The sequence below is a fragment of the Serratia sp. BNK-10 genome, from assembly GCF_047456065.1.
In the GTDB taxonomy this organism is placed as follows: Bacteria; Pseudomonadota; Gammaproteobacteria; order Enterobacterales; family Enterobacteriaceae; genus Serratia; species Serratia ureilytica.
Window position 1 is genome coordinate 2,609,028 of sequence record NZ_CP179894.1, and the last position, 111,729, is coordinate 2,720,756.

Below are 111,729 nucleotides of genomic sequence, written 5' to 3' on the forward strand. Positions count from 1 at the left end.
GCGGTAGCGGTTAACGTCGGTCACTTCCGACGAAATAGGCAGGAACGTCACTTTATTGATGATGGTTTTGGCGTTATCCCAGTATTCCGGGTTACGTTCCAGTACGATGCGTTCGTTGACAACCCAGTCTTTCAGTTTGTAGGCGCCGTTGCTGACGTAGTTGGCCGGCAGCGTCCACTTCTCGCCAAACTTCTCTACCGCGTCCTTATAGACCGGTTTCATGGCGTAGTGTGGGGTCATTTCAACCAGATAAGGCACCGGCTCGCTCAGGGTCACCTGGAAGGTGTGGTCGTCGATGGCCTTCACGCCCAGCGTCGACTTGTCTTTTTTACCGGCGATGATGTCATCGACATTTTCTACGTGGGCGTACTGCAGGTAGCTGGCGTAAGGCGACGCGGTTTTCGGATCCACCACGCGCTGCCAGCTGTAAACGAAATCTTGCGCCGTCACCGGCTTGCCGTTGGACCATTTGGCGTCTTTACGCAGGTGGAAGGTCCAGACTTTGAAATCCTTGTTATCCCAGCTTTCCGCGACGCCCGGCACGATGGAACCGTCCGGGCTGTTGTTCGCCAGGCCTTCCATCAGATCGCGGGTCACGTTGTTTTCCGGCACGCCCTCGATTTTATGCGGGTCAAGCGACTGCACTTCGGAACCGTTGTTTTTGACGATTTCTTGCTTGTCGGCCAGTTGCACGCCTGCAGGAACGTCGGCCGCGAAGGCGGAGGTGGTTGCTGTGATGCCGAGCGCGGCGATGACGCCGGCGGCAATGAGGGTTTTCTTCGTGATGTTGGTCATACTTATCGACTCCAGTTTTTTATTATCACAGGCTCTTCGTGGAACCTGCGTTGCCCGTAAGCGGACTCTGTTTTCCCGCCGCTGCGGAACGAATGCGGCGGCGGGCCTTCCCCATATTCCCCTGCGGTTCAGCGTGAGGAATACCCCTTTTACTGCTTGATGATGTACAGATTTTTAACGTCGGTATAGTCCAGCGGATCTTTGCCGGTGAACCCGCCTACCGTCGGTTTGATCAAACGCGCACTGACGCGGTAATACACCGGAATCAATGCGGAGTCTTTGTCCAACTGCGTTTCCGCCTGTTGGTAGAGCGCGGCGCGCGCGGCTTCATCCGGCGCCTTCAGCGTGGCGGCCATGATGGCGTCGAACGCCGGGCTCTTGTAAAACACGGTGTTGATGCTGCTGTTGGACAGCACCAGGTTCAGGAAGGCGCTCGGCTCGTTGTAATCCCCGCACCAGGTGGCGCGCGCCACGTCGTACTGCCCCTGATGGCGGCTTTCCAGCGAGGTCTTCCACTCCTGGTTGCGCAGCGTGACGTCGGCGCCGAGGTTCTTCTTCCACATCGATGCGGCGGCGATCGCCTGCTGTTTGTTTTGATCGGAGGTGTTGTACAGCAGCGAGAACTTCAGCGGCTTGGCGGCGCTGTAACCCGCTTCCGCCAGCAGTTTTTTGGCTTCGGCGTTGCGCTGTTCCTGGCTCCAGCCGGCCCACGCGGGCTGCGTGAAGTTGGCGCCTTCGGTGAAGGTCGGCGTGAAGCTGTAGGCCGGGATCTGCCCCTGGCCCATGATTTTGTTGGCGATAATGTCGCGATCCAGCGTCATCTTCACCGCCGCACGCACCCGCGGATCGGTGAACGGCGCCCGCTGGTTATTGAGTTCGTAATAGAAAGTGCACAGATAAGGGTTAACGTGCAGTTGCTCGGGCACTTCGCGCTTCATTTTGACGTACAGGTACGGCGGAATGGCGCTGTTGGTGATATCGATTTCGCCGCTGCGGAAGCGATTGACGTCGCTGACTTCAGAAGCGATCGGCAGGAAGGTCGCCTGGTTGATCACCGTCTGCTTGTTATTCCAGTAGCTCGGGCTGCGCTCCAGCACAATGCGCTCGTTCACCACCCACTCTTTCAGGCGGTAAGCGCCGTTGCCGACATAGTTGGCGGGCAGCGTCCATTTATCGCCGAATTTCTCCACCACTGCGCGTTTGACCGGTTTGAGCGACGTGTGGCTCAGCATGCTGATGAAATACGGCACCGGTTCGCTCAGGGTCACCTGCAGCGTTTGATCGTCCAGCGCCTTAACGCCGAGAGTCTGCGGGCTCTTTTTGCCGGTCAGGATGTCGTCGATATTCTCGACTTTGGTGTACTGCAGGTAACTGGCGTAGGGAGAAGCGATCTTCGGATCGGCCAGGCGCTGCCAACTGTAGACGAAGTCTTGCGCGGTGACCGGGCTGCCGTCGCTCCACACCGCGCCGGGGCGCAGGTGGAAGGTCCACTGCCGATAATCCTGGTTTTCCCAGCTCGCCGCCGCCGCCGGTACCACATGCCCGTTGGCGTCGGTGCTCACCAGCCCTTCCAGCAGGTTAAGAATGATATTGCTTTCGGGCACGCCCTCGACCTTATGCGGATCCAATGAAGCCACTTCGCTGCCGTTGTTGATGACAATATTCTGCTGCTGCGCCAATTGGACGCCGGCCGGAACCTCTGCCGCCAAACTGCTATTTACGGCAATGACGCTCAACGCGCCGCTAATCAACAAGGTCAAAGAAGTGCGCTTCAGGGTTTGCTGCATAATCGAGGCTCCTTTTCACCGACAAGCATCGCTTATCGAAGTTTGTGAAGTGTTTATAAGAATTCTAAATAAACGGATACCAGCAAAAATCATTCCCGTTTTTATGGCGCATTTCAGTTAATTGACCACGGGAAAGTTGCTCGGAAATTAGCAGAAGCCAAATTCCATAGCCAATAAATTTTACAAAAATGTTAAGCAATTCTCTTTTATCGCACCAAGCCCGATCCGGCCCTTGTGATGAAGGGCAAAGGAAAACATGAAAACAACCTTGATTTTAAAGGAGAAAACTCAAAATTAGTTTCATTTGAAACTGTCGACGCAATCCCATTGCCGCACAAAGAAACATTCAGTTAACAAACCAGCCATTCAAAGAACAAACACCTGCCTACAGGCGGTTAATCACTAATAACACCTGGATGAAAGTGAGACAAGCCCCACAGAATGATGTGATTAATTTAACAACAGCTTTACCGTTTAACGAGGAGAAAACGCGCGGAAATGGGGAAAGAAAAGTGTCTGAAATAACGCTTAGCGTTTTTTTTAAGCAGCAACATGAGATTTATGCAACATAAGAGTGCAATGGCATAAATTTTATTCATCTTGTGCACTATAATAATGCGAACCAATAAATAATTTAACTTTTAAAATTAATTTTAGCCGCGCTCAAGGTCAGAGGCGCGGCCAAGCGAGAGCGATTACAGCAGGCCGGGGAATATCGCCTTAATGCCGGTAACGATAAATTCGATCCCGAGCGCCATCAGCAACAGGCCCATGATACGGGTGATCACGTTGATGCCGGTCTGCCCAAGCAAACGCACCAACAGCGGCGCGGCGCGGAACAATAACCAGCAGCAAAAAGCGAATAAGGCGATCGCCACCGTAAAGCCGAGCAGGCTTTGCCAATTGTGATAACGGGAACTCCACACGATGGTGGAACTGATCGCCCCCGGCCCCGCCATCAACGGCAGCGCTAACGGCACCACGCCGATGCTTTCGCGGATCGCGCTCTCCGATTTCTCCTGTTTGTTCTGCTTATCTTCACCCAGCTTGCCGCTGATCATCGACATGGCGATGGTCACCACCAAAATACCGCCAGCGATGCGGAACGAATCGATGGAGATGCCGAACATCCGCAATATCCCTTCACCCAGGAACAGCGATGTCCATAGAATGATGGCAACCGACAGGTTGGCGGTCAGGTTGGTTTTATTGCGCCCCGCTTCCGCCTGGTAACTGGTCATACTGATAAACACCGGCAAGATGCCCACCGGGTTGACCAGCGCAAACAGACCGACAAAGAACTTGATAAAGCCGGAAAGATCCAACAGAGATTGGCCCACAGATGGCTCCGCGTTAATTGCTGTAAAGGTGTGCTAACTATGCGCGCTAATGTAATGGAATTGCCGCGGGTAATCCATCCGGCCAGAGCAGCATTTTTGACTACCAGCAAGTTAGGCAACAAAACAAATGCCCTTTGTTAAAGTGATGTATGGCCTTTTGATTTTTTATGTTGAAAAAAGAGTCACCGATCACAGTTATTGAGAACCACTCTCAAAAACACCAAGCTGAAAGGTGTCAGCTTGCACTTTTCATGATTTAGATCACAAATCAACTACTCAACAGTGGGTAAGCTCTTAGTCGTAGTCAGGGAGTAGAACAAAGTAGGCTGCAGCATCGCCGGTTCCGTTCTCCTCACTGCCTGCCCCTCCGGTTGGCGTAGGGTAAAGCTCTTTAAGCAAATCAGCAGCATGCGAAGAAATAACGCGGGAAGACCCCGGTATTCTCATCACCGCTTATCCCCGTTACGACTATACTAGTGGCTCGCACGGCTTATTTACTGAAAGAGTTTAACATTATCAGGAGAGCATTATGGCTGTAACGAATGTCGCTGAACTGAACGAGCTTGTCGCACGTGTCAAAAAAGCCCAGCGCGAATATGCCAACTTCACTCAAGAGCAAGTGGATAAAATCTTCCGCGCTGCCGCCCTCGCCGCTGCTGATGCCCGTATCCCGTTGGCCAAAATGGCCGTCGAAGAATCCGGAATGGGTATCGTCGAAGACAAAGTGATCAAAAACCACTTCGCTTCCGAGTACATCTACAACGCCTATAAAGATGAAAAAACCTGTGGCATCCTGTCTGAAGATGACACTTTCGGTACCATCACCATCGCCGAACCTATCGGCCTGATTTGCGGTATCGTTCCTACCACCAACCCAACTTCTACCGCGATCTTCAAAGCGCTGATCAGCCTGAAAACCCGCAACGGCATCATCTTCTCGCCGCACCCGCGTGCGAAGAATGCCACCAACAAAGCCGCCGACATCGTGCTGCAAGCCGCTATCGCCGCCGGCGCGCCGAAAGACATCATCGGTTGGATCGACCAACCTACCGTCGAGCTGTCCAACCAGCTGATGCACCACCCTGACATCAACCTGATCCTGGCCACCGGTGGCCCGGGCATGGTGAAAGCCGCCTACAGCTCCGGCAAACCGGCAATCGGCGTAGGCGCCGGTAACACGCCGGTCGTGGTGGACGAGACCGCAGACATCAAACGCGTGGTCGCCTCTATCCTGATGTCCAAAACCTTCGACAGCGGCGTTATCTGCGCTTCCGAACAGTCGGTCATCGTCGTTGATTCTATCTATGATGCGGTACGCGAGCGCTTCGCTTCCCACGGCGGCTATCTGCTGCAGGGCAAAGAACTGAAGGCGGTGCAAGACATCATCCTGAAAAACGGCGGCCTGAACGCGGCCATCGTCGGGCAATCCGCGCCGAAAATCGCCGAGATGGCGGGCATTAAAGTGCCGGCCAACACCAAAGTGCTGATCGGCGAAGTGAAGCTGGTCGACGAGTCCGAACCTTTCGCCCATGAAAAACTGTCGCCAACGCTGGCGATGTACCGCGCCAAAGACTTCGAAGACGCCGTCGCCAAAGCCGAAAAATTGGTCGCCATGGGCGGTATCGGCCACACCTCTTGCCTGTATACCGACCAGGATAACCAAACGGCTCGCATCGCCTACTTCGGCGATAAAATGAAAACGGCTCGCATCCTGATCAACACCCCGGCTTCTCAGGGCGGTATCGGCGACCTGTATAACTTCAAACTCGCGCCTTCGCTGACGCTGGGTTGCGGTTCCTGGGGTGGTAACTCCATTTCTGAAAACGTCGGACCTAAGCACCTGATCAACAAGAAAACTGTAGCGAAGCGAGCAGAAAACATGTTGTGGCATAAACTTCCGAAATCGATCTACTTCCGCCGTGGCTCACTGCCAATCGCGCTGGAAGAAGTGGCGACCGACGGGGCGAAACGCGCCTTCATCGTGACCGACCGTTTCCTGTTCAACAACGGCTATGCTGACCAGATCACCAAGGTTCTCAAGTCACACGGCATCGAAACCGAAGTGTTCTTCGAAGTGGAAGCCGATCCGACGCTGAGCATCGTGCGTAAAGGCGCCGAGCAGATGAACTCCTTCAAACCGGACGTCATCATCGCGCTGGGCGGCGGCTCGCCGATGGACGCCGCGAAAATCATGTGGGTGCTGTACGAACATCCTGAAACCCACTTCGAGGATCTGGCGCTGCGCTTCATGGACATCCGCAAGCGTATCTACAAGTTCCCGAAAATGGGCGTCAAAGCGAAGATGGTCGCCATCACCACGACGTCAGGCACCGGTTCGGAAGTCACGCCATTCGCCGTCGTGACCGATGACGCCACCGGGCAGAAATACCCGCTGGCCGACTATGCGCTGACCCCGGACATGGCGATTGTCGACGCCAATCTGGTGATGAACATGCCGAAATCCCTGTGCGCCTTCGGCGGCCTGGATGCGGTGACCCACGCGCTGGAAGCCTACGTGTCGGTGCTGGCGAACGAATACTCTGACGGCCAGGCGCTGCAAGCGTTGAAACTGTTGAAAGAGTATCTGCCGGCCAGCTATAAAGAAGGCGCGAAGAACCCGGTTGCCCGTGAACGCGTGCACAACGCCGCCACCATCGCCGGTATCGCTTTCGCCAACGCCTTCCTCGGGGTTTGTCACTCCATGGCGCACAAACTGGGTTCGGAGTTCCACATTCCGCACGGCCTGGCTAACGCGATGCTGATTTCCAACGTCATTCGTTACAACGCGAACGACAACCCAACCAAGCAGACGGCCTTCAGCCAGTACGACCGCCCTCAGGCGCGCCGCCGCTACGCTGAAATCGCCGACCACCTCGGCCTGAGCGCGCCGGGCGACCGCACCGCGCAGAAGATTGAGAAGTTGCTGGCCTGGCTGGACGAGCTGAAAACCGAGTTGGGCATCCCAGCTTCCATCCGTGAGGCGGGTGTGCAAGAAGCCGACTTCCTGGCGAAAGTCGACAAGCTGTCGGAAGACGCTTTCGACGACCAATGCACCGGCGCCAACCCACGCTATCCGCTGATTGCCGAACTCAAGCAAATCATGCTGGATACCTTCTATGGCCGCGAGTTCAGCGAAACGGTGGAAGAGGAAGCGGCTGCACCGGCCGCAGCCAAAACCGCGGTAAAGAAGTCCAAGAAATAACGGTTCCGTGAACCGATGAAAAAACCCGCCGAATGGCGGGTTTTTTATTGCGCCTGGCGCGCGGTTTTTCTTATCCCGCCGCCAAAACGCCTCAGCGGGCGCTGGCGGCATTTTCGCCCCTACTCCAGGGAGTGAATCGCCTCTTTATAATGCTTGCGACAGACGGAGACATAGCTCTCGTTACCGCCAATCACCACCTGCTCGCCGGCGTGCATCGCCTTGCCATTCTCATCCAACCGCAACACCATGTTGGCTTTACGCCCGCAGTGACAGATGGTTTTCAATTCCACCAGTTTATCGGCCCAGGCCAGCAAATATTGGCTGCCGGTAAACAACTCGCCGAGAAAATCGGTACGCAAGCCGTAACACAATACGGGAATGTCCAGTTGGTCCACCACATCGCATAATTGCTCAACCTGCGCTTTGGTCAGGAATTGGCTTTCATCCAGCAGCACACAATGCACCGGCTGCTGTTGATGCTCTTGCTGGATCATGGCGTACAGCATCGAGTCGTTGTTATAGAGCTGCGCCTGCGAGGATAAACCAATGCGCGAACTGACTTTGCCTACGCCAAAGCGGTGATCGATCTCCGCGGTGAACACCAGCGTGCGCATGCCGCGCTCTTGATAGTTATATGAAGACTGTAGCAGCGCGGTGGACTTGCCGGCATTCATCGCAGAGTAATAAAAATAAAGTTGAGCCATGGCCCCGCAACTCCGATGGTATAAGAAATATTCAAAATGTTGATTAGGACGGTAAGTGTACCATAACCCGCCCCCCGGCTCAGCCCAAAGCGAACGAATATTGCGTTCGCCGTAATAATGCGCTTTCAAGCGAAACATATCGTTCTGTCGGCCTGTTCTTTTTACAGCTATTTACAGGATAATGTATGCCTGTCATCACTATTAATTCTTGCTAATGGTTAAGCCCGGTGATTTGCCCATTAATGCCGACTTGCCCATTCCCTCTCGCTGGCGCTGCAGCCGCGGCGGAGCCCCCGTCTATTATACGCGAGCCCAATACCGGGCATTTAATCACCTGCGCCGACGCGCCAAGGTTTACTGACGCAATCTTTACCTATATACCCCTATTGTTTACAATGTCTGGCCTGCCGTGGCGTGATTAAGCCCACAGAACTCATTGTAATATTGATATAAATTACTACGATAACTTATCGATGAAAGCCTTGTGATACGCGCCTTTTAAAGCCTGTCTGCTGAAATTTTGACTTAAGCGTGCCAAGGGTAATAGTTAACAGCCCTTCCTATTATTAGTCGGACTGATCCGATTAACGGTTTTTTTAAAGGTAAATTTGAGTATTCAAGCCAATTTGGCTATTGCAGAAAAGAAAAGAGCACTCTATTATTATCGAGACGCCCCCCACCAATATAATTTGAGACTAGGACAATGAGCGAAGCATTAAAGATTTTGAACAACATCCGCACTCTGCGCGCCCAGGCAAGAGAATGCACACTGGAAACGCTGGAAGAAATGCTCGAGAAACTGGAAGTTGTTGTGAACGAACGTCGCGAAGAAGACAGCCAGGCTCAAGCAGAAATCGAAGAACGCACTCGTAAACTGCAGCAATACCGCGAAATGCTGATTGCTGACGGTATCGATCCAAATGAACTGCTGCAAACCATGGCTGCCAACAAGGCTGCCGGCAAAGCAAAACGTGCAGCACGTCCAGCTAAATACCAATATAAAGACGAAAACGGCGAACTGAAAACCTGGACCGGCCAAGGCCGTACTCCTGCGGTGATTAAGAAAGCAATCGAAGAGCAAGGTAAATCTCTGGATGATTTCCTGCTGTAATAGCGATTCAGTCCGTATCTGAAAGGCTCCCTGCGGGGGGCCTTTTCATTTTTAGAGCGTATAACCCTGCTCCCGTCATTCCTCTCTCCTTTTAGTAAATATCCTAATTCGCTTTTGCGCCGTACATGAGATCGCAGCGAAAAAAAGGGACCCAAAGGCCCCTTCTATTGCATTTATCCGCGTTCAATTATTGAACCTGATAGAATGCCTTATACCAGTCAACAAAGCGCTTCACGCCCTCTTCAACGCTGGTTTCCGGTTTAAAGCCGATGTCACGATAAAGCTCTTCCGTATCCGCGCTGGTATCCATCACATCGCCCGGTTGCATCGGCAGCATATTCTTACGGGCCGTCACCCCCAATGCCTGCTCCAACGCACTGATATATTCCATCAGTTTAACGGGGGTGTTATTGCCGATATTATAAACGTGATACGGCGCTGAACTGGTTGCCGGCGATCCCTGTTCAACGGTCCATGACGGATCCGCCTGCGGAATAACCGCCTGCAACCGCACTATCGCCTCGGCGATGTCATCGATGTAAGTAAAATCTCGGTGCATTTCACCGTGGTTATATACGTCGATGCTCTCCCCGGCCAATATGGCTTTGGTAAACTTGAACAGCGCCATATCCGGGCGCCCCCAGGGACCATATACCGTAAAGAACCGCAGTCCGGTCGTCGGGAGACCGTATAAATGGGAATAGCTGTGTGACATCAGCTCGTTGGCTTTTTTAGTCGCCGCATACAGTGACACCGGATGATCGACAGAATCTTCGGTGGCGAACGGCAGCTTGCGATTCAGGCCATATACCGAGCTGGAGGAGGCGTAAAGTAAATGCTCAACCTTATTATGACGGCAGCCTTCCAAAACGTTTAAATGACCGATCAGGTTGGCATCTGCATAAGCCAACGGATTGACCAGCGAATAACGTACGCCGGCTTGAGCCCCCAAATGAATGACTCGCTGGAACTGATGCTCGGCAAACAATGCCGCCATGCCTTCACGATCGGCCAAATCCAGCTTGATAAAGCGGAATCCCGGCTTATCCGCCAGTCTATCCAGACGGGCCATTTTCAGGCCCACGTCATAATAATCATTCAGGTTATCAATGCCGACAACCTGATGACCGGCGGTCAACAAACGCTCTGCAACGTGATAGCCAATAAACCCTGCGGCGCCTGTAACCAGGAATTTCATGCTCACTCCTTAAATAACCGGTTTAATCGAGGCGCCGCGGCCAATTGCGTAATAGGTAAAACCGCGATTTTCCAAACGCTCCGGATCGTACAGGTTACGGCCATCGAAGATCACCGGCTGCTTCAACGCGCCCTTGATCACATCGAAGTCCGGCGCGCGGAAGTTCTGCCATTCGGTGCAGATCACCAGCGCATCGGCGCCGTGCAATGCAGCCTCTTTGGTGCCCACCAGCTTCAAATCGTCACGCTGGCCATAGATGCGCTGAACTTCGTTCATCGCCTCCGGATCGTAGGCTTGAACGGTGGCGCCTGCGGCCCACAGCTGTTCCATCAGCACGCGGCTGGAAGCTTCACGCATGTCATCGGTATTCGGCTTGAACGCCAGCCCCCACAGCGCGAAGGTTTTGCCCTTCAGATCGCCGCCGAAGTAGTCGTTGATAAAGCTGTTCAGCTTGTCTTTCTGCTGATAGTTGACCTGCTCTACCGCCTGCAACAGCTTCGGTTGGTAACCGATCTGCTCCGCCGTACGGATCAGCGCCTGGACATCTTTCGGGAAGCAAGAGCCGCCGTAGCCGCAACCCGGGTAGATGAAGTGATAGCCGATGCGTGAGTCGGAACCGATGCCCTGACGCACTTTCTCAATGTCCGCGCCCAGCATTTCCGCCAGATTGGACATTTCGTTCATAAAACTGATCTTGGTCGCCAGCATGCAGTTAGCGGCATATTTGGTCAGCTCCGCGCTGCGGATATCCATCATGATCATGCGATCGTGATTGCGGTTAAACGGTTCGTACAGCTCGCGAATAGGCTCGATCACATCTTTATTGTCGGTACCGATCACGATGCGCTCAGGACGCATGCAGTCTGCCACCGCCGCGCCTTCCTTCAGGAATTCCGGGTTGGATACCACGTCAAACGGCACGTTGCTGCCGCGTTTCGCCAGCGTTTCAGCCATCACCTGACGCACCTTGTCCGCCGTACCGACCGGCACGGTGGATTTGTCGATCACCACTTTGCGATCGGTCATGTGCTCGGCGATAGTGCGCGCCACCGCGGTGACGTACTTCAGATCGGCGGAACCGTCTTCATCCGGCGGCGTGCCGACGGCGATGAACTGGATAGTCCCGTGCGCCACGCCCGCTTTGGCATCGGTGGTGAAATGCAGACGGCCGGCCTCATAGTTTTGCTGCACCAGCGGCGTCAGACCCGGTTCGAAAATCGGGATATTCCCTTTTTTCAGGTTTTCGACTTTTCGCTCATCGACGTCAATACACATAACGTCATGGCCTACTTCAGCCAGTACGGCGGCCTGCACCAGACCCACATAACCAATACCAAAAACTGTTACTTTCATGTGAAAATCCTAGTTTTTCAAATTAAGACGAAAGATCACTCAATTACTTCTTGTCAGCGGCAACAACCTGTTGCAGCCACTGAGAAAATTCTTTGCCCAGGCTGGCATGGCGCATGCCGTATTCCACGAAGGCCTGCATGTAACCCAGTTTGTTACCGCAGTCATGGCTCACGCCTTTCAGGTGATACGCCTCCACCGTTTCCTGCTGCATCAGCATTTCGATACTGTCAGTCAGCTGAATTTCGTCGCCGGCGCCCGGAGGCGTTTTCGCCAACAGCGGCCAGATATCGGCGGAGAGGACATAACGACCGACAATCGCCAGGTTGGAAGGCGCTTTCTCCGGCGACGGCTTCTCGACCACGCTGACCATCGGTGCGCTTTCGCCCGGATGCAATTCGACGCCCTTACAGTCGGCTACGCCGTAGTTGCCAACATCTTTATGCGGCACAGGTTCAACCATGATCTGGCTGATGCCGGTGGTTTCGAAGCGCTGCAGCATGTCGTGCAAGTTGTCTTTTTTCGGATCGGCACTGTATTCGTCAAGGATCACGTCCGGCAACACCACCGCGACCGGCTCATCGCCCACCATCGGGTAGGCGCACATAATCGCGTGCCCCAAGCCTTTGGCATTCCCCTGGCGGACTTGCATCACGGTAACGCCCTTCGGGCAGATTGACTGCACTTCATCGAGCAGTTGACGCTTGACGCGTTTTTCCAGCATCGCTTCCAGTTCGAAACTGGTATCAAAATGGTTTTCGATCGAGTTCTTGGAGGAGTGGGTGACCAGCACAATCTCGTTAATCCCTGCCGCAATGCACTCATTGACGACGTATTGGATCAGCGGTTTATCAACCAGCGGCAACATTTCTTTCGGAATGGCTTTGGTGGCCGGCAACATCCGCGTACCCAAGCCTGCAACCGGGATCACGGCTTTTCTGACTTTGCGATTTACAGCAGGCATTATTTCCTCTCTTAAAGCTGAAGCGCTCATTTTATGAGCTTGGGCTCGATATAAAAAAACCTTCGGAGTATACCAGCTTATGCGCGCCTGGCATTAACCAGAACACAAATAGAAAACATTTAGGACTATTACCCGTTCTGATAATCGGGAGAAAAAATAAACGGTTTAATTACCGATAAGTGAATAGCTTAAGATATCGCCGATCAACGTCCATTATTCGGCGCTGAGCATCAGCCGCAATCGGCCGCCGCTGCCCCATACCTGACATTGCCAGGCCGTACAGCGTTGACTGATCTGGTTCATGTAGGTAGCGCCCAGCGTGCCCAGCGGCACGCCGTTGCTCAGCTGAATTTGATTGTCGCCGGTATTGACGTTGGCATGCAGCCCGGCGGAAACCAGAATCAGGTTTTTATTTTCGGCGTGATAATATCCCAGCAACAGCGGGAATTGGCCCTCTAATTTCCCCTGCCGCAATAATTGATTAACCTGCTTTAACAATGCCGACATTTGCGGCAGGCGATGTTGTTGATTAGCCAGATGGTCTTGCAGCAACCCATTAAATAATGCGCGCAACAGCAGCGCCGCCAATACGCCATTATCACCGGCGCGCGTGACGTCCAGGCAATAGAACGCCAGGTCTTTTTCTGACAATGCCGCGATATCCAGCACCAGCCCGGGATTTTCGCCCGTGGTTAACTGGCGATAGTTGATCCGGCAATGCGCAATGGTTTGCTGCACCGGCGGCTGCAATTGCTTAAGCAGTTTGACGGCTTCGGAAGGATTCTTGCTCAGCGCGTCCCAATCCTGAAACAGCTCAACCTCTTCAATCGCCTGGGAGGTGAACATATTGGGGTATAAACACGCCAGCACCGCCTCACGCAGGCGATTGAGATCGGTCAGCGGCTTCAGCAGCACATCTTGTACGCCCAAACGCAGCACCTTGGCGATGTCCGCCATCTTGTCGGTAGCGGAGATCACCAGCACCGGGATCTGCAGCCCCTGCAGACGCAGGTGTTCAACGAATTCGATGCCGCCCATTTCCGGCATCGCGAGATCGCACAGAATCAGATCCGGCTTGAAGTCATCGACGGCACTCAGCGCCTGTAAACCGTTGGTCGCCTCGCCGGTTTCAGCGCCCAGCGAGGTCAGATAACCGACCAGCACGGAACGAAAAACCTGTTCGTCCTCAACGATCAAGATACGCTTGTGAGTGAGTGGTAATGCCATCAGCCGAGCCTCGTCCCTTTCCATAGTGTAATAGTGGCTCAAAAAGGTCACTTATGCTCGTCTGAAACAGACCAACCGCGCATTGCCAACCAAGAACCGAGAATTATCTATTTTTTATCAACGGCAACAACCGATCCAGTTGTTTTTCAACCGCCAGCAACCCCGCCTCGATCGCTTCATCGGCGCGGTGGAAATCCAGCGTTGAGATCTGCGGGCAAAAAGGCTGGATCAAAACGTCCGGCGGATCGCTCGCCATCCGGTTGCGCTTCAGGCGATTTTCCAGCATTTGAATCGACGTGCTCATAATCTCCATCGCCGTCGGCGCCGTCGTCGGTTTGCGCTTGCGCATTCTGCCGACGCGCTCCCGCAGGCGCCCGCGCCAGGTCTCCGCAGGCGTATCGTCCGGGCTTTCGTCCTCGCCGCGTATCGAAAACAGATCCTGCTGCATCAAATGCGCGTCATGCTGCAGATCGACCGCAATGACAATATCGGCGCCCAGCGCCCGGCAGAGCGACACCGGTACCGGATTGACCACTGCGCCGTCCACCAGCCAATAGCCGTCGGCCCACACTGGCGCCAATAGGCCGGGCATGCTGCAAGAAGCGCGCACCGCCTGATGAATATCGCCTTCGGTCAGCCACAGTTCGCGGCCGGTGCTGAGATTGGTCGTCACGGCGCCGAACTTCAGCGCACATTCGGCAATATCATTGATCTTCAACAGTTGCCCGACGGCAGTGAACACCCGATCGCCGCGCAACAAACCGCCGCGCTGCCAGGAAAAATCCATCAGACGAATGACGTCCCAATAGCTGAACGACCGCACCCACTGCTCCATCACCGGCAAACGGTGACTGGCGAATGCCGCCCCCACCAACGCACCGACAGAGCAGCCGGCAACGATATCGACCTCAATCCCCAGTTTCTTTAACGCATTGATCACGCCGATGTGCGCCCAGCCTTTAGCCGAGCCCGCCCCCAGCGCCAGTCCGATCTTGATTTGCCGCATAGCGCCATCCTCTCGGTAAAAGGTGTTCTCTGCTTTCAGGGTAGATTGTCACTGACGAATATTGTTAGGTAACATATGCGCTAAATTCATTTTCAGCCTCGTTTTCTCAGGAGTTATTTTGCCCGAATCATGCCCATGCGGCAGCGGACTGGCGTATAACGCGTGCTGCGCCCCTTTTATCAGCGGCAGTCAGCCGGCGCCGACGCCCGGCCAACTGATGCGTTCACGCTTCACCGCCTACGTGAATCATAACGTCGACTATCTGATCGCCACCTGGCACCCCGACTGCGGCGCCGAAGCATGGCGCAATGCGATCGTCGACAGTTTCAAAAACACCGAATGGCTGGGCTTGACGATCGTCGAGGAGCAAACCGGCCATGAGCCGGACGAAGGCTTCGTCGAATTCATCGCCCGCTTCACCGATGGTGAAAGCGGTGAGCCCCAGGCGATGCATGAGCGCTCACGCTTCCTTCGTCGCGATCAACGTTGGTATTATATCGACGGCAGCAAACCCCAGCCCGGCCGAAATGCGATATGTCCCTGCGGCTCAGGGAAAAAATATAAGAAGTGCTGCGGGCGCTAGCCGGCCGGCGCTTCACGTTAACGCCTGCGCAGACAGGCCGTTCAGTATCAGACAGGATCCTCAAACCCATGCCACACCAAAATGTACAACGAAAAGTGTTACGCACCATCTGCCCGGACGCCAAAGGGCTGATCGCCAAGATCACCAACATCTGTTACAAGCACGAGCTCAATATCGTCCAGAATAATGAGTTCGTCGATCACCGCACCGGGCGTTTCTTCATGCGTACCGAGCTGGAAGGCATTTTCAACGACAACACGCTGCTGGCCGATCTGGACAGCGCCCTGCCGGAAGGTTCGCTGCGTGAGTTGCACAGCACCGGACGTCGGCGCATCGTGGTGCTGGTCACCAAAGAGGCGCACTGCCTGGGCGATCTGTTGATGAAAAGCGCCTATGGCGGCCTCGACGTTGAGATCGCCGCCGTAATCGGCAACCACGACACGCTGCAAACGCTGGTGGAGCGTTTCGATATTCCTTTCCATCTGGTGAGCCACGAAGGATTGACGCGCGAACAGCACGACCGCGAAATGACGGCCAAGATCGATCAATATCAGCCGGATTACGTGGTGTTGGCCAAATATATGCGCGTGCTGACGCCGGCCTTCGTGCAACATTATCCGAATCAGGTGATCAACATTCACCATTCGTTCCTGCCGGCGTTTATCGGCGCGCGGCCTTATCACCAGGCCTACGAACGCGGCGTGAAAATCATCGGCGCCACGGCTCACTACGTTAACGACAATCTCGACGAAGGCCCGATCATCATGCAGGACGTGATCCACGTCGATCACACCTATTCCGCCGAGGATATGATGCGCGCCGGCCGCGACGTAGAGAAAAACGTGCTCAGCCGAGCCCTGTATCAGGTGTTGGCGCAGCGCGTCTTCGTCTACGGCAATCGCACCGTTATTCTGTAATCGCTCAATAAATCGGTGCATTTCGTTCAGGGATGCACCGCCAAGAATAAAAAAACGGCAAACGATTCATTTTCTGCATTTCAATGCTTTACACATCCGCTTCATTTGATATGATGCGCCCCGCTTACCGAGACAGCGCTCTCGCAAGCAAGGCCAGTTAAATAGCCATGTATATGGTGGGGTTCCCGAGCGGCCAAAGGGAGCAGACTGTAAATCTGCCGTCACTGACTTCGAAGGTTCGAATCCTTCCCCCACCACCATCTTCTCTCTGTTGATGAACTTGAAGCGAAAGCTGAAATATCATTAAACGCCGAGGGGGAGGATGAGAAGCTTCGACAAGGTTCGAGCCGAGCGCAGCGAGACAACGCGCTTTAGCGCGGTAATCCTTAGAAGCGCACAATAGGAATTTAGCCCATTCCTTAAAAAATCAGCAAACCCATGAATACCATGGTGGGGTTCCCGAGCGGCCAAAGGGAGCAGACTGTAAATCTGCCGTCACTGACTTCGAAGGTTCGAATCCTTCCCCCACCACCATTTCTTACAGAAAATCCCAAAACCGAATTAAAAGCACATCGCATCCATAATGCTCCGTATTGGGGAAGGATGAGAAGCTTCGACCAAGGTTCGAGTCTCACGCAGTGAGACAACGCGCTTCAGCGCGGCCCGCAGGGTGAGTCGCGCAGCGACGAATCATCCTTCCCCCACCACCATCTTTTACAGAAAATCCCAAAACCCACTTAAAGCACATCGCATCCAACACGTTGCATCCAATGTTCTCGTATCAATAAATCAAGTTATCTCCCCTTATTAACCGCTTTCATCCAGACGTTTTATTTCTCTCCTCCGCCCGTAACTTGAACTCCGGCCGACAATTCGCTATACCACTGGCTTCTTTAGTGCAGTAAGGAACAGGTGGATGCGAAACAATATTTGCGTTTTTTGTGGCGCCAGCGAAGGCGTCAATCCCGCTTATGCCGAGCAGGCTCGCCAATTGGGGCAATTGCTGGCCGCACAGGGACGCCGTTTAATCTATGGCGGCGGCAAAAAAGGACTGATGGGGATTGTGGCGGACGCGGTGTTGGCGGCGGGCGGTGAAGCTGTCGGCATTATCCCCGAGCGCCTGGTTGAAGCGGAAACGGCGCATCGCGGCCTGACTGAATTGGAAGTGGTGCCAGACATGCATACGCGCAAAGCCCGTATGGCGGCGCTGGCGGACAGTTTTATCGCCCTGCCCGGCGGCATCGGCACGCTGGAAGAGCTGTTTGAAATCTGGACCTGGGGGCAAATCGGGTATCACAACAAACCGGTCGGCCTGCTGAACGTCAACGGTTTCTACCGCCCACTGAGCCAGTTCCTCGAACACGTCGCCGATCAGGGCTTCATGCGCCACGACTATCTCGGTACGCTGCACATCAGCGAATCGGCGCAAACGCTGCTGCAACAGTTTGACGACTATCAACCCAAAAATTACGACCGCTGGGCGAAATAAAGCCGGCTGCGCAGTCAGCGGGCTCGCCGCTGTCTGCGTTACATTTCCCGCCAAACTCTGCTACTATCACAGCACATTTTTCTCGTGAAAACGGCACCGCTCATGAAGTTTGTCTCTTTTAATATCAATGGACTGCGCGCGCGTCCGCATCAGCTGGCGGCAATTATCGAACAGCACCAGCCCGACGTGATCGGTCTGCAGGAAACCAAAGTTCACGATGACATGTTCCCATTGGAAGAAGTCAGCCAGCACGGCTATCACGTGTTCTATCACGGGCAAAAAGGCCATTACGGCGTGGCGCTGCTGACCAAAGCGGAGCCCCTGGCCGTGCGCCGCGGCTTCCCGACCGATGAAGAAGACGCGCAGCGTCGCATCATCATGGCCGATCTGGCTACGCCGCAGGGCACGCTGACGGTGATCAACGGCTACTTCCCGCAAGGTGAAAGCCGCGACCACCCGATCAAATTCCCGGCTAAAACACGCTTTTATCAGGATCTGCAAAACTACCTGGAGCAGCAGCTATCGGCGGAATCCCCGGTGCTGATCATGGGCGACATGAATATCAGCCCCAGCGATTACGATATCGGCATCGGCGAAGACAACCGCAAACGCTGGCTGCGCACCGGTAAATGCTCCTTCCTGCCGGAAGAGCGCGAATGGATGGATCGCCTGCTGAACTGGGGCCTGGTCGATACCTACCGCCACGCCAACCCGGGGCGCAACGACGAGTTTTCGTGGTTCGACTACCGCTCCAAAGGGTTCGACGACAACCGCGGCCTGCGTATCGATCTGCTGCTGGCCAGCACCCCGCTGGCTTCGCGCTGCATCGCCACCGGCATCGATTACCAAACCCGCGGCATGGAGAAACCTTCCGACCATGCGCCGGTCTGGGCGGAATTTACGCTGTAACCCCATCACCCCGGCGCCCGCTGGGGTTTTACTCTGTGAAGCCAATGAAAATTATCGACGTGGTAGCCGCCATTCTGGAACAAAATGGCCGCATTTTGCTGGCCCAGCGTGGCGCAGACAGCGATCAGGCCGGTCTGTGGGAGTTTCCCGGCGGCAAAGTTGAGCCGGGTGAAAGCCAACCGCAGGCGCTGGCGCGCGAACTGGATGAAGAATTGGGGATTTGCGCCCGTATCGGCAACTATGTGGGCAGCAATCAGTGGCAGCAAGGCGAACGCCTCATCCGGCTGCACGCCTGGCAAGTCGCGGAGTTCTCCGGTGAACTGCAACAGCGCTGCCACTCGGCGCTGGTCTGGGTCACGCCGCAACAGGCGCAAGAATATACCCTGGCCCCGGCCGACGTTCCACTGCTGGCGGACTACATCGCCGCGCAAGGCTATGCGCGCTAAGCGCGGCGATAGGTTACATGGTCACTTCTTCAATCGCACCCAAATCAAGGGGTTGGTGCCGATGGTGTTAGGCTCACGCACGCACTGCAGCACTTCGCCTTCGACTTTGAGCACCGCGCCTTCGGAATAGTTTTGATTCTGGTAGACGCAACAGCGGTTGCAGGGTTGCGCCGGTGGCGAATTGGCGCCGTTTTTCGCCGTCCCCCAAATCTCCGGCGAAACCGGCAACACCACGTCCACATCGCCTCGGTTGGCGGCCGCCAGGCCGCAGTACGCCAGGGCAGCGGCAGCCAGCATCCCATTGAGTCCGTGCTTCATTCACTCTTCTCCTGCGCCTTACCGGCGCTTTTCCTGCGTTTTTTGCCTCCGCTGGAAGGCGGCGGCGGCAACCCACGAAACGCCATGCTCGCCCGGCTCTGCTTGGCCTGATAAATCAGCTCTTGCAGCGTGCCGACCAACGGCTGCATAAAGTCCTGATAACGGCAGGATTTCTCGCTGATTTGCGTCAGCGTTGCCTCCCAGTTGGCCGTCATATCAGGACGCGCAGCAAGATCCGGCAGCGAGTGAATCAACGCGCGCCCGGTTTCGCTGGAGTGAATATAGCGTCCCTTCTTGTACAGAAACGCCCGTTTGAACAGCAATTCGATGATCCCCGCTCGCGTCGCTTCCGTACCTAAACCATCGGTCGCCCGCAGGATTTTCTTTAGCGCTTTATCTTGTACGAAGCGCGCGATACCGGTCATGGCCGACAACAGACTGGCGTCGGTAAACGGCCGCGGGGGCTGCGTCTGACGCTCCACCACCTCACCGCGCTCACACAGCAGCTCATCATCTTTAGCCACCACCGGCAGCGGTGCGCCTTCGTTTTCTTCGTCGCGTTCCTTGCTCCCCAGCAGCGTACGCCAACCGGCTTCCGCCAGGAAACGCGCCTTGGCGATAAATTTGCCGCCGGCGATATCCAGCTCAATCACGCATTTGCGGAATACCGCATCCGGACAAAACTGCATCAGATACTGGCGCGCCACCAGCCCATACACGTTCCGTTCATCCTGCGTCAGATTAATCTTGCCGGCACGGGCGGTGGGAATGATAGCGTGGTGCGCATCGACTTTTTTATCGTCCCAGCAACGGTTGCGGCGATCGCTGTCGATCACCGGCTGCGGATACAGCTCAGGCTGGTGCACGCTGATGGCGTTCAGCACCGCGTGACGGCCGGCGAAATGCTCTTCCGGCAGGTAGCGGCAGTCGGAACGCGGATAGGTGATTAATTTATGGGTTTCGTACAACCGCTGGCAAACGTCCAGCACCTGTTGGGCGCTGAGGTTATAACGCCGGGCCGCTTCGATTTGCAGCGTGGAGAGCGAAAACGGCAGCGGCGCGGTATCTGATTCCCGCTTATCGTTATAGGACGTGACCAGCGCCGGCTGGCCCTCGATGCGCTTGACCACGTGCTCCGCCAACGGCCGGTGCAGCAAGCGCCCCTCTTCGTCCTGATAAGGCTCGCACGACTCGCTGGGCTGCCACAGCGCCACGAAACGCTCTTCTTTCGGCGTAACGATGTGCGCCTTGACCTCAAAGAAGTCTTTCGGCACGAAGTTTTCGATCTCTTCATCGCGCCGCACCACCAACCCCAGCACCGGCGTCTGCACCCTGCCCACCGACAACACGCCGTCATAACCGGCGTTGCGGCCCAGCAGCGTATAAGCGCGGGTCATATTGATGCCGTACAGCCAGTCGGCGCGTGAGCGCGCAAGGGCGGACACGCACAGCGGGATGAAGTCACGGTTGTCGCGCAGGCGTTCAACCGCGCGTTCCACCGCCTGCGGGTTGAGATCGTTGATCAGACAGCGGCGCACGTTCTGGCGTTTTTCCGGCGTCAGATCCAGGTAGTCCAGCACCTCATCCACCAGCAGCTGCCCTTCACGATCCGGGTCGCCGGCATGAACCACTTCATCGGCTTCAAGCAGCAACTTTTTAATGGCGTTGAGCTGTTTACTGACCGACGGCCGCGGCTGCAACCGCCATTTTTCAGGAATGATCGGCAGATCCGCCAACGACCAGCGCGCATAGCGGCTGTCATAAGCGTCAGGCTGAGCCTGCTCCAACAGGTGGCCGACGCACCAGGTCACCACATCGTTGTTGCCGCAGGCGATATACCCGTCGCCGCGGCGATGCGGCTTGGGCAATACGTCGGCAATGGCGCGCGCCAAACTCGGTTTCTCGGCTATGAACAGTCGCATTATTCACCGTTTTTCTGGCTGAACGTCATCAAGAATTCTCTTACTTCTGCATAGTTCCCACGGAAGACAATCCGCTGGGCTTTCTTTTCCAACTGATAGCAATACATCGGATCGTAGTACTGCTGCAACAGGGGCGCCAGCCACTCGCGGTGCGCCTCGCCCTGGCCGCTGAGCCGCTGTGTCCGCAGCGCCGCTTCCAGTCGTTGCGTCAGCTGCTGGAAGCGTTCCAGCCCCAGGCGGCGGCGTATGGCGAACAGGCCGTGGTGCAGATAGTCGTCGTACTGTCGCCAGCCCTCTTCCATGCCATAGGCCTGTTCGAACTGTTCGCGCATGCCGTCGATATATTCCGCCTGCAAACGCGCCAGGCGAATGTCGAACGGATCGTCGATCACCGCCACCGGCGCCTGCTGCATCCCATTGAACAACGGCAGCGGCAAATTGTTGCTGCCGATGATCCGCCCTTCGTCTTCCAGCACCCAACGGCGGCTGCCACCATGCTGTTTTTTCAGCAATAACACAGCCAGACGATTCTCAAAATCGATCTGCGAGCTCTGGCCCGCCAGCGTTCGACCAAAAGATGAACCGCGATGGCGCGCCACGCCTTCCAGATCGACGCCGTCGGCCAGTTCGTTGACCAGCAACGTCTTGCCGCTGCCGGTATTGCCGCCCACCAGGGCCATCGGCAATGCTGCGCTTTGCGCCAGCACGCCGAGCAAATAATTGCGCAGCGCCTTATAACCGCCAATGATCCGCGGGTACTCGACGCCGGCCTCATGCAACCATTGCTGCACCAGCTGCGAGCGCAGACCGCCGCGGAAGCAATAGAGATAGCCTTCGGGCCGCTGCGCACAGGCCGCCAGCCAGGCTGCGGTGCGCTGTTCGCGCAGTTTGCCGTTCACCAGACTGTGGCCGAGCGCTATCGCCGCTTGCTGCCCGTGCTGTTTATAGCAGGTGCCCACCGCCTGCCGCTCGCTGTCGATCATCAGCGGCAGGTTCAGCGCCTGAGCGAAGGCGCCCTGCTGAAACTCGATCGGCGCGCGCACGTCAATCAGCGGCACGTCCTGCAGGAAAATGCGTTGGTAATCGTCGCTGTCCGGCCTTCCTTGCATGTTGGACACTACACGACCTCGATCAGCGGCTTATCGGCCGATGCCACATGCAGCTCGCCGATGGCGTTGAGCGTAATGCCATGCTGTTCGGCAATCGCCAGCACCTGCGCTTCCGCCTCCGGCAATACCGCCAACAGCAAACCGCCGGAGGTCTGAGGATCGCACAGCAACTGGCGCTGCAGATCGCTCATCTCGCCCACCAGATGGCCATAGCTGTCGAAGTTGCGCCCGGTACCGCCCGGCACGCAGCCCTCGGCAATATACGCCTCGACGTCCGGCAGCTTCGGCACCCGATCGAACCAGACCGTCGCCTGCAGGCCGGAGCCCTGACATACCTCGCTCAGGTGGCCCAGCAGGCCAAAACCGGTGATGTCGGTCATCGCCGTGACGCCCGCCACCTCGGCAAAGTCGGCGCCCGGCTTGTTAAGGCGGCACATCACGTCCGTCGCCAGCCCCTGATGTTCGGGGCGCAGCTTGCTTTGCTTCTCGGCGGTCGTCAGCACGCCGATGCCCAGCGGCTTGGTCAGATAGAGTTTAGCCCCGGCCTGCGCGGCGCTGTTCTTCTTCACCCGCTCGGTATTGACCACGCCGGTGACCGCCAGGCCGAAGATAGGTTCAGGCGCATCGATGGAGTGGCCGCCGGCCAGCGCGATCCCCGCCTGCTGGCAGGCGAAACGCCCACCGTCGATCACCTGCTGCGCCACCTCCGGCGGCAGTTTGGCGATCGGCCAGCCGAGAATGGCGATCGCCATGATCGGTTTGCCGCCCATGGCGTACACATCGCTGATGGCGTTGGCGGCGGCGATGCGGCCGAAATCGAACGGATCGTCGACGATCGGCATGAAGAAGTCGGTGGTGCTGATAATGCCGACGCCGTTGCCGATGTCATATACCGCCGCGTCGTCGCGGGTTTCATTGCCGACCAACAGACGCGGATCGACAAATTTCTCCCGCTCGCTGTGCAGGATGGTTTCGAGAACTTTCGGTGAGATTTTGCAGCCGCAGCCAGCGCCATGGCTGTACTGGGTTAAACGGATCGCTGGCGATGTCATAGTCCACTCCCTTCGATAACGGCACTCAAGATAACATAGGGTAGCGCTTGCCGAGGGGATTGATAAGAGCGGGCCGCCGATAAGCGAACGGCCTGCTCAGAAACCATGCAATTTTGCGGGGTTTGGCGCATTTTCGCCGCGCCCCGTCGGATAATACTTAGAAATAGCTGACGAAAGGCGTGCTGTCCGGCGGCGTCACTTTAGTGGCGGCCTTCAGCTGCGGCGTGCCCAGATAGAGGAAACCGACGATCTCGTCCTGCTCGCGGCAACCGAAGGCTTCACGCACCAGCGCATGCTCGGTCCAGGCGCCGGTGCGCCAGATGCCGTTAAAACCCTGCGCCAGCGCCGCCATCTGCATCGCCTGCACGGCGCAACCGGCGGAAACCACTTGCTCCCAGCGCGGCACCTTGGTCTCTTCAGTGCAATGCGCGATGACGGTGATGATCAGCGGTGCGCGGAACGGCGCCTTGGTGGCTTTTTCGATCGCCGCTTCATCCAACTGATCCTGCTTCGCCGCCGCCTGCAGCAGCTGACTGAAACGCTCCAGGCCCTGATTCTCGATCATCACGAAACGCCACGGCTGCAGCGCGCCGTGATCGGGCGCACGCAGGCCCGCGTTGATGATGTTTTGGCGCACTTCCCCCGCCGGCGCCGGTTCCGCCAGGCGCGAAGCCGAGCGACGATTCAATAAAAGATCCAGAGCATCCATCGTAAACTCCTGATAACAATTTTCATTCCGGCCACGTTAACATAGCTAAACGGCGAGTTACAGCCTCGGCGATAGCGTCTGTGTGCCACGATTTAAAGCTGACATTTACCCGGCCGCTCATTAGGATAGCGGAACATTCTCGACTCTTGTTGGAGAGCACATGCGCACATTGTGGCAAATTATTGCCGGCATTTTCCGGTGGACATGGCGTCTGCTGAATTTTATCAGGGAACTGATCCTTAACCTGTTCCTGGTCCTGCTGATCCTGGTTGGGGTCGGCATCTATCTGTCCTTCCAAAGTTCCTCCACCTCGACGGCCCCGGCGCGCGGCGCGCTGTTGGTCGATTTAAGCGGCGTGGTGGTCGATCAGCCTTCGGTAAACAACCGGGTGCGGCAATGGGGGCGTGAACTGTTGGGCGCCTCCAGCAGCCGCCTGCAGGAGAACTCGCTGTTCGACGTGGTGGACAGCATCCGCAAGGCCAAAGACGACAAAAACATTACCGGCATGGTGTTGCAGCTGAATGACTTCGCCGGCGCCGATCAGCCGTCGCTGCGCTATATCGGCAAAGCGCTGCGCGAGTTTCGCGACAGCGGCAAACCGATCTTCGCCATCGGCGACAGTTACAATCAAACGCAATACTACCTGGCCAGCTACGCCAACAAGGTCTACCTCTCGCCGCAGGGCGCGGTCGATCTGCACGGTTTCGCCACCAACAACCTGTATTACAAGTCGTTGCTGGACATGCTCAAGGTCACCACCAATATCTTCCGCGTCGGCACCTATAAATCGGCGGTCGAACCGCTGATCCGCGACGACATGTCCCCGGCGGCGCGCGAAGCGGACAGCCGCTGGATTGGCGGCCTGTGGCAGAACTATCTGGAAACCGTGGCGGCCAACCGGCAGCTGACGCCGCAGCAGCTGTTCCCCGGCGCCGCCGGCGTGCTGAGCGGCCTGCAGGCGGCAGGCGGCGACACCGCCCGCTATGCGCTGGACAATAAGCTGGTGGACGAGCTGGCGTCGCGCACCGCGATCGAAAATCAGCTGGTCAAAACCTTCGGCTGGGACAAACAGGCGAACGATTTCAACGCCATCAGCATCTACGACTACCAGCCGAAGCCGGACGCCAACCAGGGTGGCAAGATCGCCGTGGTGTTCGCCAACGGCGCCATCATGGATGGCCCGCAGACGCCGGGCAACGTTGGGGGCGACACCACCGCCGCCGAGCTGCGTCAGGCCCGTTTGGATCCGGCCGTCAAAGCCGTGGTGTTCCGCGTCAACAGCCCTGGCGGCAGCGTCAGCGCGTCCGAAGTGATCCGCTCCGAGCTGGCCGCCGTGCGCGCCGCCGGCAAACCGGTGGTGGTGTCGATGGGCGGCATGGCCGCGTCGGGCGGTTACTGGGTCTCGACGCCGGCCGACTACATCATCGCCAGCCCGAGCACGCTGACCGGCTCCATCGGCATTTTCGGCATCATCAATACCTACGAGAAAACCCTGGATACGCTGGGCGTGCACACTGACGGCGTGGCGACATCGCCGCTGGCCGATATCGCGGTCACCAAGGCGTTGCCGCAGGAGTTCTCGCAGATGATGCAGCTGAATATCGAAAACGGGTATAAGAACTTCCTCGATCTGGTCGCCAAATCACGCAAGATGACCCCGCAGCAGGTTGACCAAATCGCGCAGGGCCACGTGTGGCTCGGCAGCGACGCCAAGGCCAACGGCCTGGTCGATCAGTTGGGCGATTTCGACGATGCGGTGAAGAAAGCCGCTGAGCTGGCGAAACTGCAACAGTGGCAGCTCGACTGGTTCGTCGACACTCCGAGCCTGAGCGATATGGTGCTCAGCCAGTTCGGCGTTTCCATTCACGCCATGCTGCCGGCGGCGATTCAGGCCATGCTGCCTGCCCCGCTGGCCTCGGTCGCCAATGCGGTGAAAGAGCAGCCGGGTTTGTTCAATAACTTGAACGATCCGCAGAACCGCTACGCGATCTGTCTGACCTGCGGAGAAGTCCGCTAACAAATAATTCTGCAGCCCGGCCTCCGCCGGGCTTTTTTTCTGCCGCCATGTCCCTATAATTCAGCCCATCTTATCTTTGTTAAAATCATAACCATGCAAAAGAAATCCATTTACGTCGCCTACACCGGCGGCACCATCGGCATGCAGCGTTCCGAGCACGGCTATATTCCGGTTTCCGGCCACCTGCAGCGTCAGCTGGCGCTGATGCCGGAATTCCATCGGCCGGAGATGCCGGATTTCACCATTCATGAATACGCGCCGCTCATCGATTCCTCGGATATGACGCCGGAAGACTGGCAGCACATCGCCGACGACATCAAACAGAACTACGATCGCTACGACGGCTTCGTGATCCTGCACGGCACCGATACCATGGCGTTCACCGCCTCGGCGCTCTCCTTCATGCTGGAGAACCTGGCCAAACCGGTGATCGTCACCGGCTCGCAGATTCCGCTGGCGGAGCTGCGCTCCGATGGCCAAACCAATCTGCTGAATGCACTGTACCTGGCGGCCAACCATCCGGTGAACGAAGTCAGCCTGTTCTTCAACAACAAGCTGTTCCGCGGCAACCGCACCACCAAAGCGCACGCCGACGGCTTCGATGCCTTCGCCTCCCCGAATCTGCCGCCGCTGCTGGAAGCCGGCATCCACATTCGTCGCCAGCACGGCATCGACAGCCCGGTTTGCAACGGCGCGTTGCAGGTACATGACATCACGCCACAACCGATCGGCGTCGTCACCATCTATCCGGGCATTTCCGGCGCGGTGGTGCGCAACTTCCTGCTGCAGCCGGTCAAGGCGCTGATCTTACGCTCCTACGGCGTCGGTAACGCGCCTCAGAAGGCCGAGCTGATCGACGAGTTGCGCGCGGCTTCCGAACGCGGCATCGTAGTGGTCAACCTGACGCAGTGCATCTCCGGGCGCGTCAATATGGAAGGCTACGCCACCGGCAACGCGCTGGCGCACGCCGGGGTGATCAGCGGTTTTGACATGACGGTGGAAGCCGCTCTGACCAAGCTGCACTATCTGTTGAGCCAGCCGCTGACGCCGGAACAAATCCGCGCCCTGATGCAGCAAGATCTGCGCGGCGAGCTGAGCATCAACGGTTAACCTACCGATCTTTGGAGCGGCGATGAAAACGGCCCTGTTGTTGATCGATCTGCAAAATGATTTCTGCCCCGGCGGCGCGCTGGCGGTCACGGAGGGCGACGCCGTCATCCCGGTCGCCAATCAGGCGATCGCCGCCTGCCTGGCGCGCGGCGAACCGGTGGTGGCCAGCCAGGACTGGCATCCCGCCAATCACCGCAGCTTTGCGGTGAACTCCGATGCGCAAGTCGGCACCCTCGGTGAACTGGAAGGTTTGCCGCAGGTGTGGTGGCCGGTGCACTGCGTGCAAGGGAGCCTCGGCGCCGATTTTCATCCTCAACTGCAGCGGCAACACATCAATGCCGTCTTTCGCAAAGGACAGGATACGGACATCGACAGCTATAGCGCGTTCTTCGATAACGGCCACCGGGCGCAGACCGAACTGCACGGCTGGCTGCAATCGCAGGGCATTCAGCGGCTGGCGATCATGGGCCTGGCGACCGACTATTGCGTGAAGTTCAGCGTGCTGGATGCGCTGGCTGCCGGCTATCCTACGCAGGTGATCGTCGACGGCTGCCGCGGCGTGAATCTGCAGCCGGACGACAGTGAGCGGGCGCTGCAGGAAATGGCGCGCGCCGGCGCGCAGCTAGTTACCCTGTCACAATTTCTCGCCAATTAAATCCTCCCGGGCGCTATCGGCGCCCTCTCTGGGCGGCGGCGAAAATATCGACGCCGCTCACAATGCTGTTCTTCTTCTCCTCCAGCCGCTTGTGACCGGCAGGCGCTTTTGCTGTTATGGCAGCGACGCTTTTGGCGTCAATCGGTTATACGCATCCGGGGCCCGCTGAGCCCGGCTTTATTGTGACCGCTACTGGCGGTACGGTCGGCCTTGCCGATCCCAAGGAGACAAACATGAAAATAACCCGAAAACTGCTGCCTTTGCTGGCAGCGGTGCAGTTGGCTATCGCCGGTACCGGCGCGGCTCAGGCGGCCTATCTCTCCGTCGGCTACTTCAACGGCGGCGGCGACGTCACGGCCGGCCCCGGTGGTGACATCGACAAGCTGGACGTGACGCAAATCACCCACCTCAACTATTCGTTTGGCCTGATCTACAACGACGAGAAAGACGAAACCAATGCGGCGCTGAAAGACCCCGCTCGCCGCCACCAGATCTACCTGTCGCCGAAAGTCACGGCCGATCTGCAACGTCTGCCGGTGCTGCGCAAACAGAACCCCGAGCTGAAAGTGCTGTTGTCGGTCGGAGGCTGGGGCGCACGCGGTTTCTCCGGCGCCGCCGCCACCGCGGAAAACCGGGCGATTTTCATTCGCTCCGCGTTGCAGGTGATCGAGCAGTACCGGCTGGATGGGATCGATCTGGACTGGGAATACCCGGTAAACGGCGCCTGGGGTTTGGTGGAAAGCCAACCGGCAGACCGCGACAACTTCACCCTGCTGCTGAAAGAGCTTCACCAGGCGCTGGGTAAAGGCAAACTGTTGACCATCGCCGTTGGCGCCAACGTCAAAAGCCCACGTGAATGGGTCGATGTGAAAAATATTGCGCCCTACCTCAATTACATCAATCTGATGACCTACGACATGGCTTACGGCACGCAGTACTTCAATGCCAACCTGTACGATTCAACGCGTTGGCCAACCGTAGCCGCCGCCGATCGCTACAGCGCCGATAACGTAGTAAAGCATTATCTGGCCGCCGGTCTGAAACCGGCGCAGATGAACCTGGGCATCGGTTTCTACGGCCGGGTGCCGAAACGGGCGACCGAGGCGGGCATCGACTGGGACAAGCCGGACGCCGCCAAGCATCCGGTGACGCAGCCTTACTTCAGCGCGCGAGAAATCGCCCTGTTCCGCACGCTGGGATTGGAACTCAGCAAAGACACTTATTTTAAATACCGCGATATCGTCAACAAATTGCTCAACGATCCGCAGCAGCGTTTCCGCGAGCACTGGGATGACGACGCCAAAGTGCCATACCTGACGCTGCAATCCGCCGAGGGCAAGCCGCTGTTCGCCATCTCGTACGAGAACCCGCGTTCGGTGGCCATCAAGGCCGATTACATCAAAAGCCAGGGATTGGGCGGTGCGATGTTCTGGGAATACGGCGCAGACGACAATAACCGGCTGGCGCAGCAGCTGGCGGAATCGCTGGGCATAAAGGGCGAGAAACGTTGAATCGACGGGGCGATGGCGACATCGCCCCGCTTTAGGGGCGGAGCCTTACTGCGGCTTGAGTTTCACCAGCGGCTCGGCAACGAACTGCTGCTTCAGCTCTTGTTTGCTCTTCATCACGATCTGCCCGTCGGTGCCGATGCTCATATGCTGCGGATCGACGTTGTTCATCGACTGCCACAGCATCACCGCCTGTAGGCTGTTTTCCTTTTGCTCCGGCGTCAGCGCCACGCCGTCCGGCCATTTGCCCAGTTCAACCGCCTGCACCAGGCGTTGGTATATCTCGGGCGTCATCGCCGCAATCAGATCTTTCACGTCCATCAGGGCCCTTCTCGCTTACGGAAGAATAATTAGCTGAATCGATTTTGTTGGTTAAATTACCGCTTAACCGGCCGTTTGATCGCCATTTTCGCCATCGGTGAAACTCAGCGAGGCGGAGTTGACGCAGTAACGGTCACCGGTCGGCTGCGGGCCATCGGGGAATACATGCCCCAGGTGCGCGTCGCAGTGGCCACAGCGGATTTCAACACGATGCATATTATGTGAATTATCATCAAGATAACGGATTGCATCGGCGGAAACCGGCTCGTAAAAGCTGGGCCAGCCGCAGCCGGAATCGTATTTGGTTTCGGAATAGAACAGCGGCTGGTTACAGCACAGACAATGGTACACGCCCTCACGCTTGTTATGCAGCAATTTGCCGCTAAACGGCGCTTCGGTGCCACGCTGTTGCGTGACATAACGTTGGATTTCATTCAGTTCCGTGACCGGATGAGCGGGGGTTGTCTCTTTAGCCATTTGTGCTTATCTCTGAATGTGGATAATGTCAACGAAAACAATGATTAATAATAACAAAAAATTAACACCGCTGCAGGGGTTTTTGGCCTAAACTGTAGCCCATAAAGGCCACGTCACGATGATATGTGATAGCGATCACACATCTTGCGTATGCTGACTTTATACTTGGCGGCTTGTCCCCATATAACGGATGAGGCCGAGCGCAAATGGACTGTGCAATAAGCGTGCAAAACCACCCTTCCGGTTTGACTTGCCGCAAGTATTGACACGATTCCGCTTGACGCTGGGTAAGGTTTTTGTAATTTTACAACCAACCTTTTATTCACTAACAAATAGCTGGTGGAATATATGACTATCAAAGTAGGTATCAACGGTTTTGGCCGTATCGGTCGCATTGTTTTCCGTGCTGCTCAAGAGCGTTCTGACATCGAGATCGTTGCAATCAACGACCTGTTGGACGCAGAGTACATGGCTTACATGCTGAAGTATGACTCTACTCACGGCCGTTTCAACGGTACGGTAGAAGTTAAAGACGGCCACCTGGTTGTTAACGGCAAAACCATCCGTGTTACCGCAGAGAAAGACCCGGCTAACCTGAAGTGGAACGAAGTGGGCGTTGATGTGGTTGCTGAAGCGACCGGTATCTTCCTGACCGACGAAACCGCGCGTAAACACATCACCGCCGGCGCTAAAAAAGTGGTTCTGACTGGCCCATCCAAAGATGCGACCCCAATGTTCGTTCGCGGCGCCAACTTTGACAAATATGCCGGCCAGGACATCGTTTCCAACGCCTCTTGCACCACCAACTGCCTGGCGCCGCTGGCTAAAGTCATCAACGACAACTTCGGTATCGTTGAAGGCCTGATGACCACCGTTCACGCGACCACCGCTACTCAGAAAACCGTTGATGGCCCGTCTCACAAAGACTGGCGCGGCGGCCGCGGCGCATCCCAGAACATCATCCCTTCTTCTACCGGCGCAGCGAAAGCGGTTGGCGTGGTTCTGCCAGAGCTGAAAGGCAAACTGACCGGCATGGCGTTCCGCGTACCGACCCCTAACGTGTCCGTTGTTGACCTGACCGTGCGTCTGGAAAAACCGGCTACCTACGAAGAAATCAAGAAAGCCATCAAAGACGCCGCTGAAGGCTCTATGAAAGGCGTTCTGGGCTATGTTGAAGACGACGTGGTTTCCACCGACTTCAACGGCGAAGTGCTGACTTCCGTGTTCGATGCCAAAGCCGGTATCGCACTGAACGACAACTTCGTGAAACTGGTTTCCTGGTACGACAACGAAACCGGCTACTCCAACAAGGTTCTGGATCTGATCGCTCACATCTCCAAGTAATGGCATGATGTTAAGCTGATAATGAGGGCGACATTTTTTTGTCGCCCTTTTTTTACCCGTCATCTTTCGAGTCACAGCGTTGTTCGCTGCACACACTCACCTCAGTCACTGTCTAAGCATGCGCCTGAGGGCCTGGTTGTGACCCGAAAGCTAATAGGGTCCATTTCTATTTCCGGCAAACAATAGGTTATGAAATGAACGAGAAAATTTTCACCCTGCCCGTTTCCGAACAGATTTCTCCTTACATCAGCCAGCGCCAACTCGATGAGCTGGGCGTGGTGGTCGTGTCGCACCCGAAAGTGCGCGCGGCGGTCGCGCTGCAGGGCGCCCATTTGCTGGCCTGGCAGCCCAGCGGTGAGCAGCCGGTAATTTGGCTCAGCAACAACACGCCTTTCGCCAAAGGCAAGGCCATCCGCGGCGGCGTGCCGATCTGTTGGCCGTGGTTCGGCCCGGTGGCGCAACCCTCCCATGGGTTCGCCCGCAACCAGCCCTGGAGCCTGACGGCGCACGATGAAGATGACAACGGCGTCATCCTGACCTTTACGCTGAAAGACAATGAGCAGACCCGCAAGCTGTGGCCGCACGCCTTCACGCTGATTGCTCGCTTCAAGCTGGGTGAAGAGTGCGAGATCGAACTGGAATCGCACGGCGATTATCAAGCCACGGCGGCGCTGCACAGCTACTTCCAGGTTGGCGATATCGATCGGGTCAGCGTGGCGGGCCTGGGCGAACCATATATTGATAAGGTGGCGGGCGGCGTCGAAGCGCGTCAGACGGGCGAAGTGACCTTCGTCGGCCAAACCGACCGCGTCTATACCCGTCCGGAGGCCTTCAGCCTGATCCGCGATCCGGCGCTCGCACGCACCATCGAGGTTCATCACCATCATATGAGCGACGTTATCGCCTGGAACCCCGGCGTAGAGCTGTCCTGCAGCATGGGAGACATGCCGAACGACGGTTACAAGACCATGGTCTGCGTTGAGACCGGGCGCGTCAGCAAACCGCTGGTCGCCGCCGGCGAACAACCCGCCCGTTTGGGTGTGACCTTCCGCAGCCGTAAAAAGGCCTGAAACCCCGTGCGCGCCAGCGCACTACGGATGTGCAAAAGGGGCGCTCGCGCCCCTTTTTGATGCACGCCATGCACGCTTATCGTGCAATGCGCGATTAGAAGGTGTAGCTCACACCTGTCATCAGCAAACCGGTGTAAGATTTATCCACCATCGGGCTGTCTTTCACTTCATCCGACAACTTCACATAGCGGCCGAGGAAGAAGGCGTTCCAGCTCTTGTTGATCTGGTAATTGGCGCTCAGCTCGAGATACGGCGCCCAGCTATCGCTCGGGGTGTAGCTGTCCAGACCGCTGCGGCGCGATTCATTGGCGCTGACGCCATAGTAATATTTGTTCTGGTTTTTGCTGTTCCACATCACGCCTACGCCCGGAACCAGCGTCAACGCGTCCAGATCAAACTTGTACAGATAAGCCACATCGCCCACCAGCCCGTTGCTGTAGTTCAGCGTGTCGCCGGTGAAGGTGGTGCGAATGGTGCCCCACTCTGCGTTGTGTGAATAGGCCAGGCCGGCCATCAGCGTGCCGCGACGCTTGTCGAGACGCTTCATGCGATCGTCGTCGCTGTCGCCCGGACGGTAGCCCCATGGCGTGTAATACCCCATGATGCTCAGCTGATTTTCTTGATCTTTCCACAGGTAGTAACCGGCGGTCAGAGTACGGAAGTAGAAGTCGTCACCTTCATAGTCGATGACGGGCACCGGATAAACGCGATCCTGATAACCGCGATACGGGTCCGGGCTAACCAGCGCGGCAGCACCCAGTGACCAGGTTCCCGCCTGGGCACTTTGCGCACAAACCATTGCGGAAGCGATAATTGCTAGCGTTTTGAGTTTTGAAATCTTCACTGGTTCTTTTTCCATAAATTACAGGGTTAATAGCCGCAATAGTTTATGTGAAAATTTAGTTACGCGCCTAATCTTTACAATAGAAAACGACCAAGATCGAATAACTTATAGCGGAATTATGAATTAATCATGGCGAAACGATGACGATTCATGCCGCAGGCCGCGCCAGACAAGGCATTTGGTTATCCCGGCAATAACTGAGTCATTGATATGACTTAAAAAAAGCTTTTTCTACGGCAGGAAATTTTCCGGCAAGCAAACTAAGCTTAAATCAGAAGGTGAATTTATCCTGGGCCCAGTGGCATACAGCGCAACTCGCGATAATAAGCGCACCAAGTTGGCATACGGGTTGCTGTACTCAGGCGTATTCTCATCTTTCGGGAGCCAGAACACTATCACACGCTCTCTTTAACCTGTGCTAATAACGAAAGGACGGGCATCATGAACATATTTGACCACTATCGCCAGCGCTACGAAGCTGCCAAGGACGAAGAGTTCACACTGCAGGAATTTCTTACCATTTGCCGGCAAGATCGCAGTGCCTATGCCAACGCGGCCGAACGTCTGCTGATGGCTATCGGTGAACCTGTGATGGTCGACACTGCGCTAGAATCACGCCTGTCGCGCCTGTTCTCCAACCGCGTGATCGCACGCTATCCGGCCTTCGAAGAGTTCTACGGCATGGAAGAGGCCATCGAACAGATCGTCTCTTACCTGAAACACGCCGCTCAGGGCCTGGAAGAGAAGAAACAGATCCTTTACCTGCTAGGCCCGGTGGGCGGCGGCAAGTCCTCGCTGGCGGAACGTCTGAAAGCGCTGATGCAGCGCGTGCCCATCTACACCCTCAGCGCCAACGGCGAACGCAGCCCGGTCAACGATCATCCGCTGTGCCTGTTCAATCCGCAGGAAGATGCCACGATCCTGGAAAAAGAGTTCAATATCCCAAGTCGCTATCTCGGCACCATCATGTCGCCGTGGGCGGCGAAGCGCCTGCATGAGTTCGGTGGCGATATCACCAAGTTTAAAGTCGTGAAAGTGCGCCCTTCCATTCTGGAACAGATCGCCATCGCCAAAACCGAGCCGGGCGATGAGAACAACCAGGACATCTCGGCGCTGGTCGGTAAAGTGGACATCCGTAAACTGGAGAACCACGCGCAGAACGACCCGGACGCCTACGGCTATTCCGGCGCCCTGTGCCGCGCCAACCAGGGGATTATGGAATTCGTCGAGATGTTCAAAGCGCCGATCAAGGTGCTGCATCCGCTGCTGACCGCAACCCAGGAAGGCAACTACAACGGCACCGAAGGCATCTCCGCCCTGCCGTTCAGCGGCATTATTCTGGCGCACTCCAACGAATCCGAGTGGGTGACCTTCCGTAACAACAAGAACAACGAAGCGTTCCTCGACCGCGTGTATATCGTCAAGGTGCCTTACTGCCTGCGCGTGTCGGAAGAGATCAAAATTTACGACAAGCTTCTGGATCACAGTGAGCTGACCCATGCGCCCTGCGCGCCGGGCACGCTGGAAACGCTGGCGCGCTTTAGCGTGCTGTCGCGGCTGAAAGAGCCCGAAAACTCGAGCATCTACTCGAAAATGCGCGTGTATGACGGCGAAAGCCTCAAAGATACCGACCCGAAAGCCAAGTCCTATCAGGAATACCGCGACTACGCCGGGGTTGACGAAGGCATGAACGGCCTCTCCACCCGTTTCGCCTTTAAAATCCTCTCGCGGGTATTCAACTTCGATCACGCCGAGGTGGCAGCCAACCCGGTGCACCTGTTCTATGTGCTGGAACAGCAGATCGAGCGCGAACAGTTCCCACAGGATTTGGCGGAGAAATACCTGGAGCACCTGAAAGGCTATCTGATTCCGAAATACGCCGAGTTTATCGGCAAAGAGATCCAGACCGCCTATCTGGAATCCTACTCGGAATACGGACAGAACATTTTTGACCGCTACGTCACCTATGCCGACTTCTGGATCCAGGATCAGGAGTATCGCGATCCCGACACCGGCCAGCTGTTTGACCGCGAGTCCCTGAACGCCGAACTGGAGAAAATTGAAAAACCGGCCGGCATCAGCAACCCGAAAGATTTCCGCAACGAAATCGTGAACTTCGTGCTGCGCGCCCGCGCCAACAACAACGGCCGCAACCCGAACTGGACCAGCTACGAGAAGCTGCGCACCGTGATCGAGAAAAAGATGTTCTCCAATACCGAAGAACTGTTGCCGGTGATTTCGTTCAACGCCAAAACATCGACGGACGAGCAGAAAAAACACGACGACTTCGTCGATCGCATGATGGAGAAAGGCTATACCCGCAAGCAGGTGCGCCTGCTGTGTGAATGGTATCTGCGGGTCAGAAAATCCTCATAACGCCTCAGGTAAGCGGCATTATCAGGGCCATGTCCACAGTCATGGACGTTGCAGCGCAGCCCACGGAGGGGCTGACACATTGCGCTGCCGCGGCCGGGACATGAAGAGTTGGCAACGTCGTTTGGGGGAAGTATGGCCTATTTCATTGACCGGCGGCTGAACGGCAAAAACAAGAGCACGGTGAACCGCCAGCGCTTCTTGCGCCGTTACAAGTCGCAAATCAAACAGTCGATTGCCGAAGCCATCAACAAGCGTTCGGTCACCGACGTAGACAGCGGGGAGTCAGTCTCTATCCCCACTGACGATATCAACGAACCGATGTTTCATCAGGGGCGCGGCGGCACGCGCCATCGCGTTCACCCGGGCAATGACCACTTCGTGCAGAACGATCGCGTCGAACGGCCTCAGGGCGGCGCAGGCGGTGGCGGCGGCCAGGGCAACGCCAGCCAGGACGGTGAAGGCCAGGATGAGTTCGTCTTCCAGATATCCAAAGACGAGTACCTCGATCTTTTGTTCGAGGATCTCGCCCTGCCCAACCTGAAAAAGAATCAGTACAAGCAGCTGACCGAGTTCAAAACCCACCGCGCCGGCTACACCGCCAATGGCGTGCCGGCCAACATCAGCGTCGTGCGTTCGCTGCAAAACTCGCTGGCGCGGCGTACCGCCATGACCGCCGGTAAAAGGCGCGCGTTGCACGAACTGGAAGACGCGCTGACCCAGTTGGAAAACACCGAGCCGGTGCAACTGCTGGAAGAAGAGCGGCTGCGCAAAGAGATTGCCGAACTGCGCAAGAAAATCGAAAGCGTGCCGTTTATCGACACCTTCGATCTGCGTTACAAAAACTACGAGCGTCGGCCGGAGCCCTCCAGCCAGGCGGTGATGTTCTGCCTGATGGACGTATCCGGTTCGATGGATCAGGCCACCAAAGACATGGCCAAACGTTTTTACATTCTGCTTTATCTGTTCCTGAGCCGAACCTACAAAAACGTCGAGGTGGTCTATATTCGCCATCACACCCAGGCGAAAGAGGTGGACGAGCAGGAGTTCTTCTATTCGCAGGAAACCGGCGGCACCATCGTCTCCAGCGCATTGAAACTGATGAACGACGTGGTCGAAGAGCGTTACGATCCGGCGCAATGGAATATCTACGCCGCGCAGGCGTCGGACGGGGACAACTGGGCCGACGATTCACCGCTGTGTCACGAGCTGTTGGCGAAGAAGATCCTGCCAATGGTGCGGTACTACAGCTACATCGAAATCACTCGCCGCGCTCACCAAACGCTGTGGCGCGAATACGAAGATCTGCAAGCGAAATTCGACAACTTCGCCATGCAGCATATCCGCGAACCGGACGATATCTATCCGGTATTCCGCGAACTGTTCCGCAAACAGACCGCATAATCATAAAAACGGCCGGAGAATATCTGCCCGGCCGTTTTTATTCTCAACGAATTCAAATGCTATTTCTGCGGAAGGCATCCGCATCCGGCGTCAATCATAGAACCAACTCACCTGAATACAACACGGGGCCGGTCGGTTGCTTGCTCGGTGAGCCGCCTAATGGCTCCAGGCTAATGGCAATCGTTGTTCCTTTAACTAAATCTGCATCTGCCAAATAAAACTGGCTCACGCCTTTCACGTTCACGAGTCCAATTGAAACGGGCTTATGTCCAACGGGGATCAGCCACAGCTCAAGACTTTTTCCATCCGGAATAGCGGCCAAGCCTAAGGGGGTTATACGAACAATTTTTCTTTGACCGTCTGAACTTACGACCCACGTCCCTTGATGCGCTCCGTTCAGGACCACTAACGGTTTCAGCTCTGGCGCACGCCAATAAAACCACGAGCTCAGGCTCAATGCGCCCAATCCCGCAGCAAGCCCCCATGCAATATAGTTTCGCACGCGCCGTCGAGGCGAAGCGTATTGAGGCAGATTTAATTCAATTTTTTTCCAAACGCTTTCAGGGGGCGGTATTGGCATTATATCGATATCCAACCCCGACAACATATTTTGCCACTTTCCAACCTGGGTCGCCAAAATGTTGTCCGTTTTCAGACGGCGTTCAAAATGCAGCCGGGCATTCCCTCTGAGCGTGCCAAGAGCATATTCTGCAGCCAACATGTCATCACTTTCGCGTCTGTTCATAGGCCCAGGCAATCCTTTAGATGTGCTAGCGCCCTGCGGACCCAGCTTTTTACCGTACCAAGCGGTTGCTGCAACCAATCAGCGATATCCGCGTGCGACATCCCTTGATAATATGCCAAAGCAATACTTTGCCGTTGTTCAGACGTCAGATGCTTCAAACAGTCATTTAACTTTTTAGCCAGCTCCCCCTCATCACCCTGGCTTTCATTTTCCGACTGAGGGATTTGATCGCTATATTCTTCTTCCAGTCCGATATGGCGTCCATGCCGGCTACGCAATCCATCTATACATCGGTTCCTTATAATGTGAGTAAGCCATGTCATAGGCGAACTCAAGGTCGGATCATAATCTCCGGCACGCTGCCACACGGCAAGAAAGCCGTCGACCAGAACCTCTTCCGCCCACTGGCGATTACGTAACATGCGCAGCGCAATGGCGAATAAACTTGCGGATGTCGATCTGTACAAGCGTTCAAATGCTCGGCGATCGCCATTAGCGATCGCCTTTAAGCACATTACCTGGTTTTCTTTCAACGAGTGATCCATACCATCCCTAAAGCGGTTAAGCTTTGCCCACTCCGAGTATAGGCCTTACTTGGGCATTAGCACGGTATCAATAACGTCGATTACACCGTTTTGCTGCCGCACATCATAGGTGCTGATGTTGGCGACGTCGCCTTTAGCATCTTTGATCTGAATATTATGCGGGCCATTATTCATAAACCATAGCGACTGACCGTTGACGGTTTTGAGTTCCGCCCGTCCGCCGCCCTGCTCAATTTTTCTTTCCAGCGCCCGCATGTCGTAGTTCCCAGCCACAACGTGGTAGGTTAATACACTGCTTAACAGCGCTTTATTTTCGGGTTTTAACAGATTTTCAACGGTGCCGGCCGGTAATTTGGCGAATGCGGCATTCGTCGGCGCAAAAACAGTATAAGGACCTTTGCCTTGTAAAGTATCAACCAAGCCGGCGGCCTTAACGGCCGCGACCAACGTTGTGTGATCTTTTGAGTTCAGCGCATTTTGCACAATGTTTTTTGAGGGGTACATCGCCGCGCCGCCAACCATTACGGATGACGTGTCCCCACTCGCCGCATAAGTGGCGACGCCGAAAAGTAATGAGCCGGTAACCAGAGTAACGATAAGTGTTTTCATGATGAAGTCCTCTCCGTAAGCTGAGCGTAAGTGTTGCTCATTCCTGATATACGTATGAGGTTCTCCAAGTGGATGCACGGGTCGAAAAAAATAATGTAGAGAGAACGAACGCTGTGACAGACAAATAAGCACGCCGTGATGGCCGCCCGTTTCCGCTCTTTCTTATGAGGTTATTCCTAAACCTTCACATCCTCCCTCATGCGTCTTGATGGGAATATTCCCATTCAGTTATCGTTAACACACGCATCGGGTTCTACCCTAAGCGAAATTTGACTCATTTTATTTCTATGGCTTCTCAGCCCGCTTCGGCGGGCAATTTACCTGTCAGCAGGTTAGACACCATGATCGATTACACCCTCTATGGCCTCAACAAGAATGATGTTGATGAATACCATAAGCAAATCTGCTGCCTGCTCGGCAAAAGCGTGCTGCTGGTGCTCATCGCCAACAAACCGATCACCAAACAGAATCTGCTGGCCAGTCTTATTCAGGAAGTTGAACAACAGCACGACGAGTATTTTCAAAAATTGCATCGCGCGGCAATAGAAATGATCGGCGTTAACGGGCGCTAGATCGATATGCGCAAGGCGGAAATCTACGCCATTATTGCCGCCGCCGTGGTGTTGATTATGCTGTTAATAATGAACTCCGGCAGCGATATCAGCGCTTATCCCTAATGCGAAGCGAAGCCCGCCTTTGCCGCAAGGTGTCTCTTTTTTGGCCCGAAGCGCGTTTCTGCCCGGGTTTTATTTTGAACCGGCCGCTTCGTCAATCAATCCCGCCACGTCATCGGCATGGGAAACCAGCGAGGCATGACTGGCCTTCAGCACCATTACTTTCTTAGCCTGCAGCCGCTGCGCCATACGCCGTTGGTTCTCCGGCGCTATCATGCGGTCGTCGCTGGAGAGTTGATACCACGACGGTTTATGTTTCCAGGCGGGCTCACCGAGGGGGTTGCCGAAGGTATCGGCCAATGGCGCCTTCTGCGTCGCCGCCATCACCAGAGCCTCGTCGGCGGTAAGATCCTGGCAAAAGCTTTCGTGAAACTTGTCGTTCTTGATCCACAGATAACCGTCGCTGTCCGGAATCAGATTCGCGACTGCCGCAGGAGGATGCGCTTGCGTAATGCCACCGGGGCTTTCACCGGCATCCGGCGCAAACGCGGCAATGTAGACCAGGCCGACCACGTTAGGCTGGTTGCCCATTTCCGTGATCACCGCGCCACCGTAAGAGTGCCCCACCAACAATACCGGTCCCGCTTGCTGCGCGACCATCTTGCGCGCCCGTTCCGCATCCTCAGCCAGTGAGGTCAGCGGCATTTCCACCGCATGAATCGCCGAATAGCCCCTGCGCGACAACTCGATAATCACCTTACTCCAGTGCGCGGCGCCGCCCCAGAATCCGTGCACCAGCACGATGGTTGGTTTTGTGCTCATTGCCGACCTCTTCATCTCATTTGGAGGCGCTGTAGACTGATCAACAGCCGCCCTACAGGGACGCGCCTTGCAGCCGGCGACGTCGCGCGATCTCCATTTATATAGTTAGCACTGCGGTATTCGGCAATAGCTACGACGGGTTAAGGCGCTCGGTTTACAGGCATCGTCATGACTTGCCGAGGCAGCGTACGCCGTGGCGGCAGTGCAAAAAACGGGATTAAAACTAGGATTTTTACCCATAGCGATCTAAAATCCCACGCAAAAACAAAGACAAGTAAATTTGGTTCATCGGGAAAAGGAATGAAGTTGTGAAGGAAATGATCTCCATCGTATTGATGACATGCCTGCTGGCGCTGCTGTTTTCGTGGCTGTTCGTCTACGGTCTTAACATTCATTAAACCTACAGCAACACCAAACCCCCCTTCCTGGCTGACCGGCAGCGCATCCGGACAATGCGCTAAAAACCCCTCTCCCCGCATGTTTCTATCCCATCATTCGCCCGTCGACAGCTAAAAAGAATCCAAAGCTCGCCGGCGCAACGCGATCTCGCCTTCGTCTGCTCGCCCACTAAAACATCAATAAAATTTATGATTGATAACCTCGTCGCGTTTCCGGACATCTGAATGACTATTTTCCTTCTTCACACCGTTCCCGCCTGAAATCAGGCTGACAACCTTAAAATGTTACCGGTAACTATGTTGTTGATTTCTTTTCGTAATAAACATAAAGCCGTTAATAACCTTACATTCTTTATAGAAATAAATTATGCATTCTTATGGATAAAGGCATGAATTAACGGCCTTCGGTCATTGATTATCGCCCGCCAAGCTCCTAAAATTCGCGCGTAAAAATACAACTGGGATCGAGTTTCATGTCGTCGCTGTGGGTTGCAACGCAATACTGTTATTTTATTGGTCTGTTAGTTTCAATGATTTTCACCTACCTGGTAAGTAGGGACACCGTCAAAATTCGTTGCATCAGCGCGCTGACCATCGGGTTAACCTGGCCGTTGAGTCTGCCTGTCGTCTTGCTGTTTTCGCTGTTCTAACGCCCTAACCGGCTGTGCCGCCACGGATGCTTTTAAACAGCCGTGCTAATGTAATGGGTCGGCCAACGACGCTGCCCCCTCACCGGCGAAACAAGTGACGATACGGCGCATTGTTAAATGAAAGGCCATTTCCCCGCGTAATGTTTTACTTGGGGGGTAGACTATTCGCCGCGCCGCGATCGCCAACGGCGGTACAGCCGCCCCACGCCCCATACCATCAGCCATAGTAAAATATTCCCCCCCAACCAAAGCATCAGCAGGTAGAGGAAAGTCTGATAACCGGGTATGCCCCGATCGGCGAAGAACGGATTAAAGTGCAAAAATTTGACGATCGCGAAGGGATTAAGATTGAAACGGGTGAAGACGCAGGCGGTCAGCACAGGCGGCAACAGGATGTAAAACACCAGGGTGAATATCATCAGCAGCCTGGTGCCATGCGTGTTTTTATAATCTTTCATATCAGCGTATTGCTTGCTTCATCTCAGTGCGAGAATCGCCTGGCGATCGCTCGCCAATCGACCCTGCGGGCCAAAAATAGTTCCGCGCAAACGCGGGAATAAAGCCGGTTCAGCGTTTAATTCTCATTTAGCGCTCGGGTGATATATACCCTGTGGATTATAAATTACGATGCCGACGCGCCGCCTTCAACTGCAGCGTTTGCGTGGCGTCATCAGGAGGCCCTAATGAAACCGGACGCACTCTCCCTGCCGCCGAGCGCCAAAAAACTCAAAGTGATCTACGGCTGGTATATTTACGTGATCTATATCCTGCTGGTGTTCAACATTTACATGGCGGTCTACAACGTCTGCGTTCGGCATCCGATCGAAGCCCCGCTGCTATCGCTGTTCCACAGCCTGTTTCTCGCGCTGATGTTGCAACAGGTGCTCAAGAAAAACGTCGTTTTCGCCTGGATCTTGTTGGGCTATTTTATTCTGATGCGCCTGTATTACGCCAATGTGCTGCACATTGAGTTCACGTTGGTGAGCCGTGGCCTGGTGCTGCTGATTCTGACGCTGCTGCTGACCGGCACCGTGGCCGTCGGGCAGCTGGCCACGCCGCCACAGCGGCATGACTGGCTCGCTCGCCTAGGCTGGCGGCAATGGACGACGCTCGCGGCGCTGGCAGCGATCCTGACCCCGCTGATCACCACCGATTACCTCGGCTAAACGCGGTGCTATCTGGGGATATGGGGCTCTGAAATGTCTACGATGCGGCATATTTTGGTGTAGTTGCCTGCCTTCTCACAGATCTTGTCCGTGACGAACACGCTAAGGTAGCCCAGCAGCAGCAAGTAGCCAACCATGCACAAAATAAAGATAAGCGTTCTCACCGATAGCGACCAACCTGACAAGAGTATCTCCAGCATCATAACCTGAACGAGGCGCTTTAAAAGGATTTCATGTGCGCACTGGCCGCATCGGCGCACGTTCTGTAGTAACATTAAGCCACCACGCCAACCACCGGAAACGCCGATGCACCATCTGATGTTAGACATTGAAACCCTGGATATAAAACCCAGCGCCGTGATTTTGGTGGTCGCGGCGGTGTTTTTCGATCCCCGCACCGGGGAACTCGGCGCCGAATTCGAGGCCGCCGTCAGCAGCCAGAAAGATCAGCCGGGACGAACCATAAGCCTGGACACGGTTGCCTGGTGGGCGAAACAATCCGATGAAGCGCGCAAGCTGGCCTTCGGCGGCACCGAGAGCCTCAAGCGCGTGCTGAGCAGTCTCAGCCGTTTTATCCATATGAACAGCACCGATACGGTAAAGGTCTGGGGCAACGGTAAAGAGTTCGACTGCGCGATCCTCGAACACGCCTTCCAGCAGTTGGAGATGCCCTGTCCGTGGAAATTCTGGGATACCCAGGATGTGCGCACGGTGATCACGCTGGCGGAACTGCACGGCTTTAACCCGAAAAAAACCCGTCCGTTCGAAGGCATGCCGCATCGCGCGTTGGATGACGCTCGCCATCAGGCCCGTTATGTGGCCGATACCGTCTCGGCGCTTTATCTCCGCCCGGGAGCGCAGCGCTGACCCGCTTTGCCCCTTTTCATTTGCCGCCAGAATCTCTACTCTAGCCCTCTTTGTCACTCGGACGTGCCTTTCCTGCTATGCAAAAGTTCCTGTTTCTGCTTCTCAGCCTGGTGCTGCTCGGCCCATTGGGCATCGATCTCTATCTGCCCACCATTCCCGCCATCGCCGTCGGCCTGGGCAGCAGTGAAGCGCTGATCCAATCCACCATTTCGCTGTTTATTCTGGTGCTCGGCCTCGGTCAAATCATCGCCGGTCCGTTGGTGGATAACTATGGCCGCAAACCGGTGGCGCTGGCCGGCATTATTCTCTACACGATCGGCGCGGCAATGGCGGCGCTGTCCACCAGCCCGACGATCTTCATCGCGTCGCGCCTGTTGCAAGGGGTTGCGGTCTGTTGCACCGCCGTCGTCGCCTTCAGCGGCGTGCGCGATCGGCTGAATGGCGACGACGCCGCCCGCGCCTTCGGCTTTCTCAACGGCACGCTGAACATCATCCCGGCATTGGCGCCGCTGCTCGGCGGCCTGCTCGCCGAAGCCTTCGGCTGGCGCGCGCCCTTTTGGTTCCTGGCCGGTTACGCGCTGCTGGTGTTGGTGCTCATCGCGCTGCGCCTGCCGGAAACTCGCCCCGCCGACACCGTGCCCGTCAAAGGGCTGCCGGTGCGCCAATACGCGCGCATCCTCAGCGAACGGCGTTTCCTCTCTTTTGCGGTGGTGAACTCCGGGGCGATGGGCATGGCGCTGACCTACGTTTCTCTGGCGCCTAACGTGCTGATGGGCACCGCGGGCCTGACTCCGCTGCAATTCTCGTTGGTGTTCGGCGCCAACGGCTTCTGGATCATGTTGGTCAGCTTCTTCGCTAACCGCATCATCCACAAAGTCGGCCGTCCGGTTTGTCTGGCGACCGGCGGCATTTTGATGGGGTTGGGCTGCCTGGGCCTGCTGCTGGGCGTCATGTGGCTTCCCGCGGCGGCGCAGGCGCACTGGCTGGCGTATATGCTGCCGGTCGCCAGCGCCTGCGCCGGGTTGGCGTTCGTGATGGGCCCGGCCACCAGCTATGCGCTGGAACCGTACTCCAATGAAGCCGGCGTCGCGTCCGCGCTGGTCGGTTTCGTACAGATGGCCGGGGGCGCCGCGCTGGGGCTGCTGGCGATGGCGCTGCCGCTGCAACCGAAGCTGTCGCTGGCTTTGGTCATGCTGGCGGGCTGCCTGCTGGCGCTGCACGCGCGGCGGCTCAGCAAGCAGATTAAAGGACAGATCAGAAAAGTCGCCTGAGCCGCGGCTCAGGCTTCGGTAACAACCGGCACCCGTGCCGCCAACGCCGACAACAGTTCATAGCCTAACGTCCCTGCCGCCGTGGCCACCTCGTCCACCGGCAGGCGTTTTCCCCACAGCTCCACCTCGGCGCCCAGTTCAACGTGGGGACAGGGCGTCAAATCCACCGCCAGCATATCCATCGATACCGTTCCCAGGGTGCGTGTCAGCACGCCATCGACCCATACCGGCGTTCCGGTCGGCGCATGACGCGGATAGCCGTCGGCATAACCGCAGGCCACCACGCCGATACGCTGCGCGCCGGCGGCGCTGTAACGGCCGCCGTAGCCCACGCGATCGCCAGACTTCAGCTGCTGAATGCCGATGATCTCGCTGCTCAGCGTCATCGCCGGCTGCAACCCCGTCGATGCGATATCGTTCCAGCACCCGCTCGGCGAAGCGCCATAGAGAATGATCCCAGGACGCACCCAACTGCCGTGGGTCGCAGGATGCCACAGCGTAGCGGCCGAGTTGGCCAGGCAACGCGGCAGCGGTACATCGGCAGCCGCCGCCTCGATGGTGGCCATCTGTTGAGTTACGCCTTCCGGCCCGTCGGCGGTGGCGAAGTGACTCATCAGCGTAAGCTCGGCAATATTGGCGACAGCCTGCGCCCTGCGCCACACCTCATGCAGGCGCTCGGGCGCAAACCCCAGCCGATTCATGCCGCTGTTCACTTTCAGATAGACATCAAGCGGCGCACTCAGCTTTGCGTCGGCGATCGCCGCCAGTTGCCAGTCGCTGTGCACCGCCGTCGTCAGGCGATAACGATCGAGCAAGACCAGATCCTGCCGCTGGAAGAAGCCTTCCAACAACAGGATAGGCCCCTGCCAACCGGACTCGCGCAGCAACACCGCTTCGGCCAGATCCAGCATGGCGAAGCCGTCGGTGTGCGCCATGCTGCGCCAAACGTGTTTGATGCCGTGGCCATAGGCGTTGGCCTTGACCACCGCCCAGACTTTGGCGCCGGGGGCGAAACGGCGCACCACCTGCAGGTTGTTTTCAATTGCACCGAGATGCATCGTGGCGGTTATCGGACGGGGCATCGCTTCTCCTTGGGACACGTACAGCGGCCACGCGCGCCTGCGCGTGGCCGAAAAGTCTATGACAGCGTCGACGATTAACGTGCGGGATGCACGTCGTTCAGCGGAACCGCGTGTTGCTGGCGAAATCCGGCGCTGTAACGCGCCACCGCCAGGTCATCGGAAGGGATTGCCGGCGTAATGCCGGACATCAGATCGGACAACAACTGCCCGGAACCGCAGGCCATGGTCCAACCGAGCGTGCCATGCCCGGTGTTGAGGTACAGGTTTTTCAACGAGGTGCGGCCGACGATCGGCGTGCCGTCCGGCGTCATCGGGCGCAAGCCGGTCCAGAACGTCGCGTCTTCCACTCTGCCGCCGTTCGGGTAGAGATCGCGCACCACCATCTCCAGCGTTTCTCGCCGCTTTTGCTCCAACTGAGTATTGAAACCGACGATCTCCGCCATGCCGCCGACGCGAATGCGCTGGTCGAAGCGCGTGATGGCGATTTTATACGTCTCATCCAGTACCGTAGAGAATGGCGCCGCCGCCTCATCGACGATAGGGATCGTCAGCGAATAGCCCTTCAGCGGGTAAACCGGAATAGACACCAGGCCGCGCAGCAGCGCCGTGGAGTACGAACCGAACGCCACCACGTAGCTATCGGCTTTGAACACTTCCTCGCCGCACTGTACGCCGGCGATCTTGTCCCCCTCCACCAACAGACGGTCGACGCTGCGGTTGAACAGGAAGGTCACGCCCGCCTGCTCAGCCATCTTCGCCAACTGTTGCGTAAACAGTTGGCAATCGCCGGTTTCGTCGTTCGGCAACTGCAGGCCGCCGGTCAGCTTGTGCGCCACCTGCGCCAGCGCCGGCTCAACGCTGCCGAGTTGGCCGGCCTCCAGCAATCGGTAAGGCACCCCGGCATCTTCCAATACCGCAATATCTTTCGCGGCGTTTTCGAACTGTTGTTGGGTGCGGAACAGCTGCAGCGTGCCGCCCTGACGGCCTTCGTACTGGATGCCGGTTTCCTGCCGCAGCGCCTTGATGCAGTCGCGGCTGTATTCCGCCAGGCGCACCATGCGGCCTTTGTTGGTCATGTAGTGTTCGGTGTTGCAGTTTTTCAGCATCTGCCACATCCAGTTCAGCTGGAAGCTGCTGCCGTCGAGACGGATCGCCAGCGGCGCATGGCGTTGGAACATCCACTTAATGGCCTTCAGCGGCACGCCCGGCGCCGCCCAGGGAGCGGCATAGCCCGGTGAAATCTGCCCGGCGTTCGCCGCGCTGGTTTCCAGTGCCGGGCCGGGCTGACGATCGATCACCGTCACCTCATGCCCAGCCTTCGCCAAATACCAGGCACTGGCTACGCCCACCACTCCACTACCTAAAATTACCACTCGCATCGCTGACTCCAGCCCAAGGCTTCACAAAGCACAATCTTCTGCTAACAGGAAATTAACTCAGTGAAAAAATCCGTCCAACAACTTCGTCATCAAACGTGACAATATTCACAATTAATTTATCGTCGATGGCCCGCGCATTTGCAATAGCCGCCAGAAAATAGCGATAAGATACGGTTTAAGGGGGTTTATGGCGCGAGGTCACCCCTGATTCGCTAGCATTGCTATCATTGACGGCATGGAAAATTGGCGTGATAAGCAACATGGATTTAACAGAATATAAAAATATCAGTTAACACAACAACAGAATAAAAAACCACAAAATCAAAAAATACCAAAACAACTGGCAAATAACGACACCACCCGCTGCAGCAGAAAAATCGCGTAAATTTTCAGCCCTTAATAGCCTTATTTTTACTGTTGGAATAAAGCGGCGTTCACTGTGGCGCCATCTTGTTTTCGCTGCAGCACGATATGAACGTTCAAGCCCCCAGCCTCGCCCAGAGTTCATACTGTCGCTATTCAGGAGAACCTCGCATGTTCATCGCTCTCTATCAGTTCTCAGTCAAAACCGGACACGAACACGCTTTTCGCCAGGCCTGGCTTGAATTGACACAGGGCATCTATCAGCAACGCGGCAGCCTGGGCTCGCGCCTGCATCGGGAGATGAACGGCAAATATATCGGCTATGCGCAGTGGCCAAGCCGCTCGGCATGGGAAAACGCCGGTGATATTCAGTTGGATGAACGGTACCGAGCGGCTCGGGATCGCATGCGCGCCACTTTATTGGCGGATGAAACGCTATTTGAAATGGACGTCACGGACGATTACCTGCAAATCAGGCCGTTCGACTGACCACAAGCCCACGCGTGCGGGCTTGTGGTGGCAGAAGAGAGAAGCATCAATGATGCAGCATCTCGTCCACGACTTCTTTGGTCTGCAGCTGGAACGGGTAGTAGGTCGGCCAGTTATCCATCTCTTTCAGCAACGCCTCCTGCGACGTGTTGCCCATAAAGATATGGAAATGCGCCGATTTGCGCGGCCCGATAATGTGATCGCTGAACTGTACGAATTTCGGCGCCTGACTGTCGGCATCCTGGCACTCGAACAGATAACGCACGCCTTTCTTACCGGAGACATACGTTAGGATCTTATGCCCGGCGTACTTGTACTGACAGGCGCTGGATTGGTCGCCACGGTGAAATTCCATGACACCGTTCTCAATGCCAATGGTATCCACATCGGTGGCGTAACCTTTGCGGTAATACGCCTTCACCTCTGCGAAGGTTTTGCTCTTATCCTGCGCCGCTTTCTTCTTGAACACCGGGTCAAGATCCCCATTGATCAGATACGGATACACGGATTGCCATACGCCCTCCCAATCAGCCAGGTCGCGATCTTTGACGTCCTTATCGTCGAACACACCTCCCTCCGCCTTTTTTTCCACTTCCGTCAGCGGCTTGCCATGTGAATGATGCCCGTGAGCCAACGTTTGCCCACTGATGAACAGCGCCGCCAGCGCCACTGCCAATTTGCCCAAATGCCTCGTCAAAACGCGTTCCTTGTCCGTTGTTGAGAAAATGAAAGGTTACAATATAACATAACAATTTTCAATCCCTGTCGCACAGCAGGCAATGTGTTGCACGCCCCTGCCGCAGGGCTATACTCGGAGAAGATGCGCGGTGTTGCACCGCCTTCTGCCGGGACGGGCGCCGGATCGACCGCCGTTCGCCCCTTTGCGTACCGGCATTTTTATTTCACTGATTTGCAATGGTTAATTATGACTTGAACTATGCTTGTTACAGGGTCTGCCGTTTGAGCAAGGCCCGTGAATAATGAGGGTGCGCTGATGACTACTTCAACACATGACAAGGTTAAGGATGATAAACGTCTGAGCGATGGACCGGACTGGACGTTCGAACTGCTGCAGGTGTATTTGGAGCAGATCGACCGCGTCGCCAAGCATTACCGGCTCGACACCTACCCCCATCAGATCGAGGTGATCACCTCAGAACAGATGATGGACGCCTATTCGAGCGTCGGCATGCCGATCAACTATACCCATTGGTCCTTCGGCAAAAAATTCATCGAAACCGAGCAGCGCTACAAACAGGGCCAGCAAGGGCTGGCGTATGAAATCGTCATCAACTCCAATCCCTGCATCGCCTACCTGATGGAGGAGAACACCATCACCATGCAGGCGCTGGTGATGGCGCACGCCTGCTATGGCCACAACTCGTTCTTCAAGAATAACTACCTGTTCCGCAGTTGGACCGACGCCAGCTCCATCGTCGATTACCTGCTGTTTGCTCGCCACTACATCAGCCAGTGCGAAGAACGCTACGGCGTCGAAGAAGTGGAACGGCTGCTGGACTCCTGCCATGCGCTGATGAACTACGGGGTCGACAGGTACAAACGCCCGCAAAAAATCTCTTTGGTGGAAGAAAAAGCGCGCCAGAAAAGCCGCGAAGAGTATCTGCAAAGCCAGGTGAATACGCTGTGGAAGACCCTGCCACGCGTCGAGCGCGAAGAGTCGCCTGAGCAGGCGCGCCGATATCCGAGCGAACCGCAGGAAAATATCCTCTATTTTATCGAGAAGAATGCGCCGCTGCTGGAACCGTGGCAGCGTGAGGTGCTGCGCATCGTGCGCAAAGTCAGCCAATATTTCTACCCGCAAAAACAGACCCAGGTAATGAACGAGGGGTGGGCGACCTTCTGGCACTACACCATCCTTAACCATCTTTACGACGAAGGCCGGGTGACCGAGCGGTTCATGCTGGAGTTTTTGCACAGCCACACCAACGTGGTTTATCAGCCGCCGTACAACAGCCCATACTATAACGGCATCAACCCGTACGCGCTGGGCTTCGCCATGTTCCAGGACATCAAGCGCATCTGCCAATCGCCGACCGAGGAAGATCGCTACTGGTTCCCGGACATCGCCGGTAAAGACTGGTTGGACACGTTGCACTTCGCCATGCGCGACTTTAAGGATGAGAGCTTTATCAGCCAGTTCCTGTCGCCCAAAGTGATGCGCGACTTCCGCTTGTTTACCGTGCTGGACGACGATCGCAACAACTACCTGGAAATTGCCGCGATCCATAACGAAGCGGGCTACCGGGCAATCCGCCAGGAGCTGTCGGCTCAATACAATCTGAGCAACCACGAGCCGAACATTCAGATCTGGAACGTAGACTTGCGCGGCGACCGTTCGCTGACGCTGCGCTACATCCCGCAGGAGCGCGCGCCGCTCGATAAGAGCCGCCGCGACGTGTTGAAGCACCTGCATCGCCTGTGGGGCTTCGACGTGATCCTCGAGCAGCAAAACGAAGACGGCAGCGTGGAATTGCTCGACCGCTGCCCGCCGCGGCCTACGCCGCTGTAACCGCCATAACGACAAAGGGCGCCAACACGGCGCCCTAATTATGTCATTCGCACGGCATCAGCGGCGCGCTTCGGTCAGATCGCTCGGCATGGTGCCCTGCATGCTCTGCCAAATCGCCCCGCTATCTTTACCGTAGTTGCGCACGGTATCCATCACCTGGTCGTACAGCTTCTCATGGCAAAGCGTAGACAGCTTGCTGTAGAAGGTCAGCGCCAGCTTGCGCGCTTCCGGGTTGGAGAAGTAGTAACGGCCCACGCGGGTGTACAGCCCTTTCAGACCGTTGAAAATCAGTCCATAGATCGGGTTGCCGGAAGCGAACGCCAGACCACGGAAGATCTCATAGTCCAGGACATTGAAGGCATCCGCCTGATCTTCCACCTCGGCGGCTTTCGCCAGCACTTCCTGCGCCTGCTCAGGATGATTGCGCACCGCAGCGCGAATAAAGATTGACGCGATATTGGTACGCACGGACAGCAGGTTATCGATCAGCTGCGGGACGCTTTTGTGATCGAGACGAGCCACGGTCTCAAGGATATTGAGGCCGGACGTTTCCCAGAAATTGTTCACTTTGGTCGGTTTACCATGCTGTATGGTCAACCAGCCATCGCGGGCCAGACGTTGCAACACTTCACGTAACGTGGTGCGCGTGACGCCAATCAACTCCGAAAGCTCACGCTCCGCGGGCAAAATAGAGCCAGGGGGGAAGCGATTATTCCAAATACTCTCAATAATGTACTCTTCCGCGAAACCGGCAGGACTCTGCGCCTTTATGACCATGTGTTTGACGTTCCGTTGCGACGATAAAATCAGTAAAAGTAATCAGCTCATCATACCAGATCACACAGACATGACATAGCGTGAGCGAAAAACAATAAACGAAAGTGTGCATAAAGTGGCAAAAAACGCGCAAAAACACCGGCCCTGAGAAATTTGCCGCCGTAAAACAAGCTCCGGTTGCGCCCGCCCCCGCCGCGTTGTTAGGGTACGTGCTACGACTGATTTAAGGATGCATAAAGGACAATGGAAACAACCTTGCGCAGCGCCCTGCTCAAAAACTTCCTGGGGCAATCTCCCGACTGGTACAAACTGACCATTCTCATTTTCCTGGCGATCAACCCGCTGGTGTTCTTTTTCGCCAGCCCGTTTCTCGCGGGTTGGCTGTTGGTGATCGAGTTCATCTTTACCCTGGCGATGGCGTTGAAATGTTACCCGCTGCTGCCGGGCGGCCTGCTGGCGCTGGAGGCCGTGGCCATCGGCATGACCAGCCCGGCGCAGGTTTCGCAGGAAATCGAACATAATCTGGAAGTGCTGCTGCTGCTGGTCTTTATGGTGGCCGGCATCTACTTTATGAAGCAACTGCTGCTGTTCGTGTTCACCAAGCTGCTGCTCAATATCCGCTCGAAAACGCTGCTGTCGCTGGCGTTCTGCCTGGCGGCCGCCTTCCTTTCCGCCTTCCTCGATGCGCTGACGGTCGTCGCGGTAGTGATCAGCGTCGCCACGGGGTTCTATTCCATCTATCACAATGTGACGTCGAACCGCTCCGACGGCGACATCGGCGATGACAGCGATTTCACCGGCGAAGAGCGCAAGCAGACGCTGGAGCAATTCCGCGCCTTTCTGCGCAGCCTGCTGATGCACGCCGGCGTCGGCACCGCGCTCGGCGGAGTCATGACCATGGTGGGCGAGCCACAGAACCTGATCATCGCCAAAAGCGCGGGCTGGGGCTTTATCGACTTCTTCCTGCGGATGGCGCCGGTCACTTTGCCAGTGCTGGCATGCGGCCTGCTGGTCTGCTGGCTGGTAGAGCGTTTTCGCCTGTTTGGCTACGGCACGCCACTGCCGGAAGCGGTGCGTGAGGTGCTGAAAGAGTATGATCGCAAGGCCACCGCAGGCCGCAGCAAGCAAGAAAGGCTCAAGCTGGTGATGCAAGCCCTGATCGGCGTTTGGCTGGTGCTGGCGCTGGCCTTCCACCTGGCGGAAGTCGGGCTGATCGGCCTGTCGGTCATCATTCTCGCCACATCGCTGTGCGGCGTGAACGACGAACACGCCATCGGCAAAGCGTTCCAGGAGGCGCTGCCGTTCACCGCCCTGCTGACGGTATTTTTCACCGTGGTGGCCGTGATCATTGAGCAACACCTGTTCAGCCCGGTGATCCAGTTTGTACTGCGCGCCGAGCCCGCTTCTCAGCTTTCGCTGTTCTACCTGTTCAACGGTCTGCTGTCGTCGGTTTCCGACAACGTATTCGTCGGCACGGTTTACATCAACGAAGCGCGCACCGCGCTGGAAACCGGCGCCATTGCGCTGAAACAGTTCGAACTGCTGGCGGTCGCCATCAATACCGGCACCAACCTGCCTTCGGTCGCGACCCCCAACGGCCAGGCGGCGTTCCTGTTCCTTTTGACGTCGGCCTTGGCGCCGCTGGTGCGTCTGTCGTATGGCCGCATGGTGTGGATGGCCCTGCCTTATACGATCGTATTGACCGTGGTCGGCCTGCTGTGCGTACAGTTCACGCTGGAGCCGGCGACCGAACTGTTGACACAGTGGCACTGGCTGACGCTGCCGCCTGTCGACGCCATCGGCCACTGATGCGGCGCCGGCAGGGTAAACCGACTATTTTTACGCTGAAACCGGCCCAGGTGGCTGGCAGCGAGGGGGAATTGGTTTACACTGCCGGTTCAATTGCTTACTGCATGGAAGAATCTAGATATGTTGCAATTCTTTAACCGCTGTTCACAAGGACGCGGCGCCTGGCTGCTGATGGCCCTGACAGCGTTGGTGTTGGAACTGGTCGCGCTCTATTTCCAGCACGTTATGCTGCTGCAGCCCTGCGTCATGTGCATTTACGAGCGTTGCGCGCTGTTCGGCATCCTCGGCGCCTCACTGGTGGGCGCCATCGCGCCGAAAACGCCGCTGCGCTATGTGGCGATCCTGCTGTGGATCTACAGCGCCTGGGAAGGCGTACAGCTGGCGTGGAAACACACCATGATCCAACTGCACCCCTCGCCGTTCAATACCTGCGATTTCTTCGTCAGCTTCCCGTCCTGGCTGCCGCTGGATAAATGGCTGCCTGCGGTGTTCCACGCTTCCGGTGACTGTTCCGTGCGTCAATGGCAGTTCCTGACGCTGGAAATGCCACAGTGGCTGGTGGGTATCTTCGGTGCCTATCTGCTGGTGGCGCTGATTGTGCTGATCGCGCAATTTGTTCGCCCACGCCGCCGCGATTTGTTCGGCCGCTGATAGGCCAACAAACAAAAAACGGCGCCTCAGGGCGCCGTTTTTTTAGGGTATTACTGTTGAATTCAGAGATAACCCCATTTCAGGTATGTGTAAGGAAGTAAACGAGCACGATCAGTGCCCCAGCTACGGCAAACAGACGGACCATTTTCATTGTTATGCTCTCGAACTTGCGGGAGAGCGGCCAAATTACCCAACTTATCGTTTAAAAAGAAGCATCCTGGCTCGATTAAGCGCGTAATTTACATAACATTAAACTTCTGCGTTGCCAGCGGGCCAACACATGCTGTGCAGGCACTTTCCTCACGGCCTGCGGGCATCAATAAATTACCGTTATTTATGAACGACTGCGTCTTTGTCACATTCAGAGCACAATATTTTGGTGAAGTTTGCCCATAAAATCCTTATAGTATCGGCAAAGTGAGTACTACCGATTTCCCTGGTGTTGTTGTGTGTCTTGCCCCTCATCTTTGCAGGGGCTTTTTTCCTTCTCCCCCAACCGTCAGTCCCCGCTGCCTTTAAATAAATCATTCAAATTTAACTCTGCGCGGTATCACTCATCGGCCAACGTTCGCGCACTAATGATTAAAATCGTCCGTGATTCTTTCCTTATGCTGAATGCAGTAGGCCAATGATATCAAGGACACGATTTATGCCGGATAGCACCTTTCCCCCCACGTCTCAGCGCCCGTTCCTGCGGCGCATGCTGCTCAAAGCAGGGAAAAAATTCCTGCGCTGGAACGGCGAATTTCAAACTCGCCATTCGCTCATCTCCACCACGCCGCGGATCGGTAATCATGAATTTAATTGGGTGGCGGCGCTGGAAGCCCGTTGGCCTGCCATTCGCCAGGAGTTGGATCGGTTACTGGAGCACCCGGAGGACATCCCCGCGTTCCACCAAATATCACCGGATCAGAAACGCATCTCCAAAGGGGATAATTGGAAAACCTTCGGGCTATTTGTCTACGGGCAGCGCGTTGATGAGAACTGCGCCATTTGTCCGCACACCGCACAGGCGGTCAGCGAGATCCCCGGCATGCGCACCGCCATGTTCTCGATTCTTAAGCCGCACTATCACATCGTACCTCACAAAGGCCCGACTCGCGCCGTGGTGCGCGCGCATTTGGGATTGATCGTGCCAAAGGATCGGGAAAAGCTCTGGATCCGCGTCGACGATCAGATCCTGCACTGGGATGAAGGCAAGGTCATTTTGTTTGATGACTCTTATGAACACGAGGTGCGCAATGATACCGACGAACTGCGTGCGGTGCTGTTTCTCGATATCGACCGGCCGATGGACAAAGTGGGGACGGCGGTAAATAAACTGCTGTTCAGCCTGATTAAAGCCAGCCCTTACGTGAAGCAGCCGCTGAAAAATCTGGCCAACTGGCGCCGCCGCGACAAAAAAGAGTGAAGTGACGGCTTATGCCATAACCTCACGCCTGCTGGTTAGCGCAATTGCAGAGGGCGGCGTGTCCTGACACGCCGCCCTCTTGCATGAAAACGCGTCTTGCTGCGCAAGGGGGCCGGCGTTATCTGGCCCAGTCCGGCTTGTTGAGGATATGGTCCTGCCAGTCCACCACTTCACTCTCGCGCACCGCGATATGCCGCACCGTGATGCGCTCACCGTGCATCGCCGCCTTGGAGCCGCTCAGCAACGGGTGCCAGGGGAACAGCGGCTTGCCTTCGCCGATCAGGCGATAGGCGCAGGTCGGCGGCAACCAATCGAAGGTGGTGAGGTTTTCGCGCGTCAATTTGATGCAGTCCTCTTCCAGCTCGAAGCGCCGCTCGTAGTTACGGCATTGGCAGGATTTGATGTTGAGCTGGTTGCAGGCTACGTTGGTAAAATAAATCTCGTCGGTATCTTCGTCGATCAGCTTATTCAAACAGCATTGCCCGCACCCGTCGCACAGCGATTCCCACTCTTGTTCTGACATTTCCGCCAGCGTTTTCTGTTGCCAAAAAGCGAGTTGTGACATGTTAGCGTCCGGTTTCGGTAAATGGATAACTCACCTGCGCACAGGTTCGAGGGGGCACTATATAGACATTTTAGCCGCGAGATGCAAGTTTTGCCGCCGACGATGCCGGCGGCGAACAAGCGATCAGATCACCCGGGTGCTGAGCGCTTTACCGTTCAGACTGATTTTCAGCATGTCGCCGGAAGCCATCGGGCCTACGCCCTGCGGCGTGCCGGTCAGGATGATGTCGCCGGCGCGCAGCGTGAAGAAACGGCTCATGTAGCTGATTAGCGGCAGGATCGGCGTGATCATGTCACGCGTATTGCCCTGCTGGCGCAGTTGATCGTTGACGGTCAACGACAGCTCGGCGTTTTGCGGATCGCCGAATTCCGCCACCGGGATAAACCCTGACATCGGACAAGACCCGTCGAAGGCTTTGGCCTTTTCCCACGGCTGACCGGCCTTTTTAAAACCGGCTTGCAGATCGCGCAGCGTCAGATCGAGCGCCACGCCGTAACCGGCAATCGCACGCGCCACGCGATCTTCGTTGGCCTGCTTCAACGGCGTGCCGATCAGTACCGCCAGCTCTACCTCATGATGCACCGCACCGAACTCTTTAGGGATGGCCACCGGCTGGCGGATATCGCATAACGCCGTTTCCGGTTTGATGAACACCACCGGCTCGACGGACACCGCGCTGCCCATTTCCTTGATGTGATCGGCGTAGTTGCTGCCGACGCAGACCACCTTGTTCACAGGGAAATCGAGCAGCGAACCCTGCCAGTCTCTGTGTTGATACATACCGCTTCTCCCAAACTGTAGAGGCTTGGCGCGCCAAGCCGATTATTGGTGTGCCGGATCAATGCCCGATCGCGTCTGCCATCATACCCACGGCGATAGCGAAATAGTAAGAGCGATTCCAGTGCATCAGGGTGCGGAAATTATCATAGACCAAGAAGGTCCGCCCCTGCAGATCATCCGGCGCGATGATCCAACCGCGCTGCACGGCGTGCGGCAACGCGCGGCCATCCGCACGGCGCACGCCGCGTTTCTGCCAGTCGTTGACGCTGCGCGCCTGCGCGTCTTTCAGGCCCAGTTCGGCTCGATTGAAGCCGGCGGGCAGTTTGACCTCGCGCCCCCAACCGATGCCGGGCTGCCAGCCCTCTTTGGACAGGTAGCTGGCCGTGGACGCGAAAACGTCGTCAATGTTATTCCAGATATCGATGCGCCCGTCACCGTCGCCGTCCGCCGCATAGCGCAGGAAGGAGCTTGGCATAAACTGACATTGCCCCATCGCGCCGGCCCAGGACCCTTTGAGCGGCGTATCGCCAACGTGCCCCTGTTCGACTATCTGCAACGCCGCCAGCAGCTCCCGGCTGAAAAAGGCCTCGCGGCGCCCTTCGAACGCCAGCGTCGCCAGCGCGGACACCACGTCCTCCCGCCCCTGGATCTTGCCATAGGCGCTCTCCATGCCCCACAGCGCGATGATATAGCGCCCCGGCACCCGATAGCGTTCGCTGGCGCGCAGCCATTGCGCATGGCGCTGCCGGTACAGTTCGCGCCCCTGCCGCACCTTGGCGGGCGACATCACCCGCCGCAGGTAATCGTCCAAAGTGATCTTCTGCTCCGGCTGATTGCGATCGGCCTTGATCACCCGATCGACGAAATGGATTTGCGCAAAGGCGCGGTCAAGGGTGGCCTGACTGATGCCCTGTTCCCGCGCCCGGCGCTTCAGTTGCTCGACATACGCCGGGAACTGCGCCGGATCGCGCCCGCTGGTGGCCAGCGTCGTCTCCTGCGCCGCCTGCGGTGCGCCCGGCATCATCGCACCGCCCAGCGCCAGCCAAACGGCCAACGCGGTACTTCTCGCCGAACGTGTCATCATGCCTCCCCTGACCGTAGCGGCGGTCTCAGGCCTTGTCGCCCGCCAAATGCTGATTGAGCAGGTTTTCCACCGGCGGCGGGAACTGCAGGTAATAACCTTCGTCTTTCAGCGCCTGTTTCACCTTTTCGATATCCGCCGAGGCCAATTTCTTGCGTTCATCGAGTGAAAGCATCATGGCGAATTGCGGTACGCCGAAACTTTTCATCAGCGCTTCCGGCACACGAGAGAAATCGTCTTTTTTTTCGACATAAAGATAAGTTTGATCGCGTTTCGGGCTTCTATAGATCACACAAAGCATTTTTTTAACTCTATTTAATTGAGGGAGCGTCTTGCCTGGATATAACTCTGACTATAACATGCTTATAGTACATCGGAATATCGCACCCCGAGTGGTATTCCGGGGATTTAAAGTTGCTGAGACTGAGTCAGGATAGATGTCACAATCGCCAATTGAGCTAAAAGGCAGCAGTTTTACCCTATCGGTTGTTCATTTGCATAATTCGCAGCCCGAGGTAATACGCCAGGCGTTACAGGAAAAAGTTGAGCAAGCGCCCGCTTTTCTGAAAAACGCCCCTGTTGTTATCAACGTCGCAACGCTGGATGGCGATGCGAACTGGAAAGAACTTCAACAGGCTGTCGCGGCGGCAGGTCTGCGCGTTGTGGGTATCAGCGGTTGCAGAGATGAGCGTCAAAAGCGCGCGATAGCCCGTGCCGGGCTGCCGTTGCTGAGCGAAGGCAGAGGCCAGAAAATGGCGGCGCCGGAGCCTGCACCTGCGCCCGTGGTGGCGGATAACGCCCCCGCCAAAACGCGTATCATCAGCACCCCTGTCCGTTCCGGCCAACAGATTTACGCCCGCAACTGCGATCTTATCGTGACCAGCAGCGTCAGCGCCGGCGCCGAACTGATTGCCGACGGCAACATTCATGTCTATGGCATGATGCGCGGTCGCGCGCTGGCAGGCGCGTCAGGCGACACGCAATGTCAGATTTTTTGCACCCACCTGGCGGCTGAGCTAGTCTCTATCGCAGGGCAGTACTGGTTGAGCGACCAAATCCCGTCCGATTACGTCGGGCAGGCCGTACGACTCAGCCTGTTGGATAACGCTTTAACCATACAACCTTTAAATTAAGCCCTTTTGACAAGGAATCCATTTCATGGCACGCATTATTGTTGTTACATCGGGTAAAGGGGGCGTTGGCAAGACCACTTCGAGCGCGGCCATCGCTACCGGCCTGGCCCAGAAAGGCAAGAAAACCGTCGTGATCGATTTCGATATCGGCCTGCGTAATCTTGACCTGATCATGGGCTGCGAACGTCGGGTAGTTTATGATTTCGTGAACGTGATTCAGGGCGACGCCACGCTGAATCAGGCGTTGATCAAAGACAAACGCACTGAAAACCTCTATATCCTGCCGGCTTCGCAGACACGCGACAAAGACGCGTTGACCCGTGAAGGCGTTGAAAAAGTCCTCAACGATCTCGGCGAGATGGATTTTGACTTCGTGGTGTGCGACTCACCGGCCGGTATCGAAACCGGTGCGCTGATGGCGCTGTATTTCGCCGACGAAGCTATCATCACCACCAACCCGGAAGTCTCTTCGGTACGCGACTCCGACCGTATCCTGGGCATCCTTTCCTCCAAATCGCGCCGCGCCGAGAAAGGCGAATCGCCTATCAAGGAACACCTGCTGCTGACCCGTTACAACCCGGGCCGCGTCAGCCGTGGCGACATGCTGAGCATGGAAGACGTGCTGGAAATCCTGCGCATTCCACTGGTGGGTGTGATCCCGGAAGACCAGTCCGTACTGCGTGCTTCCAACCAGGGTGAGCCTGTCATTCTGGATGCCGAGTCAGACGCCGGTAAGGCGTATGACGATACCGTTTGCCGCTTGTTGGGGGAAGAACGCCCATTCCGCTTCATTGAAGAAGAGAAGAAGGGTTTCCTGAAACGCCTTTTTGGGGGATAAACCATGGCCTTATTAGACTTCTTTCTGTCCCGCAAAAAACAGACAGCCAATATAGCCAAGGAACGGCTGCAGATTATCGTCGCAGAGCGTCGTCGCGGGGACAGTGAGCCCCCGTATCTGCCTGATTTGAAACGCGATATTCTGGCGGTTATTTGCAAATACATTCAGATCGATCCTGAAATGCTGCATGTGCAGTTCGAGCAGAAAGGGGACGATATTTCGGTACTTGAACTTAACGTGACATTACCGGAATCGGAAGAAGCAGCTAAATGATTGCGACGCATTAATTACCCCCTGTATATTTTATGCAGGGGGTAACTGTATGTGCATCCAGTTATTAAGCATTATCGGCAGCAAAAAATCGATTTTTCCCTTTGGGACAATTCCCAATTAACTTTGCCGCCACCTCGTTTAAAGTAAATTCTGGCCAGATTTACATTCAACGCATTATTTCCTGCCTATATTCACCCGAGCAGAGTTTCCCTACCCTGCCCTGGTGATAACCAGCGATTAATAATCTTTCAGGATGTCCTGCAACGGCGCCATTAATAAATCGCCGCGCCAGCCGCTGATTAATTCAGGGCGACTCTCGCCGTCCTTCAGTTTCCAATGCCAGTTCAACAATTGGTTAATTTGGCGACGGGATGCCAGCAGCTCGCTGCTCAACCCGCTTTGCTCGCTGACGGTGGCGATAGCGGCCTTGATGTCCTTAAACACCTTCTTGTAGCCCGGCTGATCGATAAGGTTAGCCAACGGCGCCGGCAAATCGGACTCCTCCAGCGCTTCGGCTTCGGCCACCAGCGCCAACAGCGTTTTGCCGTGATAACGGATCTCCGGCCCGCTCAGGCCCAGCGAATCCAGTTCTCCCAGCGAAGACGGCATAAAGCGCGCCACCTGCCACAGGTTCTCCTCGCGAACCACGAAGTTCACCGCCAGATCGCGCTCGCGCGCCTGGCGCAACCGCCATTCCGCCAACTTCTGCAGACACCCCAGCTGACGCGGGCGCAACTGCCAGGCATTGCTGATTTCGCGATAGGCCACTTCCGGCGCCAGCGCCTCGCTACGGCGTTGGCACAGCAGCAAGCACTCGTTATTGGCCGCAGCGGTCCAGCCGGCCTCTTCGGTCTCCTGCACCAGCTGTTTGGCCATCGGCAGCAGGTAGAACACGTCGGCGGCCGCATACACGCACTGTCTTTCAGTCAGCGGGCGCGCCAGCCAATCGGTGCGCGACTCGCTCTTGTCCAGTTCAACCTTCATGTACTCCGCCACCAGCGTCGCAAAGCCGCAGGAGAGCGGCCGACCGGTAAAGGCCGCCAGGATCTGAGTGTCGATCATCGGCGTCGGCAGCGTTTTAAAGGCGTTGAGAAACACTTCAAGATCTTCACTGCCGGCATGCAGAAACTTCACCACGGCGGTGTCGGCCAGCAGCTCGACAAACGGTTGCCAGTGCTTGATCGGCAGAGGATCGATAAGGGAGAGTTGTTCACCGTCGTAAAGCTGGATCAGGCCCAGCTGCGGATAGTAGGTACGCGTTCTGACAAACTCGGTGTCCAGCGCAACCTGGGCATGCTTTCTCGCCTGCTCGCAGACCTGCTGCAATCCGGCATCGGTAGTGATCAACTGATAATTCAAAACATCATTCTCTTGTAGGATTCAAACACAACAACGCCGGCATTCACCGGCGTTGTTGATAGGCTGACGCGAGAGCAAAACCTAGGCGGCATCGGCCGGCTTAGGCGCTTTTTGCTCATCGCGCAATTCTCGCCGCAAAATCTTGCCGACGTTCGACTTCGGCAGTTCATCGCGGAACTCAACAATTTTAGGCACTTTATACCCGGTCAGGTGGCGTCGGCAATGGGTCAACAGCTCTTCCTTGGTCAGCGAGGCGTCTTTCTTCACCACGCAGATCTTCACCGTTTCGCCGGAGGCCTCGCTGGGCACGCCGATTGCCGCACATTCCAGCACTTTCGGGTGCTGGCTGACCACATCTTCAATCTCGTTCGGATACACGTTGAAACCCGAGACCAGGATCATGTCTTTCTTGCGGTCGACGATGCGCACAAATCCCTGATCGTCCACGGTCACCACATCACCGGTCGCCAGCCAGCCGTCTTTCAGCACTTCGTCGGTGGCATCCGGGCGCTGCCAATAGCCTAACATAACTTGCGGCCCTTTGACCCACAGTTCGCCCGGCTCGCCCGGCGGCACGTCATGGCCGTTGTCGTCCACCAACCGAATGTCCGTCGACGGCACCGGCAGACCGATGCTGCCGCTGTAGTGTTTAAGATCGTAAGGGTTGCCGGCCACCAGCGGCGCGCACTCCGTCAGGCCGTAACCTTCCAGCAGGTGTTTGCCGGTGGTTTTCTCCCACTTCTCGGCCACCGATTTTTGCACCGACATGCCGCCGCCGACCGAGAAACGCAGCGTAGAGAAATCGAGCTTGTGGAAGTCTTCGTTATTCAGCAACGCATTGAACAGCGTATTCACCCCGCTCATGGCGGTGAACGGGTATTTGCCCAATTCTTTCACCAACCCCGGAATGTCACGCGGGTTGGTGATCAGCAAATTGCGCCCGCCCAGATCGATAAACAGCAGGCAGTTCACCGTCAGCGCGAAAATGTGATACAGCGGCAGCGCCGTCACCACCAGCTCCTGCCCTTCACGGAACAGCGGCGAATAGGCGGCCTTGGCCTGCTCAAGGTTGGCCTGCATGTTGCGGTGCGTCAGCATCGCCCCCTTCGCCACCCCGGTGGTGCCGCCGGTGTATTGCAGGAAAGCCAGATCGGCATTAATGATGTCCGGTTTTACATATTGTAAACGGCGGCCGCGCTGCAGCGCGCTGCGGAAGGAAATGGCGTCCGGCAGATTGTATTTCGGCACCAGACGCTTAACGTATTTGACCACGAAGTTGACCAACGTGCCCTTGGCGGCCGACAGCTGATCGCCCATGCGCGTCAGGATCACGTGTTTGACCTGGGTGTTGAACACCACTTTTTCCAGCGTATGGGCAAAGTTGGAGACGATGACGATGGCACTGGCGCCGCTGTCATTCAACTGGTGCTCCAGCTCGCGCGGGGTATACAGCGGGTTGACGTTGACCACCACCATGCCGGCGCGCAGAATGCCGAACAGGGCAATGGGATATTGCAACAGGTTAGGCATCATCAGCGCGACGCGGTCGCCCTTCTTCAGGCCCAGCTCATTTTGCAGGTAAGCCGCGAAAGCCCGGCTGCGTTCTTCCAGTTTGCGGAAGGTCATCACCTCGCCCATATTGATAAAGGCGGGCTGATCGGCATAGCGCTGCACGGCATGCTCAAACATTTCGATCAACGACGAATAGCGATCGGCATCAATCTCTGCGGGCACATCTGCCGGATACCGTTTTAACCAGACCTTATCCAAGGTATTACTCCTGAAATCATTACTAATTATCATCGCAGCCCTCAAACTCGCAGCCTAACCATAACAATATTTTAACTCAGCAGACCAGTTCGGGTTTTAAACATTACTCAGGTTGCGATGTACGTCACTAATTGTCGGATATTCCTTATCCCAAAAAACAAAAGGGCGGCCTGAGCCGCCCTGTCAAATTTGTTCACATCAAGCGTATGTTACTCGGTTACGATGGTTTGCACCTGTGCCGGGCCGGGGTTGTACCAGCCATAGCCGGCGCCCCAGCCGGGTCCCCACGGGCCACCGCGCCAGCCCCAAGGGCCCATCGGCGCAGGCGGCATCACCACCTGCTGTACCAGATGCCAGCGCTTGAAACCGGTCACGTTCATCGTTACGAAGCGATATGGCGTCATGCCGATCCGCCCCTCTTTCAGGCCGGTGATAGGGCCGACGACGGTCACCAGTTGGCCTTTGAAATCGACCGGTTCGAGGAAGCCGTTCACCGTGGCCAGCAAGCGGCCGTTCGACGGTTCACCCAGTATCGGCCGCGCACCGCTGTCGAGCGGCACCGCCGCGATCTCCAGCAGCGTGCGCCCTTGTTCGTTGGCGACGTTCACCACGGTGCCGCCGAAGCGGGCTTCCGCGCCGGTAAACAGGTTCGGTGCATTTTGTACCGAGGAAAGCTGAGTCACCGGCGAAGGGCTGGAGCCTTTGATCGCATCCGGTACGGTGACGCACCCGGTCAGAACCAGCGCGCCGCAGGCGACGGCCAGCAGCGACAGCTTTTTACTTGCAGTGCGGATTAACATGGTCGCAATCTCCTGAAATGCCTGTAACTTTGACCGCATTTCAGCGTTCAAGTTGCAGGCCTTCATCGCCCGGCATCAACATCAGCACAATAACGCCGCGATTACTCGCGGCCCGGCAGTTTTTTCCAGGTCACTTCATTGCGCAGGTAGGTCGGCTCGGCGTTTTCCACCGCCACCGCCAGCCCCTGTTGCCAGGCGTGCAGCGCCAGCGGCAGCATGTCTTCCGCCTGCGGCAACAGCATCTGGCCGTCGCGCACGCTCAGCGTGGAACCGTTGACCAGATCGGGGTAGGTTTGCCAGCCGGTGCCGACGTGGGCCCATTCGCCCTGCAGGCGCTGTGTGCGCTCGAGCGCCTGCGCCGGCGACAGCACCGCCTCGCCTTCGCTTTCCAACCAACGGCCGTCGGCCTGACGTTCGAACTGCCCCCAGTAAACCTCGCCCATGCGCGCATCGATCGCCGCCAGCACACGCTCCGCGCCGCTGACGCGCCAGGCGCCCTGCGCCATGGTTTGCAGCGTAGAAACGCCGATCATCGGCAGATCGGCGCCCAGCGCCAGGCCCTGAGCGATGCCGATGCCGATGCGCACCCCGGTAAAACTGCCGGGGCCGCGGCCGAAGGCCAGCGCATCGAGCTGGTTGAGCGCCAGGCCGGATTCCGCCAGCACCTGCTGCACCATAGGTAAAATACGTTGCGTATGCTCGCGTGGGCACAGCTCAAACAGGGCGTGGATTTCGCCTTGATTCCAGACGGCGACGGAACAGGCTTCCGTCGCGGTATCGATCGCTAAAATTCGCGTGGACATGCCAACCTCTGGCGGGAATAAAACTGGGTTTTTCATACAGGGCGCGCATTGTAGCACAGCCCCGTAAGCCCTTCATCTTTCACGTGGCCGACGTATCAGCGGCCTGCAAGAAGGCGATCGCCTGCTTCAGATCGCGGGTACGCGGCGTAGGCGGCAGGCTATTGAGGAACACCTCGCCATAAGGGCGCATCACCAGACGGTTATCGCAGATCACCAGCACGCCGCGATCGTCGGTATCGCGGATCAAACGGCCCACCCCCTGTTTCAGGGTGATGACCGCATCCGGCAACTGCACGTCATTGAACGGATCGCCGCCGCGCAGGCGACAATCTTCAATGCGCGCCTTCAGCAGCGGATCGTCCGGTGAGGTAAACGGCAGCTTATCGATGATCACGCACGACAGCGCATCGCCACGCACGTCCACCCCTTCCCAGAAGCTGCTGGTCGCCACCAACAGCGCGTTACCGGCGGCGACGAACTGTGCCAACAGCTGCCCTTTGCTGGTTTCCCCTTGCAATAAGACCGGCAGCGTCATCGTGGCACGGAACTCTTCCGCCAGCTCGCGCATCATCTGGTGCGATGTGCACAAGAAGAAGCAGCGGCCGTTGTTGGCTTCGATTAATGGGCGCAGCATGCGCGCCAGCTGGCGCGCCCCGCCGGGCTGATTCGGCGAAGGCAAAAAGCGCGGCACGCACAGCAACGCCTGTTTGGCATAGTCGAACGGGCTCGGCAACAGCAGCGTTTTGGCCTTGGTCAGCCCCAGCCGTTCGGTGAAGTGACCCAACTGATCGTTGACCGACAGCGTGGCCGAGGTAAAGATCCAGCTGCCCGGCTTCTCGTCCAGCATTTCGCGGAAACGATCGGCCACCGTCAGCGGCGTCAGCGCCAACACGAAGTGGCGCGAATTGCACTCATACCAATAGCTGTAGCCCGGTTCCGTCACCGCCTTGAGGCGTTTGAGACGCGCGCGGTACAGCGTGGCGCGCTCAAAGGCGGCGTCCAGCAACGCCGAACGCCCCAGCGACAGTTTCATGACGTCATAACACAGCTCCAGCGCGTCATCGAGCAGCAACAAAGCGCGCTGCACGTTCGGTTCGCCGAGCACATCCCGCAGGTTGCCGCGAAAACCCGGCTCCCCCAGATTCAGACGGAAATCTTGCGTGCTCAGGCTGAGACGGTCGGCGCTTTTTTGCAGTTGGGCGGCATCGCGCACCTCGGTGCGGTAGGCGATGGTGATGTCCTTCGCCAGATCCAGCAGTTGGCGGCTGGTGAGCTGCTGGCCGAAATACTGGCTGGCGATGTCGGGAATTTGGTGCGCCTCATCGAAAATCATCACCTCGGCTTCCGGGATCAGCTCGGCGAAGCCGCCCTCTTTCACCACCATATCCGCCAGGAACAGGTGATGGTTCACCACCACCACATCCGCATCCATCGCGCGGCGGCGCGCTTTGACCACGAAGCAATCCTGATACAGCGGGCAGTCGCTGCCGAGACAGTTGTCATTGGTGCTGGTCACCAATGGCCAGACGAAGCTGTCTTCCGCCACTTCGCTGCAGGTGCTGATATCACCCTCTTTGGTCTGCGACGACCACTTGCGCAGTTGCACCAGATCGATCAACGTCTGCCCCGCCAGCTCCCCGCCGGCCATCGACTGTTGCTCAAGACGCTCCAGACACAGGTAGTTGGAGCGCCCCTTCAGCAGCGCCAGCTTGCCTTTGTACTTCAGCGCCTTGGCGACGGTGGGCAGATCGCGCGCATACAGCTGATCCTGCAGCGCTTTCGAACCGGTGGAGATGATCACTTTGCGATCGGCACGCAGCGCCGGCGCCAGATAAGCGAAGGTTTTGCCGGTGCCGGTGCCGGCTTCCACCACCAGTTCCTGCTTGAAATTGATCGCTTCGGTAACGGCTTGCGCCATCTGCCGCTGCGGCTCACGCGGTTTGAATCCCTTGATAGCCTGCGCCAATGCGCCGTCTGTTGCAAAATCGTCTGTCACGCTGTCTCTCTGCCGGTGTCATTCAGCGGTGATTATGCCAAGCCTGCCGCCCGGCTACCACCCACTTTATCGCCGCGCTTTTTCATCACCGGCTGTGCTACCCTTAGCGGGACTATGATATGGAGATAAGCAAATGAATATCGAAAGAATTGATCCCGATCAGCGCTGGTCCGAAGCCGTGGTGCACAACGAGACCGTTTACTACACCAGCGTGCCGGAGAATCTGGACGATGACGCGACCGCGCAGACCGCCAACGCCCTTGCCGCCATCGACGTGCTGCTGGAACGTGTAGGGTCGGACAAAAGCCGTATTCTGGATGCCACCATCTTCCTGGCCAATACCGCCGACTTCGCCGCGATGAACGCCGCCTGGGACGCCTGGGTCGTCGCCGGCAGCGCGCCGGTGCGCTGCACCGTGCAGGCTCAGCTGATGAATCCGAAGTACAAGGTGGAAATCAAAATCATCGCCGCGCTGTAAGCCACGCGCAGACGAAAAAAAACCGCAGACGGCAACGCCTGCGGTTTTTTATTGCCCGCTATCAGGACAGTTTGAGGATCACCATCCCCGTCAACAGCAGCGCCAGGCCAATCCAGCCTTTGGCGTTCAACCGCTGGCCGAACATGATCCAGCCTGCGGCGATGGTGGCGGCGATGCCGAAACCGCCCCACAACGCGTAAGCGATTGACAGATCGATGCCCTTAACCGCCTGCGCCAGGGCGCTGAACGCACCGAGTACCGACAGCAGCGACAGCAATCCCAGCCAAATTTTACGGAAACCGTCCGACATCTTCAGGAAGATGTTGGCGATGATTTCCAGCACGATGGCCAATCCCAGGAACCCAATGTGGTACAACTCAAACTGTTGCATGGTTGTCACCTCGCGGGCTGACCTGTTTTCGCTCTTTGCGGGTACCGGATTTCACCAACATGATACCGGCGATCAGCGTAGCCAGACCCAGTACCTTCAGCGCCGAAATGGGCTCGTCGAACCACAGCACGCTGAACAGGGTAATGAACAGAATGCCGATACCTTCCCACAGCGCATAAGCCACGCCCAACGCCACGCGTTTTACCGCTACTGACAGCAACACATAAGACGCGGTGATCATCACGTACATCACGATATGCCCGATCATGCCGCCATTGACGCTGGCGTATTTCATCGACAAGGTGCCGATGATTTCGGTCATGATGGCCAAACCTAAAAAGATCCAATAAATCATAATTTTTCTCCCAAACGGCGAATAACGCGCGCCAAGGCATATTTATCCCGATTTATCTCGTCGAACGGCCGCAGTACGGCGCGCAAGACGCAGAGATCCCTGGGGATAAACTGACCCAAACGCAAAAAGAATGTTTGCCCGGCTGAACGGTAGAGCGAAGGCGTAAGCCCGCTACCAGCACCGGTTAAGGGAGAAAGACGCTATAGCTCGCTGCACCAGTGATGCTCACTGGCAAGGATCGCAGACAGGAAGAGTTGGCACGTAGAGGTTCTGAGGGTAGTTCCGTTAATAGTCATCATAATAGTTCTCTATTATCAGCCGCACACCGTGCGATTTGCCCAATATCCTCATAAAAGTAAAATTTTCAACTGAGATATTTTTACCACAGCCAAAATAAGAAAGCAAACTGCCGTTTTCATAAAAAAGCAGAAAAAAACGGGTTAAAAATAAGAAAGTTAATCGCGATAAAAATTAAAAAAGGCCCAACGGAGCGTTGAGCCTTGCGATATCCGCGGGTGAGCAAATAAGCGCCAACCCCAGGCCTGGCGCGGGTTACAACGCGGCGCCGCTGACGGCGCTGCGCGCCAGTTCAGTGATGCGCGCGTAGTCGCCGCTTTCGAGCGCATCGGCCGGCACCAGCCAGGAGCCGCCGATGCACAGCACGCTTTTTAGCGCCAGATAATCGCGGTAATTGTTCGGCGTAATGCCGCCGGTCGGGCAAAAGCGCACCTGCGGGAACGGGCCACCGATCGCCTGCAGCGCCTTCACGCCGCCGTTGGCTTCCGCCGGGAAGAATTTGAATTCGCGCAGGCCGTAATCCATGCCCAGCATCAGTTCAGAGACGGTGCTGATGCCCGGGATCAACGGGATTGACCCCGCCGTCGCCGCCTGCAGCAAAGCGTCGGTCAGCCCTGGGCTGATGGCGAACTGCGCCCCGGCCTCGGTCACCTCCCGCAGCTGCTGTGGATTGATCACCGTACCGGCGCCGATGATCGCCTCCGGCACCTCTTTGGCGATAGCGCGAATAGCCTCCAGCGCACAGGCAGTGCGCAGCGTCACCTCCAGTACCCGCACGCCGCCGGCAACCAACGCTTTCGCCAGCGGCACCGCCTGTTCCAGCGTGTTGATCACGATAACAGGCACCACCGGCCCCGCCGTCAGGATCTGTTCAGCGCTGGTTTTCCAGTTTTTCATCATTCTTTCTCCATTACTCGCGGTTAACAATGGCACGCCCCTGCCACAGGGCTCCGCGCAAACGCGCGAACGTCCGGCCGTACCGTAAGTGATGTGGCCCACGCGCAGATCGCAGGCAAAAAAAAGCCGGCAGACGGGCTGCCGGCATTGCGCATTACTCGAACTCGTTCCAGGAACGGCCGTCGCGGGTGATCATCGCCACCGAGGCCACCGGCCCCCAGGTGCCCGCCTGATAAGGCTTAGGCGCTTCGTTGTCGGCTTTCCACGCGTCCATGATGGAGTCGACCCACTTCCAGGCCTCTTCCACTTCGTCACGGCGCACGAACAGCGCCTGAATGCCCCGCATGGTCTCCAGCAGCAGGCGCTCGTAGGCGTCCGCCACGTGCTCCTGGTTGAAGGTTTCCGAGAAACTCAGATCCAGCTTGGTAGTCTGCAGGCGGTGCTTGTGATCCAGCCCCGGCACCTTGTTCAACACCTGAATCTCGATGCCTTCGTCCGGTTGCAAACGAATGGTCAGCTTGTTTTGCGGCAGCTGCTGATAAGAGTCGCTGAACAGGTTAAGCGGCGGATTCTTGAAGTACACCACCACTTCCGAGCATTTGGTCGGCAGACGTTTACCGGTACGCAGATAGAACGGCACCCCGGCCCACTGCCAGTTGTCGATGTCCACGCGGATGGAAACGAAGGTCTCGGTGCTGCTGCTCTTGTTCGCCCCTTCTTCTTCCAGATACCCCGGCACTTTCTTACCCTGAACGAAACCGGCGGTGTACTGACCGCGCACGGTGGTTTCCCGTACATTGGTCTGATCGATGCGGCGCAGCGAACGCAGCACCTTCACCTTCTCGTCGCGGATGCGGTCGGTGGTCAGATCCGCCGGCGGCGACATGGCGATCATGGTCAGGATCTGCAGCAGGTGGTTCTGGATCATGTCGCGCATCTGGCCGGCCTGATCGAAGTAGCCCCAGCGCCCTTCGATGCCCACCTCTTCCGCCACGGTGATCTGCACCGAATCGATGGTGCGGTTGTCCCAGTTGGACGCGAACAGCGAGTTGGCGAAACGCAGCGCCAACAGGTTCAACACCGTCTCTTTGCCGAGGTAGTGGTCGATGCGGTAGACCTGGGACTCGTTGAAGAACTCCGCCACCTGATCGTTGATCACGCGGGAGGACGCCAGATCGGTGCCCAACGGTTTCTCCATCACCACGCGCGCCGGCTCATGGTTCAGCTTGGCTTCGCCCAACCCTTTGCAGATGGCGCCGAAGGTGCTTGGCGGCATGGCGAAGTAGTTGATGGTGGTGCGATGCTTCTGATCCAGCATTTTACCGAGTTTGGTAAAGTTCTTGCTGTCGTTGACGTCCAGATTGCAGAAGTCCAGGCGCGCGCTCAGCGTGGCCCAGAGTTCGTCATCCAGCTTTTCCTTCATGAAGGTGCCAAGCGCTTCCTTGACCACTTCGGTATAGGCTTTTTTATCCCACTCCGCGCGGCCGACGCCGATGATCCGCGTATCCGGGTGGATGTGTCCGGCTTTCTCTAACTGGTACAGGGAAGGCAGCAGCTTACGGCGCGCCAAATCACCTTTCGCGCCGAAAATAACCAGGTCACACGCCTGGGCTGTAGAGGTTACCGCCATGTTCATCTCCTCGTTGCAGGATATTTGTAATTTTCTTACATTACTAATGTACTCTGTTTGACTACGGCCAGCAAACCCGGCGCAGAAGCAGAAAAAAGACGTTAAGATCTCAGTGGTAGCGCCACTGCGCGCCGGCGCCCTCACAGGCGGGCAAAACTGTAATTTTTCGTCTTTTTTGACGCTCTGTTACCATTATGAAAGTTAGACACAGGTCATATTCTGGTGAAAAAAGCCTGCATACGCCCTGTCGAGACTGCCAACGGTTACCAGCACGTAGTATATTTTCACTAAACCGGCATTGATTTCTCCTTTGTTTGCAATCGACATACCCTATCGATTTCAGGTTACAGCCGCTCGTTTGGCGTCTGCTTGCACGGCGAACACGGGCGAAATTCGGCGCTGTTGCTTGAAAGCCACAGGGATAAAACCATGAGTGACTCTCGTTATATGAATACGCTGGACAAAATCCAGAGCCATCTGGAGCTCCTGAGCAAATCTGAAAGGAAAGTCGCCGAGGTGATCCTGGCCTCCCCGCAGACCGCCATTCACTCCAGCATCGCCACGCTGGCGCGCATGGCCGACGTCAGCGAACCCACCGTCAACCGTTTTTGCCGTCGCCTTGATACCAAAGGCTTTCCCGACTTCAAACTGCATCTCGCCCAAAGCCTGGCTAACGGCACGCCCTACGTGAACCGCAACGTCGAGGAGGATGACAGCGTCGATTCCTACACCAGCAAGATCTTCGAATCGGTGATGGCCAGCCTGGATACAGTAAAGGCAAATTTGGATATTGCCGCAATCAATCGTGCGGTTGACCTGCTCACCCAGGCAAAAAAGATCTCTTTCTTCGGTCTGGGCGCCTCCGCCGCCGTGGCCCACGACGCGATGAACAAATTTTTCCGCTTCAATATTCCGGTGGTCTACTTCGATGACATCGTCATGCAGCGCATGAGCTGCATGAACTCCGGCGAGGGCGACGTGGTGGTGTTGATCTCTCACACCGGCCGCACCAAGAACCTGGTGGAAATGGCCCACCTGGCGCGAGAAAACGACGCCACGGTACTGGCTATCACCTCGCGCGACACCCCGCTCGCCCAGGCGGCGACCCTCGCGTTGCTGCTCGACGTGCCTGAAGACACCGACGTTTACATGCCGATGGTGTCGCGGATCGCGCAATTAACGCTCATTGACGTGCTCGCCACCGGATTTACCTTGCGCAGAGGGGCTAAATTCAGAGATAACTTGAAGCGGGTCAAAGAAGCGCTCAAAGAATCGCGCTTTGATAAAGGCGTAGTCATTCCCAACAGTTTTGACTCGTAACCCGACGAAGAAAAAAGTCGCCGTTCAACAGACATTTGAATGGCGACATCAGAGGCTGTACCCTGTTAATACGCTCATGCGGGTAACCCGGGTGAAATATCAGTGTTGTAAAATTACATTTCACGCCTGGTTTCGTTATCCGACGTTATCGCAACACCAATATTTGCTTCACCAGTCAACGGAGTAATACATGTCCAGACGGCTCAGAAGAACCAAAATCGTTACCACCCTGGGTCCGGCTACAGACCGCGACAATAATCTGGAAAAGATCATTGCCGCCGGCGCCAACGTAGTTCGGCTTAACTTCTCCCACGGCAGCCCGGAAGATCACCAGGCTCGCGCAGACAAAGTTCGCGAAATCGCTGCCAAACTGGGACGTCACGTCGCTATCCTTGGCGATCTGCAAGGGCCGAAAATCCGCGTTTCCACCTTCAAGGAAGGCAAAATCTTCCTCAACGTGGGCGATAAATTCCTGCTGGACGCCAACCTGTCAAAAGGCGAAGGCGATAAAGAAAAAGTCGGTATCGACTATAAAGGCCTGCCTGCCGACGTCGTGCCGGGCGACGTCTTGCTGCTCGACGACGGCCGCGTTCAGCTGAAAGTGCTCGAAGTTCAGGGCATGAAAGTGTTTACCGAAGTCACCGTTGGCGGCCCGTTGTCCAACAACAAGGGCATCAACAAACTCGGCGGCGGCCTGTCGGCCGAAGCGCTGACCGAAAAAGACAAGGCGGACATCGTCACCGCCGCCAAGATCGGCGTCGACTACCTGGCGGTCTCCTTCCCGCGCACCGGTGAAGACCTGAACTATGCTCGCCGCCTGGCGCGCGACGCAGGCTGCAACGCCAAGATCGTGTCCAAGGTTGAGCGCGCCGAAGCGGTCTGCAGCGACGAAGCGATGGACGACATCATTCTTGCCTCCGACGTGGTGATGGTCGCCCGCGGCGATCTGGGCGTCGAAATCGGCGATCCGGAACTGGTCGGGATCCAGAAGAAACTGATCCGCCGCGCCCGTACTCTGAACCGCGCGGTGATCACCGCGACTCAGATGATGGAGTCGATGATCACCAACCCGATGCCGACCCGCGCCGAAGTCATGGACGTGGCCAACGCCGTGCTGGACGGCACCGACGCCGTCATGCTGTCGGCGGAAACCGCTGCCGGCCAATACCCGGCGGAAACCGTGGCGGCGATGGCGCGCGTTTGTCTGGGCGCCGAGAAGATCCCGAGCATCAACGTTTCCAAACATCGTCTGGACGTGCAGTTCGACAATATCGAAGAGGCGATCGCCATGTCTTCGATGTATGCGGCCAACCACCTGAAAGGCGTCACCGCGCTGATCGCCATGACCGAGTCCGGCCGCACCGCGCTGATGATGTCACGCATCAGCTCCGGCCTGCCGATCTTCGCCATGTCGCGGCATGAGCACACGCTTAACCTGACCGCGCTGTATCGCGGCGTGACGCCGGTGTATTTCGACAGCCACAAAGACGGCGTCATCGCCGCCAACGAAGCCGTCAATCGCCTGCGCGACAAAGGCTTCCTGGTCTCCGGCGATCTGGTGATCGTCACCCAGGGCGACGTGATGGAAACCGTCGGCACCACCAATACCAGCCGTATCCTGCGCGTCGAGTAATTCACGCCGCAGACGAAATGCCGGCCGGCTCACCTAGGCCGGCATTTTTTTTGCTCTGACACTGCCATTACGACGGAGAACGCCATGCTCCACCAGCACAATCCCGCCTCGACCTGTGATGAGCTCGAGCTCGATGGACGCGGCCTGACGCAGCTCGACGAATCGCTGTTTGCCGGCCACGCGCTGCGCAAGGTCAGCCTGTACAACAATCAGCTGACGGCCTTCCCTACTCCCCTATTCCGGCACCAGAATCTGCGGGTGCTGAACATCTCTTGCAATCAGCTCGACCGTCTGCCGCCGGAGATTGGTCAGTTGCAACAGCTCGAGATGTTCGATTTTGGTCACAACCGCGCGAGCGAACTGCCTGAAACATTGGGGCGACTGCACCGGCTGAAATACCTCTACCTGAGCGATAACGGCTTTAGCGACCTGCCACGTGCGCTGGCGCAACTGCAGCAGTTGGTTTACCTCAACGCGACCGATAACCAGCTGACCGCCTTGCCGCAGGCAATACCGAGGCTGGCGGCGTTGCAGGAGCTGCGTTTATACAACAATCGCATCCGCAGCCTGCCCGGCGAAATCGGGCAACTGCGCGCGCTGCGCGAGTTGCATATCATGAAAAATGCCCTGACCACGCTGCCGGCGGAAATGGCTCTGCTCGGCGAGCTTGAAATACTCGATGCGGCCAACAATGCCATCACCGAACTGCCGGCAGCCTTCTGCCGCCTGCCGCGATTGAGCGAGCTGAACCTGCGTTTTAATCAACTGACGCGCCTGCCGGAAAATATCGGTGAGCTCACGGCGCTGAGAAGTCTGGATCTGCGCGCCAACCGCCTGAGCGATCTGCCGGAAAGCCTCGGTGAACTGAGCCGGCTGCGCAAGCTGGATCTACGCTGGAATGATTTCACCCACACGCCCAACGTCATTGAGATCCTGCGGGCGCGCGGCTGTATGGTGCACATCTGAAGTGACGCCGGCCAGGGTGTGGCCCGACCGGCGTTAGCGGTAGATAGGATTAACGATACAGATCATCGCGCGAGTAGGGTTCAATCTCCCCTTCCTTGCGCGTCTTCAACAGTTTGAGGATCCAGGTGTACTGCTCCGGATTCGGGCCCACCAGATTCTCCACCTCTTCGTTCATGCGGCGGGCAATGCGCGGATCGTCCGCTTCGGCCAGATCGTCCATCGGCTCGCGAATATAAATATCCAGCATGCTGGTTTTGCCGTCATACACCGGGAACAACGGCACGATCGCCGCACGACACACTTTCATCAACCGCCCGACCGCCGGCAACGTCGCCTTATAGGTGGCGAAGAAGTCGACAAACTCACTGTGCTCAGCGCCGTGATCCTGATCGGGCAGATAGTAACCCCAATATCCCTGGCGAACCGAACTGATAAACGGTTTGATGCCGTCATTGCGCGCGTGCATGCGGCCGCCGAATTTACGACGCACGGCATTCCACAGGTAGTCGATCAGCTGATTGCGCTGATTGTGGAACATCGCCGCCATCGGTTGACCGCGCGCGGCCATCAACATCGCCGGCACATCCACCGCCCAGCCATGTGGCACCAGGAAAATCACGTTGCGCCCTTCCGCGCGGATCTTGTCCAACACCTCTTCACCGTGCCAACGCACGCGCTGGAGCACTTTTTCCGGTTTGGTGCAGGCCAGTTCCGCCATCAGCACCATCGACTGCGGCGCACAGGCGAACATCTGGTCGATAATGTGCTCACGCTCGCTTTCCGGCAATTCCGGCAAGCAATACAGCAGGTTGATGCGGGCACGACGACGCGCCCCTTTCGCCAGCTTGCCGGCCAGTGTGCCGATCGCCCCTAGCACCGGATCGCGCAGGCGCGCAGGCACCAGCGAAACGCCGGCCATCAGGCCGGTTCCCAGCCACACGCCCCAGTAGCGCGGGTATAAAAAGGCTTTTTGAAACTGCGGGATGAACTCTACGTTCGATTTCTTCTCGTTTTGCATGCACATGCTCTTCGCTTAGCAATTCGGCTAATCATAATTGCCATCACCAATTTTGCAATTAACAACCGCGAACCGCCCAGATAAAACAGCATCGGCCCGCAATCAGGCCGATGAAATTAACGGCGCCGGAGCGCCGGAATAAGGGGGACGTTAATCTAGTTGCAGCTGAGGAACCACTTCCTTCACCTGCGCCAGATAATCGCTGCGGTCTTTGCCGCTCAGGCCTTCGGAACGCGGCAGCTTGGCCGTCAGCGGGTTCACCGCCTGTTGACCGGTCCACAGTTCAAAGTGCAGATGTGGCCCGGTGGAACGGCCGGTGTTGCCGGAGAGCGCTATGCGATCGCCACGCTTCACCTTCTGGCCCGGTTTCACCAGCAGCTTTTTCAGGTGCATGTAGCGCGTGGTGTATTGGCGGCCGTGGCGGATCGCCACATAGTTGCCCGCTGCGCCGCTGCGCTTGGCGATCACTACCTCGCCGTCGCCGACCGCCAGCACCGGCGTGCCGACCGGCATGGCAAAATCGACGCCTTTGTGCGGCGCCACGCGGCCGGTCACCGGGTTCACCCGGCGCGGGTTGAAGTTGGAGGAGATGCGGAACTGTTTCATGGTTGGGAAACGCATGAAGCCGCGTGCCAGGCCCGAGCCTTGGCGGTCGTAGAACTTGCCGTCCTCGGCGCGGATCGCATAGTAATCTTTGCCGCCCGTGCGCAGACGCACGCCCAACAGTTGGCTTTGCGATTTCTTGCCGTCGAAATGTTCGCGCGACATCAGCACGGAGAACTGATCGCCCTTGCGCAGTTTGCGGAAATCGAGCTGCCATTGCAGCGCCTTGATCACCGCATTGATTTCGTTACGGCTCAACCCGGCGTCGCCGGCGCTGCTGACGAAGCTGCCGTTAACGCGGCCGCTGATCACGTTGTTGCGCCATTCGCCCTGCTGCGCCTCTTTCGACTCTTTGAAGCTGTTGCCGACGCGATCGTAGGTGCGGGTTTCGCGACGAGAAACTTCCCAGGTCAACTGCTGCAGATCGCCCGCTTCGTTCACGGTCCACGACAGCTGTTGGCCGATCTTCAGGTTGCGCAGATCGCGGTTTTGCGAAGCCAGCAGCGTGACATCCGACATATCGATGCCGTACTGCGTCAGAATGCTGCCGAGGGTATCGCCGGTGGAAACCACATATTCATGCACGCCATCATCGCCGGCATCCTTCTGGTCCAGCTCATCCTGCGGGATTTCGTCATCGGGGGTGGGTTGGTCGGCATCTATCGGTTCACTGGCTTCGGGGAGCAATGACCGCAACTGGCTGGATTCTAACTCGACGCTCTTGGCGATGGGATTGTGTTCTGGGTGGTAAACAAAAGGCCGCCAAACAGCGACGGCCAATGTGACGACTGTCAGCGACCCCAGCATGACGCGGTGGGGCCGTGGCAGGTTGTTATACGCCAGAGCGATAGTTCGGACTATCTGCTGCACTCGATATTATCCTCATAAGCTTACTTCAGGCAGCTCACGTACTGGCTTGACAACTGTGTCAGGAATTTCCCGTAGCTGTCCTTCCCCAGCGCGATGCCGATGCCCAGCGGGTCCAGCGTTCCGGAACGCACAGTGGTACCCTTGGCGACGGCATTGATTACGGCCGGCCTGAATTGTGGCTCAGCAAAAACGCATACCGCTTTCTGCTCAACCAACTGTGTTCGAATTTGGTGTAGGCGCTGTGCTCCAGGCTGAATTTCGGGATTGACGGTAAAATGGCCCAGCGGACTCAAACCGTAGTGTTTCTCAAAGTAGCCGTAAGCATCATGAAAAACAAAATAACCCTTACCTTGCACAGGCGTAAGCATGTTACCAACATTTTTGTCAGTTTGCGTCAGCAGATTCTCGAACTGGCGCAGGTTTGCGTCTAATTTGTCCTTATTTTGCGGCATAAGTTCCAACAATCTGTCGTGAATCGCGATCGCGGTCACTTTTGCCACCTCCGGCGACAGCCAAACGTGCATATTGTACTCGCCGTGATGATGCCCATGATCGTCATCAGCATGGTTATGCGCCTCGCCTGCATGATCATGATCGTCGTCATCTTCGCCTTTCATCAGCAGTGGCTTCACCGCGGGCAGTTCGCTGATGGCGAGTTTGCGGGTTGCCGAGATAGGCACCAGCGCCTTGGTCAGGAACGCTTCCATATCCGGTCCGACCCACAGCACCAGGTCGGCAGAACGCAAACGCTGAATATCGGAAGGCCGCAGCGCGAAGTCGTGCGGCGAAGCGCCATCCGGCAGCAGCACCTCGGTCGGCGTCACGCCGTCGGCGATAGCCGAAGCGATAAAGCCCAGCGGACGAATCGTCGTCACCACCGCCGCGGAAGCGCTGCTCAGCGGGCCGGCCATCACGAGTGCGCTGGCCAGCAGCGTGCGCTGCAGCCATTTATTTTTCTGTGCCATCATCAGTAATCCCATCGTTTTCATCAACAAGGCGTGATATTATAACATTCGCTTCGTTCTGCAACCTGTAATCTCGAGATGTCTACACTGATAACGCTAAAAAATATCTCCGTCGCCTTCGGCAGCCGCAAGGTGCTGTCGAATATTTCCCTCAGCCTGCAGCCCGGCCGTATTCTCACCCTGCTGGGCCCGAACGGCGCGGGTAAATCCACGCTGGTGCGCGTAGTGCTGGGATTGGTAAAACCGACCGCCGGCACGCTGGAGCGTGAGCCCGATCTGCGCATCGGCTACGTGCCGCAAAAGCTGCACCTCGACGCTACCCTGCCATTGACCGTCAGCCGCTTTATGCGCCTGAAGCCGGGCGTAAAGAAAGCCGACATTCTGCCGGCGCTCAAACGCGTGCACGCCGCCCACCTGCTCGACCAGCCCATGCAAAAGCTCTCCGGCGGCGAAAACCAGCGCGTGCTGCTGGCGCGAGCGCTGCTGAATAAACCGCAGCTGCTGGTGCTGGACGAACCCACGCAAGGGGTGGACGTCAATGGCCAACTGGCGCTGTACGATCTGATCGATCAGCTGCGCAAGGAGCTGGGGTGCGCCGTGCTGATGGTCTCGCACGATCTGCATCTGGTGATGGCGAAAACCGACGAGGTGTTGTGCCTCAATCAGCACATCTGCTGCTCCGGCGCGCCGGAGGTGGTCTCGATGCATCCCGAATTCATCGCCATGTTCGGCAACCGCGGCGCAGAGCAGCTGGCGGTGTATCGCCACCATCACAACCACCGTCACGACCTGCAGGGAAGAATTGTCTTGAAGAAAACCGGGAGCCGCGAAGCATGATCGAATTGTTACTTCCCGGCTGGCTGGCCGGGGTGTTGTTGGCCGGCGCCGCCGGGCCGCTGGGCTCCTTCGTGGTCTGGCGCCGCATGTCCTACTTCGGCGATACCCTGGCGCACGCCTCGCTGCTCGGCGTCGCCTTCGGTCTGCTGCTGGACATCAATCCTTTCTATGCAGTGATCGCCATTACGCTGCTGCTGGCCCTGGCCCTGGTGTGGCTGGAGCGCCGCCCGCAGCTCTCGGTGGATACGCTGCTCGGCATTCTGGCCCACAGCGCGCTGTCGCTGGGGCTGGTGGTGGTGGCGCTGATGTCCAACGTGCGGGTCGATCTGATGGCCTATCTGTTCGGCGATCTGCTGTCGGTCACGCTGAGCGACATCGTGATGATCGCCGGCGGCGTCGCCGTGGTGCTATTGGTGTTGTGGTGGCAATGGCGCGATCTGCTGTCGATGACCATCAGCCCTGAGCTGGCGCACGTCGACGGCGTCAATCTGGCGCGGGCGCGCACCGTGCTGATGCTGGTCACCGCCTTGACCATCGGTCTGGCGATGAAATTCGTCGGCGCGCTGATCATCACCTCGCTGCTGATCATCCCGGCGGCCACCGCTCGCCGCTTCGCGCGCACGCCGGAGCAGATGGCGGGCATCGCGGTGCTGCTCGGGATGGTGGCGGTTACCGGTGGCCTGACCTTCTCGGCGTTTTACGATACGCCTGCCGGCCCTTCGGTGGTGCTCTGCGCCGCCGTGCTGTTCACGCTGAGCCTGTTTAAAAAACAGCAGGCTTGATTAAAACCGGGATATGACAAGGGCCGCATCTGCGGCCCTTTCTTATTGGCGGATTAAAAACTTACGCTTCGCGTTCGAGGCCGAAATGCCGGTAGGCGTGCTGCGTCGCCAGACGGCCGCGCGGCGTGCGCTGGATAAAGCCCTGCTGGATCAGGAACGGTTCGATCACGTCTTCGATGGTCTCGCGCTCCTCGCCGATCGCCGCCGCCAGGTTATCCAACCCGACCGGGCCGCCGGTAAACTTGTCGATAATCGCCAACAGCAGTTTGCGATCCATATAGTCGAAGCCTTCGGCATCGACGTTAAGCATATCGAGCGCCTGCGCCGCCACCGCGCCGCTGATCACGCCGTTGGCGCGCACTTCGGCGAAGTCGCGCACCCGGCGCAACAGACGGTTGGCGATACGCGGCGTGCCGCGCGCGCGGCGGGCTACCTCATGGGCGCCCTCGTCGGACAGCTCCAGCCCCAGGCAGCCGGCGCTGCGCGAGACGATGTGCTGCAGATCCGCCACCTGATAAAACTCCAGCCGCTGGACAATGCCGAAGCGATCGCGCAGCGGTGAGGTCAGCGAACCGGCGCGGGTGGTTGCACCCACCAAGGTAAACGGCGGCAGATCGAGCTTAATCGAACGCGCCGCCGGCCCTTCGCCGATCATGATATCCAGCTGATAGTCTTCCATCGCCGGATACAGCACCTCTTCCACCACCGGTGACAGGCGGTGAATCTCATCGATGAACAACACGTCATGCGGTTCAAGGTTGGTCAGCATCGCCGCCAGATCGCCCGCCTTCTCCAGCACCGGGCCGGAGGTGGTACGCAAATTCACGCCCATTTCGTTGGCCACGATGTTGGCCAGGGTGGTTTTCCCCAGCCCCGGCGGACCGAAGATCAGCAGGTGGTCGAGCGCGTCGCCGCGCTGCTTGGCCGCCTGGATGAAAATCTCCATCTGCTCGCGCACGTGCGGCTGGCCCACATATTCGGTCAGCAGCTTGGGACGAATGGCGCGATCGAGGACTTCTTCCTCGTTGAGCGGTTCGGCGGAGATCAGGCGATCGGCTTCAATCATTATCTACCTCTTAGCGGCCTTACAAAGCAGCGCGCAACGCGTCGCGGATCAGGGTCTCGCAGTCGGCACCCGGTTTGGCAATTTTGCTGACCATGCGGCTGGCTTCCTGCGGCTTATAGCCCAGCGCCACCAATGCCGAGACCGCTTCGGCCTCCGCATCCGCCTCAGGCGCTTTCTCAGCGGCGGACGGCAAGCTGATCTCGCTGCTGTTGAACAGATCGCCGTTGAGCCCTTTGAAGCGGTCTTTCATCTCTACCACCAGGCGTTCGGCGGTTTTCTTGCCCACGCCCGGCAGCTTGACCAGCGCGGTGATCTCTTCACGCTCCACCGCGCTGACGAACTGCTGCGCGGACATGCCCGACAGGATCGCGAGCGCCAGTTTCGGCCCGACGCCGTTGACCTTGATCAGCTCGCGGAACAGCGCGCGCTCTTGCTTATCGTTGAAACCATACAGCAGCTGCGCGTCTTCGCGCACCACGAAGTGGGTAAACACGATGGCCTCTTGCCCCAGTTCCGGCAGCTCGTAAAAGCAGGTCATCGGCATGTGCACTTCATAGCCCACGCCGTTCGCCTCCAATAACACCAGCGGCGGCTGCTTTTCCAGAATATTTCCTCTGAGACGACCTATCATTTACCCTCCTGCAGAATGACCGGGCATGGCGCCCTGCCATGCCGTTGCTGGTAAAGCTTATAACATAAAAAAGGCTGGATGAATATCCAGCCTGAGCAATCATCGCTTCGCGTCAGCGCAAACGCCCGCGCGCCAGGTTAAGCCGCCCTTCGCTCATCCGCAGCACGTTCTGGCTGAGGTGGCAGTGGGTGATGGCGATGGCCAGGGCGTCGGCGGCGTCCGCCTGCGGGTTGGCCGAGAGTTTGAGCAGCGAGCGCACCATGTGCTGCACCTGCGCCTTTTCGGCTGCGCCGGTGCCGACCACGGTTTGTTTGACCTGCCGCGCCGCATACTCGAACACTTCCAGATTCTGATTCACCGCCGCGACGATCGCGACGCCGCGCGCCTGGCCGAGCTTGAGCGCCGAATCCGGGTTCTTGGCCATAAACACCTGTTCGATGGCGAAGAAGTCTGGCTGAAACTGGGTGATGATCTCGCTGACGCCGGCGTAAATCAGCTTCAGCCGCGTCGGCATGTCGTCCACCACCGTGCGGATGCAGCCGCTGGCGATATAGCTCAACTGGCGGCCCTGCTGGCGGATAAGGCCATAGCCGGTGACGCGTGAGCCGGGATCGATACCGAGTATGATCGCCATATCTACATCCACCTTGCATGCACGGCGCCGCCTGATGGCGGCGCCCGTTTTACCGGATTACAGCGTCGCCGCCACTTCGTCGGAGATCTCACCGTTATGGTAAACTTCCTGCACGTCGTCGCAGTCTTCCAGCATATCGATCAGGCGCAGCAGCTTAGGCGCCGTTTCCGCGTCCATGTCGGCCTTGGTCGATGGGATCATCGACACTTCCGCCGCTTCGGCTTCGAAGCCCGCCGCGGTCAGCGCGTCTTTCACCGCGCCCAGGCTTTCCCAGGCGGTGAACACGTCGATGGCGCCATCGTCATAGGTCACGATGTCTTCCGCACCGGCTTCCAGCGCCGCTTCCATCACGCTGTCTTCATCCAGGCCCGGTGCGTAAGTGATTACGCCCTTCTTGGTGAACAGGTAGGCGACGGAACCGTCGGTACCCAGGTTGCCGCCGCATTTGGTGAAGGCGTGACGCACTTCCGCCACGGTGCGGTTACGGTTGTCGCTCAGGCATTCGATCATGACGGCGGTGCCGCCAGGGCCGTAGCCTTCGTAGATGATGGTTTCCATGTTGGTATCATCATCGCCGCCCACGCCACGCGCGATCGCCCGGTTCATGGTGTCGCGCGTCATGTTGTTCGACAGCGCCTTGTCCATCGCCGCGCGCAGACGCGGGTTGGAATCCGGATCGCCGCCGCCCAGCTTCGCGGCAGTGACCAGCTCACGAATAATCTTGGTGAAAATTTTACCGCGCTTGGCGTCCTGCGCCGCTTTACGGTGCTTTGTGTTGGCCCACTTACTATGACCTGCCATAAAAAATCTCCGAAAAAAACTACTGGACTGAATTGATCACGAACTCTTCAATCGCCTGCTGATTGCTCCACGACTTGGTCAACTTCACGGCCTCGGCCGCCTCAAGCCATTGGTAAGCGTGATGCTCGGTAATCACCGGATCGCGCTCCTCGGGCAACGCCAGACAGAACCAGTGCTCTTTATTGCGCGTGGTTCCCGGCGCATAGCGATGTCGCAAATGGACAAAGAGTTCAAACTCCACGCAGCGTTGGCAATCGAACAACGGCAGGTGCTCTGCTTCGATATCGATGCCGACTTCTTCCATGACTTCACGCCGCGCGGCATGCGGCGGCGACTCATCCTGCTCCAGACTGCCGGTGACCGACTGCCAGAACTCGGTATCGTCGCGCCGCTGTAACATCAGCACCCGACCACTGGATTTCGCGTAAATCACTACCAGGATAGATTCAGGGCGCTTATAACTCATCACTCGCTCTCTTGTTCCGCACCGGCTTTCTTTACCACGCTGATCGCCAGCTCCTGCAGCGACGCCGGGTTGGCGAAGCTCGGGGCGTCGGTCATCAGACAGGCCGCCGCAGTGGTTTTCGGGAAGGCGATCACGTCGCGGATATTGTCGGTGCCGGTCAGCAGCATCACCAGACGGTCCAGGCCGAAGGCCAGGCCGGCGTGCGGCGGCGTGCCGTACTTCAGCGCGTCCAGCAGGAAGCCGAACTTCTCGCGCTGTTCGTGTTCGTCGATGCCCAGAATGCTGAATACCGTTTGCTGCATTTCGCTGCGGTGAATACGCACCGAACCGCCGCCCACTTCGTAACCGTTGATGACCATGTCATAAGCGTTGGCGATAGCGTTGACCGGCGCTGCGGCCAGCTCTTCCGGGCTCATGTCTCGCGGCGAGGTGAACGGGTGGTGCATCGCCGCCAGGCCGCCCTCTTCGTCTTCTTCGAACATCGGGAAGTCGACCACCCACAGCGGCGCCCAGCTGTCGAGTTGGGTCAGCCCCAGATCGCGCCCCAGCTTCAGGCGCAGCGCGCCCATCGCATCGGTGACAATCTTGAAGCTGTCTGCGCCGAAGAACAGGATGTCACCGGTCTGCGCGTCGGTACGCGCCAGGACAGCTTCCAGCACTTCCGCGCTGAGGAATTTGGCGATCGGGCTCTGCACGCCTTCCATGCCGGCGGCGCGGTCGTTGACCTTCAGCCAGGCCAGGCCTTTCGCGCCGTAGATGTTGACGAAAGCGCCGTACTCGTCGATCTGCTTGCGGGTCAGCTGTGCGCCGCCCGGTACGCGGATCGCCGCCACGCGGCCTTTGGCGTCGTTGGCCGGGCCGGAGAACACTTTGAACTCGACGTCCTTGACCAGGTCAGCCACGTCCACCAGCTCCAGCGGGTTACGCAGGTCCGGCTTATCGGAACCAAAGCGACGCATCGCTTCGGCGAAGGTCATGACCGGGAAATCGCCCAGATCCACACCCTTCACGTCCAGCCACAGTTCACGCGCCAGTTTCTCCATCACTTCACGCACCTGGTCGGCGGTCATGAAGGAGGTTTCGACGTCGATCTGGGTAAATTCAGGCTGACGGTCCGCACGCAGGTCTTCGTCACGGAAGCATTTGACGATCTGATAGTAACGATCGAAGCCGGACATCATCAGCAGCTGTTTAAACAGCTGCGGAGACTGTGGCAGCGCGTAGAATTTGCCCTTGTGTACGCGGCTCGGCACCAGGTAATCGCGGGCGCCTTCCGGCGTCGCTTTGGTCAGCATCGGCGTTTCGATGTCGAGGAAGCCGTGGCTGTCCATAAAACGGCGCACGAAGCTGGTGATTTTGGCGCGGGTCTTCAGACGCTCGGCCATTTCCGGGCGGCGCAGATCCAGGTAGCGGTATTTCAGGCGAGCTTCTTCGCTGTTGACCTGGTTGGAGTCCAGCGGCAGCGGCTCGGAGCGGTTGATGATCTCGAGCGCGTGGGCAAACACTTCCACTTCGCCGGTGGCCATATCTTTATTGATCTGGCTGTCCGGACGCGCACGCACGGTGCCGACGATCTGGATGCAGAACTCATTGCGCAGGTCGTAGGCCTTGTCGAACGCCACTTTCTCGTCCGGATCGAAGAACACCTGCACGATGCCTTCGCGGTCGCGCATATCAATAAAGATCAGGCCGCCGAGATCGCGACGACGATTGACCCAACCACACAGAGTGACTTCCTGGCCCACGTGGGACAGATTCAACTGCCCGCAATATTCAGTACGCATACGCTATCCTTTTACACAGCCGATGCCGCGCCGGGCTAGTGCGCCCCTGTCGCGCGGCTGTTATCTGATAAATTCTACTTGTTACCCGGTTTAAAATCCGTCGCATACCAGCCGGTGCCCTTAAGCTGGAAACCGGAAGATGAAATCAACTTGGTCAACGCGGGCTGCCCACACGCCGGGCAGTCTGCCAGCGGCGCATCGGAAAATTTTTGCAATTTCTCTAACCGATGGTTGCAAGCACCACATGCATATTCATAAATCGGCATAGGTCGTTGGATTAAAGAGTGTTGAAAAAAGGGAGTCATTATAAAGGAAATTCATCCGCCCGATAAGTGCGAACACAGCATTGTTACTGCACTAAATGGCGCGTTTTTGTTCGAATCAACACATCGGTTAACAAATTTCCCATTAACCTGCGACAGTTTTTTCACGTAGCCTGATTCTCCCCCGGTTTTGCGCCGAACGCAGCTCGCCCGACGCGCCGAACAGTTTTTATCCACTTCGCAACGAGATGAAATCCATGCTGAAACTTGACGCCCAAACCACCGCTCTGGTGCTGATCGATTTGCAAAACGGCATTCTGCCCTACGCCGGCGGCCCGCACGGCGCCGACCAGGTGGTGGCGAACGCCGCCCTGCTGGCCGCGCGTTTTCGCATGCTGGGCGCGCCGGTGCTGTTGGTGCGCGTCGGTTGGTCAGACTCCTTCGCCGAGGCGCTGAAACAACCGGTGGATAAACCGGCTCCCGCGCCCGCCGGCGGTTTGCCGGCCACCTGGTGGGAGTTCCCCACGCCGCTGGCGGTCTGCGACAGCGATATTCTGATCACCAAGCGCCAATGGGGCGCCTTCTACGGCACCGATCTGGACTTGCAGCTGCGCCGTCGCGGCATCAAATCCGTAGTCTTGGGCGGCATATCCACCAATATCGGCGTGGAATCCACCGCCCGCGCCGCCTGGGAACACGGCTATGAGCTGGTGATCGCCGAAGACGTCTGCAGCGCGCAGAACGCGGAAATGCACCGTTTCGCGTTCGAACACATCTTCCCGCGTTTGGCGCGGGTGCGCGACACCGGCGAAATTCTTGCCGCGCTCGACCGGTAACGTTAAGTTGTAGCCTGATAAGCCAAGCACAAGTAAAGGAAGACAAGCCGTGATCTACATCGGACTGCCACAGTGGCAACATGCAGCCTGGAACCGTATCGGGCTGCGCGACTTGGCGGATTACAGCCGCTACTTCAACTGCGTGGAGGGCAACACCACCTTCTATGCGCTGCCGAAGCTGGAAATCGTGCAACGCTGGCGCGACATGACCGGCGACGATTTTCGCTTTTGCTTCAAATTCCCGTCGGACATCAGCCATAAGGCCGCCCTGCGCAACTGCGCCGCCGAGCTGCAGGCGTTTTACCACTGCCTGAGCCCGGTGCATCAACGCATCGGGCAATTGTGGCTGCAGTTGCCCGCAGCCTTCGGCCCCGATGAGCTGCCACGCATGTGGCAGTTCTTCGAAAGCCTGCCGCAGGAGTTCACTTACGGCGTCGAAGTGCGTCATCCGGCATTTTTCGCCAAAGGCGAGGAAGAGCGCGCGTTGAATCAGGGGCTGCATCAGCGCGGCATCAATCGGGTGATCCTCGACAGCCGCCCGGTGCATCACGCCGCCCCTAATACCGCCGCCGTGCGCGATGCCCAGCAGAAAAAACCGAAGCTGCCGGTGCACGCGTTAGTCACCGCCGACCAACCGCTGGTGCGTTTTATCGGCGGCGACCAATTGGCCGACAACCTGCGCTGGTTCGAAGCCTGGCAGCAAAAACTGCCGCTGTGGCAGCAACAGCATCAACCGTATCTGTTTATTCATACACCGGACAACGGCGATTCACCCCAGCAAGCGCAAAAAATTTGGCAGCAGCTTCGCCGGGCGATCCCCGATTTGCCTGCGCCGCCGGACTGGCCAGAGCAAGATGCACTGTTTTGACCTATTAATCTGACCAATAACATCAAATATTTCCCCGCGACAGTGAATACAATGACGGCTATGATGCTGGCTGCCAGTTTTGGTTAGGGAACGGAGTTAAAAATGGTAAGCGCGCTTTATGTGGTGCTCGGCGCATTGTTGTTGATCAAACTCTCTTATGACGTTGTCAGATTAAGGATGCAGTACCGCGTAGCCTACGGCGACGGCGGTTTTTACGAATTGCAGACCGCCATCCGCGTGCATGGCAACGCCGTTGAATACATTCCTATCGCTGCTGTATTGCTGGTGATTATGGAAATGAACGGCGCGGAAATCTGGATGATCCACCTTTGCGGCCTGATGCTGATGGCCGGGCGACTGGTGCATTACTACGGTTTGCGCAACCGCGAGGTTCGCTGGCGTCGTTCGGGCATGGCCGCGACCTACATCTCTTTGTTGTTGATGGTTCTGGCAAATATCTTCTATCTGCCCTGGGATCTGATTTTCAGCCTGCATTGATCCCGTTTTATCATCAGGCGGCCGCGCCGCCTGCTTCCGCTCCGCTTTTTTACGCTTTTCTGTTAGACTACGCAGCTTCGAATTCTGAACTGATTTGCCGCTATGCCAAACCGCGATACTCTTTTCTCAGCCCCCATCGCCAAACTGGGCGACTGGACCTTCGACGAACGCGTCGCCGAAGTGTTTCCCGACATGATCCAACGCTCCGTTCCCGGCTATTCCAACATCATCTCGATGATCGGCATGCTGGCCGAACGTTTTGTGCAACCCGACAGCCGGGTGTATGACCTGGGCTGCTCGCTGGGCGCGGCGACGCTGTCGATGCGGCGGAATATCAGGGTGCCCGGCTGCACTATCGTCGCCGTCGACAATTCGCCGGCGATGGTGGAACGTTGCCGCCGCCATATCGACGCCTTCCGCGCCGACACGCCGGTCGACGTCATCGAAGCCGATATTCGCGACATCGACATCGAAGACGCCTCGATGGTGGTGCTGAACTTTACGCTGCAGTTCCTCGAACCTGCCGATCGCCTGCGCCTGCTGGAAAAAATTTATCGTGGCCTGCGCCCGGGCGGCGCACTGGTGCTGTCGGAAAAGTTCAGCTTTGAAGACGCCGAAGTCGGCGAGCTGCTGTTCAACATGCACCACGATTTCAAGCGCGCCAACGGGTACAGCGAGCTGGAGATCAGCCAAAAACGCAGCATGCTGGAAAACGTGATGCTCACCGACTCGGTGGAAGCGCACAAGGCGCGTCTGCAACAGGCCGGATTCGAGCATGCCGAAGTGTGGTTCCAGTGCTTCAACTTCGGTTCATTGATCGCTCTGAAAGCGGGGGATGCGCAATGATCGAGTTTGGCGACTTCTATCAGCGCATTGCCAAAAGCCCCCTCAGCCACTGGCTGGATACGCTGCCCGCTCAGCTGAGCGCCTGGCAGCGCGAATCGCTGCACGGCAAATTCAAGCAGTGGTTCAACTCGGTCGAGCATTTGCCGACGCTGACTCCCACCCGTCTCGATCTGCTGCACGGCGTGCGCGCCGAGATGGAGCCGGGGCTGTCGCCGGGCCAGCTTGAAGGCATCGAGAAAATGCTGCGCACCCTGATGCCGTGGCGCAAAGGGCCCTTCTCGCTGTATGGCATCGATATCGATACCGAATGGCATTCCGATTGGAAATGGGATCGCGTACTGCCGCACATTTCTCCGCTGGCCGGCCGCACCATTCTCGACGTCGGCTGTGGCAGCGGCTATCACCTGTGGCGCATGATTGGCGCCGGCGCACACTTCGCCGTGGGTATCGATCCGATGCAGCTGTTCCTGTGCCAGTTTGAAGCCGTGCGCAAACTGTTGGGCGGCGATCAGCGCGCCCATCTGCTGCCGCTCGGCATCGAGCAGTTGCCGGATCTGGCGGCGTTCGACACCGTGTTCTCGATGGGGGTGCTGTATCATCGCCGCTCGCCGCTCGATCATCTCTATCAGTTGAAAAATCAGCTGGTGGCTGAAGGTGAGCTGGTGCTGGAAACGCTGGTGGTGGAAGGCGACCGTCACCAGGTGCTGGTGCCGGGCGATCGTTATGCGCAGATGCGCAACGTGTATTTCATCCCTTCCGCCGAAGCGCTGAAATGCTGGCTGGAGAAGTGCGGTTTTGTCGACGTGAAGATCGCCGATATGTGCGTCACCAGCCTCGAAGAGCAGCGACGCACTGACTGGATGACCAGCGAATCGTTGGCCGAATTCCTCGATCCCAACGATCGCAGCAAAACGGTCGAAGGCTATCCGGCGCCGCTGCGCGCCGTGCTGACCGCCAAAAAGCCCTAGCGCACGCTAATCGGGCCGGCCTGCGCCGGCCCGCCTTCACCCGTTACTGACATCGACAATCCGCAGTTCATAAACCATCGTCGCGTTTGGCGGGATCTGCGGCGCATAGCCAGTTTCACCGTACGCCAACGCCGGCGGCACCACCATCGTCAGCGAGCCGTGATTTTTCAGATGGCCGATAGCCTCGCGGAACAACGGCGGATAGGCGGAGAGCGGCTGGGACATCACCTTCCCACTGCGATCCATATCCTGAATCACGCGACCGTCGGTTAAACTTTCTTTCACCACAATATCCACCCGCGCGTTTTCCGTAATGGCCTCATCACCCGCATAATCGATGCGATACCAGAAACCGGAAGGCGACTTCTGCGTGCCCTTCTTCTTTTGGAACTCGGCGACGAACGCCTCACCTTTGCTGGCCTGCTTCTTCGCCGCCTGGTTTCTGGCGTCGTTCACCGCTTTTTCCGACTCCGCCAGTGCGCTGGTCAACTGCGCATCGCTCAACTGGTAATGGCCGTTGAAGGTATCGATCACGCCCGCCAGCAGCATGGTTTTGTCGGGCGTGATACCCCAATTTTTACGTTCCGCCAGCATCGTTTGAATATCGCGCCCCAAAGCGACACCGGCGGCGTAGCTCTGTTGCTCCGGCTTTTTCTTCAGCGCTTGCCTATCCGGCAGCCATTTGGCCCGCGATCTCAGCCCGTCCAGCTCCTCACGCAAGGCTTGCTGCGCCTGATGCGCGGCCGCCAGCGCCGTCGCCGCTTTATCCGCCTGTTGCGCCGCTTTATCCCGTTGCTGCGCAGCCTGCGCGCTTTCCGCCGTTACCACCGCCAAACGTTGTTCCAACGCTTTAGCTTGTTCGGTTTGCGTCTTGTTTTTTTCCTGCAGCTGCGCCAGCTGCTGCTGAAGTTCACCCGTCGCCTTGGCGGCCTCGGTCTTTTGCTGCTCCAGCGCCATCTTCAGGTTTTTCTCTTGCTGCTCGGCCTGCTGGCGTTGGTCATCACGCTCTTTTTGCAGCGCTGCCAGCTGCTGCTGAAGTTCCCCCGTCGTTTTGGCGGCCTCGGCCTTTTGCTGCTCGAGCGCCATCTTCAGGTTTTTCTCTTGCTGCCCACCCTGCTGGCGTTGGCTTTCCTGCTCTTTTTGCAACTGCGTCAGTTGTTGTTGCAGTACGCCGAGCGCTTTGGCGGCTTCGGCCTTCTGCTGTTCCAGTTCAGCGGCGGCCGCTTTTTGGTCCTGTTCATAACGCTGGCGCGCTTTATCATTGGCAGCTTGCGCCGCCGCCAGTTTCTCCTGCCAAACCTGTTGCTGCGCGTTATCAGACTGTTTTGGCAACGCCGCCAACCGTTGCTCCAGCGATGCGATGCGTCGATCCCGCTCCTCGGTTTGCTGCTTTTGCCGCGCTAACGCCGCTTGCGCCTCGGCGATTTGCGCCTGAGCCTTACGCTCCTGCGGCGTCAGGTTCAGCGCCTGTCGCACGCCGCTGGCAAAGTCGCTCAACGCGCTCAGATCGGGCGCCGGAGCCGGTTTATCGGCAGCCGCCAGGGAAGACGCGACGCGCAACGCGGTCAGCTCCTGCTGCAGTGATTGAATGGAAGCCTGCTGTTGCTCCAGTCGGGCATCTTTCTCGCGCAGCGCCTTTTGCCACTGCGCCAGCTGCTGCTTCTGCGCCGTCGCCTCACGCGTTTTAACCTGGCGGGATGCCGACTTCTGGGGGGCCTGGGGTTGCGTGACGGCGGCATCAGCCTCCGCGGCCGGTGCATCCTGCCGCTGGTAGCGCTCGGCAAACTGCAATAACGCCGGCACATCGTCATCCGCAGCGGCCACCGCCGGCGCAAACGCCAACGGTATCATCAGGCTCAGTAACGCCTTTCTCGCACGCGGGGTCATTGGGTGCGCTCTCCACGCTCAGCCAGACCGGTCATCATGGCAGAACTGATGTCTGCGCACAGACGGCTGGTGCGATAACGATACAGGGCGTCAACGGTTTCCTGCGTCCCCGTGTTGACCCGCTGACGCACCCCGGCATACTGCGCGGCGCCGCCCATCAAAGCATCGAATTCGCGTTTGAATTTTTGGTATTTTTCGTTATCCATGCCGCGCATGGCATCCAGCTCGCGCTGGCACTGCTGCATGCGTTCGGCCTCACGTTGCCGTTTGTCTTGCTCCGCAATTTCTTCTGCGCTGGGGGGCTTACTTAAGGTTGAAACAGGCCGCTTGGTGGTCTGGCAGCCGGTCAGGGCCAAGGTCAGCAAAAGCGCAGCGGTCAAACAGTGTGCCGTTCGGGTCATTATCGTTATCTCCTTGTAAAGTCCGCCGTCGACGTGCTCTGTGGCTGCGTCGACGGCTCTCCTCATTGGTGCTGTGTGTTCCGGCCATAAAAACCGGCGGTGAACAGGTATAAAATGCAGACGCGATAATGAGCGGCAGAGCGCAAATCATTCACCACGCAAATACATACCAAAAAATCATTTAATATTATGATATTTAAAGGATTTTAACTCACAAACTTATCAGCAGGGCATGACGAGCGCAAGAGAAGAGATGGCGCCTGACCGAGCGAGCAACAGCGCAGGAATGGGCGCAGTGTCTTAACAAGACATAAAAAAAGCCCCGGCAAAACGCCGGGGCCTGGTACTTGCGTGATCACCGAAGGCCAGTGACACGCAAAGGGGTCTTACGGCCCGGAAACCGGTTATCAAACGCGGTTAGCTGCGTGTTTATGCGCTTTGCGCCAAGGGGTCAACCAAGGCCAGCGCGTTTTTCATCGCCTCCACCATTTCGCCATCCACGCAATAATGGCTAAATTCGTCAAACTCGTTATCGGAACACATGGTGACCCCCGCCTTGCGATAACGCATGGTCGATGGCACCAGATGGCCGGAAGAGCTGTGCAATTCATGCAGGCCGATATCGACAAACTTGTGCAAATTGCTCAGACGCACGCCGGCGCCCGCCATGATCACCGGGCCCTGGCTGGCCTGACGCAAATCACGCAACAGCGGCAGGCCCAGTTCGGCGCTCTGCTGTTGACCGGAAGTCAGAATGCGCGCCACGCCCAGGTCGGTTAGTTGCTCCAGCGCCACCATCGGGTTTTGACACATGTCGAATGCGCGATGGAACGTGACGGCCATCCCCTCGCACAACGTCATTACCTCGCGCATCCGCGGCAGATCGATATGCCCTTCTTCGTCCAGCATGCCGACGACCACGCCGGGGAATCCCAACTCGCGGATCTGGCGGATATCCTGCTTGATCACCTCGAAATCCACCGCGCCATAACAGAAATCGCCACCGCGAGGGCGTACGATCGGATGAACCGGAATCGAAACCCGTTCCCGCGCCAAACGCAGCGTGCCATAACTCGGCGTCAATCCGCCCTCGCTCTGGCTGGCGCATAACTCGATACGATCGGCGCCCGCCCGTTCGGCCGTTAGCGCGCAGTCGACGCTAAAGCAACAAACTTCCAGTTTTATCATTGTCACCCCCAGATAACGGCCAACATACGGCGGCAATTGTTCATTTCTTCATTTCTCACGTAGGCTCATGCTTAGGCATAAACCGGCTCAGGGTTGTAACTATGGCATTCAATTTTGATCAATGGGTAGACCGCAGTCACAGTGACAGCGTTAAGTGGGATAAATATCGCGACAGCGACATCATTCCGCTGTGGGTCGCCGACAGCGACTTCGCCTCCCCGCCGGCGGTCATCGACGCCTTGCAGCGGCGCGTGGCGCACGGCGTGTTCGGCTACACGCACCCATCCCCCGATCTTCTTGAGGTTTTTACCCGCCGCATGGTAGAGCGCTACCGCTGGCACATCAAGCCTGAATGGATCCTTTTCCTGCCCGGCCTGGTGTGCGGCTTGAACCTGTGCGTGCGCGCCTTCACCGAAGACCATCAGAGCACGCTCGCGCCCAGCCCCATTTATCCGCCATTTCGCAAAGCGGCCAAATTCGCCGGGCGCAAGCACCTCTCGGTACCGCTGGCGGCAACAGGCCAACGTTGGGTACTGGATTTTTCCGCGCTGCATGGGCAGCTCAGCGGCAATGAGAAGCTCCTGCTGCTGTGCAACCCGCAAAATCCCGGAGGCACCGTTTATCGTCGAGAAGAGCTGTCGCAGCACCATCAGTTCGCCCGCGAGCACGATTTAATCGTCTGTTCGGATGAAATCCACTGCGAATTGCTGCTTGAACCCGGCGCACGGCATATTCCTTTCGCCACCCTGAGCGAAGACGCGGCCCAGCGCAGCGTAACGCTGATGTCGCCGTCAAAGGCGTTTAATCTCGCCGGGCTGGGCGCCTCGATGGCGATCGTCCCTAATGAGGCGCTGCGACAAAAGCTGAAACGTGCGCGCAGCGGCATCGTGCCGGAGGTCAATCTGCTGGCGCTGGTCGCCGCCCAGGCGGCCTATCAATACGGGCAACCCTGGCTGGACGAGCAGTTGATTTATCTGCGCGCCAATCGCGATCGGGTGACAGAACGCATCAACGCCATGCCGGGATTGAAGTTGTTGCCGATTGAAGCCACCTATTTGGCCTGGATCGACTGCGGCGCGTTGCCGGTGGACAATCCGCATCAGTTCTTCGAGCGTGCGGGCGTTGGATTAAGCGCAGGTTTGGATTTCGGCGATCGGCGCTTTGTACGACTGAACTTCGGTTGCCGGCGGGCTCTGCTCGATGAAGCGCTCGATCGCATGGCGCGGGCCTGCGCCACAGTGTTCGACTAGCCTTGCTCGCTGGCGACAATGTCCCGAATGGAGTAAGGATGAAACTTGATCGTGACCGTTCCATCGGTGATGGCCAGCGTCGGGTTCGGCAACCGCTCGCCCTCGCCTTTTGGCGAGCTTTGCTTCAGTTTTATCCCCGGCGCCAGCAACGCTTCATCAGCGAGATGGCTCAGCGCGCGGGCGTACAACGTCTGCGGATCGCCGCTCAGCACTAGCTCGACATGTTCCCACCCTTCATGCGGATACCGTTTCTCCCCGGGATACGGCAGCTCGACGCAATCTATCCGCCACGGCCCCACGGCCAGCGGCTGCTGTAAATCAAACAGACAGATAGGCCGCCCGTTGATCATCGATTCGGACAACAGTGTCCCGCACTGCATCAATCCCTGGCGCCAGCGTTCGGCGGTAGCGTTCTGGTGACAGCGCAAGGAAATGTGATCGGCGGTAAACGAGGACAGGTCAAGCTGCAATCTGGCGGCGAATTGTTGCAACGCCTGCTCGAAACGCGGCAGGTCGAGCCTCAGATCGTCAAGCTCGGCAATGGCCTGCAAGGGATTGGTCATAGAAACCTCAAAACAACGAGCGCAAAGTTAAAGGCCGTAATTTACACGGTGGCGACGGCGCTCGCCAGAGTGGCGAGATTTTTCAGCGGCAGTACAGCATAATTTTCGGTTCTGGATGGGGGACGAAAAACCCAGCGCTTATTGAGATGGCAGCTTATTAATTCGGCGATTAAATAAAAAATAGGATTTTTCGTAGGCCATTATATCATTTCCTTATGACAGTAAGATTTAAGTTATTTTGCACAAAACCCTCCGCCACCTGCGGGCTAAATCGATTGATTTTTTTCGCTTAATCAAACCTCACCCACTTATATAAGTCACACAAAACATGAAGTTTAACCAATTGTAAACAAAGAGAATGCCTCGCAAAAAATGATGAAAAACTAAGGATTATCTTAATTTAATGCCGAGCAATTGATTCACCCACTCAACTCGGCTACTTTGGGGGAAATTTAAATTAGAGATGATCATTATGTTATTGCTGACGATATCCTTGGTGTTGATAATTATCGCCGTATACGCCATCTACCGTCATTTTAAATCTCGCAGCACCAATACGCTGGATTCCGGTCGCCGCAATAAAAAACGCTAGCCCCTCATTTTTTCCACCGTATATCTTCTCTCGGTTGTCCATCTTTTATCCCCACGGCAATAACGCGCGCCTCCGCAACTGTTTCATCGCTGCGGTCGCGCCAACTGCTGACGGGCTCCCTCAGATCGGTTACAATTGCAGGCTGTTTTGTGGAGGTCGCCGCCGCCCGCGCGCCGTTGGCCACCACCGTTGAATCCCTCGGGGGCTGGTTTCGGCCCCTCGTTCGTCATTAAGGTAACCCGGTGAATATTCAGGTTCTTCTTTCAGATAAAGTCAGCCAGGCGCTGATCGCCGCTGGCGCGCCAGCCGATTGCGAAGCGCAGGTCCGCCCATCCGCCAAGGCGCAGTTTGGTGATTACCAGGCCAACGGCGTGATGTCAGTCGCCAAAAAGCTGGGCATGCCGCCCCGTCAGCTGGCGGAAAAAGTGGTGCAACTGCTGGATCTCGGCGACGTCGCCAGTAAAGTGGAAATCGCCGGCCCCGGCTTTATCAATATCTTCCTGAACAGCGACTGGGTCGCCCGCCAGGCCGACCAGGTGCTGAACGCACCGAAATTGGGCATTGCGCCGGTCGAACCGCAAACCATCGTTATCGACTATTCCGCGCCGAACGTGGCGAAAGAAATGCACGTCGGCCACCTGCGCTCCACCATCATCGGCGACGCCGCAGCGCGTACTCAGGAGTTTCTGGGCCATAAAGTGATCCGCGCCAACCACGTCGGCGACTGGGGCACCCAGTTCGGCATGCTGATTGCCTACCTGGAAAAAATGCAGAATGAAAACGCCAGCGATATGGGCTTGTCCGATCTCGAGCAGTTCTACCGCGAAGCCAAGAAGCATTACGATGAAGACGCCGAGTTCGCCGAGCGCGCACGCGCTTACGTCGTGAAGCTGCAGGGCGGCGATCAATACTGCCTGAAAATGTGGCGCAAGCTGGTCGACATCACCATGGCGCAAAACCAGCTGACCTATAACCGCCTGAACGTCACGCTGACCGAAGACGACGTGATGGGCGAAAGCCTGTATAACGCGATGCTGCCGGGCATCGTCGCCGATCTGAAAGCCAAAGGGCTGGCGGTGGAAAGCGAAGGCGCCACCGTGGTGTTCCTCGACGAATACCAGAACAAGGACGGCGACCCGATGGGCGTCATCATCCAGAAGAAGGATGGCGGCTACCTCTACACCACCACCGATATCGCCTGCGCCAAGTATCGCTACGAGACCCTGGGCGCCAATCGCGTGCTGTATTACATCGATTCCCGCCAGCATCAGCACCTGATGCAGGCCTGGACCATCGTGCGCAAAGCCGGTTATGTGCCGGAGTCCGTCTCGCTGGAACATCACATGTTCGGCATGATGCTGGGCAAAGACGGCAAGCCGTTCAAAACCCGCTCAGGCGGCACCGTGAAGCTCTCCGATCTGCTGGATGAAGCCATCGAACGCGCCGAACAGCTGATCGCCGGCAAAAACCCGGACATGCCGGAAGACGAAATGAAGACCATCGCTCGCGTGGTCGGTATCGGCGCGGTGAAATACGCCGATCTGTCGAAAAGCCGCACCACCGACTATGTTTTCGACTGGGATAACATGCTGGCCTTCGAAGGCAATACCGCGCCTTACATGCAATACGCCTATACCCGTGTGGCATCGGTATTCAAACGCGCCGGGATCGACGAAAGCAGCCTGACGCTGCCGCTGACCCTGACCGAAGAGCGTGAAATTGCGCTGGCCACTCGCCTGCTGCAGTTCGAAGAGGTGCTCACCGCCGTCGCGCGTGAAGGCACGCCGCACGTCATGTGCAGCTACCTGTACGATCTGGCCGGCTTGTTCTCCGGCTTCTACGAGCACTGCCAGATCCTCAACGCCGACAGCGAAGAAGCCCGTCAGAGCCGCCTGAAGCTGGCGCTGCTGACCGCCAAAACGCTGAAAACCGGCCTGGATACGCTGGGCATCGAAACCGTCGAGCGCATGTAAACCGCGCCGCGCAGAAAAGCAAAAAGGTCGCCGTGGCGACCTTTTTTTTACGCTTTCACTCGGCTCAGACGACCCGGCGCGCGAAATCACGCGGGCGGAAACCCAACCCGGCCAGCACGCCGAAGTAGGCTACCACACCGGCCACCACCACCGCCGCCAAGCGCAGCAAACGCTCCAGCATGTTGCCCTGATCCCAGGCCGGCATCAGCCACATCAAGCCAATCAGCACGGCCGACATCACCAGCACGGCAATCACCAGCTTAGTGAGGAACAGCGCCCAACCCGGCTGTGGCTGGAAGATTTTCTGCTTGCGCAGCTGCCAATACAGCAGCGCGGCGTTCAGGCAGGCCGCCAAACCGATCGACAGCGCCAGGCCGGCATGCTTCAGCGGACCGATAAACGCCAGGTTCATCACCTGCGTCATGATCAGCGTAATGATGGCGATCTTGACCGGCGTTTTGATGTCCTGACGCGAATAAAAGCCCGGCGCCAGCACCTTAACCACGATCAGCCCCATCAGCCCCACCGAGTAAGCCACCAGCGCGCGTTGCGTCATCGCCGCGTCAAAGGCGCTGAACTTGCCGTACTGGAACAGCGAGACGGTCAACGGTTTGGCCAAAATACCCAGCGCGATGGCGCTCGGCAGCGCCAGCAGGAAGCACAGGCGCAGCCCCCAATCCATCAGGCGCGAATACTCGTCGTGGTTGCCGCTCGAGAAGCTTTTGGCCAGCGACGGCAGCAGGATGGTGCCCAATGCCACGCCCAGCACGCCGGAAGGAAACTCCATCAGGCGGTCGGCATAGTACATCCAGGACACCGAGCCGGACACCAGGAACGATGCGAAGATCGTGTTGATGATCAGCGATATTTGGCTGACCGACACCCCAAGGATCGCCGGCCCCATCTGGCGCATCACCCGCCAGACCCCGGCGTCGCCCAATTTGATGCGCGGCAGCACCAGCATGCCGATCTTGCGCAGGTGCGGCAGCTGATAGCCCAATTGCAGCACGCCGCCGACCACCACCGCCCACGCCAGCGCCAGCACCGGCGGGTGGAAATACGGCGCGGCGAACAGCGCGAAGCCGATCATGCTGACGTTAAGCAGCGTTGGCGCAAAGGCCGGGATCGAGAAACGGTTCCAGGTATTGAGGATCGCCCCCACCAGCGAGGCCAGCGAAATCAATAGAATATAGGGGAAGGTAATGCGCAGCAGCGCCGACGTCAGCGCAAACTTGTCGGGCGTATCGGTAAAGCCCGGCGCAGTGATATAGATCACCCAGGGTGCGGCCAGCATCCCCAGCACCGTCACCACCGCCAGCACCAACGTCAACAGCCCGGAGACATAGGCGATAAAGGTGCGCGTCGCTTCCTCGCCCTGCTGGCTCTTATATTCCGCCAGGATCGGCACGAAAGCCTGCGAAAATGCGCCTTCGGCAAAGATACGACGCAGCAGGTTAGGAAGTTTGAACGCCACGAAGAAGGCGTCCGTTGCCATGCCGGCCCCGAACACGCGCGCGACGATCGCATCGCGGGCAAAGCCCAACACCCGCGAAAACATCGTCATCGAGCTGACGGCAGCCAAGGATTTGAGTAGGTTCATGTGGTTGTCTGATAGGTACCGTAAATATCAACGCCTGCAACAGCAGGCGTCAGTGAAACAATCGGCTCAGTTTACGCATCCGGAAAAGAATAGCTACCGCCATATGTTACATAGAGTTATCGCGTAACAAACGCTCGACCACCCGCTGCGCAACCAGCGCCTGCTCGCCGCCGGTTTCCGGCGCGCTCTGATTGGCGACGGCGCAGAGGAAATGCCGCACCGCCCCGTCGAAACCGCGTTGCACCAGCGTGCTTTGCCAACCCGGCACCGGCTGTTCCAACTCGCCCTGCGCATCTTCGCGCAGCCAGTGGCGCATATCGGTCAACTGATACCGCGCGCCGTCGGTCACCGCCTGCACGCTTTCGCGCTGGCTGCCGCCGCGGCGATGCATACTGGTCGTCACCTGCGTATCGCCACAGGCGAAGTGGTGCTCGGCGTACAGCATTTCGCCTGCAGCGTTGGCGCGCACGCTGCCACTCAGCAGTTGCTCGCCTCCGCCCGCCAGCCACAGGGCGGTGTCCACCACGTGCAGATAGTCATCCAGCAGGGTAAAGCGCAGATCGTGAGGGCCGACGCTGTCCGCCCGATGTTTATCCATGCGAATGGAGGCGGGCTGATTCATTTGCTGCTTGAGTTGGCGGTAAAGCGGCGCGAAACGGCGGTTGAACCCCACCATCAGCGTTTTGTCCCGCCGCTCGGCCAGCTCAAGCAACTGCTCGCCCTGCTCCAGCGTTTCCGCCAACGGTTTATCGACGTAAACATGTACGCCACGGTTAAGCAGCTCGCCAATGACCGAAAAATGGCTGGCGGTGCTGCTGTGGACAAAGACCGCATCGCACTGTTCGGCCAAGCTGTCCAGCCGAGGGAAACAGGCCATGCGGTAGCTGTCGCACAGCGGCTGCGCTTTCTGTTGATTAGGCGAGAAGCCGCCCACCAGCGTCCAGTCCGCCGCCTGACTGAGGATCGGCAGGTAGGCCTTCTGCGCGATGCTGCCCAGCCCCACCACGCCCACGCGCAATTTAGTCATGCGTTTCCCTCGCCAACAGTTGCTGCACCTGCCGTTTCAGCTCCGCCACGTCGTTTTCCAACGCGCTGACCCTGGCGCTCAATTCACCGTCGATCTCCGACTCGAGCGCCGGCGGCGCCTCATCGATTGGCCCGCTGAACAGATGCATGAAGCGGCTTTCGCGCTTGCCTGGCTCGCGCGCCAGGCGCACCACGAACGGGCCGTCTTCGCGCGTGGTCAACTGCTGCAGCACCTGTTCGACCTCGTTGACATCGCTGAACTCGTGCATTCGGTTGGTGCGCGTGCGCAGCTCGCCCGGCGTTTGCGCGCCGCGCAGCAGTAAGGTGGCGATCACCGCCAGTTCGGCGGGAGAGAGCTTCAGCTGGCCAAACTCGGAATTGCAAAACCGCTGCTCGTATTTCACGACCCGATTGCCGAACCCGCTGAGGGTGCGCAGGAAATGTTTGCGCAGCAACAGATCGAGGAGTTGCTGCACCTCGCTTTCACTCAGATCCATCACCGGCTCGCGGTTGGTCTTTTGGTTACAGGCCAGGGTAATGGCGTTAAGCGAAAGCGGGTATTGGTCCGGCGTCGTCACCTGTTTTTCCAACAGGCAGCCGATGACCCGGGCCTCTTTGGCGTTCAATTCATATTTCATCGTTTGGCCTCAACGTGGGGGTAGCCACTCTTTATTGGTGTATGCCGTCAAAACGTGGTCTTGCCACTTGCCGTCGATCAGCAGGTAATCTTTGGCGTAACCTTCGCGTTCGAATCCCAGGCGCGTCAGCAATGCGCCGCTGCGCTGGTTATGCGGCATATAGTTGGCCATGATGCGGTGCATGCGCTGTTGGCGCAGCATATAGCGGATGGCGGACTGCAAGGCTTCGAACATCAACCCCTGCCCCTGCCATTTCTCCCCCAGCGAATAACCGAGGAAACAGGCGTGAAACGAACCGCGCAACACGTTGCTGAAGTTCGCCACGCCGCGGACTTCCTGCTCTTCCGGATCGAGCAGGATAAAATAGTAGGCGCTGCCCTGCTTTTGCATTTCAGCGATCATCCCCAGGCGCGCCTGCCAGCCGGACGGATAACAATGGCTTTCATCGCGCACCGGCTCCCAGGGTTTGAGAAAGGTCCGGTTCTCGGCATAATAGTCCGCCAGACGATAGGCGTCCCGTTCATGCACTAAACGGACCACCATCCGGTCGGTAGTAAGACGTACTTTTGGCGATGCAGAGCGGTAGCCGAACATCATTTCCCCCGCGGTCAAAACGGTTCGATAAGAAGTATTTATTAGGAAGCGTCGTGGATAATTATCCGACGCCGATCTGAGGCCATGACTTTATGTTGCCAATAGCGCCTCAGAACCGCGCTCCCTTGCATTCAATATAACCGTAGGCCGCCCCCGAGGTAAAATACCGGCCGCTCAGTAAATCGCCGAATACGCGTTTTACGGCGTTTTTCCGCCAATTTTGCAGTTCAGGTAACACCTTGACGATAAAAAAATATTATCTACTCCGCCCCTGTCGCCGTCCGCCAATTGGGTAGAGAATGGTGGGGTTGCCTTCCCCCTCTCTCTTAATTGCTCATGGTGATGCATGTCTCTGGTGTCGCAAGCGCGCAGCTTGGGTAAATATTTTCTGTTGCTCGACAACCTGCTGGTGGTTTTAGGCTTCTTTGTCGTGTTCCCGCTTATTTCGATCCGCTTCGTCGATCAGCTGGGATGGGCGGCGCTGATCGTCGGCATCGCGCTGGGTTTGCGTCAGTTGCTGCAACAAGGGCTCGGCATCTTTGGCGGCGCGGTCGCCGACCGCTTTGGCGCCAAGCCGATGATCGTCACCGGCATGCTGCTGCGCGCCGCCGGTTTCGCCACCATGGCGATGGCCGATGCGCCGTGGATCCTGTGGTTCTCCTGCGCGCTGTCCGCCCTCGGCGGCACGCTGTTCGATCCGCCGCGCACCGCTTTGGTGATCAAACTGACCCGTCCGCACGAACGCGGCCGCTTTTTCTCGCTGTTGATGATGCAGGACAGCGCCGGCGCGGTAGTCGGCGCGCTGATCGGCAGTTGGCTGCTGCAATACGATTTCCACTTTGTCTGCTGGGTCGGGGCGGCGATCTTCGTGCTGGCCGCCGGCTGGAACGCCTGGTTACTGCCGGCTTATCGCATCTCCACCGTGCGCGTGCCGATGAAAGAAGGCATGTTGCGGGTCGTGCGCGATCGCCGCTTCCTCACCTATGTCCTGACGCTGACCGGCTACTATATGCTGGCGGTACAGGTGATGCTGATGCTGCCGATCGTGGTCAATGAAATTGCCGGCTCACCGGCGGCGGTGAAATGGATGTACGCGATCGAAGCGGCGCTGTCGCTGTCGCTGCTCTATCCGCTGGCGCGTTGGGGTGAAAAACATTTTCGGCTTGAACAACGCCTGATGGCGGGCCTGCTGCTGATGACGCTCAGCCTGCTGCCGATCGGCCTTGCCAGCAGCCTGCAAGGCGTGTTCACGCTGATCTGCTGTTTCTATCTGGGTTCGATCATCGCCGAGCCGGCGCGCGAAACGCTCAGCGCGTCACTGGCCGATCCGCGGGCGCGCGGCAGCTACATGGGCTTCAGCCGCCTCGGGCTGGCGTTGGGCGGTGCGTTGGGATATACCGGCGGCGGTTGGATGTACGATACCGGGCGGATGATGAACATGCCGGAGCTGCCCTGGCTGCTGCTCGGCGCCGTCGGCTTCGCCACGCTGCTGGCGCTGTACTGGCAATTCAGCCCGCGGCGCAACGCGTCGGTGATACTGCGCGGCGGCTAACGCCATAGAAATCCGGCCGAATCGGCAACAGCTGCTATCCTGTTAGTAAAAACACCCACAGGAGCCCGTCGGCATGAGCGAAGAAGCCAAATTACCGCAACTACTCGAACATATGATACTGAACTTGCGCATGATTTATGCGCGCTCCACCCTGGTGGAAAAGGCGCTGGCGCATATCCTCGCCAGCGACGCCGGCCTGAAAAACGATATTATCAAACAGCTGCAGGTCGTCACCGCCGCCAACGAACGCGATCAGATCGATTTGGAACAAGCCCGCATTCACCTGATCGATGTGCTCAACTCGGTACCGGTCAAGAAATAGCACCCCTCGCCCGCGCCTGTTGCGCGGGCAATATCGCAATAACGCACCATCCAACACACGCGTTTCAAGACAGCCTCGATAAGCTGTGGTAACTATTGCTGTTAAAACCTGACAACCCGGAGCAAGCATGAAACTGTTCATTTACGATCATTGCCCATTCTGCGTTAAAGCCCGCATGATTTTCGGCCTGAAACATCTGCCGATTCGCCTGGTCACGTTGCTCAACGACGATGAGACGACCCCGTTCAATCTGATTGGCAAAAAAATGGTGCCGATCCTGATCAAAGACGACGGCGAAGCGATGCCGGAAAGCCTGGATATCGTGCGCTATGTCGATGGCTTGGACGGCAAACCGGTGCTGACCGGCCGCACCAACCCTGCCATCGCCGAGTGGTTGCGCCGGGTCGACAGTTATGCGGCAAAATTGCTGTTGCCGCGTATTGCGCATGCCGATTTCGAAGAATTTGCCACCGACAGCGCCCGCCGTTACTTTATCGATAAAAAGCAGGCGTCAATCGGTGATTTCGCCGAGCATCTCGCCAACAGCGCCGATCTGATCGCCGAACTGGAGGCCGACCTGCAAACGCTGTCACCGCTGATCGTCTCCACCGACGCCGTGAACGGCGAGCTTTCTGAGGACGATATTCATCTGTTCCCGCTGCTGCGCTCATTGTCGATCGTCGCCGGGGTTGCCCTGCCGGACAACGTGGAAGCCTACCGCAACCGCATGGCGCAGCGCAGCGAAGTGCCGTTGCTGCTGGATATGGAACAATAACGTTCGACAGTCACAAAAAGGATATGGCGTACTGATGCTGAAAATGGTGCTCGCCACCGCTCGCGATCGGGCGCGGCTGAAGGAAATTACTTCCGTTCTGATTCGTTATGGTTTGCAAGACGTTCTGCGCCTGCTGGGCCTGGGGGCGTTGCTGCGTGGCGCCCGCAGTGAGCCCGCACGGCAGAGCGCGCAGCCCCTTCCTCAGCGGCTGCGCGAAGCGCTCGAGGCGCTCGGCCCAACCTTCGTCAAATTCGGCCAGATCCTGGCCACGCGTTCTGACCTGCTGGATCCGGCCTGGACCGACGAACTGGATCGTCTGCACAGCCAGGCGGCGGTGTTGCCATGGGAAATGCTGGCGCCGCAGATCGTTGCCGATCTCGGGGATGATCCCGAGCAGCTGTTTGCCGAATTCGATCGCACACCGCTGGCCGCGGCGTCGATGGCGCAAATTTACCGCGCGCGCCTGCACAGCGGCGAACAGGTAGTGGTGAAAGTGCTGCGCCCCGGCCTGGCAAAAACCATTCACGCCGATCTGCGGCTGCTGGCCTCGCTGGCGGAAACCGTGGAGCAGCAGAGTCAGGCGCTGGCGCGCTATCGACCACGGCAGATGGTCAGAGCGCTGGCGACGGCGCTCAATCATGAACTGGATTTGACCCATGAAGGGCATAACTGCGATCGCGTCGCCGGCATGTTTGCGCGTGAACCCGACGTGGTCGTGCCGAAAATCTATTGGCAATGGTCTTCTCCGCGTCTGTTAGTGCAGGAATACTTGCCCGGCACCGCGCCGGAGAACCCCCGGCAGTTGGCGGAAGCGGGATTTGACGGCCCGCTGCTGGCGCGGCGCGGCGCTCGCGCCTTTATGAGCATGGTGCTGGAGCACCGGCTGTATCACGCCGATCCACACCCCGGCAACGTGATGGCGCTGAGCGGCGATCGCGTCGGCTTCATCGACTTCGGCATGGTGGGTCAGTTGTCCGAACGGCGGCGCAACCAGTTGCTCCTGCTGCTGCAGGCCATCGCCGATCGTCAGTCCGAAGGCATCGTCAACACGCTGATCGCCTGGTCGGACAGCGAACCGCTGGATCTGATGGACCTGGAGCTGGCGGCGCAAAACTTTCTCGACAAGCAGGCCGCCGCCACCCTAACGCTCGGCAAAGCCCTCACTGACCTGTTGGTGATGGCGCGTGAGCACCAGCTGGCGCTGCCGCCGGATCTGGTGCTGCTGTTCAAGGCCTTAATCACCGCCGACGGCGTGCTGCACCGGCTGGATCCGGCCTTTGACATCGTCGCCACGCTCAAACCGATGCTGCAACAAACGGTGCTGCAACGTTATACCCCTGACGCCGTGCGCCAACGGCTCTTGGCCCTGGGCGGGGAAGCGCTCGACGCCGGAGAGGAGCTGCCGCAAACCCTGCGGCTGTTGGTGCGCCGCCTGAAACGCGGGCAGCTCAATGCCGACATTAACGTCAAGAACCTCGGTCAGTTGAGCAAAGCGCTGGAGCGCAGCGCCGTTACCCTGGCCATCGCCATCGTCACCGCCGCTTTTGCCCTGGGGCTGGCGCCTTATCTGATGCATTCGTCGCTGCGGCTGTGGGGCATTCCGCTGTTCCCGCTGTTGGGAGGCGCAGCCTGTCTGGCCGGCGTGATCCTCTTGGCGCTGCGATTACGGCGCTGACGCTTTCGGCGTTATCCGATAGGTCTCGCCCTGTTTTACGCGCACTATTCCCGCCATACCGCCGCCTGCCGTTTTCACGCGCAGGCGGAGCGTTTATAATGATTAATCAATTATCTGCAGCACTTTTCGCCAGCAGTCGCAATGAGGCATTAATGAAGAAGATCCTGATGGGCGCAGCCGCCCTGCTGTTCGCCGGCGTATTGGCCGGTTGCAATCAACTGACCCAGTACACCCTGAGTGAGCAGGAAGTGAATGACTACCTGCAGAAACATAACGACTATCAGAAGCAAATCGGCGTGCCCGGCCTGCTGGACGCCAACATCGTGCTGACTCAGTTGCAAAGCCAGATCGGCCGCAGCGAACCGGGTAAAGTCACCCTTTCCGGCGACGCCAAGGTCAACATCACGTCGATTCTCGGCCCGCAGACCGCGGATCTGAAGCTGACGCTGAAGGCGCAGCCGGTTTATGACCGGGCGCAGGGCGCCATTTTCCTGAAGGACATGGAGCTGACCGATTACAGCGTGCAGCCGGAAAAAATGCAGACGGTGATGAAAGCGCTGACGCCGTATCTGAACCAGTCGCTGAAATCCTACTTCGACCAAAAGCCGGCTTATGTGCTGAATCCTGACAACAGCAAAACCGAAGCGCTGGCGAAAAAACTGGCGAAAGGGTTGGAAGTGAAACCGGGTGAATTGGTGATTCCGTTCAGCGACTGACACCGCCTGAGAACATCAAGCCCGCCGCTCGGCGGGCTTTTTACTGCCGGGAAAGCGTTACTGCGGGGCGCTGTAGGCGATTTCGCCGGTGTTGCAGTTGAGCGTCACGTTGTAGGTTTTATCTGCCTTGGTGCCACGCACCGTCAACGGCACCTGCCATACCTGATCCTTGCCGCTGATGGCATCCGGGCTAACCCAGGCAATCGGCGTTGCGGTACCCAGCAGCTTTTTGTCCGACTCCCAGCGCGTAATGCGGTTCTGCAAGAAGTCGCGCTTGACCTGGGCGGCGATATCCGCCGGCTGCAGGCCCGCACACTGCCCCACCTTGGCGGCGCGCTGTTCGTGATCCTGCGCCCACACCGCCGTCGATGCTCCCATCATGGCCAACAAGGCGATAGCCAAACCCGTTTTTTTCATATGTCCTCCCGTTGTGATTAGCGCTATCCGGGCGCCCATCCCTGGCTCACAACAGGGCTTCGGCAAAGGGTTACCGTTTGACGAACTCAATGACAAACAGCGCATCCAGGCCCGGATAGATTTCCTTGATCACCTGCTTCAGTTCGCCGAGCGACATGTTCTCCTGCTGTGCGTGGCGTTCGGTCAGCGCATCCAGGCGCACCGGCGTTACCGACAGCACTTCGATAAAGCAGAAAAATACGCCGTCCTCATTGCGGCTGACGCGCAATACCTCGCCCGGTTCAAAATGCGATTCACTGGCATCCCGAATGGTGATGGTTTTACGCCCGGCCAGAATGTCTTGCTCAAAGCGGCTAAAGAAAGTTATTTCACGGCTCATTTTAGATCCTTTTTCATCACAACACCGCAACATAAGTCATTATGCCGCCTGCTTTTCTGACGCAGATCCCTCTTTTGGGGTAGAGGCCGCTTTTTTCGCTTTGCTTTCCGCCGGTTTCTTGAGGGTTTCCGCCGGCGATGCGCCGCGCAGAATCAGGCCCAGCGCATCCTTGTTTTCCGCCAGGAAAAAGCTCAGCCCTTCGCGCTGTTCGTCATCCAGGTTCAGCGGCGCCTGCTGCAGCCACTCCCCAAGGTTGTCCGCCAGATCCAGCATTTTGTCGTAGGCGTCGGCTTCTTTCTTGCTCGCGAAAGTCATTTTTTCCTCACCGTTTCTCACCACCACATATTTAACTTCAACCGCCATGCGTGCGTCCTCAAATACTCAAATTACTGTGATTATATACAGTATAAATAGATCGTGGCGGGAAGGCAAACCGCCGCCCGCCTTTGGCTTATTTCAGCAGCCGCACCTTGCAGCTTTTGCCTTTGATTTTGCCCTGCTGCAACTGTTGCAGCGCCTTGCGCGCGCTGGCTTTGCGGATCGCGACATAGGCATGCACCGGGAACATATCGATCTTGCCCACTTCCGCCGCCGTCAGCCCGGCATCACCGGTCAGCGCCCCGAGAATATCGCCGGGACGGATCTTCGCCTTGCGGCCGCCGTCGATGCACAGCGTCACCATTTCCGCCTCCAGCGAGCCGTTGGCCGCCCCGCTCAGCTCGGACACCGGCGACCAGTCGACGCTCATCTGCAGATAGTCTTCAATCGCGTGCGCACGCGCCATTTCCTGCGGCGTGCACAGGCTGATCGCCAACCCGCTCATGCCGGCGCGGCCGGTACGGCCAATACGGTGCACATGCACTTCGGGATCGAACGCCAGCTCGTAGTTGACCACCAGCTCCAGCTCTTTAATATCCAGCCCGCGTGCGGCGACGTCGGTCGCCACCAATACCCGGCAACTGCGGTTGGCGAAACGCACCAACACCTGGTCGCGGTCGCGCTGTTCCAGATCGCCATGCAGCGCCAGCGCGCTGATGCCGCGGGCCTCCAGGGCCTCAAGCACCGTCTGACAGTCGCGTTTGGTATTGCAGAACACCACGCAGGACGCAGGTTGATGATTGCGAATGGCCGACACCAGCAGCGCTGGGCGCTGATCGCGCGTGGTCTCATAAAAGCGTTGTTCGATGGAGGTCTGCGCTTCGCCATCGTCCACCTCGACGCTCAGCGGCTGGCGTTGAACGCGCGCGCTGATGCGCTCGATGCCTGCCGGGTACGTGGCGGAAAACAGCAGCGTCTGACGTTGCGGCGGCGTATAGCTGATCACATCGTCGATGTCGTCGGCGAACCCCATGTCCAGCATGCGATCGGCCTCATCCAGCACCAGCACCTTCAGCTCGTCCAGCTGCAGCGTTTTCTTGCGCAGGTGTTCCTGGATACGGCCCGGCGTCCCCACCACGATGTGCGGCGCATGCACCAGCGAATCGAGCTGCGGCCCCATCGGCTGGCCGCCGCACAGCGTCAGGATCTTGATGTTTTGCGTAAAACGCGCCAGGCGACGCAGCTCTTTGCTCACCTGATCGGCCAGCTCGCGGGTGGGACAAAGCACCAGCGCCTGCGTGGCGACCTGACCGACGACGATACTGTTCAGCAGACCAATGCCGAAGGCCGCCGTTTTACCGCTGCCGGTTTTCGCCTTGGCGCGCACGTCCCGCCCTTGCAGGATGGCGGGCAATGCGGCGGCCTGTACCGGCGTCATTTCGGCGTACCCCAGTTCGTTGAGGTTGGCCAACTGTTCGGCTGGCAGCGGCAGGGAAGAAAAAGAAACTGTGCTCACGGCGATAACTCTTATATGACGAATGGAATGGCGGCGCGCCCGCAGGTAAGCGCCGAATCAGCGGTAAATGATAACAGAGATGGGCGGCGTTACGGGGTGCGGGCATAAAAAAACCCGCCGGCGGCGGGTTTCTTGGCAACGCAGTCGTTAAATCGCAACGACGTTGGCTGCGGCTGGGCCACGTTGGCTGTCCTGGATGGAGAACTCAACCTGCTGGCCTTCAGCCAGGGTCTTGAAACCATCGCTGACGATAGCGGAGAAATGAACGAAAACGTCTTTAGAGCCGTCGGCAGGGGTAATAAAGCCGAAACCTTTGCTTTCGTTGAACCATTTAACGTGACCAGTGATCTTGCTCATTTGTGTTTCCTTTACTTGATAAACCTGCCTTGACGGCACGAGACGCGAAAACCTTTCGATAAGTAGGCCTTCTTTCGCCGTCGGTTATTAACGCACAATCGCTCATACAGGGCAAATATTTCTGTTTGTTATAAAAACAGCCAGTTAGCAACAAAACCGGCGCGGCGGCTGCGCGCGCAATCGTTTTCGTATATACTGCCCGCCGATCATCAATCCGCTTACTTTCACCGATCCAGGTACGAAACTATGTTAACGATTGGAACCGCCCTGCGCCCTTCCGCCACCCGCGTCATGTTGCTCGGCTCCGGCGAGCTGGGTAAAGAAGTCGCCATTGAATGCCAGCGCCTCGGTCTGGAGGTGATCGCCGTCGATCGCTACGCCGATGCGCCGGCCATGCATGTGGCGCACCGCAGCCACGTCATCAATATGCTGGACGGTGACGCGTTGAAAGCCGTCATCGAACACGAGCGGCCGGACTATATCGTTCCCGAAATCGAAGCGATCGCCACCGCCATGCTGGTCGAGCTTGAACGCCAGGGCCACCGCGTAGTGCCCTGCGCCGAAGCCACACGCCTGACCATGAACCGTGAAGGCATCCGCCGTCTGGCGGCGGAAGAGCTCGGTCTTCCCACCTCCAGCTACCGCTTTGCCGACAGTGAAATCGCTTTCCGCCAGGCGGTTGAGCATATCGGCTACCCGTGCATCGTCAAACCGGTGATGAGCTCTTCCGGCAAAGGCCAGAGCCTGATCCGCACGCCCGAACAGCTGCAAAGCGCCTGGGATTACGCCCAACAGGGCGGCCGTGCCGGCGGTGGCCGGGTGATCGTCGAAGGGCTGGTAAGATTTGATTTTGAAATTACGCTGCTGACCATCAGCGCCGTGGATGGCGTGCATTTCTGTGAGCCGATCGGGCACCGTCAGGAGGATGGGGATTACCGCGAATCCTGGCAGCCGCAACGCATGTCGGCTACGGCGCTGAGCCGGGCCCAGGCTATCGCCGAGAAAGTGGTGAAGGCCCTGGGGGGCTTCGGGCTGTTCGGCGTGGAGCTGTTCGTTTGTGGCGACGACGTGATCTTCAGCGAAGTGTCGCCACGCCCGCACGATACCGGCATGGTCACGTTGATTTCACAGGATCTGTCTGAGTTCGCCCTGCACGTGCGCGCGTTTCTCGGTTTGCCGATCGGCGCTATCCGCCAGTTCGGCCCTTCCGCTTCAGCGGTGATCCTGCCACAGCTCACCAGCACCGATGTGCGCTTCAGCGGATTGGAAAACGCGCTGCGCGGGCACAACCAGCTGCGTCTGTTCGGCAAGCCGGAAATCGCCGGCCAGCGCCGCCTGGGTGTAGCGCTGGCAACGGCGGACACCACGGAACTCGCGGTGGAGCTGGCGAAACAGGCCGCCGCCGCCGTGGCGGTCAACCGCTAAAACTGACGGGGCCGCTTGCGCGGCCCCGATAACATCAATAGTCTTCGTCTTCTTCAGCATCGTCATCCCGCGACGCCTCCGGCGCGGCATCCTGCTGTTCGTCTTCGTCATCGAACAGCACCGCGACATGCGCGCCCTGATGCTTCTCACGAATTTCCTGCGCAACGCGAGCAATGGCCTCACCGCTGCTCATGCCCTGTTCCATCAGCTGATGGATGCGATCCGCCGCTTCCTGCTGCTCCGCGTGGCTCAGTAATGGCATACCTGCATGCATGTGTCGTTCTCTCCGGCAAAAGGGAGAAGGAGTATACGCGCTAACGCGGCGGATCCCAACGTCTTGTGCCTCAGGCCGGCTGTGAACAGCCGTTATCGTTGCGCCACTGCTTTAAACGGTGCCGCCACAGCATGACATGCCACCCCTGCTTCACGCCGCGCGCATTGGCGAGCATCGCTCTGTCGATGCCACGTTGGTAAAACTCTTCGGTAATCTGATTCTGAGCGGCCGGATCCGGCTCACGGCGAATGCTGTGGCAAATCCCCAGCGCTTCGCGGGTGATCTGCCAATGAAACGCCGGCCGAATGGCGATGGTGCTCGCATAACGCAGGTTGAGCCGCTCCAGCATTTCGACGATTTTCATATAGTGGCGCTGATAATCCACGTTAGCCTTGCCGGTGCGGCGGCGATTGCTGATCGACTTGTCGTGCACCCGTTGGCGGTACAGCGGCGTGCTTAAATATTTGACCCGCTTGGCATTAAACATGACCTCCGTCGTCCAGGGAATATCCTGGTGATGTAAGCCCGGTTCAAAATAGAGCCGATGCTGGCGGATAAAATCGAGACGATATATCGCCAACCACACAACGTGAATAAACTTTCGCGATTTCAACGCGCGTTCGAACCATTGAACGCCAGTGATAACATCAGTGGTGCGTAAACGCTCCTGAGGAAAAATCGGCTGCAATTCGTCCTGGCTGGCAAAATAGCGTTCGCCATTGCATTGCATCACGTCTAATTGGTGCCGTTC

112 protein-coding genes, 2 tRNA genes and 1 other RNA gene (2 of these 115 running past the window's edge) are annotated in these 111,729 nt (G+C 57.6%); 50 read left to right on the plus strand and 65 right to left on the minus strand.

Annotated elements, in window-relative coordinates:
- From oppA to ACMGG9_RS12685, 3 genes are all read right to left on the minus strand, one after another.
- Positions 1–795 carry the 5' portion of an oligopeptide ABC transporter substrate-binding protein OppA gene (gene oppA / locus ACMGG9_RS12675; RefSeq protein ID WP_033643298.1) on the minus strand. It extends 843 nt beyond the left edge of the window, so only the first 795 of its 1,638 coding nucleotides appear in the window; it begins with the start codon at positions 793–795; its stop codon lies off the left edge, out of view.
- A gap of 149 nt (positions 796–944) precedes the next feature.
- A complete protein-coding gene (locus tag ACMGG9_RS12680; RefSeq protein ID WP_033650226.1) occupies positions 945–2,582 on the minus strand; it encodes an ABC transporter substrate-binding protein in 1,638 nt (545 codons plus the stop codon).
- A gap of 695 nt (positions 2,583–3,277) precedes the next feature.
- On the minus strand, positions 3,278–3,922 hold the full coding sequence (locus tag ACMGG9_RS12685) for a YchE family NAAT transporter (RefSeq protein ID WP_015378089.1): 645 nt from the start codon (positions 3,920–3,922) through the stop codon (positions 3,278–3,280).
- Between the two features lie 529 nt (positions 3,923–4,451).
- Here ACMGG9_RS12685 and adhE point away from each other — a divergent pair.
- Positions 4,452–7,124: a bifunctional acetaldehyde-CoA/alcohol dehydrogenase gene (gene adhE / locus ACMGG9_RS12690; protein ID WP_089191885.1), complete on the plus strand. Its 2,673-nt coding sequence runs from the start codon at positions 4,452–4,454 to the stop codon at positions 7,122–7,124.
- Between the two features lie 119 nt (positions 7,125–7,243).
- Here the strand turns inward: adhE and ACMGG9_RS12695 are convergent, their stop codons facing one another.
- Positions 7,244–7,828 (minus strand): thymidine kinase, encoded by a 585-nt coding sequence (locus ACMGG9_RS12695; RefSeq protein ID WP_033650224.1) that lies wholly within the window; start codon positions 7,826–7,828, stop codon positions 7,244–7,246.
- A 703-nt stretch (positions 7,829–8,531) separates the two neighbouring features.
- Here ACMGG9_RS12695 and hns point away from each other — a divergent pair.
- Positions 8,532–8,939: a histone-like nucleoid-structuring protein H-NS gene (gene hns, locus ACMGG9_RS12700; RefSeq protein ID WP_004932170.1), complete on the plus strand. Its 408-nt coding sequence runs from the start codon at positions 8,532–8,534 to the stop codon at positions 8,937–8,939.
- Between the two features lie 187 nt (positions 8,940–9,126).
- On the opposite strand, the gene ACMGG9_RS12705 is transcribed toward hns, so the two are convergent.
- The 5 genes from ACMGG9_RS12705 to rssA all read right to left on the minus strand — a co-directional run bounded on the left by ACMGG9_RS12705 (position 9,127) and on the right by rssA (position 14,684).
- Complete coding sequence (locus ACMGG9_RS12705) at positions 9,127–10,137, minus strand: NAD-dependent epimerase (protein ID WP_182264331.1); 1,011 nt, start codon at positions 10,135–10,137, stop codon at positions 9,127–9,129.
- A gap of 9 nt (positions 10,138–10,146) precedes the next feature.
- Positions 10,147–11,490 carry a UDP-glucose dehydrogenase family protein gene (locus ACMGG9_RS12710; protein ID WP_042784706.1) on the minus strand — a complete coding sequence of 448 codons (1,344 nt, stop codon included), beginning with the start codon at positions 11,488–11,490 and terminating at the stop codon, positions 10,147–10,149.
- 43 nt (positions 11,491–11,533) lie between these two features.
- On the minus strand, positions 11,534–12,451 hold the full coding sequence (galU, locus tag ACMGG9_RS12715) for a UTP--glucose-1-phosphate uridylyltransferase GalU (RefSeq protein WP_033650221.1): 918 nt from the start codon (positions 12,449–12,451) through the stop codon (positions 11,534–11,536).
- 213 nt (positions 12,452–12,664) lie between these two features.
- Positions 12,665–13,678, minus strand: a complete 1,014-nt coding sequence (gene rssB, locus ACMGG9_RS12720) for a two-component system response regulator RssB (RefSeq protein WP_042784707.1) — start codon at positions 13,676–13,678, stop codon at positions 12,665–12,667.
- Between the two features lie 103 nt (positions 13,679–13,781).
- Positions 13,782–14,684, minus strand: a complete 903-nt coding sequence (gene rssA / locus ACMGG9_RS12725; protein ID WP_042784708.1) for a patatin-like phospholipase RssA — start codon at positions 14,682–14,684, stop codon at positions 13,782–13,784.
- Between the two features lie 118 nt (positions 14,685–14,802).
- Between rssA and ACMGG9_RS12730 the strand changes: the two genes are divergently transcribed.
- The 8 genes from ACMGG9_RS12730 (at position 14,803) to ACMGG9_RS12765 (ending at position 19,028) form a co-directional block, all read left to right on the plus strand.
- Entirely contained in the window at positions 14,803–15,267 is a 465-nt protein-coding gene (locus tag ACMGG9_RS12730; RefSeq protein WP_033643306.1) for a YchJ family protein, read from the plus strand.
- Between the two features lie 68 nt (positions 15,268–15,335).
- Positions 15,336–16,184 (plus strand): formyltetrahydrofolate deformylase, encoded by an 849-nt coding sequence (purU, locus tag ACMGG9_RS12735; protein ID WP_004932187.1) that lies wholly within the window; start codon positions 15,336–15,338, stop codon positions 16,182–16,184.
- Between the two features lie 175 nt (positions 16,185–16,359).
- Positions 16,360–16,444: transfer RNA gene (locus ACMGG9_RS12740), tRNA-Tyr, on the plus strand.
- A gap of 189 nt (positions 16,445–16,633) precedes the next feature.
- A tRNA-Tyr gene (locus ACMGG9_RS12745) sits at positions 16,634–16,718 on the plus strand.
- A gap of 48 nt (positions 16,719–16,766) precedes the next feature.
- Positions 16,767–16,894, plus strand: a non-coding RNA gene (locus ACMGG9_RS12750) — RtT sRNA.
- 206 nt (positions 16,895–17,100) lie between these two features.
- Complete coding sequence (locus tag ACMGG9_RS12755) at positions 17,101–17,673, plus strand: TIGR00730 family Rossman fold protein (protein ID WP_004932190.1); 573 nt, start codon at positions 17,101–17,103, stop codon at positions 17,671–17,673.
- A 102-nt stretch (positions 17,674–17,775) separates the two neighbouring features.
- Positions 17,776–18,582 carry an exodeoxyribonuclease III gene (gene xthA, locus ACMGG9_RS12760; protein ID WP_004932192.1) on the plus strand — a complete coding sequence of 269 codons (807 nt, stop codon included), beginning with the start codon at positions 17,776–17,778 and terminating at the stop codon, positions 18,580–18,582.
- 44 nt (positions 18,583–18,626) lie between these two features.
- Positions 18,627–19,028 carry a pyrimidine (deoxy)nucleoside triphosphate diphosphatase gene (locus ACMGG9_RS12765; RefSeq protein ID WP_042784709.1) on the plus strand — a complete coding sequence of 134 codons (402 nt, stop codon included), beginning with the start codon at positions 18,627–18,629 and terminating at the stop codon, positions 19,026–19,028.
- A 21-nt stretch (positions 19,029–19,049) separates the two neighbouring features.
- Here the strand turns inward: ACMGG9_RS12765 and ACMGG9_RS12770 are convergent, their stop codons facing one another.
- From ACMGG9_RS12770 to ACMGG9_RS12790, 5 genes are all read right to left on the minus strand, one after another.
- The gene (locus ACMGG9_RS12770) at positions 19,050–19,346 is read right to left on the minus strand and encodes a YnjH family protein (RefSeq protein ID WP_089191888.1); all 297 of its coding nucleotides are present in this window, start codon (positions 19,344–19,346) and stop codon (positions 19,050–19,052) included.
- Positions 19,343–21,268 (minus strand): DNA topoisomerase III, encoded by a 1,926-nt coding sequence (locus tag ACMGG9_RS12775; protein WP_021503851.1) that lies wholly within the window; start codon positions 21,266–21,268, stop codon positions 19,343–19,345. Before ACMGG9_RS12775 ends, ACMGG9_RS12770 begins: the two co-directional genes overlap by 4 nt.
- Complete coding sequence (gene mnmH, locus ACMGG9_RS12780) at positions 21,268–22,377, minus strand: tRNA 2-selenouridine(34) synthase MnmH (RefSeq protein ID WP_149542731.1); 1,110 nt, start codon at positions 22,375–22,377, stop codon at positions 21,268–21,270. Before mnmH ends, ACMGG9_RS12775 begins: the two co-directional genes overlap by 1 nt.
- Before the next feature lie 8 nt (positions 22,378–22,385).
- Positions 22,386–23,429, minus strand: coding sequence for a selenide, water dikinase SelD (gene selD, locus ACMGG9_RS12785; protein WP_072627528.1), 1,044 nt, complete (start codon positions 23,427–23,429; stop codon positions 22,386–22,388).
- Between the two features lie 157 nt (positions 23,430–23,586).
- Positions 23,587–24,138 (minus strand): NAD(P)H nitroreductase, encoded by a 552-nt coding sequence (locus ACMGG9_RS12790; protein ID WP_004932204.1) that lies wholly within the window; start codon positions 24,136–24,138, stop codon positions 23,587–23,589.
- A gap of 160 nt (positions 24,139–24,298) precedes the next feature.
- Here ACMGG9_RS12790 and sppA point away from each other — a divergent pair, with 160 nt between their 5' ends.
- From sppA to ACMGG9_RS12810, 4 genes are all read left to right on the plus strand, one after another.
- Positions 24,299–26,155, plus strand: a complete 1,857-nt coding sequence (sppA, locus tag ACMGG9_RS12795; protein ID WP_033643311.1) for a signal peptide peptidase SppA — start codon at positions 24,299–24,301, stop codon at positions 26,153–26,155.
- Between the two features lie 93 nt (positions 26,156–26,248).
- On the plus strand, positions 26,249–27,265 hold the full coding sequence (ansA, locus tag ACMGG9_RS12800; protein ID WP_033643312.1) for an asparaginase: 1,017 nt from the start codon (positions 26,249–26,251) through the stop codon (positions 27,263–27,265).
- A 22-nt stretch (positions 27,266–27,287) separates the two neighbouring features.
- Entirely contained in the window at positions 27,288–27,920 is a 633-nt protein-coding gene (pncA, locus tag ACMGG9_RS12805; RefSeq protein WP_089191889.1) for a bifunctional nicotinamidase/pyrazinamidase, read from the plus strand.
- 233 nt (positions 27,921–28,153) lie between these two features.
- A complete protein-coding gene (locus tag ACMGG9_RS12810; protein WP_342173699.1) occupies positions 28,154–29,431 on the plus strand; it encodes a glycoside hydrolase family 18 protein in 1,278 nt (425 codons plus the stop codon).
- Positions 29,432–29,476: 45 nt separating this feature from the next.
- Here the strand turns inward: ACMGG9_RS12810 and ACMGG9_RS12815 are convergent, their stop codons facing one another.
- Both ACMGG9_RS12815 and msrB read right to left on the minus strand, forming a co-directional pair.
- Entirely contained in the window at positions 29,477–29,749 is a 273-nt protein-coding gene (locus ACMGG9_RS12815) for a YeaC family protein (protein WP_004932218.1), read from the minus strand.
- 63 nt (positions 29,750–29,812) lie between these two features.
- Positions 29,813–30,226, minus strand: a complete 414-nt coding sequence (gene msrB / locus ACMGG9_RS12820; protein WP_033643315.1) for a peptide-methionine (R)-S-oxide reductase MsrB — start codon at positions 30,224–30,226, stop codon at positions 29,813–29,815.
- Positions 30,227–30,574: 348 nt separating this feature from the next.
- Between msrB and gapA the strand changes: the two genes are divergently transcribed.
- Both gapA and ACMGG9_RS12830 read left to right on the plus strand, forming a co-directional pair.
- The gene (gapA, locus tag ACMGG9_RS12825) at positions 30,575–31,570 is read left to right on the plus strand and encodes a glyceraldehyde-3-phosphate dehydrogenase (protein WP_016927474.1); all 996 of its coding nucleotides are present in this window, start codon (positions 30,575–30,577) and stop codon (positions 31,568–31,570) included.
- Between the two features lie 194 nt (positions 31,571–31,764).
- Positions 31,765–32,640 (plus strand): D-hexose-6-phosphate mutarotase, encoded by an 876-nt coding sequence (locus tag ACMGG9_RS12830; RefSeq protein WP_033643316.1) that lies wholly within the window; start codon positions 31,765–31,767, stop codon positions 32,638–32,640.
- Positions 32,641–32,734: 94 nt separating this feature from the next.
- Here ACMGG9_RS12830 and ACMGG9_RS12835 read toward each other — a convergent pair whose 3' ends face one another.
- Complete coding sequence (locus ACMGG9_RS12835; protein ID WP_033643317.1) at positions 32,735–33,499, minus strand: MipA/OmpV family protein; 765 nt, start codon at positions 33,497–33,499, stop codon at positions 32,735–32,737.
- Between the two features lie 426 nt (positions 33,500–33,925).
- On the opposite strand from ACMGG9_RS12835, the gene yeaG reads away from it, so the two are divergent.
- Complete coding sequence (gene yeaG, locus ACMGG9_RS12840; RefSeq protein ID WP_016927472.1) at positions 33,926–35,860, plus strand: protein kinase YeaG; 1,935 nt, start codon at positions 33,926–33,928, stop codon at positions 35,858–35,860.
- A gap of 132 nt (positions 35,861–35,992) precedes the next feature.
- Entirely contained in the window at positions 35,993–37,261 is a 1,269-nt protein-coding gene (locus ACMGG9_RS12845) for a YeaH/YhbH family protein (RefSeq protein WP_033643318.1), read from the plus strand.
- A gap of 94 nt (positions 37,262–37,355) precedes the next feature.
- Here the strand turns inward: ACMGG9_RS12845 and ACMGG9_RS12850 are convergent, their stop codons facing one another.
- From ACMGG9_RS12850 to ACMGG9_RS12860, 3 genes are read right to left on the minus strand one after another with little or no spacing between them, the layout of a single operon-like run.
- On the minus strand, positions 37,356–38,006 hold the full coding sequence (locus ACMGG9_RS12850) for an anti-sigma factor domain-containing protein (protein WP_414161468.1): 651 nt from the start codon (positions 38,004–38,006) through the stop codon (positions 37,356–37,358).
- On the minus strand, positions 38,003–38,551 hold the full coding sequence (locus tag ACMGG9_RS12855; protein WP_033650962.1) for an RNA polymerase sigma factor: 549 nt from the start codon (positions 38,549–38,551) through the stop codon (positions 38,003–38,005). Before ACMGG9_RS12855 ends, ACMGG9_RS12850 begins: the two co-directional genes overlap by 4 nt.
- A gap of 45 nt (positions 38,552–38,596) precedes the next feature.
- Positions 38,597–39,160 carry a fasciclin domain-containing protein gene (locus ACMGG9_RS12860; RefSeq protein WP_033650960.1) on the minus strand — a complete coding sequence of 188 codons (564 nt, stop codon included), beginning with the start codon at positions 39,158–39,160 and terminating at the stop codon, positions 38,597–38,599.
- 341 nt (positions 39,161–39,501) lie between these two features.
- Between ACMGG9_RS12860 and ACMGG9_RS12865 the strand changes: the two genes are divergently transcribed.
- Positions 39,502–39,732 (plus strand): hypothetical protein, encoded by a 231-nt coding sequence (locus tag ACMGG9_RS12865; protein ID WP_033643319.1) that lies wholly within the window; start codon positions 39,502–39,504, stop codon positions 39,730–39,732.
- Positions 39,733–39,906: 174 nt separating this feature from the next.
- Here the strand turns inward: ACMGG9_RS12865 and ACMGG9_RS12870 are convergent, their stop codons facing one another.
- Positions 39,907–40,596, minus strand: coding sequence for an alpha/beta hydrolase (locus tag ACMGG9_RS12870; RefSeq protein ID WP_033643320.1), 690 nt, complete (start codon positions 40,594–40,596; stop codon positions 39,907–39,909).
- Between the two features lie 871 nt (positions 40,597–41,467).
- Between ACMGG9_RS12870 and ACMGG9_RS12875 the strand changes: the two genes are divergently transcribed.
- Positions 41,468–41,644, plus strand: coding sequence for a GhoT/OrtT family toxin (locus ACMGG9_RS12875; RefSeq protein ID WP_033634815.1), 177 nt, complete (start codon positions 41,468–41,470; stop codon positions 41,642–41,644).
- Positions 41,645–41,805: 161 nt separating this feature from the next.
- Here the strand turns inward: ACMGG9_RS12875 and ACMGG9_RS12880 are convergent, their stop codons facing one another.
- The gene (locus ACMGG9_RS12880) at positions 41,806–42,102 is read right to left on the minus strand and encodes a hypothetical protein (protein ID WP_033650959.1); all 297 of its coding nucleotides are present in this window, start codon (positions 42,100–42,102) and stop codon (positions 41,806–41,808) included.
- A 225-nt stretch (positions 42,103–42,327) separates the two neighbouring features.
- On the opposite strand from ACMGG9_RS12880, the gene ACMGG9_RS12885 reads away from it, so the two are divergent.
- From ACMGG9_RS12885 to ACMGG9_RS12895, 3 genes are all read left to right on the plus strand, one after another.
- Positions 42,328–42,810, plus strand: coding sequence for a hypothetical protein (locus ACMGG9_RS12885; protein WP_033643322.1), 483 nt, complete (start codon positions 42,328–42,330; stop codon positions 42,808–42,810).
- 306 nt (positions 42,811–43,116) lie between these two features.
- Positions 43,117–43,677 (plus strand): 3'-5' exonuclease, encoded by a 561-nt coding sequence (locus tag ACMGG9_RS12890; RefSeq protein WP_033643325.1) that lies wholly within the window; start codon positions 43,117–43,119, stop codon positions 43,675–43,677.
- Positions 43,678–43,754: 77 nt separating this feature from the next.
- Positions 43,755–44,948 (plus strand): Bcr/CflA family efflux MFS transporter, encoded by a 1,194-nt coding sequence (locus ACMGG9_RS12895; RefSeq protein ID WP_414161469.1) that lies wholly within the window; start codon positions 43,755–43,757, stop codon positions 44,946–44,948.
- An 8-nt stretch (positions 44,949–44,956) separates the two neighbouring features.
- Here the strand turns inward: ACMGG9_RS12895 and dadX are convergent, their stop codons facing one another.
- Both dadX and ACMGG9_RS12905 read right to left on the minus strand, forming a co-directional pair.
- The gene (dadX, locus tag ACMGG9_RS12900; RefSeq protein ID WP_240289848.1) at positions 44,957–46,030 is read right to left on the minus strand and encodes a catabolic alanine racemase DadX; all 1,074 of its coding nucleotides are present in this window, start codon (positions 46,028–46,030) and stop codon (positions 44,957–44,959) included.
- A 74-nt stretch (positions 46,031–46,104) separates the two neighbouring features.
- Positions 46,105–47,409: a D-amino acid dehydrogenase gene (locus tag ACMGG9_RS12905; protein ID WP_033643328.1), complete on the minus strand. Its 1,305-nt coding sequence runs from the start codon at positions 47,407–47,409 to the stop codon at positions 46,105–46,107.
- A gap of 534 nt (positions 47,410–47,943) precedes the next feature.
- On the opposite strand from ACMGG9_RS12905, the gene ACMGG9_RS12910 reads away from it, so the two are divergent.
- Positions 47,944–48,261, plus strand: coding sequence for an antibiotic biosynthesis monooxygenase family protein (locus ACMGG9_RS12910; RefSeq protein WP_033650956.1), 318 nt, complete (start codon positions 47,944–47,946; stop codon positions 48,259–48,261).
- Positions 48,262–48,307: 46 nt separating this feature from the next.
- Here the strand turns inward: ACMGG9_RS12910 and zinT are convergent, their stop codons facing one another.
- Positions 48,308–48,958 carry a metal-binding protein ZinT gene (gene zinT / locus ACMGG9_RS12915; RefSeq protein ID WP_033650955.1) on the minus strand — a complete coding sequence of 217 codons (651 nt, stop codon included), beginning with the start codon at positions 48,956–48,958 and terminating at the stop codon, positions 48,308–48,310.
- Positions 48,959–49,255: 297 nt separating this feature from the next.
- Between zinT and ACMGG9_RS12920 the strand changes: the two genes are divergently transcribed.
- Positions 49,256–50,791: a SpoVR family protein gene (locus tag ACMGG9_RS12920; protein ID WP_033643331.1), complete on the plus strand. Its 1,536-nt coding sequence runs from the start codon at positions 49,256–49,258 to the stop codon at positions 50,789–50,791.
- 57 nt (positions 50,792–50,848) lie between these two features.
- Here the strand turns inward: ACMGG9_RS12920 and fadR are convergent, their stop codons facing one another.
- Complete coding sequence (gene fadR, locus ACMGG9_RS12925) at positions 50,849–51,568, minus strand: fatty acid metabolism transcriptional regulator FadR (RefSeq protein WP_033643333.1); 720 nt, start codon at positions 51,566–51,568, stop codon at positions 50,849–50,851.
- Between the two features lie 243 nt (positions 51,569–51,811).
- Here fadR and nhaB point away from each other — a divergent pair, with 243 nt between their 5' ends.
- From nhaB to ACMGG9_RS12940, 3 genes are all read left to right on the plus strand, one after another.
- Positions 51,812–53,377, plus strand: a complete 1,566-nt coding sequence (nhaB, locus tag ACMGG9_RS12930) for a sodium/proton antiporter NhaB (RefSeq protein ID WP_033643334.1) — start codon at positions 51,812–51,814, stop codon at positions 53,375–53,377.
- 120 nt (positions 53,378–53,497) lie between these two features.
- Positions 53,498–54,028: a disulfide bond formation protein DsbB gene (dsbB, locus tag ACMGG9_RS12935; RefSeq protein ID WP_033643335.1), complete on the plus strand. Its 531-nt coding sequence runs from the start codon at positions 53,498–53,500 to the stop codon at positions 54,026–54,028.
- Between the two features lie 649 nt (positions 54,029–54,677).
- The gene (locus ACMGG9_RS12940; protein WP_033650953.1) at positions 54,678–55,439 is read left to right on the plus strand and encodes an aspartyl/asparaginyl beta-hydroxylase domain-containing protein; all 762 of its coding nucleotides are present in this window, start codon (positions 54,678–54,680) and stop codon (positions 55,437–55,439) included.
- 118 nt (positions 55,440–55,557) lie between these two features.
- On the opposite strand, the gene ACMGG9_RS12945 is transcribed toward ACMGG9_RS12940, so the two are convergent.
- From ACMGG9_RS12945 to ACMGG9_RS12960, 4 genes are all read right to left on the minus strand, one after another.
- Positions 55,558–56,004 carry a YcgN family cysteine cluster protein gene (locus tag ACMGG9_RS12945; RefSeq protein ID WP_025159803.1) on the minus strand — a complete coding sequence of 149 codons (447 nt, stop codon included), beginning with the start codon at positions 56,002–56,004 and terminating at the stop codon, positions 55,558–55,560.
- 123 nt (positions 56,005–56,127) lie between these two features.
- Positions 56,128–56,784, minus strand: coding sequence for a fumarylacetoacetate hydrolase family protein (locus ACMGG9_RS12950; protein ID WP_033643338.1), 657 nt, complete (start codon positions 56,782–56,784; stop codon positions 56,128–56,130).
- Between the two features lie 58 nt (positions 56,785–56,842).
- Positions 56,843–57,865, minus strand: a complete 1,023-nt coding sequence (locus tag ACMGG9_RS12955) for a lytic transglycosylase domain-containing protein (RefSeq protein ID WP_089192611.1) — start codon at positions 57,863–57,865, stop codon at positions 56,843–56,845.
- 28 nt (positions 57,866–57,893) lie between these two features.
- Entirely contained in the window at positions 57,894–58,166 is a 273-nt protein-coding gene (locus tag ACMGG9_RS12960; RefSeq protein ID WP_033643340.1) for a YcgL domain-containing protein, read from the minus strand.
- Between the two features lie 136 nt (positions 58,167–58,302).
- On the opposite strand from ACMGG9_RS12960, the gene minC reads away from it, so the two are divergent.
- Genes minC through minE form a run of 3 tightly spaced genes read left to right on the plus strand, consistent with a single transcriptional unit; the run spans position 58,303 to position 60,109 of the window.
- On the plus strand, positions 58,303–58,998 hold the full coding sequence (minC, locus tag ACMGG9_RS12965) for a septum site-determining protein MinC (RefSeq protein WP_033650952.1): 696 nt from the start codon (positions 58,303–58,305) through the stop codon (positions 58,996–58,998).
- Positions 58,999–59,023: 25 nt separating this feature from the next.
- Complete coding sequence (minD, locus tag ACMGG9_RS12970) at positions 59,024–59,836, plus strand: septum site-determining protein MinD (protein WP_004932300.1); 813 nt, start codon at positions 59,024–59,026, stop codon at positions 59,834–59,836.
- 3 nt (positions 59,837–59,839) lie between these two features.
- A complete protein-coding gene (gene minE / locus ACMGG9_RS12975; RefSeq protein WP_004932303.1) occupies positions 59,840–60,109 on the plus strand; it encodes a cell division topological specificity factor MinE in 270 nt (89 codons plus the stop codon).
- Positions 60,110–60,346: 237 nt separating this feature from the next.
- Here the strand turns inward: minE and rnd are convergent, their stop codons facing one another.
- The 5 genes from rnd to ACMGG9_RS13000 all read right to left on the minus strand — a co-directional run bounded on the left by rnd (position 60,347) and on the right by ACMGG9_RS13000 (position 66,837).
- On the minus strand, positions 60,347–61,468 hold the full coding sequence (gene rnd / locus ACMGG9_RS12980) for a ribonuclease D (protein WP_033650951.1): 1,122 nt from the start codon (positions 61,466–61,468) through the stop codon (positions 60,347–60,349).
- Positions 61,469–61,549: 81 nt separating this feature from the next.
- Entirely contained in the window at positions 61,550–63,238 is a 1,689-nt protein-coding gene (gene fadD, locus ACMGG9_RS12985; protein WP_033643344.1) for a long-chain-fatty-acid--CoA ligase FadD, read from the minus strand.
- Between the two features lie 209 nt (positions 63,239–63,447).
- Positions 63,448–64,038 (minus strand): Slp family lipoprotein, encoded by a 591-nt coding sequence (locus ACMGG9_RS12990; RefSeq protein WP_021503867.1) that lies wholly within the window; start codon positions 64,036–64,038, stop codon positions 63,448–63,450.
- 101 nt (positions 64,039–64,139) lie between these two features.
- Positions 64,140–64,841 carry a tRNA (adenosine(37)-N6)-threonylcarbamoyltransferase complex dimerization subunit type 1 TsaB gene (gene tsaB, locus ACMGG9_RS12995; RefSeq protein ID WP_033650950.1) on the minus strand — a complete coding sequence of 234 codons (702 nt, stop codon included), beginning with the start codon at positions 64,839–64,841 and terminating at the stop codon, positions 64,140–64,142.
- A 79-nt stretch (positions 64,842–64,920) separates the two neighbouring features.
- Positions 64,921–66,837: an ATP-dependent DNA helicase gene (locus tag ACMGG9_RS13000; protein ID WP_004932318.1), complete on the minus strand. Its 1,917-nt coding sequence runs from the start codon at positions 66,835–66,837 to the stop codon at positions 64,921–64,923.
- A gap of 133 nt (positions 66,838–66,970) precedes the next feature.
- On the opposite strand from ACMGG9_RS13000, the gene ACMGG9_RS13005 reads away from it, so the two are divergent.
- Positions 66,971–67,315 carry a RidA family protein gene (locus ACMGG9_RS13005; RefSeq protein ID WP_004932322.1) on the plus strand — a complete coding sequence of 115 codons (345 nt, stop codon included), beginning with the start codon at positions 66,971–66,973 and terminating at the stop codon, positions 67,313–67,315.
- A 61-nt stretch (positions 67,316–67,376) separates the two neighbouring features.
- On the opposite strand, the gene mdtI is transcribed toward ACMGG9_RS13005, so the two are convergent.
- The 4 genes from mdtI to zwf form a co-directional block, all read right to left on the minus strand.
- Positions 67,377–67,706: a multidrug/spermidine efflux SMR transporter subunit MdtI gene (gene mdtI, locus ACMGG9_RS13010; RefSeq protein WP_016927446.1), complete on the minus strand. Its 330-nt coding sequence runs from the start codon at positions 67,704–67,706 to the stop codon at positions 67,377–67,379.
- The gene (gene mdtJ / locus ACMGG9_RS13015) at positions 67,693–68,061 is read right to left on the minus strand and encodes a multidrug/spermidine efflux SMR transporter subunit MdtJ (protein ID WP_004932327.1); all 369 of its coding nucleotides are present in this window, start codon (positions 68,059–68,061) and stop codon (positions 67,693–67,695) included. Before mdtJ ends, mdtI begins: the two co-directional genes overlap by 14 nt.
- 552 nt (positions 68,062–68,613) lie before the next feature.
- The gene (locus ACMGG9_RS13020; RefSeq protein ID WP_046896732.1) at positions 68,614–69,255 is read right to left on the minus strand and encodes a bifunctional 4-hydroxy-2-oxoglutarate aldolase/2-dehydro-3-deoxy-phosphogluconate aldolase; all 642 of its coding nucleotides are present in this window, start codon (positions 69,253–69,255) and stop codon (positions 68,614–68,616) included.
- Between the two features lie 154 nt (positions 69,256–69,409).
- On the minus strand, positions 69,410–70,885 hold the full coding sequence (gene zwf / locus ACMGG9_RS13025) for a glucose-6-phosphate dehydrogenase (RefSeq protein ID WP_033643346.1): 1,476 nt from the start codon (positions 70,883–70,885) through the stop codon (positions 69,410–69,412).
- Positions 70,886–71,332: 447 nt separating this feature from the next.
- Here zwf and ACMGG9_RS13030 point away from each other — a divergent pair, with 447 nt between their 5' ends.
- The 3 genes from ACMGG9_RS13030 to ACMGG9_RS13040 all read left to right on the plus strand — a co-directional run bounded on the left by ACMGG9_RS13030 (position 71,333) and on the right by ACMGG9_RS13040 (position 74,804).
- Positions 71,333–72,205 carry a MurR/RpiR family transcriptional regulator gene (locus tag ACMGG9_RS13030; RefSeq protein ID WP_033643347.1) on the plus strand — a complete coding sequence of 291 codons (873 nt, stop codon included), beginning with the start codon at positions 71,333–71,335 and terminating at the stop codon, positions 72,203–72,205.
- 190 nt (positions 72,206–72,395) lie between these two features.
- The gene (pyk, locus tag ACMGG9_RS13035; protein WP_019452801.1) at positions 72,396–73,838 is read left to right on the plus strand and encodes a pyruvate kinase; all 1,443 of its coding nucleotides are present in this window, start codon (positions 72,396–72,398) and stop codon (positions 73,836–73,838) included.
- Between the two features lie 84 nt (positions 73,839–73,922).
- Positions 73,923–74,804: a leucine-rich repeat domain-containing protein gene (locus tag ACMGG9_RS13040; protein WP_033650949.1), complete on the plus strand. Its 882-nt coding sequence runs from the start codon at positions 73,923–73,925 to the stop codon at positions 74,802–74,804.
- 49 nt (positions 74,805–74,853) lie between these two features.
- Here ACMGG9_RS13040 and lpxM read toward each other — a convergent pair whose 3' ends face one another.
- The 3 genes from lpxM to znuA all read right to left on the minus strand — a co-directional run bounded on the left by lpxM (position 74,854) and on the right by znuA (position 78,260).
- Positions 74,854–75,822, minus strand: coding sequence for a lauroyl-Kdo(2)-lipid IV(A) myristoyltransferase (gene lpxM / locus ACMGG9_RS13045; RefSeq protein WP_033650990.1), 969 nt, complete (start codon positions 75,820–75,822; stop codon positions 74,854–74,856).
- Between the two features lie 150 nt (positions 75,823–75,972).
- Positions 75,973–77,295 (minus strand): murein DD-endopeptidase MepM, encoded by a 1,323-nt coding sequence (gene mepM, locus ACMGG9_RS13050; protein ID WP_033643350.1) that lies wholly within the window; start codon positions 77,293–77,295, stop codon positions 75,973–75,975.
- 20 nt (positions 77,296–77,315) lie between these two features.
- Entirely contained in the window at positions 77,316–78,260 is a 945-nt protein-coding gene (gene znuA, locus ACMGG9_RS13055; protein ID WP_033644289.1) for a zinc ABC transporter substrate-binding protein ZnuA, read from the minus strand.
- Positions 78,261–78,338: 78 nt separating this feature from the next.
- Between znuA and znuC the strand changes: the two genes are divergently transcribed.
- Entirely contained in the window at positions 78,339–79,097 is a 759-nt protein-coding gene (gene znuC / locus ACMGG9_RS13060; protein ID WP_004932357.1) for a zinc ABC transporter ATP-binding protein ZnuC, read from the plus strand.
- A complete protein-coding gene (znuB, locus tag ACMGG9_RS13065) occupies positions 79,094–79,879 on the plus strand; it encodes a zinc ABC transporter permease subunit ZnuB (RefSeq protein ID WP_033643351.1) in 786 nt (261 codons plus the stop codon). Before znuC ends, znuB begins: the two co-directional genes overlap by 4 nt.
- A 61-nt stretch (positions 79,880–79,940) precedes the next feature.
- Here znuB and ruvB read toward each other — a convergent pair whose 3' ends face one another.
- The 7 genes from ruvB to ACMGG9_RS13100 form a co-directional block, all read right to left on the minus strand.
- Positions 79,941–80,945: a Holliday junction branch migration DNA helicase RuvB gene (ruvB, locus tag ACMGG9_RS13070; RefSeq protein ID WP_033643352.1), complete on the minus strand. Its 1,005-nt coding sequence runs from the start codon at positions 80,943–80,945 to the stop codon at positions 79,941–79,943.
- Between the two features lie 19 nt (positions 80,946–80,964).
- Entirely contained in the window at positions 80,965–81,576 is a 612-nt protein-coding gene (ruvA, locus tag ACMGG9_RS13075; RefSeq protein ID WP_033643353.1) for a Holliday junction branch migration protein RuvA, read from the minus strand.
- A gap of 112 nt (positions 81,577–81,688) precedes the next feature.
- Positions 81,689–82,210, minus strand: coding sequence for a crossover junction endodeoxyribonuclease RuvC (gene ruvC / locus ACMGG9_RS13080; RefSeq protein ID WP_004932367.1), 522 nt, complete (start codon positions 82,208–82,210; stop codon positions 81,689–81,691).
- A 57-nt stretch (positions 82,211–82,267) separates the two neighbouring features.
- A complete protein-coding gene (locus tag ACMGG9_RS13085) occupies positions 82,268–83,011 on the minus strand; it encodes a YebC/PmpR family DNA-binding transcriptional regulator (RefSeq protein WP_004932370.1) in 744 nt (247 codons plus the stop codon).
- Between the two features lie 19 nt (positions 83,012–83,030).
- A complete protein-coding gene (nudB, locus tag ACMGG9_RS13090; protein ID WP_004932373.1) occupies positions 83,031–83,477 on the minus strand; it encodes a dihydroneopterin triphosphate diphosphatase in 447 nt (148 codons plus the stop codon).
- Positions 83,477–85,261, minus strand: a complete 1,785-nt coding sequence (gene aspS, locus ACMGG9_RS13095; protein ID WP_033643354.1) for an aspartate--tRNA ligase — start codon at positions 85,259–85,261, stop codon at positions 83,477–83,479. The genes nudB and aspS overlap by 1 nt, the downstream gene beginning before the upstream one ends.
- A 74-nt stretch (positions 85,262–85,335) precedes the next feature.
- Positions 85,336–85,566 carry an FmdB family zinc ribbon protein gene (locus ACMGG9_RS13100; RefSeq protein ID WP_320204121.1) on the minus strand — a complete coding sequence of 77 codons (231 nt, stop codon included), beginning with the start codon at positions 85,564–85,566 and terminating at the stop codon, positions 85,336–85,338.
- 215 nt (positions 85,567–85,781) lie between these two features.
- On the opposite strand from ACMGG9_RS13100, the gene ACMGG9_RS13105 reads away from it, so the two are divergent.
- The 5 genes from ACMGG9_RS13105 (at position 85,782) to cmoB (ending at position 89,540) form a co-directional block, all read left to right on the plus strand.
- Positions 85,782–86,360 carry a hydrolase gene (locus ACMGG9_RS13105; protein WP_094142736.1) on the plus strand — a complete coding sequence of 193 codons (579 nt, stop codon included), beginning with the start codon at positions 85,782–85,784 and terminating at the stop codon, positions 86,358–86,360.
- A gap of 52 nt (positions 86,361–86,412) precedes the next feature.
- The gene (locus ACMGG9_RS13110; RefSeq protein ID WP_096242837.1) at positions 86,413–87,228 is read left to right on the plus strand and encodes a DUF72 domain-containing protein; all 816 of its coding nucleotides are present in this window, start codon (positions 86,413–86,415) and stop codon (positions 87,226–87,228) included.
- Positions 87,229–87,330: 102 nt separating this feature from the next.
- On the plus strand, positions 87,331–87,726 hold the full coding sequence (locus ACMGG9_RS13115; protein ID WP_004932387.1) for an MAPEG family protein: 396 nt from the start codon (positions 87,331–87,333) through the stop codon (positions 87,724–87,726).
- 102 nt (positions 87,727–87,828) lie between these two features.
- Positions 87,829–88,572 carry a carboxy-S-adenosyl-L-methionine synthase CmoA gene (gene cmoA, locus ACMGG9_RS13120; protein WP_033650946.1) on the plus strand — a complete coding sequence of 248 codons (744 nt, stop codon included), beginning with the start codon at positions 87,829–87,831 and terminating at the stop codon, positions 88,570–88,572.
- The gene (gene cmoB, locus ACMGG9_RS13125; protein WP_033643358.1) at positions 88,569–89,540 is read left to right on the plus strand and encodes a tRNA 5-methoxyuridine(34)/uridine 5-oxyacetic acid(34) synthase CmoB; all 972 of its coding nucleotides are present in this window, start codon (positions 88,569–88,571) and stop codon (positions 89,538–89,540) included. The genes cmoA and cmoB overlap by 4 nt, the downstream gene beginning before the upstream one ends.
- A gap of 36 nt (positions 89,541–89,576) precedes the next feature.
- Here the strand turns inward: cmoB and ACMGG9_RS13130 are convergent, their stop codons facing one another.
- From ACMGG9_RS13130 to cutC, 3 genes are all read right to left on the minus strand, one after another.
- A complete protein-coding gene (locus tag ACMGG9_RS13130) occupies positions 89,577–91,427 on the minus strand; it encodes an FKBP-type peptidyl-prolyl cis-trans isomerase N-terminal domain-containing protein (RefSeq protein ID WP_414161470.1) in 1,851 nt (616 codons plus the stop codon).
- Complete coding sequence (locus ACMGG9_RS13135) at positions 91,424–91,828, minus strand: hypothetical protein (RefSeq protein ID WP_033643360.1); 405 nt, start codon at positions 91,826–91,828, stop codon at positions 91,424–91,426. Before ACMGG9_RS13135 ends, ACMGG9_RS13130 begins: the two co-directional genes overlap by 4 nt.
- Before the next feature lie 429 nt (positions 91,829–92,257).
- On the minus strand, positions 92,258–93,016 hold the full coding sequence (gene cutC / locus ACMGG9_RS13140; protein WP_033643362.1) for a copper homeostasis protein CutC: 759 nt from the start codon (positions 93,014–93,016) through the stop codon (positions 92,258–92,260).
- A 101-nt stretch (positions 93,017–93,117) separates the two neighbouring features.
- Here cutC and ACMGG9_RS13145 point away from each other — a divergent pair, with 101 nt between their 5' ends.
- Positions 93,118–94,266 (plus strand): MalY/PatB family protein, encoded by a 1,149-nt coding sequence (locus tag ACMGG9_RS13145; protein WP_033650944.1) that lies wholly within the window; start codon positions 93,118–93,120, stop codon positions 94,264–94,266.
- On the opposite strand, the gene ACMGG9_RS13150 is transcribed toward ACMGG9_RS13145, so the two are convergent.
- Together ACMGG9_RS13150 and ACMGG9_RS13155 are read right to left on the minus strand one after the other, a co-directional pair.
- Complete coding sequence (locus ACMGG9_RS13150) at positions 94,263–94,829, minus strand: VOC family protein (RefSeq protein WP_033650943.1); 567 nt, start codon at positions 94,827–94,829, stop codon at positions 94,263–94,265. The genes ACMGG9_RS13145 and ACMGG9_RS13150 overlap by 4 nt on opposite strands.
- A gap of 475 nt (positions 94,830–95,304) precedes the next feature.
- Positions 95,305–95,463 carry a hypothetical protein gene (locus ACMGG9_RS13155; RefSeq protein ID WP_154219869.1) on the minus strand — a complete coding sequence of 53 codons (159 nt, stop codon included), beginning with the start codon at positions 95,461–95,463 and terminating at the stop codon, positions 95,305–95,307.
- Positions 95,464–95,663: 200 nt separating this feature from the next.
- Here ACMGG9_RS13155 and argS point away from each other — a divergent pair, with 200 nt between their 5' ends.
- Positions 95,664–97,394, plus strand: a complete 1,731-nt coding sequence (gene argS, locus ACMGG9_RS13160; RefSeq protein ID WP_033650942.1) for an arginine--tRNA ligase — start codon at positions 95,664–95,666, stop codon at positions 97,392–97,394.
- Positions 97,395–97,458: 64 nt separating this feature from the next.
- Here argS and murJ read toward each other — a convergent pair whose 3' ends face one another.
- The 4 genes from murJ to rimJ form a co-directional block, all read right to left on the minus strand.
- Positions 97,459–98,994, minus strand: a complete 1,536-nt coding sequence (murJ, locus tag ACMGG9_RS13165) for a murein biosynthesis integral membrane protein MurJ (RefSeq protein ID WP_033643367.1) — start codon at positions 98,992–98,994, stop codon at positions 97,459–97,461.
- 106 nt (positions 98,995–99,100) lie between these two features.
- Positions 99,101–100,021 carry a Gfo/Idh/MocA family protein gene (locus tag ACMGG9_RS13170; protein ID WP_414161471.1) on the minus strand — a complete coding sequence of 307 codons (921 nt, stop codon included), beginning with the start codon at positions 100,019–100,021 and terminating at the stop codon, positions 99,101–99,103.
- The gene (locus tag ACMGG9_RS13175; RefSeq protein ID WP_414161472.1) at positions 100,014–100,658 is read right to left on the minus strand and encodes a YceH family protein; all 645 of its coding nucleotides are present in this window, start codon (positions 100,656–100,658) and stop codon (positions 100,014–100,016) included. Before ACMGG9_RS13175 ends, ACMGG9_RS13170 begins: the two co-directional genes overlap by 8 nt.
- A gap of 9 nt (positions 100,659–100,667) precedes the next feature.
- The gene (gene rimJ, locus ACMGG9_RS13180; RefSeq protein WP_033644290.1) at positions 100,668–101,252 is read right to left on the minus strand and encodes a ribosomal protein S5-alanine N-acetyltransferase; all 585 of its coding nucleotides are present in this window, start codon (positions 101,250–101,252) and stop codon (positions 100,668–100,670) included.
- Positions 101,253–101,598: 346 nt separating this feature from the next.
- On the opposite strand from rimJ, the gene mdtH reads away from it, so the two are divergent.
- The 5 genes from mdtH (at position 101,599) to ACMGG9_RS13205 (ending at position 106,292) form a co-directional block, all read left to right on the plus strand.
- A complete protein-coding gene (gene mdtH / locus ACMGG9_RS13185; RefSeq protein ID WP_033643370.1) occupies positions 101,599–102,804 on the plus strand; it encodes a multidrug efflux MFS transporter MdtH in 1,206 nt (401 codons plus the stop codon).
- A gap of 73 nt (positions 102,805–102,877) precedes the next feature.
- Positions 102,878–103,126 (plus strand): hypothetical protein, encoded by a 249-nt coding sequence (locus ACMGG9_RS13190; protein ID WP_033643371.1) that lies wholly within the window; start codon positions 102,878–102,880, stop codon positions 103,124–103,126.
- 127 nt (positions 103,127–103,253) lie between these two features.
- Positions 103,254–103,901 carry a glutaredoxin 2 gene (gene grxB, locus ACMGG9_RS13195; protein ID WP_414161473.1) on the plus strand — a complete coding sequence of 216 codons (648 nt, stop codon included), beginning with the start codon at positions 103,254–103,256 and terminating at the stop codon, positions 103,899–103,901.
- A 34-nt stretch (positions 103,902–103,935) separates the two neighbouring features.
- A complete protein-coding gene (locus tag ACMGG9_RS13200) occupies positions 103,936–105,576 on the plus strand; it encodes an ABC1 kinase family protein (RefSeq protein WP_414161474.1) in 1,641 nt (546 codons plus the stop codon).
- Between the two features lie 152 nt (positions 105,577–105,728).
- Complete coding sequence (locus tag ACMGG9_RS13205) at positions 105,729–106,292, plus strand: lipoprotein (protein ID WP_016927416.1); 564 nt, start codon at positions 105,729–105,731, stop codon at positions 106,290–106,292.
- Positions 106,293–106,349: 57 nt separating this feature from the next.
- Here the strand turns inward: ACMGG9_RS13205 and yebF are convergent, their stop codons facing one another.
- The 5 genes from yebF to cspC all read right to left on the minus strand — a co-directional run bounded on the left by yebF (position 106,350) and on the right by cspC (position 109,279).
- Positions 106,350–106,709 (minus strand): protein YebF, encoded by a 360-nt coding sequence (yebF, locus tag ACMGG9_RS13210; RefSeq protein ID WP_004927560.1) that lies wholly within the window; start codon positions 106,707–106,709, stop codon positions 106,350–106,352.
- 70 nt (positions 106,710–106,779) lie between these two features.
- Positions 106,780–107,088, minus strand: a complete 309-nt coding sequence (gene yqfB, locus ACMGG9_RS13215; protein ID WP_004927562.1) for a N(4)-acetylcytidine aminohydrolase — start codon at positions 107,086–107,088, stop codon at positions 106,780–106,782.
- A 39-nt stretch (positions 107,089–107,127) separates the two neighbouring features.
- Positions 107,128–107,451 (minus strand): YebG family protein, encoded by a 324-nt coding sequence (locus tag ACMGG9_RS13220; protein ID WP_033643375.1) that lies wholly within the window; start codon positions 107,449–107,451, stop codon positions 107,128–107,130.
- A gap of 88 nt (positions 107,452–107,539) precedes the next feature.
- Positions 107,540–108,922, minus strand: coding sequence for an ATP-dependent RNA helicase DbpA (gene dbpA / locus ACMGG9_RS13225; protein ID WP_108680923.1), 1,383 nt, complete (start codon positions 108,920–108,922; stop codon positions 107,540–107,542).
- Positions 108,923–109,069: 147 nt separating this feature from the next.
- Positions 109,070–109,279 (minus strand): cold shock-like protein CspC, encoded by a 210-nt coding sequence (gene cspC, locus ACMGG9_RS13230; RefSeq protein WP_004927572.1) that lies wholly within the window; start codon positions 109,277–109,279, stop codon positions 109,070–109,072.
- Between the two features lie 246 nt (positions 109,280–109,525).
- On the opposite strand from cspC, the gene purT reads away from it, so the two are divergent.
- Complete coding sequence (gene purT, locus ACMGG9_RS13235; protein WP_117187797.1) at positions 109,526–110,704, plus strand: formate-dependent phosphoribosylglycinamide formyltransferase; 1,179 nt, start codon at positions 109,526–109,528, stop codon at positions 110,702–110,704.
- 34 nt (positions 110,705–110,738) lie between these two features.
- On the opposite strand, the gene ACMGG9_RS13240 is transcribed toward purT, so the two are convergent.
- Positions 110,739–110,978: a YoaH family protein gene (locus tag ACMGG9_RS13240; RefSeq protein ID WP_033643378.1), complete on the minus strand. Its 240-nt coding sequence runs from the start codon at positions 110,976–110,978 to the stop codon at positions 110,739–110,741.
- A 70-nt stretch (positions 110,979–111,048) separates the two neighbouring features.
- Positions 111,049–111,729, minus strand: the 3' portion of a protein-coding gene (locus tag ACMGG9_RS13245; protein ID WP_033643379.1) for a glycosyltransferase. It continues 321 nt past the right edge of the window; 681 of the gene's 1,002 nt are visible here — the last part of the coding sequence; its start codon lies off the right edge, out of view; it ends in the stop codon at positions 111,049–111,051.

Bases quoted from the DNA above. Each gene is read 5' to 3' on its own strand.
- ACMGG9_RS12680 (WP_033650226.1), bottom strand. From the start codon at position 2,582: ATGCAGCAAACCCTGAAGCGCACTTCTTTGACCTTGTTGATTAGCGGC.
- rssB (WP_042784707.1), bottom strand. From the start codon at position 13,678: ATGGCATTACCACTCACTCACAAGCGTATCTTGATCGTTGAGGACGAA.
- ACMGG9_RS13190 (WP_033643371.1), top strand. From the start codon at position 102,878: ATGAGCGAAGAAGCCAAATTACCGCAACTACTCGAACATATGATACTG.
- nhaB (WP_033643334.1), top strand. From the start codon at position 51,812: ATGGAAACAACCTTGCGCAGCGCCCTGCTCAAAAACTTCCTGGGGCAA.
- msrB (WP_033643315.1), bottom strand. From the start codon at position 30,226: ATGGCTAAAGAGACAACCCCCGCTCATCCGGTCACGGAACTGAATGAA.
- cmoA (WP_033650946.1), top strand. From the start codon at position 87,829: ATGCCAAACCGCGATACTCTTTTCTCAGCCCCCATCGCCAAACTGGGC.
- ACMGG9_RS13205 (WP_016927416.1), top strand. From the start codon at position 105,729: ATGAAGAAGATCCTGATGGGCGCAGCCGCCCTGCTGTTCGCCGGCGTA.
- ACMGG9_RS13085 (WP_004932370.1), bottom strand. From the start codon at position 83,011: ATGGCAGGTCATAGTAAGTGGGCCAACACAAAGCACCGTAAAGCGGCG.
- ACMGG9_RS12775 (WP_021503851.1), bottom strand. From the start codon at position 21,268: ATGCGACTGTTCATAGCCGAGAAACCGAGTTTGGCGCGCGCCATTGCC.
- ACMGG9_RS12860 (WP_033650960.1), bottom strand. From the start codon at position 39,160: ATGAAAACACTTATCGTTACTCTGGTTACCGGCTCATTACTTTTCGGC.
- ACMGG9_RS12765 (WP_042784709.1), top strand. From the start codon at position 18,627: ATGAAAATTATCGACGTGGTAGCCGCCATTCTGGAACAAAATGGCCGC.
- ACMGG9_RS13040 (WP_033650949.1), top strand. From the start codon at position 73,923: ATGCTCCACCAGCACAATCCCGCCTCGACCTGTGATGAGCTCGAGCTC.
- mdtI (WP_016927446.1), bottom strand. From the start codon at position 67,706: ATGCAACAGTTTGAGTTGTACCACATTGGGTTCCTGGGATTGGCCATC.
- ACMGG9_RS12705 (WP_182264331.1), bottom strand. From the start codon at position 10,137: ATGAAATTCCTGGTTACAGGCGCCGCAGGGTTTATTGGCTATCACGTT.
- ACMGG9_RS12855 (WP_033650962.1), bottom strand. From the start codon at position 38,551: ATGGATCACTCGTTGAAAGAAAACCAGGTAATGTGCTTAAAGGCGATC.
- mnmH (WP_149542731.1), bottom strand. From the start codon at position 22,377: ATGCAAGGAAGGCCGGACAGCGACGATTACCAACGCATTTTCCTGCAG.
- ACMGG9_RS13240 (WP_033643378.1), bottom strand. From the start codon at position 110,978: ATGCATGCAGGTATGCCATTACTGAGCCACGCGGAGCAGCAGGAAGCG.
- purU (WP_004932187.1), top strand. From the start codon at position 15,336: ATGCCACACCAAAATGTACAACGAAAAGTGTTACGCACCATCTGCCCG.
- ACMGG9_RS12885 (WP_033643322.1), top strand. From the start codon at position 42,328: ATGAAACCGGACGCACTCTCCCTGCCGCCGAGCGCCAAAAAACTCAAA.
- ACMGG9_RS13175 (WP_414161472.1), bottom strand. From the start codon at position 100,658: ATGAAATATGAATTGAACGCCAAAGAGGCCCGGGTCATCGGCTGCCTG.
- cspC (WP_004927572.1), bottom strand. From the start codon at position 109,279: ATGAGCAAGATCACTGGTCACGTTAAATGGTTCAACGAAAGCAAAGGT.
- dsbB (WP_033643335.1), top strand. From the start codon at position 53,498: ATGTTGCAATTCTTTAACCGCTGTTCACAAGGACGCGGCGCCTGGCTG.
- fadR (WP_033643333.1), bottom strand. From the start codon at position 51,568: ATGGTCATAAAGGCGCAGAGTCCTGCCGGTTTCGCGGAAGAGTACATT.
- ACMGG9_RS12895 (WP_414161469.1), top strand. From the start codon at position 43,755: ATGCAAAAGTTCCTGTTTCTGCTTCTCAGCCTGGTGCTGCTCGGCCCA.
- purT (WP_117187797.1), top strand. From the start codon at position 109,526: ATGTTAACGATTGGAACCGCCCTGCGCCCTTCCGCCACCCGCGTCATG.
- ACMGG9_RS12810 (WP_342173699.1), top strand. From the start codon at position 28,154: ATGAAAATAACCCGAAAACTGCTGCCTTTGCTGGCAGCGGTGCAGTTG.
- ACMGG9_RS12845 (WP_033643318.1), top strand. From the start codon at position 35,993: ATGGCCTATTTCATTGACCGGCGGCTGAACGGCAAAAACAAGAGCACG.
- ACMGG9_RS12865 (WP_033643319.1), top strand. From the start codon at position 39,502: ATGATCGATTACACCCTCTATGGCCTCAACAAGAATGATGTTGATGAA.
- ACMGG9_RS12875 (WP_033634815.1), top strand. From the start codon at position 41,468: ATGTCGTCGCTGTGGGTTGCAACGCAATACTGTTATTTTATTGGTCTG.
- ACMGG9_RS12990 (WP_021503867.1), bottom strand. From the start codon at position 64,038: ATGTTAATCCGCACTGCAAGTAAAAAGCTGTCGCTGCTGGCCGTCGCC.
- ACMGG9_RS12815 (WP_004932218.1), bottom strand. From the start codon at position 29,749: ATGGACGTGAAAGATCTGATTGCGGCGATGACGCCCGAGATATACCAA.
- ansA (WP_033643312.1), top strand. From the start codon at position 26,249: ATGCAAAAGAAATCCATTTACGTCGCCTACACCGGCGGCACCATCGGC.
- ACMGG9_RS12910 (WP_033650956.1), top strand. From the start codon at position 47,944: ATGTTCATCGCTCTCTATCAGTTCTCAGTCAAAACCGGACACGAACAC.
- ruvB (WP_033643352.1), bottom strand. From the start codon at position 80,945: ATGATTGAAGCCGATCGCCTGATCTCCGCCGAACCGCTCAACGAGGAA.
- ACMGG9_RS12940 (WP_033650953.1), top strand. From the start codon at position 54,678: ATGCCGGATAGCACCTTTCCCCCCACGTCTCAGCGCCCGTTCCTGCGG.
- znuB (WP_033643351.1), top strand. From the start codon at position 79,094: ATGATCGAATTGTTACTTCCCGGCTGGCTGGCCGGGGTGTTGTTGGCC.
- ACMGG9_RS12950 (WP_033643338.1), bottom strand. From the start codon at position 56,784: ATGTATCAACACAGAGACTGGCAGGGTTCGCTGCTCGATTTCCCTGTG.
- ACMGG9_RS12905 (WP_033643328.1), bottom strand. From the start codon at position 47,409: ATGCGAGTGGTAATTTTAGGTAGTGGAGTGGTGGGCGTAGCCAGTGCC.
- pyk (WP_019452801.1), top strand. From the start codon at position 72,396: ATGTCCAGACGGCTCAGAAGAACCAAAATCGTTACCACCCTGGGTCCG.
- ACMGG9_RS12770 (WP_089191888.1), bottom strand. From the start codon at position 19,346: ATGAAGCACGGACTCAATGGGATGCTGGCTGCCGCTGCCCTGGCGTAC.
- cmoB (WP_033643358.1), top strand. From the start codon at position 88,569: ATGATCGAGTTTGGCGACTTCTATCAGCGCATTGCCAAAAGCCCCCTC.
- zwf (WP_033643346.1), bottom strand. From the start codon at position 70,885: ATGGCGGTAACCTCTACAGCCCAGGCGTGTGACCTGGTTATTTTCGGC.
- znuC (WP_004932357.1), top strand. From the start codon at position 78,339: ATGTCTACACTGATAACGCTAAAAAATATCTCCGTCGCCTTCGGCAGC.
- hns (WP_004932170.1), top strand. From the start codon at position 8,532: ATGAGCGAAGCATTAAAGATTTTGAACAACATCCGCACTCTGCGCGCC.
- mdtH (WP_033643370.1), top strand. From the start codon at position 101,599: ATGTCTCTGGTGTCGCAAGCGCGCAGCTTGGGTAAATATTTTCTGTTG.
- dadX (WP_240289848.1), bottom strand. From the start codon at position 46,030: ATGCCCCGTCCGATAACCGCCACGATGCATCTCGGTGCAATTGAAAAC.
- yqfB (WP_004927562.1), bottom strand. From the start codon at position 107,088: ATGAGCCGTGAAATAACTTTCTTTAGCCGCTTTGAGCAAGACATTCTG.
- ACMGG9_RS12695 (WP_033650224.1), bottom strand. From the start codon at position 7,828: ATGGCTCAACTTTATTTTTATTACTCTGCGATGAATGCCGGCAAGTCC.
- ACMGG9_RS13145 (WP_033650944.1), top strand. From the start codon at position 93,118: ATGGCATTCAATTTTGATCAATGGGTAGACCGCAGTCACAGTGACAGC.
- yeaG (WP_016927472.1), top strand. From the start codon at position 33,926: ATGAACATATTTGACCACTATCGCCAGCGCTACGAAGCTGCCAAGGAC.
- tsaB (WP_033650950.1), bottom strand. From the start codon at position 64,841: ATGTCCACGCGAATTTTAGCGATCGATACCGCGACGGAAGCCTGTTCC.
- yebF (WP_004927560.1), bottom strand. From the start codon at position 106,709: ATGAAAAAAACGGGTTTGGCTATCGCCTTGTTGGCCATGATGGGAGCA.
- ACMGG9_RS13030 (WP_033643347.1), top strand. From the start codon at position 71,333: ATGAATACGCTGGACAAAATCCAGAGCCATCTGGAGCTCCTGAGCAAA.
- gapA (WP_016927474.1), top strand. From the start codon at position 30,575: ATGACTATCAAAGTAGGTATCAACGGTTTTGGCCGTATCGGTCGCATT.
- ACMGG9_RS12835 (WP_033643317.1), bottom strand. From the start codon at position 33,499: ATGGAAAAAGAACCAGTGAAGATTTCAAAACTCAAAACGCTAGCAATT.
- ruvC (WP_004932367.1), bottom strand. From the start codon at position 82,210: ATGGCGATCATACTCGGTATCGATCCCGGCTCACGCGTCACCGGCTAT.
- ACMGG9_RS12710 (WP_042784706.1), bottom strand. From the start codon at position 11,490: ATGAAAGTAACAGTTTTTGGTATTGGTTATGTGGGTCTGGTGCAGGCC.
- ACMGG9_RS13170 (WP_414161471.1), bottom strand. From the start codon at position 100,021: ATGACTAAATTGCGCGTGGGCGTGGTGGGGCTGGGCAGCATCGCGCAG.
- ACMGG9_RS12960 (WP_033643340.1), bottom strand. From the start codon at position 58,166: ATGCTTTGTGTGATCTATAGAAGCCCGAAACGCGATCAAACTTATCTT.
- nudB (WP_004932373.1), bottom strand. From the start codon at position 83,477: ATGAGTTATAAGCGCCCTGAATCTATCCTGGTAGTGATTTACGCGAAA.
- ACMGG9_RS13130 (WP_414161470.1), bottom strand. From the start codon at position 91,427: ATGACCCCGCGTGCGAGAAAGGCGTTACTGAGCCTGATGATACCGTTG.
- ACMGG9_RS12890 (WP_033643325.1), top strand. From the start codon at position 43,117: ATGCACCATCTGATGTTAGACATTGAAACCCTGGATATAAAACCCAGC.
- ACMGG9_RS13135 (WP_033643360.1), bottom strand. From the start codon at position 91,828: ATGACCCGAACGGCACACTGTTTGACCGCTGCGCTTTTGCTGACCTTG.
- ACMGG9_RS12920 (WP_033643331.1), top strand. From the start codon at position 49,256: ATGACTACTTCAACACATGACAAGGTTAAGGATGATAAACGTCTGAGC.
- pncA (WP_089191889.1), top strand. From the start codon at position 27,288: ATGAAAACGGCCCTGTTGTTGATCGATCTGCAAAATGATTTCTGCCCC.
- minC (WP_033650952.1), top strand. From the start codon at position 58,303: ATGTCACAATCGCCAATTGAGCTAAAAGGCAGCAGTTTTACCCTATCG.
- ruvA (WP_033643353.1), bottom strand. From the start codon at position 81,576: ATGATAGGTCGTCTCAGAGGAAATATTCTGGAAAAGCAGCCGCCGCTG.
- ACMGG9_RS12830 (WP_033643316.1), top strand. From the start codon at position 31,765: ATGAACGAGAAAATTTTCACCCTGCCCGTTTCCGAACAGATTTCTCCT.
- ACMGG9_RS13115 (WP_004932387.1), top strand. From the start codon at position 87,331: ATGGTAAGCGCGCTTTATGTGGTGCTCGGCGCATTGTTGTTGATCAAA.
- grxB (WP_414161473.1), top strand. From the start codon at position 103,254: ATGAAACTGTTCATTTACGATCATTGCCCATTCTGCGTTAAAGCCCGC.
- xthA (WP_004932192.1), top strand. From the start codon at position 17,776: ATGAAGTTTGTCTCTTTTAATATCAATGGACTGCGCGCGCGTCCGCAT.
- ACMGG9_RS12755 (WP_004932190.1), top strand. From the start codon at position 17,101: ATGCGAAACAATATTTGCGTTTTTTGTGGCGCCAGCGAAGGCGTCAAT.
- selD (WP_072627528.1), bottom strand. From the start codon at position 23,429: ATGACATCGCCAGCGATCCGTTTAACCCAGTACAGCCATGGCGCTGGC.
- ACMGG9_RS13220 (WP_033643375.1), bottom strand. From the start codon at position 107,451: ATGGCGGTTGAAGTTAAATATGTGGTGGTGAGAAACGGTGAGGAAAAA.
- ACMGG9_RS13150 (WP_033650943.1), bottom strand. From the start codon at position 94,829: ATGACCAATCCCTTGCAGGCCATTGCCGAGCTTGACGATCTGAGGCTC.
- rssA (WP_042784708.1), bottom strand. From the start codon at position 14,684: ATGCGGCAAATCAAGATCGGACTGGCGCTGGGGGCGGGCTCGGCTAAA.
- ACMGG9_RS12945 (WP_025159803.1), bottom strand. From the start codon at position 56,004: ATGTCACAACTCGCTTTTTGGCAACAGAAAACGCTGGCGGAAATGTCA.
- galU (WP_033650221.1), bottom strand. From the start codon at position 12,451: ATGCCTGCTGTAAATCGCAAAGTCAGAAAAGCCGTGATCCCGGTTGCA.
- adhE (WP_089191885.1), top strand. From the start codon at position 4,452: ATGGCTGTAACGAATGTCGCTGAACTGAACGAGCTTGTCGCACGTGTC.
- aspS (WP_033643354.1), bottom strand. From the start codon at position 85,261: ATGCGTACTGAATATTGCGGGCAGTTGAATCTGTCCCACGTGGGCCAG.
- ACMGG9_RS13105 (WP_094142736.1), top strand. From the start codon at position 85,782: ATGCTGAAACTTGACGCCCAAACCACCGCTCTGGTGCTGATCGATTTG.
- murJ (WP_033643367.1), bottom strand. From the start codon at position 98,994: ATGAACCTACTCAAATCCTTGGCTGCCGTCAGCTCGATGACGATGTTT.
- lpxM (WP_033650990.1), bottom strand. From the start codon at position 75,822: ATGCAAAACGAGAAGAAATCGAACGTAGAGTTCATCCCGCAGTTTCAA.
- znuA (WP_033644289.1), bottom strand. From the start codon at position 78,260: ATGGCACAGAAAAATAAATGGCTGCAGCGCACGCTGCTGGCCAGCGCA.
- ACMGG9_RS13005 (WP_004932322.1), top strand. From the start codon at position 66,971: ATGAATATCGAAAGAATTGATCCCGATCAGCGCTGGTCCGAAGCCGTG.
- ACMGG9_RS12850 (WP_414161468.1), bottom strand. From the start codon at position 38,006: ATGAACAGACGCGAAAGTGATGACATGTTGGCTGCAGAATATGCTCTT.
- sppA (WP_033643311.1), top strand. From the start codon at position 24,299: ATGCGCACATTGTGGCAAATTATTGCCGGCATTTTCCGGTGGACATGG.
- ACMGG9_RS13200 (WP_414161474.1), top strand. From the start codon at position 103,936: ATGCTGAAAATGGTGCTCGCCACCGCTCGCGATCGGGCGCGGCTGAAG.
- ACMGG9_RS12880 (WP_033650959.1), bottom strand. From the start codon at position 42,102: ATGAAAGATTATAAAAACACGCATGGCACCAGGCTGCTGATGATATTC.
- cutC (WP_033643362.1), bottom strand. From the start codon at position 93,016: ATGATAAAACTGGAAGTTTGTTGCTTTAGCGTCGACTGCGCGCTAACG.
- ACMGG9_RS12790 (WP_004932204.1), bottom strand. From the start codon at position 24,138: ATGGATGCTCTGGATCTTTTATTGAATCGTCGCTCGGCTTCGCGCCTG.
- minD (WP_004932300.1), top strand. From the start codon at position 59,024: ATGGCACGCATTATTGTTGTTACATCGGGTAAAGGGGGCGTTGGCAAG.
- ACMGG9_RS13155 (WP_154219869.1), bottom strand. From the start codon at position 95,463: ATGGACAACCGAGAGAAGATATACGGTGGAAAAAATGAGGGGCTAGCG.
- ACMGG9_RS13100 (WP_320204121.1), bottom strand. From the start codon at position 85,566: ATGACTCCCTTTTTTCAACACTCTTTAATCCAACGACCTATGCCGATT.
- ACMGG9_RS12955 (WP_089192611.1), bottom strand. From the start codon at position 57,865: ATGACACGTTCGGCGAGAAGTACCGCGTTGGCCGTTTGGCTGGCGCTG.
- ACMGG9_RS12870 (WP_033643320.1), bottom strand. From the start codon at position 40,596: ATGAGCACAAAACCAACCATCGTGCTGGTGCACGGATTCTGGGGCGGC.
- ACMGG9_RS13020 (WP_046896732.1), bottom strand. From the start codon at position 69,255: ATGAAAAACTGGAAAACCAGCGCTGAACAGATCCTGACGGCGGGGCCG.
- mdtJ (WP_004932327.1), bottom strand. From the start codon at position 68,061: ATGATTTATTGGATCTTTTTAGGTTTGGCCATCATGACCGAAATCATC.
- minE (WP_004932303.1), top strand. From the start codon at position 59,840: ATGGCCTTATTAGACTTCTTTCTGTCCCGCAAAAAACAGACAGCCAAT.
- rimJ (WP_033644290.1), bottom strand. From the start codon at position 101,252: ATGTTCGGCTACCGCTCTGCATCGCCAAAAGTACGTCTTACTACCGAC.